Consider the following 112195-nt stretch of genomic DNA (forward strand, 5'->3'; position numbering starts at 1 on the left):
GGCGTGCGCGCCTCGTCGACCAGGATCGAGTCGACCTCGTCGACGATGGCGTAGTTGAAGGGCCGCTGCACCAGATCCTCGGCGCGGAACTTCATGTTGTCGCGCAGATAGTCGAAGCCGAACTCGTTGTTGGTGCCGTAGGTGATGTCGCTGTCGTAGGCGGCGCGGCGCTCGTCGTCGGTCAGGCCGTGGACGATGCAACCCACCGTGAGGCCGAGGAAGCGGTAGACGCGGCCCATCCACTCGCTGTCGCGCTTGGCCAGGTAGTCGTTCACCGTCACGACGTGGACGCCCTTGCCCTGCAGGGCGTTGAGGTAGACGGGGAGGGTGGCGACCAGGGTCTTGCCTTCGCCCGTCTTCATCTCGGCGATGCGGCCCTGGTGCAGCACCATCCCGCCCATGAGCTGCACATCGAAATGGCGCTGGCCGAGCACGCGCCGCGCCGCCTCGCGCACGGTGGCGAAGGCGTCGGGCAGGACGTCGTCGAGGGTCTCGCCGTTGTTCAGGCGCTCGCGCAGCCGGCGGGTGCGGTCGCGCAGCTCGTCGTCGGAGAGTTTCGTCAGCTCGGGTTCCAGCGCGTTGATCTGCTGGACCGGCTTGTGCAGGGCCTTGACGACGCGCGTGTTGGCGGTGCCGAAGAACTTGCGGGCGAGAGCACCGAACATGAAAAACCTCGGACGGAAACGAGAAGGGCAAGGCAGCCCTCGGACGGCTCTCACATAGGACCGTTGGGCCGACAAGTCAACGAGACCGCTCGGGAGAGAGAGGGGCCGCCGGTCCGGCGGCGATCGCTCCGGTGATCGCCGAGCGGTCGCGCGCCTTCGGGGGTCCGGCGGCCCGCGGGCGCTCCACCCGCCGGGCGCGCGGGGGGCGCGGGCTCGGCCGGCACGGGCGGTTCGCGGCGAACGGCGCCCCGCCGCTCGCCGTGCGCAGCCCGAAATGGGCGGCGGTGCCGGCCGGCGAGCCGTCGCCCAGCGGCCCCGGTTCGCCGCCGACGCGGTGCGGCTCCCCGTCGGGCGCCGGCGCCACCAAGTGGAGCGGGCAAGTGGAGCGGGCAAGTGGAGCGGGCGCAGGGCGAGTCGCGCGCCATCGCGCGTCATTGCGCGGATGATGGCGGATGACGGTCGTGGACGCGATGCCGCTCGCGTTCGGGCGCGACCGGTTCGCCCGCTTCCGCGCCGCCGACACGCTGCGCCGCCGGCGGGCGCCCGCGAGGGGCGCCCGCCGCGCCGCCGTTATGCGACGGCGAGGGTGTAGCTCACGGTGGAGTTGTCGCCGGAGGTGCCGTTGGTGACGACCTGGAAGCCCTTGGGCGCCGACGCGCTGTATTCGTTGGAGCCGACATACGGGTTGTCGAAGTAGAACGACGAGACCCCCGCCGAGCCGACGAGATAGGTGACCGTTCCTTCCACGCCGGTCATGAAGCCGTCGGACTCGGCCATCCAGCTCCCGGTGGCGCCGGGGGCGATGGTCGACGGCGGATACTGGTTCTCCGACCAGATGCCGTGATCCAGCTTGGCGCTGTTGAGAACCAGGGTGTCGTTGGTGTTGTTCCGAACCGTGGCAGTCACACTGCGAGCCGACATTGTCTTTCTCCTGTTTTCATATTGATTGATGTGATGCGACATGAACTGAACGAATCGCGCTGTTGTTTCGGTAATGCGCGGATGAGTTCATGGGCAAGCGAATATTGGATTTTATAATTTCCTGTGAACAAGAGAAAAAATGCGACAATATGAGTCAATTACAGCATTGTGACATACGAATACTTGGGTATGTCGAATATCGGGTTATGCGTTCCATCCCGGCGCCGAGGCGAGATCTGTCCGGACGGGCCCATCGCGCCGGCGGGCGCGCTCCGGCGGCGTCGACGCTCGCTTGCCAGCGCCGACGCACCATGCTTAATGCCGACACGGGGACACGGATGCGGGGTGCCGGCGGGCGGCCCCGGCCTCCCCAGTTCGACCGCCGACGTCCGCCGGAAGGATGGAGACACCAGAATGAACCGAGTGCTTCGCGCAGCCCTCCTGTCGTTGGCCGCGAGCGGCGTCGCCCTGGGGGCGCATGCCCAGGGAACCCCGCCGGCCCCGGCCGCAACGGCGGCCCAGGAGTCCCCGAGCGGGACGGCGGCGCAGCAGCCGGCGGATCCGGTGATCGCCCGCGTCGACGGGCAGGAGATCCACGCCTCCGACCTCATGCGCATGGCCGGCCAGCTGCCGCCGCAGGTGCGCCAGATGCCGCTGGAGATGCTCTATCCCGCGATCCTGGAGCAGCTCGTCAACCAGAAGCTCATCGCCGGGGCCGGCTACAAGGCCGGGCTGCAGGGCAGCGAGCAGGTGAAGCAGGAGCTCAAGGCCGCCGAGGAGCGCGCGGTGCAGCGCGCCTACGTCGAGCAGAAGATCCAGGAGCGCATCACGCCGGAGGCGCTCGACGAGGCCTACAAGCAGTACCTCAAGGACAACCCGTCGCAGGAGGAGGTGAAGGCGTCGCACATCCTCGTCGAGAACGAGGCCGAGGCCAAGGAGATCATCGACCAGCTGCAGAAGGGCGGCGACTTCGCCAAGATCGCCAAGGAGAAGTCGAAGGACACCGCGGCCGCCGCGCAGGGCGGCGACCTCGGCTACTTCACCAAGGACGCGATGGTCGAACCGTTCGCCGAGGCCGCCTTCGCCATGAAGCCGGGCGACATCAGCAAGGCGCCGGTGCAGACGCAGTTCGGCTGGCACGTCATCAAGGTGGAGGACCGCCGCACGCCGGAGCCGCCGACGCTCGATCAGGTGAAGCCGGATCTGGAGCGCGAGCTGTCCAAGGAGATCGTCGCCGGGCTGGTGGACGAACTGCGCACCACCGCCAAGATCGAGACCTACCAGCTCGACGGCTCGCCGATGCCGGCGGCGGGCGAGCCGGCCAAGGAGGGGGGCGACGCGGAGGCCAAGCCCGACGCGGCGAAGAAGCCGTAATCCGGCGCGCCGCTTCCGTCCGCCGCCGGCGTGGCGGAACGCCGGTCGCACGGGGGCCGTTGCGGCCGGCGCGGCAGGACCGCGCCGGCCGGCTCCCGTGAAACCCGTTCAAATCCGCCGGGTCCGTGTCTATCTTGTGCGCCGGCCGGCGCGGCGCGCCGGCATGAACGAACGCTCCAGGTTCCAGGGAACACCGTCCATGGCACTGCCCGTCTCCCCGCTCGCTCCCGCCGCCTTTCCGACCCTTGCGCCGGTGGCCGGCGTGCGCCTGGCGACCGCCAACAGCGGCATCCGCTACAAGGGGCGCGACGACCTGCTGTTCGCGGTGCTCGATCCCGGGACCACGGTGGCCGGGGTGCTGACCCGCTCGCTGGCGGCGTCGGCGCCGGTGGAATGGTGCCGCATGGCGCTGCCGCACGGTTTCGCCCGTGCCCTGGTGGTCAACGCCGGCAACGCCAACGCCTTCACCGGCAAGGCGGGCGACGCCACGGTGCAGGCGACGGTGCGGGCCGCCGCGGAGGTCGCCGGCTGCGCCCCGGAGGAGGTCTACGTCGCCTCCACCGGCGTCATCGGCCAGCCTCTGCCGGCCGACGCCATCGCCCGGTCCCTGCCCGGCATGGCCGGCGGCTTCGCCGCGACCCCGGAGGCCTGGGAGCGCGCGGCGCGCGCCATCATGACCACCGACACCTTCGCCAAGGGCGCCACCCGCACCGCGAAGATCGGCGGCACCACGGTGACCATCAGCGGCTTCTGCAAGGGCTCCGGCATGATCGCGCCGGACATGGCGACCATGCTGGGCTACGTCTTCACCGACGCCGCCATCGCCGCGCCGGCGCTGCAGGCGCTGCTCTCGGAGCTGACCGAGAAGACCTTCAATTCGATCACCGTCGACAGCGACACCTCGACCTCCGACACGCTCCAGCTGTTCGCCACGGCCAAGGCCGGCAACGTGCCGGTCGCCCACGCCGAGGACCCCGGCCTGGTGGAGTTCCGCGCGGCGCTGGAGGGGCTGATGCTCGACCTGGCGCAGCAGATCGTGCGCGACGGCGAGGGGGCGACCAAGTTCGTGACGATCCGCGTCACCGGGGCGGCGAGCGACGCCGCCGCCAAGCGCATCGGCCTGTCGATCGCCAACTCGCCGCTGGTCAAGACCGCCATCGCCGGCGAGGACGCCAACTGGGGCCGCATCGTCATGGCGGTGGGCAAGGCCGGCGAGCGGGCCGACCGCGACCGGCTGAAGATCGCCATCGGCGGCACGCTGATCTGCGCCGAGGGGATGGAGGTGCCGGGCTACGACGAGGCGCCGGTGGCCGCCCACATGAAGGGCAAGGAGATCGACGTCGCCGTCGACATCGGCCTGGGCGGCGGCTCGGCCACGGTGTGGACCTGCGACCTGACCCATGGCTACATCGACATCAACGGCAGCTACCGGAGCTGACGGCGCCGTGCCGGACCTGCCCGACACCCTGGGCACGGCGCGGCTGCTGCTGCGCCCGTTCCGCGCCGGCGACATGGCAGCCGTGGTGCCGCTGATCGGCGACTGGGAGGTGGCGCGCTGGCTGGCGCGCGTGCCGCATCCCTACACCGCCGGGGACGCCGCGGCCTGGGTCGCCCTGTGCGCGGCGAACCGGGCCGCCGGCCGGTCGCTCGACCTGCTGGCGGTGCGCCGGACCGACGGCGTTCCGGTCGGCGGGGCCGGCCTGGCGCTGGACTCCGGCGAACTCGGCTACTGGGTCGGGCGGCCCTTCCAGGGCAACCGCTTCGCCGGCGAGATGGTCGGCGCGCTGCTGGGCTGGGCCTTCGCCGTGGCGGGGCTGCCCCGGGTGTGGGCCTGCACGCACCCGGACAACGGTCCGTCGCAGCGCCTGCTGCGGCGGCTCGGTTTCGCCGACGGCGGCCTGCGCGACCATGATTTCGCCCTGCGCGGCGGGCGCCGGCCGGGGCTCCACCACGACCTGTCCGCCGACCGCTGGCGGGCCCTGCCGGGAGACGCGCCGCCATGAGCACCGCCTGCTTCGACCCCAACTCCACGCCGCCCGCCGGCTCGGCGCCGGTGCTGCTGGTGGCGGCGGTGGCCCTGGTCGATCCCGACGGCCGCGTGCTGCTGGCCCGCCGGCCGCCGGGCAAGCCGCTGGCCGGCCTGTGGGAGTTTCCCGGGGGCAAGGTGCACGCCGACGAGACGCCCGAGGCGGCCCTGGTGCGCGAGCTGAAGGAGGAGCTGGACGTCGACACCGCGGCGAGCTGCCTCGCCCCTTTCACCTTCGCCTCGCACCGCTACGAGAGCTTCCATCTGCTCATGCCGCTCTATGTCTGCCGGGTCTGGAACGGCACGGTGACGGCGCTGGAGGGGCAGCAGCTGGCCTGGGTCTACCCCAACCGCATGGCCGACTATCCCATGCCGCCGGCCGACGTGCCGCTGGTGGCGATGCTGCGCGACCTGCTGTAGGAAACCGGTGACCGGCCGATCGGCCGATTGTGCCGCGGCGATCCCTTGGGCTACAGTCCGCCCGCCATGCGAATTCTGTACCACCATCCGCTCTCCCCGCTGTCGCGCCTGGCGCGCGTCGCCCTCGCCGAAAAGGGGCTTCCCTTCGAGGCGGTGATCGAGAAGCCGTGGGAACGCCGCGAGGAGTTCCTGGCCCTCACCCCGGCGGCCGAGGTGCCGGTGCTGGTCGAGGACGACGGTACGGTGATCGCCGACGGGTTCGCGCTGCTGGAGTACCTGGAGGAGGCCTATCCCGGCCAGCCGCTGATGCCGCCCGAGGTGGCCGGCCGGGCCGAGGTGCGCCGCCTCGTCCAGTGGTTCACCCGCAAGTTCGACCGCGAGGTGACCGAGAACCTGGTCGGCGAGAAGCTGGTCAAGCGGGTGTCCGGCCAGGGCCAGCCCTTCGCCCCGGCGATCCGCGCCGGGCTGGCCAACATCCACTACCACCTCGACTACATCGCCTATCTGGCGGAGCGGCGGACCTGGCTGGCCGGTTCCTTCTTCTCGCTGGCCGACCTGGCGGCGGCGGCGGAGCTGAGCTGCGTCGACTATCTCGGCGACGTGCCGTGGGACGAGAACGAGGAGGCCAAGGACTGGTACTCCCGGCTGAAGTGCCGCCCCAGCTTCCGCGCCCTGCTCGCCGACGCCATTCCCGGCTGCCCGCCGCCGCGGCACTACGCCGACCTGGACTTTTAGAGCGGGGCCACTCCAGGTGGAATCACCTGGAGTGGCCCCGCTCTAAATTCAGATGTTTCGAGCAAGATTCACGCTCCCGCGGCGGCCCGCATGGCCGTCAGGGTGGTCCGCGGGGTGATGACGTCGGGGTCGACCCGCAGCTCCAGAAGGGCCGGGACGCCGGCCGCCAGCGCCCGCTCGAACGCCGCCGGGAACGCACCGGTGTCTTCCACCGTCTCGCCGTAGGCCCCGAAGCTGCGGGCGTAGGCCGCGAAATCGGGGTTGACGAGCGCGGTGCCGCTGATGCGGCCGGGATAGTGGCGTTCCTGGTGCATGCGGATGGTGCCGAACATGCCGTTGTTGACCACGAGGAACACCACCGGCGCGTCGTACTGCACCGCGGTCGCCAGCTCCTGCCCGGTCATCAGGAAGCAGCCGTCGCCGGCGAAGCAGACCACGGGGGCTTGCGGTCGCACCAGCTTCGCGGCGACCGCCGCGGGCACGCCGTAGCCCATGGCGCCGCTCGCCGGGGCGAGCTGGGTGCGGTAGCGCCGGTGCTGATAGAAGCGGTGCACCCAGACCGTGTAGTTGCCGGCCCCGTTGGTGATGATCGCCTCGGGCGGCAGGCGGGACCGCAGGTGCGCCATCACCTCGCCCATGTCGACGCCGCCGCGCCCGGCGGTGTCGCTGCGCGCGTGCTCGAGGTTGGCGAGGTAATCGGCGCGCGCCGCGGCGAGGTGGTCGCGCCACGCCGCGGAGTCGACGGGCTCCAGCGCCCGCGCCGCGGCGAGGAACTGCGGCGACCCCGCGTGGATCGGCAGGTCGGCCTGGTAGACCCGGCCCAGCTCCTGCGCGGCGGCGTGGACGTGCACCAGGGTCTGGCGCGGGCAGGGGATGTCGAGGAGGGTGTAGCCGCTGGTCGGCATCTCGCCGAGGCGCGCGCCGACGGCCAGGATCAGGTCGGCCCCGCGGATGCGGCGGGCGAGCGCCGGATTGATGGCGATGCCGACGTCGCCGACGTAGTTGGGATGGGTGTTGTCGATGAAGTCCTGGCAGCGGAACTCCGCGGCCACCGGCAGCCCGTTGGCCTCGGCGAAGGCCAGCAGGTCGCGCGACGCCTCGGCCGTCCAGCCGCCGCCGCCGACGATCATCAGCGGCCGCTGCGCCGATGCCAGCAGGCGCCGCATGGCGTCGAGGTCGTCAGCGCCGGGATGGGCCTGGATCACGTGATAGGGGCGGGCGTCGGCGACCTCGGCGGTCTCGCTCAGCATGTCCTCCGGCAGGGCCAGGACCACCGGTCCGGGCCGGCCGGACGCGGCGACGTGGAAGGCGCGCCCGACCATCTCCGGGATGCGGGCGGCGTCGTCGATCTGGGCGACCCACTTGGTCAGGGGCCCGAACATGCGGCGGTAGTCGATCTCCTGGAACGCCTCGCGTTCGGCCATGCCGCGGCCGACCTGGCCGACGAACAGGATCATCGGCGTGGAGTCCTGGAACGCCGTGTGCACGCCGATCGAGGCGTTGGTGGCGCCGGGGCCGCGGGTGACGAAGCAGATGCCGGGGCGGCCGGTCAGCTTGCCGTAGGCCTCCGCCATGTTGGCCGCACCGCCTTCCTGGCGGCAGACGATCAGGCGGATCGCGTCGGCGGCGTCGTGCAGGGCGTCGAGCACCGCCAGATAGCTTTCGCCGGGGACGCAGAACGCCATGTCCACGCCGTGGGTGCGCAGGGCGTCGACCAGGATGCGGCCGCCGGTCCGCGGGGCTGGAGCGGGCATCGTCTCACCTCCGGATCGGTGCGAAAGACACCGGGGTCATCAGCCGGTTCTCCTGCTTCACGAGATAGCCGGCCTCCGCGCTGATCTGGCGGTAGGTGGCCCACTCCGGATCGGCCTCCAGGGCGGCGCGGCGGCGGGCGCGGTCGGCCGCATCCTCGTAGACCCAGATGTGCATATAGCTGTTCTGCTCCCCGCTCTCGGTCACCATGTAGGCCAGCGGTTCGCCCAGGTGCTTCTTCTGGATGGCGAAGCCGTGCTTCTCATAGAGGTCGAGGTGGGACTTCAGCGTCCCGGGGCGGGCGGTGTAGGTGCGGACGTCGAGCAGCATGGTCGACCCTCTTCAAAAAACGTCGGATGGGGGGATGCCTATTGCGGCAGGCGGGCGGGAACGCCCGTCAGGCGCTCGTACACCTCGATCACCGACGTGACGTTGCCGTCGGCGTGGCCCGAGGCGCTGGCAAGCGCGTAGAGCTGATGCACCGTCTCGCCCAGGAAGGTCGGGAAGCCCACCGACTCGGCCCAGCGGGCGTAGTACTTGACGTCCTTCTGGGCGTTGTGGAGCGCGTACCAGGGCGTGAAGTCACCAGCCAGGACGGCCGGCGCGTAGAGCTGGAACATGCCGCTGTTGGCGCCGGCGGTGGAGATGATGTCGAACAGCTTCTTGAGGTCGAGCCCCTCCTTGGCGGCCAGCGCCAGCCCCTCGCAATAGGCCGCCACGTTGGAGATGGCGATGTAGTTGTGGATCAGCTTGAGCCGGATGGCGTGACCGACCGGGCCGATGTGGAAGACGTTCTCGGCGTAGCAGGCGAAGACCGGCCGCACCGCGTCCAAGGTCGCCTCGTCGGCTCCCACCAGGGCGTTCACCTGGCCCGCCTCGGCGTGCTTGGGCGTGCGCGTCAGCGGCGCCTCGACGAAGCGGGCCCCCTTGCCGGCCAGCCCCGCGGCGAGGCGGTCCACCAGCTCCGGGTTGGTGGTGGTGTGGTCGACCACGATCAGGCCGGGATGCGCCCCGGCCAGCACGCCGTCGGCACCGAACGCCAGCGCTTCGACATCCTCGGCGGTGTTGACGCACAGGATCAGCACGTCGCAGGCGCCGGCCAGGGCGGCAACCCCCGACGCCTCGCGGGCGCCCTTGGCGAGAAGGCGCTCCACCGCTTCGCGCCGGCGGTCGAGCACGGTCACGTCCTGTCCCTTCTCCAGCAGGTTCCTGGCCAGGCCGTGGCCCATCAGTCCAAGGCCGATGAAGCCGATCCGCGGCCGTTCCGTCGTGTTTGCCATGCTGTCTCTCTCCTCCCGACGCCGGAAAACCGGCCCGTTGCGACATGTTACTTCGCTGCGCCGCAACACAAAGACCGGTAATTGCGGCGATCAACCATCCTGCGACAGTATGCAAAAACCAGATTGTCAGACAATATGATTTTCAGCTGGACGCGTGCGGTTTGTTGTGCCTACGATCATTCCGTCGGGCACCGCTGCGCAGCGGCGACCGCTCGCCAAACAGCCAAAAACGCCGGCACCGGCCGGCCGGAGGAGGAACGATGACCCGATTGAAGAGCCGTCTGGCGCTCGGCGCCGCACTGACGCTGGTGGGCACCCTTTCGGCGGCGTCCGGGGCCGCGGCCGACACCTTCAGGTTCGGCCACGTCTTCAGCAAATCGCACCCGATGGCCGTCTGCGCCGACCAGGCCGCCGCCGCGATCGCCAAGCGCACCGACGGGCGCCACACGGTGCAGGTCTATCCCGACTCGACCCTGGGCAACGAGACCGCGCTCTACGAGTCCATGAGCCTGGGCGGCGTCGACATGATGTACACCGGCGCCTTCTTCGCCGGGAACGCCTACGGTCCGGCCGCCATCGGCAACGCGCCCTTCGCCTTCCGCGACCTCGACCATTGGAAGGCGTTCGCCTGGGGCAGCGACCTGATGAAGGACATCGCCGCCGGCTTCTCCGAGAAGACCGGGAATTCGATCATCGCCGCCACCTACTACGGGACGCGGCATGTCACCGCCAACACGCCGGTGAAGACCCCCGCCGACCTCAAGGGCATGAAGATCCGCGTCCCCAACGCCCCCGCCTTCGTCACGACGTTCAAGGCGTTCGGCGCCAACCCGACGCCTCTTCCCTTCGCCGAGGTCTACCTGGCCCTGCAGCAGCGCGTGGTCGACGCCCAGGAAAACCCGCTTCCGACCATCGACGCCCAGAAATTCCACGAGGTGCAGAAATACATCGTGCTGACCGGCCACATCTCGGAAACCCAGTACACCATCGTCTCGAACAAGCGCTGGAACGCGCTGTCGGATGCCGACAAGGCGATCTTCCGCGAGGTCTTCGCCGAGGCGGCGCAGACCTGCACCGAGGACATCGCCGGCAAGGAGAAGGAGCTGGTCGCCGAATTCGAGAAGCGCGGCAACCAGGTGCTGGCGGTCGACCGGGCGCCCTTCCAGACGGTCATGGAGCCGCTGCTGGCCAGCGATCAGTTCCCCTGGGGCAAGGACGCCATGGCGCGCCTGCAGGCGATCCGGTGACGCAACTCCCGCCCAATGAGGATGGACGATGAGCGTGGTTTCGGACCAACTCCCCTTCCGGCAGGGGGCGGCCGGCGGCGACGGGCCGCCGGCCGGCGTTCCGGATGCCGACCTCGAGCCCCGCTTCGTCGAGGATTCGGAGTTCGACGCGAGGAGCTTCGCCGTGGAGGACTATGTCGCGTTCGTGTTCTTCTGGTTCATGGCGCTGGTGGTCTTCGCGCAGTTTTTCAGCCGCTACGCGCTGAACGATTCGATCATCTGGACGGAAGAGGTGGCGCGCTACCTGCTGATCGCCGTCACCTTCTTCGGGGCGGCGATGGCGGCCCGGCGCAACAGCCACATCGCGATCGAACTGACCTACCGCCTGCTGCCGGTGCCCATCGCCCGCATTCTCTCCGCGCTGGTGGATGTCCTGCGCACCCTGTTCTACGGCACCTTCTGCTGGCTCGGCGTGGCGGTCTATGAACGCATGCAGGGCAAGCGCCTGGTCTCGCTCGATGTGCCGCTCGACATGGTCTACGGCCTGATCGTCGTCGCCTTTGCCCTGATGACGCTGCGCAGCGCGGCCGTCGCCTGGCGGAACTGGCGCGACGACACCAGCCCCCTGATCGCGGAGGCAAGGCGATGACCTGGCTTCTCTTCGCGTCGGTCGCCCTCCTCCTGGTGATCGGCATGCCGGTCGCGGCGGCGCTCGCCGGAGGTTCGCTCCTTTTCATTGTGGTGTCCGGCGACCTTCCGGAACTGATCGCGCTGCACCGGATGGTCGAGGGGGTGAACAGCTTTCCGCTGTTGGCCGTCCCCTTCTTCATCATGGCCGGTAACCTGATGAATTCCGCCGGCATCACCCAGCGGATCTTCGCCTTCGCCACGTCGATCGTCGGTTGGCTGCGCGGCGGGTTGGGACACGTCAACATCGCGTCGTCCGTGATCTTCGCCGGCATGTCCGGCGCCGCCGTCGCCGACGCGGGCGGCCTCGGCACCATCGAGATCAAGGCGATGCGCGACGCCGGCTACGACGACGACTTCACCATCGGCGTCACCGCCTCGTCCTCGACGATCGGTCCGATCATTCCGCCGAGCCTGCCGCTGGTCATCTACGGCGTGATCGCCTCGGCGTCGATCGGCCAGCTCTTCGTCGCCGGCCTGGTGCCGGGGCTGCTGATGGCCGGCGCGCTGATGGCGATGGTCGCGCTCTACGCCCGGCGGCGCAACTACCCCCGCGATGCGCGGCTGTCGCTGGCCCTGGTCGGCACCACCTTCCGCGGTGCCTTCCTGTCGCTGATGACGCCGGCGCTCATCGTCGGCGGCATTCTCCTGGGGGTGTTCACGCCGACCGAGGCGGCCATCGCCGCCGTCGCCTACGCGCTGTTCCTCGGGCTGGTGGTCTACCGCACGCTCACCCTGCGCGCGCTGTGCCGGGTGACCATGGACACCATCGAGACGACGGCGATCGTCATGTTCATCACCGGGGCCGCCTCGGTGTTCGCGTGGCTGCTCACCACCAACCGGGTCACCGAGCAGTTCGCCGGACTCGTCCTGTCGGTCACCGACAACCCGGTCGTCGTGCTGCTTCTGATCAACCTGATCCTGCTGGTGGTCGGCTGCTTCCTGGAGACCATCGCCGCCATCACCATCCTCGTCCCGGTGCTGCTGCCGATCGCCACGGCGGTTGGGGTCGACCCGGTCCATTTCGGCATCGTCATGGTTCTGAACCTGATGATCGGCCTGTTGACACCGCCGGTGGGGATGGTGCTCTACATCCTGTCGCGGATTTCCAACGTGCCGTTCGACCGGTGCGTGGCGGCCACGCTGCCCTTCATGGTGCCGCTGGTGGTCGTGCTTCTGCTGATTACCTTTGTGCCCCAGTTGACCCTCTGGCTGCCCGGCGTGATCTACCGGTGACCGCGCGGACCCACGGGGAAGGAGACCTCATCGATGGCCAGTGACGAGCGGACCTACCAGACCATCGACCGTCCGCGCCGCTTGCCGGACGAGATCGCCCGCGTCCTGGCACAGGAGATCGAAACCGGCAAACTACGCCCCGGCGACCGCCTGCCCACGGAGCAGAAGCTGGCCGCCGACTTCGGCGTGGCGCGCAGCGTGATCCGTGAGGCGGTGTCCCAATTGAAGTTCGACGGGCGCATCGAATCGCGTCAGGCGCTGGGAACCTTCGTCACCGCCTCGACCAACCGCACCGCCTTCCGCATCGGCCCGGACTGCTTCGCCAAGCGCAAGGAACTGCGCCAGATCCTCGAGCTCTTCCGCAGCGTCCAGTCCGACGCCGCCGGCCTCGCCGCCCAGAACCACACGGACGAGCAGCTCGACGGCATCGAGCAGGCCCTGCGCCGCATGGTCGAGGCCACCGGCGTCGGCCAAGGCGCGCTGGAGGAGCGGGTGCAGGCGGAGCGCGACTTCTACCAGGCGATCGCGGTGGCCTCGGGCAACACCTATTTCCAGGAGTTCATCGAGTTCCTGCACGCACGCCTGCACTCCAACCTCCACAGCGTGCTTCTGAAGCACGTGAAGGCGGCGGAGTGGAGCAACGAGGTGCTCGGCGAGCATCAGGCCGTGTGCGAGGCCATCCGCAATCGCGAAGCCGAGAAGGCGCGCCGCGCCGCCCGCGCCCATTTCAAGAAGGCGGCCAAGCGTCTGGAGCGCCGGGCCGACTTCATCGACTGACACGGATCCAAGGGAACACCGACGATGACCGAAGCGCGCCACTACATCGGCGGCGACTGGGTGGCGAGCGACGCCACCACCGAGAACCGGAACCCCTCCGACCTGTCGGACCTGGTGGGCCTCTACGCCCGGGCCGACACGGGCCAGGTCGAGGCCGCCATCGCCGCCGCCGCCGACGCGTTCCCGGCGTGGTCGCTGTCGACGCCGCAGCAGCGTTTCGATCTGCTGGACGCCGTGGGAAGCATCATCCTGGCGCGGCGCGAGGAGCTGGGCCGGCTCCTGTCGCGGGAGGAGGGCAAGATCCTGCCGGAAGGGATCGCCGAGGCCACGCGCGCCGGGCAGATCTTCAAGTTCTTCGCCGGGGAGGCGCTGCGGGTGCAGGGCGAGGCGCTGGCCTCGGTGCGGCCCGGCGTCGGCGTCGAGGTCACCCGCGAGCCGGTCGGCGTCGTCGGCCTGATCGCGCCGTGGAACTTCCCCATCGCCATTCCGGCCTGGAAGATCGCGCCGGCGCTGGCCTACGGCAACACGGTGGTGTTCAAGCCCGCCGACGCGGTGCCGGGCTCGGCCCACGCGCTGGCCGCCATCCTGGCCGAGGCGGGCGTGCCGCCGGGCGTCTTCAACCTGGTCATGGGCCGCGGCTCGGTGGTCGGCGAGGCGATCGTCGCCTCGCCGCGGGTCGACGCCGTCTCCTTCACCGGCTCTGTGCCCACCGGGCGGCGGATCGCCGCGCGCTGCCTGGAGGGCGGCAAGAAGGTCCAGCTGGAAATGGGCGGCAAGAACCCGCTGGTGGTCCTCGACGACGCCGACCTCGCCACGGCCGTGGCCGTGGCGGTCAACGGCGCTTTCTTCTCCACCGGCCAGCGCTGCACCGCCTCCTCCCGCCTGATCGTGACCGAGGGCATTCACGACCGCTTCGTCGCCGCCATGGTGGAGCGGGTGGGTGCGCTGAAGGTCGGCCACGCCCTGGAGGCGGGAACCGAGATCGGCCCGGTCGTCTCGCAGGACCAACTCGACCAGGACCTGCGCTATGTCGAGATCGGCCGCACGGAGGGTGCCACCCTTGCCGCGGGCGGCGAACGGCTGCGCCGCGACACCGACGGCTACTTCATGGCGCCCGCCCTGTTCACCGACACCACCCCCGCCATGCGCGTCAACCGGGAGGAGATCTTCGGCCCGGTGGCCGCGGTGATCCGGGTGCGCGACTACGAGGAGGCGCTGCACGTGGCCAACGACACCGAGTTCGGCCTGTCCGCCGGCATCTGCACCACGGCCCTGAAGCACGCCGCCCATTTCAAGCGGCACGCGCGGGCCGGCATGGTGATGGTCAACCTGCCGACGGCCGGCGTCGACTACCACGTGCCGTTCGGCGGCCGCAAAGGGTCGAGCTACGGGCCGCGCGAGCAGGGCCGCTACGCCGCGGAGTTCTACACCATCGTCAAGACCGCCTACACCGCGCCCGGCGAACCCTGAGCCGGGGCCCTGAGCCGGGGCCCTGAAACGGGGCCCTGAAACGGGGGAGGGGCGGCCGCTGACGGTCGAGGGGCGGGCCGCTTAATAGTGCGGTTCCCCCAGCCCCTCCACCCGGAACGCCTCGCGCACCGCCGGGCGCTCCATCACCCGCGCCAGGAACGGGCCGAGGTTGGGCAGGTCGCGCGCCCTGCGCGTCATGTTGCGCGTCCAGCGCGCCAGCATGAACAGGTAGACGTCGGCGATGGAATAGCGCTTGCCCAGCAGCCAGGGCCGGCCGTCGAGCGCGGCGTCGAGCTGGGCGAACATCGCCGCCAGCCGGTCGACCACCACCGCCTTCAGGTGCTCCGCCCCGTCCGCCGGCACGTAGCGTCCGGGGTAGAAGTACAGCATGGCGTCGGCCTGCACCGTGTTGGTGAGATAGGCCATCCACTGGTAGAGGCGGGCACGGTCCGGGTCGCCGACCGGCGGGGCCAGCCCGGCCGCGGGATGGCGGTCGGCGAGGTGCAGGCAGATCGCCGCCGATTCGTAGACCACGAGGTCGCCGTCCACCAGGGTCGGCACCCGGCCGTTGGGGTTGAGGCGCCGGTAGTCGGCGGCCTCCAGGGCACCGGCGGCGCGGTCCAGCGTCACCAGCTCGTGCGGCGCGCCGATCTCCCGCAGCACGATGTGCGGCGCCATGCTGGCGGAGCTGGGCATGTGGTAGAGGCGGTACATGGGGCGGGTCTCCCGGGGCAGGGCGGCGTCGCAGGCCGGCCTTGCACAAGCGCACGGCGCGCATCGTTTGTCCAGGCCGCGGCGGCGGTGTAGCATCGCCGCGGGTGGCTATTTTTTTAAACACCCCCTGCGCAAACCTCCGGACGGGAAACGAGACGATGACGGCGATGGGCAATTCGGCGGCGAGCCGCGACAAGGCGTTCATGCTGCACCCCTACACCAACCTGAAGGTCCACGAGACCGCCGGACCGCTGATCATCGACCGCGGCCGCGGCGTGCGGGTGTGGGACGACGCGGGCAAGGAGTACATCGAGGGACTCGCCAGCCTGTGGTGCGTGTCGCTGGGCTTCGACGAGGAGCGCCTGATCGACGCCGCGGTCCGCCAGATGCGCAAGCTGCCGACCTACCACACCTTCGGCCACAAGTCGCACGACCCCGGCATCGACCTCGCCGAGGCCCTGATCGCCATGGCGCCGGTGCCGATGTCCAAGGTGTTCTTCGCCAACTCCGGCTCCGAGGCGAACGACACGGCGGTCAAGCTGATCTGGTACTACAACAACGCGCTGGGCCGGCCGGAGAAGAAGAAGATCATCTCGCGGCAGAAGGCCTACCACGGCGTCACCGTGGCGAGCGCCAGCCTGACCGGGCTGCCCAACAACCACCGCGACTTCGACCTGCCGATCGCCCGCATCCTGCACACGGACTGCCCGCACCACTACCGGTTCGCCGAGCCCGGCGAGAGCGAGGAGGATTTCGCCACGCGCCTCGCCGAGAGCCTGGAGCGGCTGATCCTGGCCGAGGGGCCGGACACGGTGGCGGCGATGTTCGCCGAGCCGATCATGGGGGCCGGCGGCGTCATCGTCCCGCCCGCGACCTACTTCGAGAAGATCCAGGCGGTCCTCAGGAAGTACGACGTGCTGCTGGTCGCCGACGAGGTGATCTGCGGCTTCATGCGCACCGGCAACGACTGGGGCACGCAGACCTTCGGCCTGAAGCCGGACATCCTCACCTGCGCCAAGGCGCTGTCGTCGGGCTATCTGCCGATCTCCGCCGTGATGGTGTCGGAGGCGGTCTACCGGGCCTGCGTCGCCGAGAGCGAGAAGATCGGCACGTTCGGCCACGGCTACACCTATTCCGCCCATCCCGTCGCCGCGGCGGTGGCGCTGGAGACGCTCAAGATCTACCGCGAGCGCGACGTTCTCGGCCACGTCCGGGCCGTCGCCCCGCGCTTCCAGGCGGGGCTGCGCCGCTTCGCCGACCACCCGCTGGTCGGCGAGGTGCGCGGCGTCGGCCTGATCGGCGCCGTCGAGCTGGTCGCCGACAAGGCGACCAGGGCGCCGTTCGAGCCGGCGGTGGGCGCCGGCGCCAAGCTCAACGCGCTCAACCAGGAGAACGGGCTGATCACCCGTGCGATGGGCGACACCGTCGCCTTCTGCCCGCCGCTGGTCATCGGCGCGGAGGACATCGACGCCATGTTCGAGCGCATGGCCCGGAGCCTCGACGCGGCGATCCCGCTGCTCAAGGGCTGAGGACGCCGGGCCGGGCCTCGCCGCCCGGCCCCACCCTCGGCCCCGCGCCCTCGGCCCCGGGCCGGGCCATGGGTGGCCCGGCCCGGGGCAACCCGCCTAACCGGCGGCGCCGTCCCGCCGCCTCTGGTACGCCTCGCGCAGGCCGGGGTTCTTCGGGCTGTACCCGGCGTTGGCGGCGAGGCGCGCCACCAGCGTGTCGTGCAGATCCTCCTCGCCGTAGCGGGTCAGGCAGACCTGACGGCGGTGGGGACCGCGGAACAGCCGGTAGGCGCCGCCGAGAAAGTCGGAGTAGGAGTCGGTGGGGTCCGGCGCGGCGACGCCGGACGGCGTGTCGGGCAGGCTGCCGTCGGCCAGCGACAGCCCGCACGCCACCGCCTTCTCCATCATCCAGCGCAGCGCGATGTCGGACAGGGCGCGGTCGGGATAGCCGCCGCCGACGTCGGCGTGGGCGCCGACGAACCATCGCTGCTCCATCGTCTGCTCGGGCTTGCGCTTGGGGTCCCACAGGGTCGCCTGGTAGTCCTCGCGGAACTCGTCGGTGGCGAGCGCGTGGTAGGCGTGCCGGACGATGCCGCTGAGCTCGGTGTCGTGGAAGCTGTAGCGGGCCCGGTTGAACCAGTCGAACGCCTGGAGCGGGATGCCGAGCGCCCCCACCGTGTCCCACACGCCGAGAAAGTCGATGGCGACGGCCTTCGCCTGGTACTCCTTGCGGAAATGCAGCGCGGTCGGCGTGTCGGCGCCGCCGTCGCGGGTGCGGTAGAGTTCGTAGGCCTGGGGGATCCGCTTGCGGTGCTTCTTCGGCAGGAGGCCGGCGTTGCGGATCATCCCGACCAGGCTGCGCGCCGTGTAGGCGCCGCGGCTGAAGCCGAGGATGAACACCGACGAGTCGGGCTCATGGTGGCGGACGAGGAAATCGTAGCCGTCACAGATGTTGCGGTCGAGGCCGATGCCGAACGCCCCGCCGGGCACGCGGTCCCACCATCGGGTTCCCACCCCCTCGTCGTAGAACGTCACCTGCTCCGGATCGCCGCGCACCGCTTCGAAGAAGCGGCGGACGTTGGTCTCCACCTGGCGATCGGCGGGCAGCTCGTCGCTGGCCGGGCTGTTCCAGGTTCCGTCGAAACACAGCACGATGCGCTTGGGCATTGGTTCCTCCCGACATGATCGCGTCGGCCGGCGGGCCGGCTGCGGGGAATCATCCCCGAAAGCGGGTGTCGGGCAAGGGCCGTCCTCTCCGCACGCTGCATGGGCTGGCAAGAAAACAGCCGGTGCGGGAATCGCCGGCCGCGGCGACGGGCCGCCGCCGCACGCCGGCGGCACCGTCTTGACCGCGACCTCGCCTCCTGGGATACAGGGCGGCACGCAACCGCGGGATGGCCTTGTGGTCGGCATCGATCTTCGCCCCGTCCTCTACATCGTCGGCGCCCTCGTCAGCATCGTCGCCCTGGCCATGCTGCTGCCGATGGTCGTCGATTTCGCCGTGGGCAACTCCGACTGGATGGTGTTCGCCACCACGTCGGCGCTGACGCTGTTCTTCGGCGTCCTCCTGATCCTGACCAACCGGACGGCGGAGATCGCCCTGTCGCTGCGCCAGGCGTTCCTGCTGACGACGCTGTCCTGGGTGATCGTCAGCGCCTTTTCCGCCGCGCCCTTCGTCCTCTCCAGGACCCGGTTGTCGGTCGCCGACGCCTTCTTCGAGGCGATGTCGGGGCTGACGACGACGGGCTCAACGGTGATCGTCGGGCTGGAGGGCCTGCCGCCGGGGCTGCTGCTGTGGCGTTCGCTGCTGCAGTGGCTGGGCGGCATCGGCATCATCGGCATGGGCATCGTCATCCTGCCGTTCCTGCGCGTCGGCGGCATGCAGCTCTTCCGCTCCGAGTCCTCCGACCGCTCGGACAAGGTGGTGCCGCGCGCCGGCGACCTCGCCATCGCCGTCGCCTGGGTCTACGTGACCCTGACCCTGGCCTGCATCGCCGGGCTGACGCTGGCCGGCATGTCGCTGTTCGACGCCATCAACCACGCCTTCGCCGCGGTGTCGACCGGCGGCTTCTCGACCCGCGACGCCTCCGTCGCCGGCTGGCAGAACCCTGCCGTGGAGTGGGTGCTGGTGGTGTTCATGGCGGTCGGCGGCATGCCCTTCGTCCGCTTCATCAGCCTCGCCCGCGGCGACGCCGGGCCGCTGTGGCGGGACACCCAGGTGCGCTGGTACGTCGGCTTCCTCGTCGCGGTGTCGACGATGCTCGGCCTGTGGCTGGCGCGGGAGGCGGACATCCCGCTCCACGACGCGCTGCGGCTGACCTTCTTCAACGTCGTGTCGGTGGTCACCACCACCGGCTTCGCCTCGGCGGACTACAGCCTGTGGGGGCCGCTGGCGCTGGCCGTCTTCTTCACCCTGACCCTGGTCGGCGGCTGCACCGGGTCGACCGCCGGCGGCATCAAGATCTTCCGCTTCGAGATCCTCTTCATGGTCATGCGCGTGCTGATGATCCGCCTGTTCAGCCGCCACCGGGTGCTGCCGCTCCACTACAACAACAAGCCGGTGGACGCCGACACCATGGTGTCGGTGATGAGCTTCGGCTTCGTCTACATCGCCCTCACCTTCATCCTGATGGTGCTGCTGGCGGCGCTCGGGCTCGACTTGGTGACCGCGCTGACCGGGGCGGCCACCGCCATCGGCAACGTCGGTCCCGGCCTCGGCCCGATCATCGGCCCGGCCGGCAACTTCGCGCCGCTGCCCGACACCGCGAAATGGCTGCTGTCGGCCGGCATGCTGCTGGGGCGCCTGGAGTTCTTCACCGTGCTGGTGCTGTTCAATCCGGCCTTCTGGCGGCAGTGACCGGCGACCGGGGGCTGGCGGAACCGGTTCGCGCCACGTATAGTAGGTGTTGCTGATATCGGCCCGCCGCGCCGAACTTGACCGCACGCGCTTGATTGAGGTCAATGCCGGGTGGCGACGCCGTAACGATCATGCCATTCTCTGTGGCCCACCGGACCGGCGCCGACGTGGCGCCGCCCGCGGCCAGCGCCGAAGATGTCGAACGGATACGCCCGATGGACTACGAGAGCTTCTTCCGCACCCAGATCGAGGCCCTGAAGCAGGAGGGGCGCTACCGGGTCTTCGCCAACCTCGAACGGCATGCCGGCCGGTTCCCCCGGGCGACCTTCCGCGACGCCACGGGGCGCGAGCGCGACGTGACGGTGTGGTGCTCGAACGACTATCTCGGCATGGGCCAGCATCCCAAGGTGCTGGAGGGCATGCACCGGGCGCTCGACGAGTGCGGCGCCGGCGCCGGCGGAACGCGCAACATCTCCGGCACCAACCACTACCACGTCCTCCTGGAGCGCGAGCTGGCCGACCTGCACGGCAAGGAGGCGGCCCTGCTCTTCACCTCGGGCTACGTGTCGAACGACGCCACCCTGCAGACGATGGGCCGCATCCTGCCGGGCTGCATCATCTTCTCCGACGCCCTGAACCACAACTCGATGATCACCGGCATCCGCAATTCGGGTGCCGAGAAGCACATCTTCCGCCACAACGATCCGGAGCATCTCGACCAGCTCATGGCCCAGGCCGACCCGGCGCGGCCGAAGCTGGTGGCCTTCGAGTCGGTCTACTCCATGGACGGCGACATCGCGCCGATCCATGAGCTGTGCGACGTCGCCGACCGGCACGGGGCGATGACCTACCTGGACGAGGTGCACGCGGTGGGCATGTACGGCCCGCGCGGCGCCGGGGTGGCGGAGCGCGACGGCGCCATGCACCGGCTCACCATCATCGAGGGGACGCTGGGCAAGGCCTTCGGCGTCCAGGGCGGCTACATCACCGGCTCCTCGGCGCTGATCGACTGCGTGCGCTCCTTCGCCAACGGCTTCATCTTCTCGACCTCGCTGGCCCCGGTCCTGGCGGCCGGTGCGCTGGCCTCGATCCGCCACCTCAAGCAGAGCCAGAGCGAGCGCACCCGCCACCAGGAGCGCGCGGCGACCCTGAAGCGCCTGATGGCCGAGGCCGGGCTGCCGGTGATGGACTCGGCCAGCCACATCGTCCCGGTCATGGTGGGCGACGCCAAGCGCTGCAAGCGCGCCTCCGACCTGCTGATGGAGCGGCACGACATCTACGTCCAGCCGATCAACTACCCGACCGTGCCCCGCGGCAGCGAACGCCTGCGCTTCACCCCGACGCCGCTGCACGACGACGCCATGATGGCCCACCTCGTGGACGCCCTGCGCGACGTCTGGGCCCAGCTCGACCTCAAGCTCGCGGCCTGACGGCCGCGGGTCAGGCGGCGCTGCCGCCGGCCTTGCGCATCAGGCGGCGCTGCCGTCGGCCTTGCGCATCAGGCGGCGCTGCCGCCGGCCTTGCGGTAGACCACGTGCGGGTCGGCCGGGCCGCTCGCCGCGGGCACGGCGACCCAGCCGTGACGCTCGTAGAAGGCCCGTGCGGCGGCGTTCCGCACCGCGCAGGTCAGCTCGGCGGGGGCGGGGAGGCGGCTCAGCGCCTCGCTCAGCAGCACGCTGCCGATGCCGCGGCCGCGCCAGGCGGGATCGATGAACAGGGCGTGCAGCGCCCGCCGGCGCGGGTCGACGGAGGCGAAGCCGACCACCCGCCCGCCGATCTCGGCCACCACCACCTCGTCGTCCTCGACGCAGTCGTAGTAGTCGTCGAGGCGGAAGCGGTCCGGCGGCTGCCAGGGAGAGGCGAGGCGCCGGCCCACCAGGAAGATCTCGGCGCACCGCGGGCCGTCCCCCCAGGTCGCCGGGCGCGTGCGCAGGCGTGCCCCCCGTGCGGGCGCCGTCCCCATCTCCGTTCCTCTTCCCTGTCCTGATCGACCGATCAGGAGACGATAAATCGTTTCGCCGTGCTCCGGGTAGGGGTGACGCCACAGAACGGGCGAAAATCACGGCCATCCGTCCGCAGGGCTTGGCTGGTCGGCCCAGCCATGGCGTTCGTCATCACGTGCCTGCGTGTGGCGATCCCCCGGCCGACACGCGAGGAGGGCGGATGTTGTCATCGCGCCAAGATGCCCCCGCGGTCTCGCGGCCTCTCCGTTCATCTGTGATAATGTCCTTTATCACTTGTAAGCAGGACTGGACGGATGGGCGAGATCGCGGACATCGTCAGCGCCGTGGCCACGGTGATCGCGGCGGTGGTCGCCGTGGTCGCCGCCGTGGACGCCCGCCGCTCCGCCGCCGAGCAGGGCCAGGAAACCGCCCGGCAGCACGAAGAGACCAAGAAGCAGGCGGTGATCGCGCTGGAAGCCCTGCTGACCGAGCAGAGCCACGCTCTGCAGGCCTGGGCGGACGAGGTCATCGACCGCATGTCCGAAGCCCACGCTCTTTGCGGTCTGGATCCCCAGCGGATGCCGGAGGGCGCGTTCTTCCACAAGCGGGTTGAGCTCGCCTGGCGTCTGTCGGCTCTGGTTGACCGCGGCCGGCTGTTCCTGCCCAACACGCACGCGTCGGACCGGGGACTTCACAAGCCGGCGGCATTTCGGGGCTTTCGCCAGCAGGCACTGGATCACGTTGTCGACGCCTGCCGTCTGCTCGACCACCTCACAGCGGGGGCAACCGCGGCTTCGCCATCCGAGGTCGCCAGAGCGCTGATCGCCGCACGCCGGGCTTTCGTCAGTGAGATCCAGACCATCATCGACCCGCGCACCCGCCAAGACCGGCTGCGCGCACTGGCCGGCCATCAGGGAGGCGAGGCACCGGAGCGCCGTCCCGGCGAGGCAGGCAGGCCATGAGCACGCCGGCCCACCGGCCATCGATCGCCCTGCCTGGGCTGGTCACCGCCGCCGGCGAACGGACCACTGTCCGAGTTCTCGAGTTCTTCGCCGCCGGGATCCGCAACCCGCACACCCGCCGGGCCTACGCCCGGGCCGTCGGCGACTTCCTCGCTTGGTGCGCAGCCGCCGGCGTGCCGTCGCTCGCCGCGGTGCAGCCGCTGCCTGTCGCCACCGGGGTCGAGGGGCTGACGCGCACGCACGCGGCGCCGACGGTCAAGCAGCGCCTCGCCGCGGTGCGGCACCTATTCGACTGGCCGGTGACCGGCCAGGTGGTGGCGGTGAACCCGGCGGCCCCGGTGCGCGGGCCGCGGCACGTTGTGCGGGTCGATAAGACGCCTGTGCTGGACGTCGCCGAGGCCTGGGTGCTGCTCGACGCGACCGACCCGACGATACCGGGCGGTTGTCGGGGCGGGGGCTGGCGCAGGTCAGCGCCCACGCCATGGTGCGCCGCCGCGCGGCCACCGCCAGCATCGCCACGCCGCCCGGCTGCCGCAGCGTCCGCGCCAGCGGCATCACCGCCAGCCCGACCAACGGCGGCAGGCTGGGGACCGCCACCGCCACACGCCCACAAAAAAGGCGGCCCGGTTGGTCCGGGCCGCCAATGAAGCAGAGGAGCCGGTGATCGTTACTCCGCCGGAATGGCCTTCGGCAGGGTGACGGGCACCTCCAGCCGGCCCAGCATCTCCTTCGGCACGACCTGCCAGAACTTGGCGCGCACGCGCGCCCAGTCGTTGAGGAGTTCGCGGGCGAACAGGCTCTGCGTCTCCTCCACGTGCTCCTCGACCAGGCGCCGGAGCTGGTCCTCGTAGTGCGCCACCTCGAGGCGCTGGATGACCACGCTCTCGTCGTTGACGCGGCGGGGGAAATCCTCCTCCTCGTCGTAGACGTAGGCCATGCCGCCGGTCATTCCGGCGCCGAAATTGTCGCCGACGGGGCCGAGGATGACCGCCATGCCGCCGGTCATGTACTCGCAGCCGTTGGAGCCGCAGCCCTCCACCACGACCTGCGCGCCGGAGTTGCGCACGGCGAACCGCTCGCCGGCCTGGCCGGCGGCGAACAGCTTGCCGGCGGTGGCGCCGTACAGCACGGTGTTGCCGATGATGGTGTTGTCGTTGGTCTTCAGCGGCGACGAGGTGCTCGGCCGCACGACGATGGTGCCGCCCGACAGGCCTTTGCCGACGTAGTCGTTGGCGTCGCCGAACACCTCCAGCTTGATGCCCTGGACGGCGAAGGCGCCCAGCGACTGGCCGCCGGTGCCGCGCAGGCGCACCGTGATGTGGCCGGGCTGCAGGCCGAACATGCCGAACTTGCGGGTGATCATCGACGACAGCCGCGTGCCGATGGCGCGGTGCGTGTTGCGGATGGTGTAGGCGAGCTGCATCTTCTCGCCCTCCTCGAACAGCGGGCGGGCGTCGGCGACGATGCGGGCGTCCAGCGTGTCCGGCACCTCGTTGCGGCCCTGCATGGTGCAGTAGCGGGCGTTCTCGCCGGGGTCGACCTGGGCCAGCAGCGGGTTGAGGTCGAGGTCGTCGAGGTGCGCGGCGCCGCGGCTGACCTGGTGCAGCAGGTCGGTGCGGCCGATCACCTCGTTCAGCGAGCGGAAGCCGAGCTGGCCGAGGATCTCGCGCACCTCCTCGGCGAGGAAGGAGATGAGGTTGACCACCGCCTCCGGCGTGCCGGTGAACTTCTCGCGCAGCTTGGGGTCCTGCACGCACACGCCGACCGGGCAGGTGTTGGAGTGGCACTGGCGCACCATGATGCAGCCCATGGCGATCAGGCTGGCGGTGCCGATGCCGTACTCCTCGGCGCCGAGCATGGCGGCGATGACGATGTCGCGGCCGGTCTTGAGCCCGCCGTCGGTGCGCAGCCGCACGCGGTGGCGCAGACGGTTGAGCGTCAGCACCTGGTGCACCTCCGACAGGCCCATCTCCCAGGGCACGCCGGCGTACTTGATCGAGGTCTGCGGGCTGGCGCCGGTGCCGCCGGAGCCGCCGGAGATCAGGATCACGTCGGCGTTGGCCTTGGCGACGCCGGCGGCGATGGTGCCGATGCCCGAGCGCGCCACCAGCTTCACGCAGACCTTGGCCTCGGGGTTGATCTGCTTGAGGTCGTAGATGAGCTGCGCCAGGTCCTCGATCGAGTAGATGTCATGGTGCGGCGGCGGGCTGATCAGGGTCACGCCGGGCGTCGAGTGACGCAGGCGGGCGATCATCTCCGTCACCTTGAAGCCGGGGAGCTGGCCGCCCTCGCCGGGCTTGGCGCCCTGGGCCACCTTGATCTCGATCTCGCGGCACTGGTTCAGGTACTCCGCCGTCACGCCGAAGCGGCCGGACGCCACCTGCTTGATGGCCGAGTTCCAGTTGTCGCCGTTCTTGTCCGGCTTGAAGCGCGCCGGGTCCTCGCCGCCCTCGCCGGAGTCCGACTTGGCGCCGATGCGGTTCATGGCGACGTTGAGCGTGCCGTGCGCCTCCGGCGACAGAGCCCCCAGCGACATGCCGGGCGTCACGAAGCGCTTGCGGATGGCGGTGATCGACTCGACCTCGTCGATCGGCACGGCGCCCTTCAGCGAGCGGAACGCCAGCAGGTCGCGCAGCTGCATCGGCGGACGGCCGTGCACCTGCTCGGCGTACTTCTTGAAGAGGGTGTAGCTGTCCTGGGTCACCGCCTGCTGGAGGGTGTGCATGATGCCGCCCTCCCAGCCGTGGCGGTCGCCCGACTTGCGGAACTTGTAGAAGCCGCCGACCGGCAGGGTGACCACGTCCTCGGCGAAGGCGACGGCGTGCTGCTCCAGCACCTTCTTCTGGATGCCGTTGAGGCCGATGCCGGAGATGCGGCTGACCATCGCCGGGAAGTGCTCGGCCACCAGGGCGCGGCTCAGGCCCACCGCCTCGAAGTTGCAGCCGCCGCGGTAGGAGCTGATGATCGAGATGCCCATCTTGGACATGATCTTCAGCAGCCCCTCGTCGATCGCCTTCTTGAAGCGCTGCACCCCCTCCTCGACCGGCATGGTGCCGAAAAGGCCGCGGCGCTGGCGGTCGGCGATCGCCTCCTGGGCGAGGTAGGCGTTGACCGTGGTGGCGCCGACGCCGATCAGCACGGCGAAGTAGTGGGTGTCCAGGCACTCGGCCGACCGCACGTTCAGCGAGGTGAAGGTGCGCAGGTTGCTGCGGACGAGGTGGGTGTGCACCGCGCCGGTGGCGAGGATCATCGGGATGGCGGCGCGCGCCTGGCCCATCCGCTCGTCGGTCAGGATGACGTGCTCGGCGCCGCCGCGCACCGCGTCCTCCGCCTCCTGGCGGATGCGCCTGAGCGCGTCGCGCAGCGCGTCGGGGCCGCCGTCGACCGGGAAAGTGGCGTCGATCTCCGCCGCCGTCTCGCCCATGTAGGCGCGCATGGCGCGGAACTCGGCGGTCGTCAGCACCGGCGAGTCGAGCTGCAGCAGCCGGCACTGGGTCTCGCTCTCGTCGAGGATGTTGCCGAGGTTGCCGAGCCGCGTCTTCAGGCTCATCACCCGCCGCTCGCGCAAGCTGTCGATGGGCGGGTTGGTGACCTGGGAGAAGTTCTGGCGGAAGAAGTGGTGCAGGCCGCGGTACTTCTCCGACAGGACGGCGATCGGGCTGTCGTCGCCCATCGAGCCGACGGCCTCCTTGGCGTCCTCCACCATCGGGTGGAGGATCAGCTCCATGTCCTCCATGGAGATGCCGAAGGCCATCTGGGCGCGCCGCAGGGCCGGCCGCTCCATCTCCGCCGGCTCGCCCTTGGTGGAGGCGTTCTTGACCAGCGTGTCGAGCTGCGTCGTCGCCTTGACCCAGTTGCCCCACGGCTTCTGGCCGGCCAGCAGGTCCTTGACCTCGTGGTCGCGGTAGAGCTTCCCGTCGGCGAGGTCGATGGCGATCATGGCGCCGGGGCCGAGGCGGCCCTTCTCGACCACCCTGGTCTCGTCGATCTTCACCATGCCGGTCTCCGAGCCGGCGATGATCAGCCCGTCGGTGGTGATGGTGTAGCGCATCGGCCGCAGGCCGTTGCGGTCCATGCCGCCGACCACCCAGCGCCCGTCGTACAGGGCCAGCGCCGCCGGGCCGTCCCACGGCTCCATCACCGAGTTGCAGTACTGGATCAGCGAGGCGTGGCTCTCCGGCAGGGTCGCCGCCTTGGTCAGCGCCTCCGGCACCAGCATCATCTTGACCATGGGGGCGGGCCGGCCGGCCCGGCTCAGCACCTCGAACACGCTGTCGAGCGCGCCGCTGTCCGACAGGCCGACGCCGATCACCGGCTTGATGTCGGCGATGTGGGCGCCGAACGCCGGATGCTCCATGCGCGTCTCGTGCGCCTTCATCCAGTTGACGTTGCCCTTCAGCGTGTTGATCTCGCCGTTGTGGGCGAGCATGCGGAAGGGCTGGGCCAGCGGCCAGGTCGGGAAGGTGTTGGTCGAGTAGCGCTGGTGGTAGAGCGCGAAGTTCGACTCGAACCGCTCGTCCAGCAGGTCGGGATAGAAGGAGGTGAGCTGCTCCGCCAGGAACATGCCCTTGTAGACGATCGAGCGCGACGACAGGGTGCAGATGTAGAAGTCGTTGATCTGCTCCGCCGCCACCGCCTTCTCGATGCGCCGGCGGATGACGTAGAGGTCGAGCTCGAACTGCTCGTCCGACACGCCCTTGGAATTGCCGACGATGATCTGCTCGATCTCCGGCCGGGTGGCGTTGGCCTTCTCGCCGATGATGTCGACGTTGATCGGCACCTGGCGCCAGCCATAGATGTAGTAGCCGAAGTTGAGGATCTCGGTCTCGACGATGCAGCGGCAGGCCTCCTGCGCATCCAGGCTGATGCGCGGCAGGAACACCTGGCCGACGGCGAGGTTGTTGTCGGGCGGCGTGTGGCCGACGACGCGGACGTGGTCCTTGAAGAACTTCTGCGGCACCTGGACGTGGATGCCGGCACCGTCGCCGGTCTTGCCGTCGGCGTCGACGGCGCCGCGGTGCCACACCGCCTTCAGGGCCTCGATGCCCTTCTCGACCACCGAGCGCCGCGGCTTGCCGTCGATCGCGGCGATGAAGCCGACGCCGCAGTTGTCGCGCTCGTCCGCCGGGTCGTAGGCGTTGGCCGTGGTCAACCGCTCCACGTTGGCGCGGTACGCGGCGACGAACTGCTCACCCTGGTTCAGCGTCTCGGTCATCGGTCGACCCTTTCGATGGTCATGTCGTTTTCGAGGGGGCACCGCCCCCTCGACCCCCGCCAAGGGCCGAGGGCCCTTGGGTCCCATTACTCGGCTGCGGCGTCCGGGTGGTCCCGCTTCGGGTCTTCGTAAAAGAAGACGATGGCGAAGCCGAGAACCCAGGCAACCGTCGGCATCGCAACCTTACTCCGCCGCGACCGCCAGCCCCTCGGCGGCCGCCTTGGCCTTGACGTAGCGGTGCATGGCCTCGGCGGCGTCGCGGCCGTCGCGGATCGCCCACACCACCAGGCTGGCGCCGCGGACGATGTCGCCGGCGGCGAACACGCCGTCGACGCTCGACATCTTGGTGCGCGGATCGGCGGTGACGGTGCCCCAGCGGGTCACCTTCAGGGCGGGCTCGCCGAACAGGGCGGGCAGGTCCTCCGGCTCGAAGCCCAGGGCCTTGATCACGAGGTCGGCGGGGATCTCGAACTCGGAGCCCTTCATCACCTGCGGGGTCTGGCGGCCGGTGGCGTCGGCGACGCCGAGGTGGATGCGCACGGCGCGCACCGCCTCGACCGTGCCCTCGCCGAGGAAGGCGTCGGGGGCGGCCTGCCAGACGAACTCGACACCCTCCTCCTCGGCGTGCGCCACCTCGCGCTGCGAGCCCGGCATGTTCTTGCGGTCGCGGCGGTAGAGGCACTTCACCGACACCGCCCCCTGGCGCACGGCGGTACGCACGCAGTCCATGGCGGTGTCGCCGCCGCCGACCACGACGACGTTCTTGCCCTTGGCGTTCAGCGAGCCGTCGGCGAAGGCCGGCACCTCGTCGCCCAGGTCCACCCGGTTGGAGGCGGTCAGGTAATCCAGCGCCGGCACGATGTTGCCGAGATCGGCGCCCGGCGCCTCCATGTCGCGCGCCTTGTAGACGCCGGTGGCGATCAGCACCGCGGCGTGGCGGCGGCGCAGCTCGGCCAGGCTGGCGTCGCGGCCGACCTCGAAATTACAGTGGAAGACGACGCCGGCGTCGGCCAGCAGCTTGGCCCGGCGCGCCACCACGTCCTTCTCCAGCTTGAAGCCGGGGATGCCGTAGACCATCAGGCCGCCGACCCGGTCGTAGCGGTCGTAGACGTGGACCTCGTAGCCCTTGGCCCGCAGCTCCTCGGCCGCCGCCATGCCGGCCGGACCGGCGCCGATGATGCCGACCGACTGGCCCAGCTCGCGCACCGGCTTGCGCGGCTTGACCCAGCCCTTCTCCCAGGCGGTGTCGTTGATGTAGCGCTCGACCGTGCCGATGGTGACGGCGCCGTGCGTCGACTGCTCGATCACGCAGTTGCCCTCGCACAGGCGGTCCTGGGGGCAGATGCGGCCGCAGATCTCGGGGAAATTGTTGGTCGCCTGGGAGACCTCGTAGGCCTCCTCCAGCCGGCCCTCGGCGGTCAGCTTCAGCCAGTCCGGGATGTTGTTCTGCACCGGGCAGTGGACCTGACAGAACGGCACGCCGCACTGCGAGCAGCGGCCGGCCTGCTCGGCCGCGCGGTCGTCGCTGAAGCGGGCGTAGATCTCCCGGAAGTCGTGGCGGCGCTCCTCGGCAGTGCGCTTGTCGGGCATCCGCTGCGTGGTGTGCACGAAGCCCAGCATCTTCTGCTTTTGCGCCATCTCGCCAACTCCTTGACCTGGACCCGCCGGTGGCGGGAAGCTTCTCTTCGCCCGCCCCGCCGCCGGCACGGCCGCAGGGGGGCATGACCGGCCGAACGAATGGCGCGGCCGCAGTGTCATATAACGCAACGCCGGGACGCTGGCGAGCAAAAAAAGCTCGTTAGGTCAGGTTTGCTGACCGAACTGTGACAGAGGGTCGCGCGGCATCGCGCAACGCCGGCCGCGGCCCGGCGGCGCCGCGAGAAATTTAGTACCATATCGGACCTATCGCTCTCTTCGGGGTAGGAGTCTTGCCCAGTCGCCAAACCGAAGGGGCGCTGCTATAAGCGCGGCACCCCTTTCGGATCCCGGATCGCCACGCCCGCACCATGGCCGAACAGCTTCTGCAAGCCGCCCTCCTCGGCATCGTCGAGGGACTGACGGAGTTTCTGCCGGTCTCCTCCACCGGCCACCTCATCCTCGTCATCGACCTGCTGGGCTTCGCCGGCCCGCCCGGACGGGTGTTCGAGGTGGCGATCCAGCTCGGCGCCATCCTCGCCGTCTGCCTCGTCTACTTCGGCCGCCTGTGGCGGGTGGCCACCGGCCTGCCGAACGACCCGCGGGCGTGGCGCTTCGTCTTCGCCCTGCTGCTGGCCTTCCTGCCGGCGGCGGTGCTGGGCCTGCTGCTGCACGACTTCATCAAGTCGGTGCTGTTCCAGCCGACGGTGGTGTGCGTCGCCCTGATCCTCGGCGGCATCGCCATCCTGGTGATCGAGCGCTTCCTCAGCCACCCCCGCTACCACGAGATCGAGCGCTTCCCGGCGAGCCTGGCGCTGAAGATCGGCCTGTTCCAGAGCGTCGCCATGATCCCCGGCGTGTCGCGCTCCGGCGCCACCATCCTCGGCGCGCTGCTCATGGGGGTGGACCGGCGCACCGCGGCGGAGTTCTCGTTCTTCCTGGCGATCCCCACCATGCTGGGGGCGACGGTGCTCGACCTCTACAAGAACTGGCAGTACCTGAACGCCGACGGGGCGCTGCTGATCGCCGTCGGCTTCGTCACCGCCTTCCTGTCGGCGGCGCTGGTGGTGAAGACGCTGGTCGACTTCGTCGGCCGCTACGGCTTCACGCCCTTCGGCTGGTACCGGATCGCGCTGGGCACCGTGATGCTGGCGATCCTGTATCTCTGAGGGCGAACCGGCTTTTTTGACCGCAAAGATCGGAAGAAGGACAGATCGCAAGAAGCTCCGCGGCGCCCGGGCTTCCTGCGATCTTCAAATCTTCCGATCTTCTATTTTGATAATCCGAACCGACGTCACTCCGGGTACTGCTGGCGCAGCGCGGTCGGGCCGGAGCCGCCGGTGCGGCCGCCGACGATGAAGCGGAACAGGTAGGTCGGCAGGATCACCTCCAGCGCGGTCGGCGTGACGCCGAGGTCCGTCAGGCCCGGCGTGCCGGGGCCGGCGACGTTGTCGCGCTTCAGCATCTCCACTTGGTCGCGGGTCAGCAGGGGATCGAGCAGCGGCACCTTCTCCAGCAGGCCGCCGACCGTCTCCGAGAGCCCCCAGGGCAGCGCCACCAGCCAGCGCTTGCGGCGGATCTCCACCAGCATCCGCTCCATGAGCTGGCGGAAGGTGTAGGTGCCGGGGCCGGCCAGCTCGTAGGTCCGGCCGCGCGCGGCGTCGCTGTGGAGCGCGTTGGTGATCGCCTCGGCGACGTCGCCGACGTAGACCGGCTGGAAGCGCGTCTGGCCGCCGCCGATCAGCGGCAGCACCGGCGAGACCTGCGCCATCGCCGCGAAGCGGTTGAAGAAGTGGTCCTCGGGGCCGAAGATGATCGAGGGGCGCAGGATCGTCGCCTCGGGGAAGGCGTCGAGCACCGCCTGCTCGCCGGCCGCCTTGGAACGGGCGTAGCCGGCCGCCGCCCGGGCGTCGGCGCCGATGGCCGAGACGTGCACCAGCCGCTCGACGCCCGCCGCCTTGGCGACGCGGGCGATGCGGGCGGGGCCGTCGACGTGGGCGGTCTGGAAGGTCCAGGGGGCGCGGTCGTACAGGGTGCCGATCAGGTTGACCGCCATGTCGGCGCCCTTCAGCGCCAGCGCCACCGACTCGTCCTTGCGGATGTCGCAGGCGATCGGGACGATCTGCCCCACCGCCCCGGCGGTCTTCAGGAAGTTGGCCCGGCTCGGGCTGCGCACGGCGATGCGGACGACGGCGCCGGTGCGCGCGAGGCGGCGGATCAGATGACGGCCGACGAACCCCGACCCGCCGAACACCGTGATCACCTTGTAACGAAACGACATCGACCTTCTCCCGTGCCGATCTGAACGCGGAATCCCGAACGCCCGCACGCGAGCGCGCCGGCGCCGACGGCGGGCCGTCGGCCGGTGGATGCTTATAACCAATGCCGGCGGGCAGGGCCAGCCCGCGGCGGGGTGCTGCGGCGATTTCCGCAGGGCGGGAGCGCGGCCGACGGAACTTCCCCGGACCGCGAAAAAAACGCGTTGACAGCCACCCCGCCCGGCGATACATAAGCGGCCCACCGAGAGCCCAGGTGGCGGAATTGGTAGACGCGCAGGTTTCAGGTACCTGTGGCAGAAATGTCGTGGAAGTTCGAGTCTTCTCCTGGGCACCATTTCTTTTCCGGCCGCGCCGCGTGCTAGGCTCTCCCGATCGGGGAGGGGTTTGCACGGCGGCGCTTGTCGTTTCCGGGGCTTGCGGCCGGGGCCCGTGACGCGGGGAGGGCGGCGTGCCCATCGACTTGCACGAGGGCGACCTGCCCGACGGTCTCGACCTCAAGGCCGCGGCGCGCGACGGCGCCGTCGCCATCGACACCGAAACCATGGGCCTCAACCCGGCCCGCGACCGGCTGTGCCTGGTGCAGCTGTCGGCCGGCGACGGCACCGCCCACCTCGTCCAGTTCCGCCGCGGCGTCTACGACGCGCCCAACCTGAAGCGGCTGCTGACGGATCCGGACCTGGTCAAGCTGTTCCACTTCGCCCGCTTCGACCTGGCGGTGATGCAGGCCTACCTCGGCGTCGTCTGCCGCCCGGTCTACTGCACCAAGGTCGCCGCCAAGCTGGTGCGCACCTTCACCGACCGGCACGGCCTGAAGGACCTGTGCAAGGAGCTCATCGGCGTCGAGCTGTCGAAGCAGCAGCAATCCTCCGACTGGGGGGCGGCCGAGCTGACGCCGGAGCAGATGCGGTACGCGGCCTCCGACGTGCTTCACCTGCACGACCTGAAGGCGAAGCTGGACGCGCTGCTGGCGCGCGAGGAGCGGACGGAGCTGGCCGACGCCTGCTTCCGCTTCCTGCCGACCCGCGCCGCGCTCGACCTCGGCGGCTGGGACGAGCCCGACATCCTGGCCCACTGAGCCGGGAGCCCGTTTGACCGGCGCTGCGCCGGTGGGCATACTGCGGCCGGCAGACCCTGCGGCTGCGGCGGGGGCCCTCCGGTGCGGGGGCCATTGCGACACGAACGAACGGCACGGAATGCAGCCTTGACCAGTCTGATGGATTGCCGCTCCACCGGCGAGCCGGAGACCCCGCTCGCCACGCCGCGCGCGCCCGACCGCGACCGCGCCAGCGCCACCCGGGTGCTGCGCATGGAGGCCGAGGCGCTGCTGACGCTGGCGGAGAGCCTCGACGGCGCCTTCACCCGGGCGCTCGACCTGCTGGCCGGCATCGACGGCCGGGTCGTCGTCACCGGCATGGGCAAGAGCGGGCACATCGCCCGCAAGATCGCCGCGACCCTGGCGTCCACCGGCACGCCGGCGCTGTTCGTCCATCCCGGCGAGGCCAGCCACGGCGACCTCGGCATGATCGCCCGCAGCGACGCGGTGATCGCGCTGTCCAATTCCGGCGAGACGCACGAGCTGAGCGACATCGTCGCCTACACCCGGCGATTCGGCATCCCGCTGGTCGGCGTCACCCGGCGGCCGGGCTCCACGCTGGCCGAGCAGGCCGACGTCGCCCTGGTGCTGCCGTCGGCGCCCGAGGCCTGCCCGCTGGGGCTGGCGCCCACCACCTCGACCACCATGATGCTGGCGCTCGGCGACACCATCGCCATCGCGCTCTTGGAGCGGCGCGGCTTCTCGGCCGCCGACTTCCACCAGCTGCATCCCGGCGGCCAGCTTGGGCGGGCGCTCCTGACGGTCAGCGACCTCATGCACAAGGGCGACGCCGTGCCGCTGTGCACCACCGAGACGGCGCTGTCCGACGTCATCCTGGAGATGACCCAGAAGCGGCTGGGCTGCGTCGGCATCGTCGACGGCGCCGGGGCGCTGGTCGGCATCATCACCGACGGCGACCTGCGCCGCCATCTGATGCCGGAGCTGTTGTCGCAACGCGCCGGCGACATCATGTCCCTCAGTCCCAAGACCATCCGCCCCAAGGCGCTGGCCGCCGAGGCGGTGCGGGTGATGGGCGAGCGCAAGATCACCACGCTGTTCGTGCTGGATGCCGAAGGGGCCGCCGGTCGGCCCGTCGGCGTGGTGCACATCCACGACTGCCTGCGCGCCGGCGTGGCATGACAGGCAGGGTACGGGAGGCATGACCATGGCCGTGCAGCACCTTCACACCGATGCTCACCGGAACGCCGACGTCCACCGGCGCCGCACCACGCGCCCGGTGAGCCGCGTCCACAGCCGGCTGGTGGCGCTCCTGAAGGTGGTGCTGCCGGCGCTGGCGCTGATGATGCTGGCGCTGATCGCCGTCTGGCCGTCGCTGACCGAGCCGCCGCAGCCGCACATCGACGCCGACAAGGGCCATCTGGAGATGATCCGGCCGCGCTACTTCGCCGCCGACGAGCAGAACCAGCCCTTCTCGGTGGTGGCCGACCGCGCCGAGCGCTCGGAGGTGGAGCCCGACATCGTCGTGCTCGACAAGCCCGAGGCGGAGATGACCGAGCTGGGCGGCACCTGGGTGACCCTGCGGTCCGACCGCGGCTGGTACGACCAGAAGACGGGCGTCCTGAAGATGCGCGGCGACGTGCGGGTGATGCGCGACGACGGCAACGAGTTCACCACCGCCGAGGCCTACGCCGACGTGCACGCCGGCACCGCCTGGGGCGACGTGGCGGTGGCGGGGCAGGGGCCCCAGGGCGAGATCCGGGCGCAGGGGTTCCGCATGAGCGACCGCGGCAAGACGGTGGTCTTCGTCAACCAGTCCACCGCCGACGTCCAGTCGGCCGAATCCGCCGGGGGCAAGCGGTGAGGCGCGCGGCGATCCCGACCGCCGCCGTGCGGCACCGCCGGCTGGCGGCGGCGCTGCTGGCGGCGGCGCTGGCCCTGCCGGCCGGGCTGCTGCCGGCCGGCCGCGCCGTGGCGCAGCTCCTGCCCGAGGGCGCCGACGGCCTGCCGGTGGCGATCGACGCCGACACCGCCATCGAGTGGCACCAGGACCGCAAGGCCTACGTGGCGCGCGGCCACGCTTCCGCCAAGCGCGGCGACACCACCGTGTTCGCCGACGTGCTGACGGCCTATTACCGCGAGGTTCCGGGCCAGGGGAACCAGGTGTTCCAGCTCGTCGCCGACGGCCACGTGCGCATCGTCGGCTCGGACCAGCAGGTCTACGGCGACCGCGCCGTCTACGACGCCGACCGGCGCATCCTCGTGGTGACCGGCGACGATCTGCGCCTCGTCACGCCCGAACACGTGGTCACGGCGGAGGACAGCCTGGAGTACTACGAGGACCGCGACCTCGCGGTGGCGCGCGGCGACGCCATGGCCATGCACGGCACCGACCGCATGCGCGCCGACGTGCTGGTCGGCCAGCTCGCCAAGGGGGCGGACGGCTCCACCCGCATGCAGCGGATCGACGGGACGGGCAGCGTCGTCGTCACCACGCCGACCGACGTCGGCCGCTCCAACAAGATGATCTATTCCGCCGCCGACGAGGTGGCGGTCCTGCTGGGCGACGTGCGGCTCACCCGGGGCGACAACCAGCTGAACGGCGAAGCCGCGGAAATGAACATGAAGACCCGCATCAACCGCGTCATCGCCGGCAAGGACGGCGGCGGACGCGTCAAGGGGCTGCTGATCCCCGGGTCCGAGCCGACCGCCGCGGCGCCGGCCGGACCGGCGCGGTGAAGCGGACGGCACCGCCCGCCATGGCCGTCGACCTCGATCCCCGCGCCGCAGCACCCGCCGCCGGCACCGACGCCGCGCCCGAGCGCGCCGTGCCGGCCGACGGGCTGGTGGCGCTCAACCTCGGCAAGTCCTTCAAGAAGCGTCCGGTGGTGCGCGACGTGTCGCTCAGCGTGCAGCGGGGCGAGGCGGTCGGGCTGCTCGGCCCCAACGGCGCCGGCAAGACCACCTGCTTCTACATGATCACCGGGCTGATCGCCGCCGACGTCGGCGCCATCATGCTGGACGGCCAGGACATCACCAGCCTGCCGATGTACCGCCGGGCCCGCCTCGGCATCGGCTATCTGCCGCAGGAATCCTCGATCTTCCGCGGCCTGTCCGTGGAGAACAACATCCGCGCCGTGCTCGAGGTGGTGGAGCCGAACCGGGACACCCGGGAGGCGATGCTGGACGAGCTGCTGGCCGAGTTCTCGATCACCCATCTGCGCCGCGCCCCGGCGCTGGCGCTGTCGGGCGGCGAGCGGCGGCGCGTCGAGATCGCCCGCGCGCTCGCCTCGCAGCCCCACTTCATCCTGCTGGACGAGCCGCTGGCCGGCATCGACCCGATCGCCGTCAGCGACATCCGCGAGCTGGTCGGGCACCTGCGCGACCGCGGCATCGGCGTGCTGATCACCGATCACAACGTGAGAGAAACGTTGGACCTCGTCGATCGGGCATACATTTTGCACGACGGTATGGTACTAATGGAGGGCGAGCCGCAGGAGATCGTTGCGCACGAGGATGTGCGCCGGGTCTACCTCGGCGATCGATTCAGCCTCTAGACCTTACCGTTGGCTCATGGCGCTCACGCAACGTCTCGATCTCCGCCAAGCCCAGACCCTGGTGATGACGCCGCAGCTGCAGCAGGCGATCAAGCTGCTGCAGCTGTCGAACCTGGAGCTGTCCGATTTCGTGGACCGCGAGATCGAGCAGAACCCGCTGCTCGAGCGCGACGAGGGGGAGCCGGGGGCGGGCGAGCGCGGCGGCGAGGGGCCGTCGGGCGAGGGGGAGGCGGCGGACGGCGACCGCGAGGAGATGCCGCCCATGGCGGCCGACGCGCGCACCCGCGACACGGTCGATCTCACGACGACCGGCACCATGGGCTCGGCGTCCGACGCGCCGCTCGACACGGATTTCGAGAACGACTACGGCGACGACCGCTTCTCCGACGGCAGCGACGGCGGGACGGACGTCTACGGTTCATGGAACGAGCGGGGCGGCGGCGGCTTCGACGAGGAGAACCCCAACCTCGAAGCCACCCTGTCCGGCGAGAAGAGCCTGCGCGAGCACCTGACCGAGCAGCTCAACATCGATCTGCCGGACCCGGCCGACCGGCTGGTCGGGCTGGCGCTCATCGACCTGGTGGACGAGGCGGGGTACATCACCGCCGACCTCGCGGCCCTGGCCGAGCAGCTCGGCACCGAGCCGCAGCACGTCGAGCGGGTGCTCGCCCGCATGCAGCGCTTCGACCCCTCCGGAGTCTTCGCACGCTCCCTCAAGGAATGCCTGGCGATCCAGCTGCGCGAGCGGAACCGCCTGGACCCGGCGATGCAGGCGCTGCTCGACAACCTGGAGCTCCTGGCGGCGCGCAACCTGCCGGCGCTGATGAAGGTGTGCGGCGTCGACGCCGAGGACGTCGCCGACATGGTGGCGGAGATCCGCACCCTGAATCCGAAGCCGGCGCTCGCCTTCGACCACACGCCGGCCCAGCTCGTCACCCCCGACATCCTGATGCGCGCCAGCCCCGGCGGCGGCTGGCTGATCGACCTCAACCCCGACACCCTGCCGCGGGTTCTGGTCAACCAGCGCTACTTCGCCCGCGTCTCCGGCGAAGTCCGCAACAAGGCGGAGAAGGAGTATCTGAGCGAGCGCTTCCACTCCGCCAACTGGCTGGTGAAGTCGCTGCACCAGCGCGCCACCACCATCCTCAAGGTCGCCTCGGAGATCGTCCGCCAGCAGGACGCCTTCTTCATCCACGGGGTGTCGCACCTGAAGCCGCTCATCCTGCGCGACATCGCCGAGGCGATCGGCATGCACGAGAGCACGGTCAGCCGTGTCACCACCAACAAGTTCATCGCCACGCCGCGCGGGGTGTTCGAGCTGAAGTATTTCTTCACCTCCGCCATCGCCGGCGCCGACGGCCAGGCCTCCCACTCCGCGGAAGCGGTGCGCCACCGCATCAAGCAAATGATCGACGCCGAGCCGGCCAACGACGTCCTGTCGGACGATAAGATCGTCGAGATCCTCCAAAAGGAAGGAATCGACATTGCACGGCGCACGGTGGCGAAGTATCGTGAGGCGATGCGTATACCGTCGTCGGTGCAGCGTCGCCGTGCCAAGATGTCACGCATGTAGCCCTCGCGGGGCCGGCGGGTTTCGTTGACAGCCCCGGTACCCGCCACTATGGTGCCCGTCCGCGCGCGGCGGCGCCTGTCGCATCGACCTTTTTCCGGGCCAATTTCGGAAACCTTCCCAAATGCAACTTACCGTTAAAGGCAAGCAACTTGACGTTGGCGATGCCCTGCGCACGCACGTTGCCGACAGCCTGAAGTCCGTCGTCGGAAAGTACTTCACGAAGCCGATCGAGGCGAACGTCGTGTTTTCCCGCGACGCGCACCTGTTCAAGGCGGACATCCAGGTCCACGTCGGGCGCGGCATTCTCCTGCAGAGCGCCGCGGACGCCAGCGAGCCCTACCCGGCGTTCGACACCGCGTGCGACAAGATCGCCAAGCGCCTGCGCCGCTACAAGGGCCGCCTGCGCGGCCATCATGCGAATGGGGAAGCCCAAGAGGGTCTGCCGGCACGCTATCAGATCCTGGAAGCGGAGCGCGACGAGCACCATGTGGATGGCGAAGACGCCGCCCATGGGGAGGCGCACTCGCCCATCGTCGTCGCCGAGATGCAGACGTCCGTCGAGACGCTGACGGTGAGCGAGGCGGTGATGCGGATGGAACTCGCCGAGACGCCGGCGCTTCTGTTCTGCAACCGCGCCCATGGCGGCCTCAATCTGGTGTACCGCCGCGCCGACGGCAACATCGGCTGGGTCGACCCGCAGAACGCGGCGAACCCCGGGGCGTGAGCCCCGGACCCAGGTCCGACAAACGGTTGACGCTGTCATGCTCGATCTCATCACGCCGCGCGCCATCCTTCCGAACCTCAAGGCCGGCAGCAAGAAGCAGGCCCTCCAGGAGATGGCGCGCAAGGCTGCGGAGCTGACGGGCCAGCACGAGCGGGCGATCTTCGACGTCCTCCTGGAGCGCGAGCGTCTGGGCACCACCGGCGTCGGGCATGGCATCGCCATCCCCCACGGCAAGCTGCCCAGCCTCGACCGCGTCTACGGCGTCTTCGCCCGCCTCGAGCGCCCCATCGACTTCGATGCCATCGACGAACAGCCCGTCGATCTGATCTTCCTGCTGATCGCCCCGGAGCAGGCCGGGGCCGACCACCTGAAGGCGCTCGCCCGGGTGTCGCGGCTGCTGCGCGACCAGTCCATGTGCGAGAAGCTGCGCGGCTCCGAGAGCGCCGACGCCATCTACGCCCTGCTGACCCAGCAGGAAGCGAGCCACGCGGCGTGACCGGCCGCCGCCGGCGGCACCGGCCCACAGCCGGGCTCCGGCGTCATTGGACTCCGGTTTCCGACGGGGATGCGCTACAGTGATGGCATGCCCGACGCGCAGCGCAAGCCCTGGATCCCGCCGGAGGATTATCTGGCCCTCGAGCGCGCCGCCCACGTGCGGCACGAGTACGTGGACGGCGAAATCTTCGCCATGGTCGGCGCGAGCCGAAGGCACGCAACCCTGGTCGGCAACGTCTTCAGCGCGGTTCGGCCGGCCGCGAAAGAGCGGGGGTGCGAGGCCTATGTCAGCGACGTGAAGGTCAGGGTGGCCGCGGCCAACGCCTACTATTATCCCGATGTCGTCGTGACCTGCGAGACATCCGACGCTGACGAATACGTCGTTCACGCCCCGGCCGTGATCATCGAAGTGCTCTCGCCGACGACCGAGAGCGTCGACCGGCGGGAGAAGCGGGCGAACTACCAGACCCTGCCGTCCCTGCGCGAGTACCTTCTGGTGGCGCAGGACGAGCGCCGCGTCGACCTCTACCGCCGCGAGGGCGACGGCTGGTCGCGCGAGGTCGTCACGGACGGCGAGATCCAACTGGCGTCGCTGGGCCTGACGCTGGCGCTCGATACGGTCTACGAGTGACGGGGCGGCCGGCTATAGCAAGATCGCTTTCCGCCGATCCGGCCAAAAGCGATCTTGCGATGAACATTCGAATTTAGAGCGGGATCACTCCAGGTGATTCCACCTGGAGTGATCCCGCTCTATTCCGCCAGCCGCCCGAGCACGATGAACTGGGTCTCGCCGCTGGCGTCGTCGACGCCGTCGTTGTCGGTCACCAGGTAGGCGGTCCCGTCGGCGGCGACGGTCAGGCCCTCGGTCTTGTCCGGCGTCCAGCCGGCCGGGCCTTTCAGCGCCGGCAGCACATCGGCGAGAAGCGTCTTGGTGACCGTCGGCGGCTCCGTGCCGGCCGGCACGAACCCCGCCGCGGCGAGGTCGACGGCGTAGATCCGCTTGACCGCCGCGGCGGGGCCGCCCTGGTTGTCGCGCTCCAGGACGGCGAAGCGCCCGTCGGGAAGCGGCGCCAGGTCGCTGAGCCCGATCCAACCGCCGGCCGCGGATTCCACTGTGTCCAGCGGGTAACCGACGAAGCCCCAGGCCCCTTCGGCCGGGGAGTAGCGGGCGACGCGCACCCGGCCCTTGGGATCGCCCTTCCATTCGCGCTGGAGCACCGCGTAGACCCGCTCCTCGGCCCCGCCGCCGACCGCCGCCACGCCTTCGAAGCCGAAGCGGCTGGCCCCGGCGGCGACCTCCGGCGGCAGCGGGATCTCCCGCTCCACCGTGCCGTCCGCCGCCGTCTTGATCAGCAGGTTGTCCTTGCCCTTCTCGGGGTTCCCTTCGGAGACCAGCCAGAAGCCGCCGTCGTCGGCGACGGCGACGCCCTCCAGATCGTAATCGACGGTCTTGCCGTCCTTCTTCAGCACGGTGGCCGTGGTGATGCGGGCGGGCTTGGCGCCGGCGTCGATGGTGAAGATCCGCGACCGGGCGTAGGCGCTGTCGGGAACGGCGTAGAGGATGCCCGCCGCCTTGCGGTCGGCGGACAACCCGGACAGGGCGCCCCAGCCGAGCGGCGCGCCGTCGACGTCGGCGGATTCGATGGTGGGGTAGGCGGGGGCGGTGTCGCCCAGGCGGTAGAGGGTGACCGTCGAGCGCACCGCGTCCTCGGCGCTGTCCACCTCGTTGGCGACGGCCAGCAGGCCGCGGCCGGGGATCGGCAGGATGCCTTCCGGGCCGACGCCGGTGGGCAGCACCTGCACGAACTCCGGCGCCTGCCCGGCGCCGCGGTCGCGGTAGACGGCGACGATGTTGGCGCGCTCGCTGCCGACGAAGATCAGGCGGTCGTCGCCGTAGGCGGCGACGGCGACTCCCTCCGGCTCGGTGCCCTTCTTGCCCGCCCGCTTCTCCGGGTAATGGCCGACCCGGGTCGCCAGACGCTCGATCGCGTTGCCGGAGTCGAAGAGAACACCGCCCTTGGCGTCGAACACGGTGAAGCCGCGCGAGCCGCCCTCGTAGTCGCCCTCGTTGGCGGTCACCAGCCGGTCGTCGCCGAGCCAGGCGACGGCGTCGGGCTCGCGCTTCAGCCCTTTCAGGCCACCGGTGGGCAGCACCACCTTGTCGGTGGTGGCGTCGACCCCGTCGACGTCGACCGAGCCGGCGGGGAAGCCGCCGACCACCTCGGCCGTGGCGAGGTCGACCAGGGCGACGTGGTTGTTCTCCTGCAAGGTCACCGCCACCACGTCGGCGCCGTTGATGGCGACGTATTCGGGCTCGGGGTCCTCCGGCGCCACGGCGGCCAGGCCGGTCAGCGGCACGATGGCGGCGGCGTCGCAGTTGGTGGGCGCGCCGTCGGCGCCGAGCGCGAGGATCGCCAGATGGCCGGCGGGCATCTGCGGGATGGCGCCCTTGTTCACCTCCTCGTCGCGCTCGTTCTCGACGGCGACGGCGAGGAAACGCCCGTCCGGGCTGACCGCGACCGAATCCGGCTGGCCCTTGACGTCGCAGGTCGCGGTGACCGCCCTGTCGTCGACGCTCACGACGGCGACGTGGCCCGACGGCTCGGCACGGCTCCTGGAGGTGTTGACGGCGACCAGGGCGCGGCCGCCCCGCACGGCGACGCTGGTCGGCTCGCCGCCGAGATCGATCCGCCCCGCCGCCTTGGGCGCGGCCGGGTCGGCGATGTCGAGGAAGCCGAGGGACCCCAAGGGCGAGTCGGTGAACAGCAGCAGCGTGCCGTCCTTGGCGGCGGCCAGGATCTCCGCCGCCGTCTCGGTGTCCGCCGGCGTGCCGGCGGGCAGGCTCGTGTGGACGGGGAAGGTGGCGACGCGCTGGAAGGAGGCGGCCGCGGCCGGGCCCGCGGTCAGGGCGACCACCGCGACCGAGGCCGAGAGAACGCGCGCACTGCGGGAGAGCATCGGTGGTTCCTCCGGGCATCCGTGACGACCGGGCGTTTGTAGCCCCCGCAACGTGAAGGATTTTTGACGGTTCGGAGAACAGCGCGTGACGCCGCCGTCAGGCCCGTTCCGCCCAGCCCATGTAGTTGACGTCGAGGTCGCGCGGGTTGAGGCGGAACTCGTCGGTCAGCGGGTTGTAGGTGACGCCGGTCAGCTCCTTCAGGGCGAAGCCGTGGCGGCGCAGGCCGTTGGCGAGGTCCGACGGGCGCACGAACTTGCGCCAGTCGTGGGTGCCGCGGGGCAGCCAGCGCAGCACGTACTCGGCGCCGACGATGGCGAGGGCGAAGCTCTTGGGCGTGCGGTTCAGGGTGGCCAGGAACAGCACGCCGCCGGGCGCCACCAGTTCGGTGCAGGATTTGAGGAACAGCTCGACGTCGGCGACGTGCTCGATCACCTCCATCGCCACCACCACGTCGAAGCGCCGCCCCTCGGCGGCCAAGGATTCCGCCGTGGTGGCGCGGTAGGTCACCGCGGTGCCGGTCTCGGCGGCATGGGCGGCGGCGGTCTTGACGTTGCGCTCGGCGGCGTCGATGCCCAGCACGTCGGCGCCCATGCGGGCCAGCGGTTCGGCCAAGAGGCCGCCGCCGCAGCCGATGTCGACGACGCTGAGCCCGGCCAGCGCGCCGGCGGCGTGCGGCTCGCGCCCCAGGCGCCGGCACACCGTGTCGCGGATGTGGGTGAGGCGCAGCGGGTTCAGCTTGTGCAGCGGGCGGAACTTGCCGGCCGGATCCCACCATTCGGCGGCGATCGCCGAGAAACGGGCGATTTCGTCGGGGTCGACGGTGCCGGCGGTCGCGGTCATTCGTGAAATCCCGTAAACTGTTCGCATCAAAACATTGCCGGGTCTTCTTGCCTTCGTCCCGGCCGACAGAGTATGGATACGCCGCCCCGCGCCGGCAACGGTGGAGCGGGGGCGTCATGCCGGGCCCCCAGCACCGGGGCCGGCTTCAGATGGTGTGAGGAAATGGCGCGGATCGTCCTCAAGTTCGGCGGCACCTCGGTTGGCGACGTCGAGCGGATCAAGAACGTGGCCCGCAAGGTCGAGCAGGAGGTCAAGGCGGGCCATCAGGTGGCCGTCGTGGTGTCGGCGATGGCCGGCACGACCAACCAGCTCGTCAAGTTCTGCACCGACATCGACCGGCTGCACGACGCCCGCGAGTACGACGCCGTCGTCGCCTCGGGCGAGCAGGTGACCACCGGCCTCCTGGCGATCGCGCTCCAGTCCATCGGCGTCCCCGCCCGCTCCTGGCAGGGCTGGCAGATCCCCATCCGCACCGACGACACCCACGCCAAGGCGCGCATCGTCTCCATCGACACCACCGAGCTGGAGAAGCGCATGGCGACCGGCGAGGTCGCCGTGGTCGCCGGCTTCCAGGGCGTCTCGCCCGACGGGCGCCTCGCCACCCTGGGGCGCGGCGGCTCCGACACCTCGGCGGTGGCGCTGGCGGCGGCCCTGAAGGCCGACCGCTGCGACATCTACACCGACGTGGACGGCGTCTACACCACCGACCCGCGCATCGTCGCCAAGGCCCGCAAGCTCGACCGCATCACCTACGAGGAGATGCTGGAGCTGGCGTCCCAGGGTGCCAAGGTGCTGCAGACCCGTTCGGTCGAGATGGCCATGAACCACCGGGTGCGGGTGCAGGTGCTGTCCAGCTTCGAGCCCGCCCCCGGCAGCGAGCTTCCCGGAACCCTGGTAGTCGACGAGGACGAGATCGTGGAAAAGGAAGTGGTGAGCGGCATCGCGTACAGCCGCGACGAGGCGAAGATCACCCTGATCGGCGTCGCCGACCGCCCGGGCGTGGCGGCCGGCATCTTCGGGCCGCTGTCGGACGCCGCCATCAACGTGGACATGATCGTCCAGAACGTCTCGGAGGACGGCACCTCGACGGACCTCACCTTCACCGTCGGCAAGGCCGACCTCGACCGCGCCGTCAAGGTGCTGGAGGAGAAGAAGGGCGAGCTGAACTACCGGCGCATCGTCTCCGACCCCAACGTGGTGAAGGTGTCGGTGATCGGCGTCGGCATGCGCAGCCACGCCGGCGTCGCCCAGCGCATGTTCAAGGCGCTGGCCGACAAGGGCATCAACATCCAGGTCATCTCCACCTCCGAGATCAAGATCAGCGTCCTGATCGCCGAGGAATACACGGAGCTGGCGCTGCGCTCGCTGCACACCGTCTACGGTCTCGACGCGGCCTGACGGCGCCGATTCCCGGAAGGCGATGAAGGGAGGCCGGCCATGAGCGCCAGCACGACGTCCTCGAAGACGGTCCGTCGGCGGCTCGACCGGCTGTGGAGCCGGGGGTGTGTCTTTCTCGGCTCGCCGACCGCCATCATGGGCGGCGCGATGACCTGGGTGTCGGAGCGCTCCCTCGTCTCCGCCATCTCCAACGCCGGCGGGTTCGGCGTCCTGGCCTGCGGCTCGATGGACCCGGAGCGGCTGGGCCGGGAGATCGCGGCGACCCGGGCGCTGACCGCCAATCCCTTCGGCGTGAACCTCATCAACATGCACCCCGACCTCGACCGGCTGGTCGACGTCTGCATCGAGCATCGGGTCGGCCATGTGGTGGTCGCCGGCGGCATGCCGTCGGCGGCGACCGTCAAGCGCATCAAGGACGGCGGCGCCAAGGTGATGGCGTTCGCCCCGGCGCTCGTCATCGCCAAGCGGCTGGTGCGCATGGGGGTGGATGCGCTGATCATCGAGGGCTCGGAGGCCGGCGGCCACATCGGGCCGGTCGCCACCTCGGTGCTGGCCCAGGAGATCCTGCCCGAGGTGCGCGAGGTGCCGGTGTTCGTGGCCGGCGGCATCGGCCGCGGCGAGGCCATCGTCTCGGCGCTGGAGGTGGGGGCGGCCGGCGTGCAGCTCGGCACCCGCTTCGTCTGCGCCGCCGAATCGATCGCCCATCCCAACTTCAAGAAGGCGTTCATCCGCGCCTCGGCGCGCGACGCCCAGCCCTCGGTGCAGATCGATCCGCGCTTCCCGGTGATCCCGGTGCGCGCGCTCGCCAACGAGGGCACCAAGCGCTTCATGGAGACCCAGCGCGCGGTCATCGCCCGGGTCGACGCCGGCGAGGTGACCCGCGAGGCGGCGCAGCTGGAGATCGAGCATTTCTGGGCCGGCGCCCTGCGCCGCGCCGTCATCGACGGCGACGTGGAGAACGGCTCGCTGATGGCCGGCCAGAGCGTCGGGATGGTGACCCGGGAGCAGCCGACCGCGGAGATCATCGCCGAGCTGCTGGGCCAGGCCGAGGCCGCCCTGCTGCGACGCTTCGCCTCGCTGCCCCTGCGCGCCCGGGTCGTGGAGGAGAGGGCGGTTTAGGCAAGCGCGAGCGGCGCCTCTGTGAACGGGCGCCGGCCGCACCACATTGTAGGTCGGTTCGCCCCCCAGCCGCGGGATCGCCATGCCCTCGACCTTCCGGACGATCGTGCCGGCCAGCGTTGCCCGCCGCTTGGGCACGACCGTCTCCGCCCTTGCATTTCCCGCCGCCGCGTGGAATTGAGCGCGCCATGGACAGCCTCAAGCAGCACACCGCCCCCTCCGACGGCAGCGCCTCGCGGCGCCTGCTCGCGCGGTTGCGCGACATCATGGCCGGTTCCGGCACGGGGCAGGACCGCCTCGACAAGATCGTCACCCTGATCGGCGCCGAGATGGGGGCGGACGTCTGCTCCTGCTACGTCATGCGCGCCGGCGAGGTGCTGGAGCTGTTCGCCACCGAGGGCCTGAACAAGACGGCCGTCCACAAGACGCGCCTGCGGGTCGGCGAGGGCATCGTCGGCGACGTGGCGGCGCACGCCCGGCCGGTCGCCCTCGACAACGTCCACGCCCATCCCAACTTCGCCTACCGGCCGGAAACGGGCGAGGACCCGTTCCAGTCGATGATGTGCGTGCCCATCCTGCGCGGCGGCAAGGTGCGCGGCGTGCTGGTCATCCAGCACGCGGCCCGGCGCCACTACGCCGAGGAGGAGGTGGAGACGCTGCAGACCATCGCCATGGTGGTCGCCGAGCTGGTCGCGGCGGGCGAGCTGATCAACCCCCAGGAGGTGTTCTCCACCGGCGACGCCGCCCTGATGCCGGCGCGCCTGTCCGGCGGCTCGCTGAGCGGCGGCCTGGCGACCGGCCTGGCGGTGGTGCACCGGCCGCAGCTCACCATCCGGCAGATGGTGGCCGAGGACGCCGACGGCGAGCAGCGGCGCCTCGACGGGGCGCTCAACGCCATGCACCGGGCGCTCGACGCGCTGCTCGCCTCGCCCTCGCTGGCGGCGCTCGGCGAGCCGCGCGACATCCTCGAGACCTACCGCATGTTCGCCGAGGACCGCGGCTGGCTCACCCGCATCCGCGACGCCATCGCCAAGGGGCTGACGGCGGAAGCCGCGGTGCAGCAGGTGCAGAACGACACCCGCGCCCGCATGAGCCACCTCACCGACCCCTACATCCGCGAGCGCCTGCTCGACCTGGAGGATCTCACCAACCGGCTGCTCCAGCATCTGGCCGGCCGGAACTTCGAGGGGGCCGGCGGCACGCTGCCCGACGAGATCGTCATCGTCGCGCGCACCATGGGGCCGGCCGAGCTGCTGGACTACGACCAGCGCCGGCTGCGCGCCCTGGTCCTGGAGGAGGGCTCGCCGTCCTCGCACGTCTGCATCGTCGCCCGCGCCCTCGACATCCCGGTGGTGCAGATCGCCGACGCCATGAACCGCATCGAGCCGCTGGACCCGGTGATCGTCGACGGCGACCACGGCACCGTCTTCGTGCGCCCCGCCGAGGACATCCAGATGGCGTTCGCCGAGAGCGTCGCCCTGCGTGCCCGCAAGGAGCAGCTGTACGTCGCCTGCCGCGCCCTGCCGTCGGTCACCCGCGACGGCGTGCCGATCTCCATCCAGCTCAACTGCGGCCTGCTGATGGACCTGCCGCACCTCCACGCCAGCGGTGCCGAGGGGATCGGTCTCTACCGCACCGAGATCCCCTTCATGGTGCGCTCCACCCACCCCGACGTGCCGGCGCAGACGGAGCTCTACGCCCGCATCCTCGACGAGGCGGGGAGCAAGCCGGTGGTGTTCCGCACCCTCGACGCCGGCGGCGACAAGATCCTGCCCTACATCGTCGCCGGCGAGGAGGAGAACCCGGCGCTGGGCTGGCGGGCCATCCGCATCGGCCTCGACCATCCCATGCTGCTGCGCCAGCAGCTGCGGGCCCTGCTGCGCGCCGCGGCCGGCCGGCCGGCGCTGTCGGTGATGTTCCCGATGATCGCCGAGGTCGCCGAGTTCGACGCCGCCCGCCGTCTGCTCGACCGCGAGGTCGAGCGGCTGCGCACCGAGGGCTACGCGCCGCCCGACCGCCTGCGCGTCGGCGCCATGATCGAGGTGCCGTCCCTGGTGTTCCAGCTGCCGGCCCTGCTGGCGCGGGTCGACTTCCTGTCGGTCGGCTCCAACGACCTGATGCAGTACGTGTTCGCCTGTGACCGCGGCAACCCGCGCACCGCCACCCGCTACGACCCGCTGTCGCCGCCCATGCTCGGCCTGCTGCGGCAATTGGTCGAGGCGTGCGACGGGGCCGGGGTGCCGCTGTCGATCTGCGGCGAGATGGCCGGCCGGCCGCTCGACGCCATGGCGCTGATCGGCATCGGCTTCCGCACCCTGTCGATGGCGCCGCCGTCGGTCGGCCCGGTGAAGACGATGCTGCGCTCCCTCGACGTCGCCGCCCTGCGCCAGTACATGGCCGGACTGTACGGCCGCCCCGACCACAGCGCCCGCACCAAGTTGCGTGCGTTCGCCAAGGACCACGACATCCTGATTTGAGCGGTTGCCCCTCGCGGCACGCCTTTGTTACAAGGACCTAGCCGAAGGTCATGTACCTTGGCCGCCGTGACGGCCGATGCGGTGTCGGCGGGCAGCCCCGCGGAAGGGTGCGGCGGCCCTCCCCGACGTTCCAGGCGACGCTACGGGCGATCTCATGGGCGACAGCAAGCGCAAGGTGAACGACGGCATGGACGCCTCCTCCCATCCCCCCGGCTGGGGCGGCGCCGCCGCACCCGGATCGGGCGCCGGTGTCGGCGCCGCCTTGCGCGAGGCGCGCCAGCGCCTCGGCGTCGAGCTGCGCGACGTCGCCTCGATGCTGCGCATCCGCTACGTCTTCCTCCAGGCGATCGAGGACGGGCGCTACGGCGACCTGCCCGGCAACGCGTACGCCGCCGGCTTCCTGCGGTCCTACGCCGAGTATCTCGGCCTGGACGCCGACGTCGTCGTCCGCCGCTTCAAGGACGAGGTGGCCGGCCGCACCGCCAAGCAGGAGCTGTACTTCCCCACACCGGTGCCGGAAGGCCGGGTCCCCGGCGGCACGGTCCTGCTGGCCGCCCTGGTCCTGGCCGGCACGGTCTACGGCGGCTGGTACTATCTGTCGGCCACCGATCGTTCGATGGTCGATCTGGTGCCGGCGCTGCCCGACCGTCTCGTCTCGCTGCTCGACAACCTGCCGTTCAGCTCCACCACCCAGCCGCAGCTTCCCCCCGCCGCGGACGGCGGCGCGGACACCCCCGCCGTGGTGGCCGAGGCCGACCCCGCGGCCGGCAGCGAGCCGGTGCCGGCGGCCCGTCAGCCGGCGCCCGAAGCGCCCCCGTCCGCGGCTCCCCCGTCTGCGGCTCCCCCGTCTGCGGCTCCCCCGCCCGCGGCGGCGACGCCGGCGAGCCCCCCCGCGGCACCGGCCGAGCCGCCGCCCGTGACGGTCGCCGCCGCCCCGGAGCCGCCGCCCGCTCCCGCCGCCGGCGGCGCCACGGCCACGCCGGCTCCCGCTGTTCCGGCCCCCGCTGTGCCGACGGCCGGGCCGGCCGCCGCGAACCCGCCGCCCGCCGCCGCCCCGGTGCCCATTCCGCAGGGGCCGGCCGGCGAGGAGTCCGCCGCGGGCCTCGACGACGACGAGGCCGAAGGCCCGGCACAGGAGCCGACGCCGTTGTCGCCCGCCGCCCCGGCCCTGCCGGCCGTCGCCGCAACCCCGGGGAGCACCGCCGCCGCCGATGCCGCCGCCGCCGCCGCGGCGCCGCCGACCCGCGTCTACGGCACGCAGAACCAGGAGTCGCGCATCCAGCTCCGCGCCACCCAGGACAGCTGGGTGCAGGTGCGCGACGGCAAGGGCGAGCTGCTGTTCACCCGCGTGCTGCGCCCCGGCGACGTCTACCGCGTGCCCGACCGTCCGGGCGTGCGCCTGCGCACCGGCAACGCCGGCGGGCTGATCGTCATCGTCGACGGCGTCGCCGGCACCCCGCTGGGGGCGAGCGGCCAGGTGTTGCGCGACGTCGCCCTCGACGCTCCGGCCCTGCGCTAAGCAGGTTTGCCCCGATCGAGCCGCAGATGGCCCGGCCTGGGCAAACCTGCTTGGGCGGCGCCCGGCCGGGCGTTTCCTTCCCTTGGAAACGGCATCGGGCATGCGCACTTCAGGCGCAGCGGCGGGTGCGCTATAAGGGCGGCTCGCCCCCGGTTCCGCAGTGAAGGCCAGTCCGCGATGAGCAGTGTGCGCGCCTACCGCCAGATCCAGCGCCGCCCCTCCCGCCAGATCCACGTCGGCGCGGTGCCGGTGGGCGGCGACGCGCCGATTTCGGTGCAGTCGATGACCAACACGCCCACCGCCGACGTCAAGGCGACGGTGGAGCAGATCCAGGCCATGGAGCGCGTCGGCGTCGACATCGTCCGCGTCTCCTGCCCCGACCGCGAGTCGGCGCTGGCCCTCAAGGACATCGTGCGGCAGGTCAAGGTGCCGGTCGTCGCCGACATCCATTTCCACTACAAGCGCGCCATCGAGGCGGCCGAGAGCGGGGCCGCCTGCCTGCGCATCAACCCGGGCAACATCGGCTCGGCCGACCGGGTGCGCGAGGTGGTGCGGGCGGCCAAGGACCACGGCTGCTCCATGCGCATCGGCGTCAACGCCGGCTCGCTCGAGCAGGACCTCCTGGAGAAGTACGGCGAACCCTGCCCGGAGGCCATGGTCGAGAGCGCCCTCAACCACGCCAAGATCCTGGAGGACCACGACTTCCGGGAGTTCAAGATCTCGGTCAAGGCGTCCGACGTGTTCCTCGCCGTGGCCGCCTACCAGGGGCTGGCGGAGGCCTGCGACTATCCCCTGCACATCGGCATCACCGAGGCCGGCGGCCTGCGCGCCGGCACGGTGAAGTCCTCCATCGGCCTCGGCATGCTGCTGTGGGCCGGGATCGGCGACACCGTGCGGGTCTCGCTCTCGGCCGACCCCACCGAGGAGGTGCTGGTCGGCTACGATCTGCTGAAGTCGCTGGGGCTGCGCCGGCGCGGCGTCACCGTCGTCTCCTGCCCCAGCTGCGCGCGGCAGAACTTCAACGTCATCAAGACGGTCGAGGTGCTGGAGCAGCGCCTCGCCCACATCACCACGCCGCTGACGGTGTCGGTGATCGGCTGCGTCGTCAACGGCCCCGGCGAGGCGCGCGAGACCGACATCGGCCTGACCGGCGGCGGCAACGACACCCACCAGATCTACGTCGCCGGCCAGCCCGACCACCGGCTGAAGAACCAGGACATCGTCGACCACCTCGTCGCCATGGTGGAGGAGAAGGCGGCCGCCATCGAGGCGGCGAAGGCGGCGGAAGCGGCCGCGGCGCCGTCCGCCGCCTCGGGAGCCGCCTCGGGAGCCGCCGCGGGAGCCGCCGAAGCCGCCGAGTGACGGCTCCGGCCCAAGTTCGGAACGCATCGGTGATCGCCTCCTACCTCGTCGTCGGCGCCAGCCACCGCACCTGCTCGGGCTCCCTGCGCGACCGCCTCGCCACCGAGGAGGCCGAGGTGCCCGAGCTTCTGGAGCGGCTGAAGGGCATCGGCTTCGAGCAGGCGCTGTGGCTGAGCACCTGCGACCGGGTGGAGGTGCAGGGGGTGCATCCGCGGCCGCTGGAGGCGGCCCTGCAGGTCGCCGGCCTGATGGCGGAGCGGCTGGGGCTGGAGGATACCGCCACCCTGACCGGCCAGCTCGCCACCCTGACCGGCGAGGCGGCGGTGCGGCACGTCTTCGATGTCGCGGCGTCGCTCGACAGCCAGATCATCGGCGAGCCGCACGTGCTGGGCCAGCTCAAGGCGGCGCACCGCCTGGCAGTGGCGGCGGGCACCACCGGCCCCGAGCTGGAGGCGGTGCTGCAGGCGGCCTACGCGGCGGCCAAGCGGGTGCGCAGCGAGACCGCCATCGCCGAGGGCGCCACCTCCATCGTCGCCGCCGCGGTGCAGGTGGCGCGCGACCTGCACGGCAACCTCAAGCGCACCTCGGCGCTGCTGCTCGGGCTCGGCGACATGGGGACGCTGGTCCTGGAGGGGCTGCGGGAGGCGGGGCTGCCGCAGGTCACGGTCGCCGCCCCGGTCGACCGCCGCGCGGCGGCGGCGGCGCGGCGGCTGGACGCCCACTTCGTCCCCTGGGCCGAGGCCGACGGCGCCCTGGCCGGCGCCGATATCGTGGTGACCGCGGCCGGCCTGGGGCGCTATATCCTGGCGGCCGGGGCGGTGGAGGCGGCGCTGCGGCGGCGGCGCTACCGTCCGGTGTTCGTCGTCGACACCGCCATTCCGGCCGACGTGGATCCGGCGGTGGGCGGGATCGACGACGCCTACGTCTACGACCTGGCCGACCTGGAGCGGGTGGCGCTGGAGGGGCGGGTGGGCCGGCAGGGCGCGCTGCAGGCGGCCCGCGCCATCGTCGACGAGACGGTCGCCAACTTCGTCCGCGACCGTGCGGCGCGGGCGGCGGTGCCGGCGGTGGCGGCGCTGCGCGCCCATTTCGAGGCGGAGCGGCTGCGCGTCCTGCGGGAGCACGGCGCGCTGGACGCCGGCGCGGTGACCCGGCTGCTGGTCAACCGGCTGCTGCACCGCCCGTCGGAGATGCTGCGGTCGCTGGCCGCCGCCGACGGCGGCGAGCTGGCGGAACGGGCGGCGGCGGAGCGGCTGCTGTTCCGCCTGTTCCGCCTGGATGAGGGAACGTCGGGGGAGGCCGAGGCCACCGACCCGAGCAACGAGGAAGAGCGAACGTGAGCCTGGAAGAGAAGTTCGACAGGGTCCTGGCCCGCCACGACGAACTGCGCGACGCGCTGTCCGCCGGCGCCGCCGATTCCGGGGAGTTCGCCCGCCTGTCCAAGGAGTACGCCGACCTCACCCCGGTCGCCGAGGCGATCGGCGCCCTCAGGAAGGCGCGCGGCGAGGCCGCCGACCTCGCCGCCATGGCCGCCGACGCCGCCGGCGACGCCGAGATGCGCGCCCTGGCCGAGGAGGAGCTGCGGGCGCTGCGGGAGCGCCTGCCGGCGCTCGAGCGCACGGTGCAGGTGGCGCTGCTGCCCAAGGACGAGGCGGACGAGAAGAACGCCATCCTCGAGGTGCGCGCCGGCACCGGCGGCGAGGAGGCGGCCCTGTTCGCCGCCGAGCTGTTCGACATGTACCGCCGCTACGCCGGCCTGCACGGCTGGCGCTTCGAGGCGATGGAGGTCAGCGAGACCGGGCTTGGCGGCTACAAGGAGGCGATCGCCAACATCACCGGCCGCAACGTCTTCGCCCGCCTGAAGTTCGAGTCGGGCGTCCACCGCGTGCAGCGGGTGCCGGCCACCGAGGCGCAGGGGCGCATCCACACCTCGGCCGCCACCGTGGCGGTGCTGCCCGAGGCCGAGGAGGTCGACGTCCACATCGACGAGAAGGACCTGCGCATCGACGTCTTCCGCTCCTCGGGGCCGGGCGGCCAGTCGGTCAACACCACCGACAGCGCGGTGCGCATCACCCACCTGCCGACCGGCATCGTGGTGAGCCAGCAGGACGAGAAGAGCCAGCACAAGAACAAGGCCAAGGCCATGAAGGTGCTGCGCGCCCGCCTCTACGAGCAGGAGCGTGCCGCCAAGGACGCCGCCCGCGCCGCCGACCGCAAGAGCCAGGTCGGCTCCGGCGACCGCTCGGAGCGCATCCGCACCTACAACTTCCCGCAGGGGCGCGTCACCGACCACCGCATCAACCTGACCCTCTACAAGATCGACAAGGTGATGCTGGGCGAGGCGCTGGACGAGGTGATCGACGCCCTCGTCGCCGAGGACGAGGCGCTGCGCCTCAGCGAGCTGCGGTGATGCGCCGTCCCCTTGGCGGCGTGCCCGTGCCGGTCCCCCACCCAACCCTCCCCCACTGCGCGGGGGAGGGCCTTCCTCCTCCCCCCGCGCAGTGGGGGGAGGTCGGGAGGGGGGAGCACCGCGACCACCATCCGAGGCGCGGTAACGACGCATGACCACCCTCCAGTCCCTGCGCCGCGCCGCCGAGGCGCGGCTGCGCGCCGCCGGGGTCGACACGCCGGAGCTGGACGCCCGCCTGCTGGCCGAGCACGCCCTCGGCCTCGACCGCGGCGCGCTCTTCGCCCGCGCCGGCGAGCCGGTGCCGGACGAGGATGCCGCCCGGCTGCTGGCCCTGGTCGAGCGCCGCGCCGCCCGCGAGCCCGTGTCGCGCATCCTCGGCAGCCGCGGCTTCTGGACGCTCGATCTGGCGCTCGACGCCGCCACCCTCGATCCCCGCCCCGACACCGAGACCGTCGTGGAGGCCGCCCTCGACGCCGTCGCCGACCGCGCGGCCGCCCTGCGCGTGCTCGACCTCGGCACCGGCACCGGCTGCATCCTGCTGGCGCTGCTCGCCGAACTGCCCAACGCCACCGGTCTCGGCATCGACCTCAGCGCGGCGGCGGTGGCCACCGCCGCCGCCAACGCCGCGGCCAACGGGCTGGCCGGGCGCGCCGCCTTCCGCACCGGGAACTGGGGGGAGGGACTGGCGGAGCGGTTCGACCTCGTGGTGTCCAACCCGCCCTACATCCCCAGCCGCGACATCGCGTCGCTGGAGCCGGAGGTGCGGATCTTCGACCCGCTGCGGGCGCTGGACGGCGGGGACGACGGGCTGGACGCCTACCGCGCCATCGCCGCCCAGCTTCCCGGCCTGCTGGCGCCGGGCGGCACCGCGGCCCTGGAGGTCGGCGCTGGACAGGCGGCCGACGTCGCCGCGCTGCTGGCCCGGCACGGCTTGGAGCCGAGCGGGGTGTTCCGCGACCTCGGGGGGATCGAACGGTGCGTCCGGGGGCGAAACGATCGGGGAATCCGGGGGGCGGGGTAAGAAAACAGTTGGATTGCGGCCGCCGAGCCGCTAGGGTGCGATGCATCGACGATACTCTGGGAGCCGAAACCGACTGGGCGCCCGGCGCACGATTGAGCCCGGCCTGCCCGCATGCGGCCCCGACGTCGATTTTGACTCCCCGCGAACCGATCCGTGGTGTCCCCACGGCGGGCCCGGTGGCCGAGAGAGCCACCGGGGCGTTGTGGGGATTGCGATTCTCGAAGATGGGGCCTCAAGAGCCGAATGAGACAAGGACCGAACAACAGGCGTTCGCGCGGCCGTGGCGGCAGCAGTGGTGGTGGCGGCGGCGGTGGCGGCGGTGGCGGAGGGGGCGGCGGTGGCCGCCGGCAGAACGTTCCGCTGCGCCACCAGACCTTCGACAGCAACGGTCCGGACGTGCGGATCCGTGGCAACGCGTGGCAGGTCCACGAGAAGTACCAGGCGCTCGCCCGTGACGCCGCCGCCTCCGGCGACCGCATCATGGCGGAGAATTACCTGCAGCACGCGGAACATTATTTCCGCATCATCAATCAGATCCAGGAGTCGGAGAATCGTCAGCGCGAGAACCGCGCCAACGGCAACGGTCACGACCGCCAGGGCGGCAACGCCGCGGGTGACGAGGACCAGGACGGCGAGGACGCCGTCGAAGCCGCCGACGAGCGCGCCCAGATGAACGTCTGACGGCGGCGGTCACCCCCGTTGCCGGAGCGCGGAGGCTCCGTCAGATCAGGGTGACCGGATCGCCCGGCGCGATCCGGCCGCCCTCGACGACGCGGGCGTAGAGGCCGCACTGGACGTGGCCGTAGCCGCGCTGCAGCGCCTGCAGGATGCCCAGGTCGCGGGCGCCGGTGTCGGGGTTGACCTCGGTCGCGGCGCAGCGGGGGATCGTGCTCTGCACCTCCAGCCGCGCGGCGCCGACGGCGAGCGTGCGGCCGACCCAGTGGCGCATCGCCCAGGGTTCGAGCCCGTCCAGCCACAGGTTGGCGCGGAAGCGGCCGGGGTGGACCGGCTGCTTCGTCACGCGCTCCAGATCGCGGGCGCTGGCGAGGTTGAGCAGCGAGACCACCGGCGCGTCGTTGTCGGTGAAGGCGAAGCCCTTGGCCTCGACGATCTTCGGCGCGCCGGGAGCGGCGCCGGCCATGTAGGCGGCGAAGAACTGCTCCAGCAGCATGCGCCCGGTCGGCTGGTCGAGGCGACCGCGGGCCACCGGCTTGCCGCCGCGGAGCACCACCAGGGCCTGCGTCGCCGCGTCGAACTCGGTGTCGAGCGCCGCCAGCCGCTCGTGCCGCATCAGCGTCAGGAAGTAGGTCTTGGGCCGCCACCCCTCGTGGTCCATGTCGAGCGCCGCCGGCCCGTGCAGCAGGGCGTAGCGCCGGTCGTCCGGCAGCGTCCTGCCCGGCTCCAGCTCGGCCGCGGGCAGTTCCTGCGCGCTCAGGCCCTTGACGGGATAGCGCCAGATCTTCGAGAGGGTGCACGACATGGACGGTATCTCAGCCGCGCCGACCGCGCCCTGTCAACCGTCGTGACCAAAACGTTTCATTTCCTGGTCTACCAGCGCTCCGCCGGCGGGCTGCCGTCGTGGAATTCGGCCAGCCGCCGCCGGGTGGCCGGGGAGGTGTCGTCGGGCAGCGCGTCCAGCGGGAAGAAGGTGGTCTCGACGATCTCCATCCCGTCGGGCCGCGGCGTGCCGGACCAGCGCTCGACCACGAAGACGGCGACGTGGTCGCTGGCGCCGTGGCGGAAGCGGGCGTACATGCCGAGCGGCTGGACGCCGCTCTCCACCTCCAGCCCGACCTCCTCGCGCACCTCGCGGCGCATCGCCTCCGCCAGGGTCTCGCCCCGCGCCACCCCGCCGCCCGGGAGGTGCCAGCCGCCGACGTAGCTGTGGCGGATCATCAGCACCTCGGGCGCCGCCCCGGTGCCGGGGCGCAGCACGATCGCCCGCACCCCCATGGTCAGCGGCCGCGCCACCCGGTGCCAGGCGATGCGGGCCAGCCAAGCGAGGCGCAGCGGGTGCAGGGGGTGCGGCATGATGCCCCGGGGGAGTGCGATGTCGGTCATGGGATGTCGGCAACGGACGGCGTCGTGGTGGACGGAGCCACCGACTGTAGCCACCGGCCCAGCCTGCCGGAAACGGCGCATCCGGTCGAGGGGCGGCGCAGGGGCGGCGACGCCAAAGGGGTAGGGCGGCGTGCCGTCGCCCTTCGATCCCACGGAAATGCGGTGGTCTTGCAACCCATGGGGACCGTCCCACATCTACGCTCAGCATCCTCCCGGATTGCACGTTGTGGGTCACGGACCGGGCGCGCTGCCTCGCGGGCGCCGGGTCGCACATGGGAGAGTCGGTCATGGATTTCGAGAAGTACACCGAGCGCAGCCGCGGCTTCATACAGGCGGCGCAGACCCTGGCGATTCGCCGCGGTCATCAGCGGCTCACGCCCGAGCACCTGCTGAAGACCCTGCTCGACGACAAGGAAGGGCTGGCCGCCAACCTCATCCGGGCGTCCGGTGGCGACCCGGCGCGCGCCCTGTCGGCGGTCGACGCCGAGCTGGACAAGCTGCCCAAGGTGGAAGGGGCGGGCGCCGGTCAGGTGTACCTCGCGCCGGAACTGGCGCGCGTCTTCGAGCAGGCGGAGAAGATCGCCGAGAAGGCCGGCGACAGCTACGTCACCGCCGAGCGCCTGCTGCTGGCGCTGGCGCTCGCCGAAGGCACGCCGTCGGCCAAGGCCCTCCACCAGGCCAACGTCAGCGCCCAGGGCCTGAACACTGCCATCGAGGAGGTGCGCAAGGGCCGCACCGCCGACAGCCCCTCGGCCGAGCAGGGCTACGACGCGCTGAAGAAGTACGCCCGCGACCTCACGGCGGCGGCGCGCGAGGGCAAGCTCGACCCCGTGATCGGCCGCGACGAGGAGATCCGCCGCACCATCCAGGTGCTGGCCCGGCGCACCAAGAACAACCCCGTGCTGATCGGCGAGCCCGGCGTCGGCAAGACCGCCATCGTCGAGGGGCTGGCCCAGCGCATCGTCAAGGGCGACGTGCCGGAAGGCCTGAAGAACAAGCGCCTGCTGGCGCTCGACCTCGGCGCCATGGTGGCCGGCGCCAAGTTCCGCGGCGAGTTCGAGGAGCGCCTCAAGGCGGTGCTGCAGGAGATCCAGGCGGCGGCCGGCGAGATCGTCGTCTTCATCGACGAGATGCACACGCTCGTCGGCGCCGGCAAGGCGGAGGGCGCCATGGACGCCTCCAACATGCTCAAACCCGCGCTGGCGCGCGGCGAGCTGCACTGCGTCGGCGCCACCACGCTCGACGAGTACCGCAAGCACGTGGAGAAGGACGCCGCACTCGCCCGGCGCTTCCAGCCGGTCTTCGTGTCGGAGCCGACGGTGGAGGACACCATCTCCATCCTGCGCGGCCTGAAGGAGCGCTACGAGGTGCACCACGGCGTGCGCATCGCCGACGGCGCCATCGTCGCCGCGGCGACCTTGTCCAACCGCTACATCACCGACCGCTTCCTCCCGGACAAGGCGATCGACCTCGTCGACGAGGCGGCGAGCCGGCTGCGCATGGCCGTCGACTCCAAGCCGGAGGAGATCGACGAGCTGGACCGCCGCATCATCCAGCTGAAGATCGAGCGCGAGGCGCTGAAGCGCGAGACCGACCCGGCGTCCAAGGACCGCCTGAGCGACCTCGAGGGCGAGCTGGCCGACCTGGAGCAGGAATCGGCGACCCTGACGGCGCGCTGGCAGGCCGAGAAGGACAAGCTGAACAGCGCGCAGAAACTGAAGGAGGACCTGGACCATGCCCGGGTCGAGCTGGACAACGCCCAGCGCCAGGGCAACTGGGCGCGCGCCGGCGAACTGACCTACGGCGTCATCCCCGAGCTGGAGCGCACGCTCAAGGATGCCGAGCAGGCGTCCCACTCGCGCATGCTGAACGAGGAGGTGCGCGACACCGACATCGCCGCCGTGGTCAGCCGCTGGACCGGCATCCCGGTCGACAAGATGCTGGCCGGCGAGCGCGAGAAGCTCCTGCACATGGAGGAGAAGCTGCGCAGCCGGGTGATCGGCCAGGAGGAGGCGATCGTCGCCGTCGCCAACGCGGTGCGCCGCGCCCGCGCCGGCCTGCAGGATCCCAACCGGCCGATCGGCTCCTTCCTCTTCCTCGGCCCCACCGGCGTCGGCAAGACCGAGCTGACCAAGGCGCTGGCGGAGTTCCTGTTCGACGACGAGACCGCCATGGTCCGCCTCGACATGTCGGAGTACATGGAGAAGCACTCGGTGGCCCGCATGATCGGCGCGCCGCCGGGCTACGTCGGCTACGAGGAGGGTGGCGCGCTGACCGAGGCGGTGCGGCGGCGGCCCTACCAGGTGGTGCTGTTCGACGAGATCGAGAAGGCCCATCCCGACGTCTTCAACGTGCTGCTGCAGGTGCTCGACGACGGCCGCCTGACCGACGGGCAGGGGCGCACGGTCGACTTCCGCAACACGCTCATCATCATGACCTCGAACATGGGCGCCGATGTCATCGCCTCGGTGCCCGAGGGGCAGGACGTGGACGTGGTGCGCGACGCGGTGATGGAGGTGGTGCGGGCCAACTTCCGGCCGGAGTTCCTGAACCGGCTGGACGAGATCCTGCTGTTCCACCGCCTGACCCGCCAGCACATGGGCGGCATCGTGCAGATCCAGCTCGGCCGCCTCAAGGCCATGCTGGCCGACCGCGACATCGTGCTGGAGGTCGACCCCGCCGCCACGGAATGGCTGGCCGAGGCCGGCTACGATCCGGTGTACGGCGCCCGGCCGCTGAAGCGGGTGATCCAGCGCGAGCTGCAGAACCCGATGGCCACCATGATCCTCGAGGGCAAGGTGGCCGACGGCCAGACGGTCGCCGTGTCGGCGGAGGCCGGCCAGCTGACCATCAACGGCCTGCCGGTCGCCGCCCACCTGCACAGGCCGGCGGCGGCGGGCGGCGTGTCGGTGCACTGACGCCGCGCCCTCCAGGGCTGCTCGGCGGGCGCCCCGCACCCCTCCGGGTGCGGGGCTCCGCGCGTTCGCGGGCGGCGTTTCACGGATCCTTTCCGATTGGCGGCGCAGGATGGGCGGCGCCGGACGGCGGCGGACGAACGATCGGAGAGGCGTGATGGAGTGGGGTGTGTCGGTGGGCCGGGCGGCGGCGCTCGCCGTGCTGCTGCTGGCCGGTGCCGCCGGGGCGGGCGAGCTGCGCTTCGCGCACGTGATGAGCTTCGGCTCGGAAGGTTCCGGCGAGGGGCAGTTCAAGTACGTCGAGGACTTCGCCTTGGCGGGGGACGGCCGGCTGCTGGTCACCGACGCCGCCCACGCCCACGTCCAGGCGTTCGACCGGGCGACCGGGCGCTATCTCGGCCGCTTCGGCGGCAAGGGGGACGGCGATGCCGACCTCGACAAGCCGGAGGGCATCGCCGTCGATCCCGACGGCGCCATCTACGTCGCCGACTACAACACCGGCTACATCAAGACGTACGGCCCCGACTTCCGCTGGCGCAGGACCTTCGCCGACTACGGCGACGCCCCCGGCCAGACCATGAAGACCGAGTTCATGGACGTCCGCGACGGCCGGCTGTACGTGCCCGAGGCGGGCAACCACCGGGTCAGCGTCTTCGCCCTCGATGGCACCTTCCTCTTCCTGTTCGGCGGCCACGGGAGCGGGCCCGGCCGGTTCGACGTGCCGGAGGCGGCGAAGTTCGGCCCCGACGGGCTGCTGTACGTGTCCGACCTCAAGAACGACCGCATCCAGGTGTTCGACGCCGACGGGCGGTTCGTGCGGAGCTGGGGAACCACCGGCTCCGGCCCCGGCGAGCTGAAGGCGCCGTCCGGCATCGGCATCGACCGGGACGGCAACGTCTACGTCGCCGAGATCGGCAACGACCGGATCCAGGTCTTCGACCGCGAAGGGCGGTTCCTGACCATGTGGGGCCGGACCGGCTCCGGCCCCGGCGAGTTCGGCAACCTCCACGGCGTGTGGGTGGACCAGGAGACCGGCTGGGTCTATGTCGCCGACACCGCCAACCACCGCGTCCAGGTGTTCCGGCCGGCGGCGCCGTGAGGGCCGCGGCGGGCCGCCCCCGGTCCGTCCGAACGCCGCCTACTGCTGGCTCTGCTGCCCGGCGGTCGGCGCCTCGCCGACCTGCGAGCCGTCGCCGAGGGGCACGGCGACGTAGGTCCGCACGTCGCCGCGCTGGCGCAGGAACAGCACCGACTTGCGGTTCTGCTTGCGGGCGTCGTCCACCGCCTGGGCCACCTGCTGCGGCTCGCTCACCGGCTGCCGGCCGACCCGGGTGATGACGTCGCCGGCGCGCAGGCCCTGGCGGGCGGCGACGCTGTCCTGGGCGACGTTGGCGACCAGCACGCCCTCGGTGTCCTCGGCGACCTCGAAGCGGGCGCGGGCGTCCGGCGTCAGGCTGGTGAGGGCGAGACCGAGCGGCCCGCCGGCGGGGGCGTCCTCCTCCGGCTCCGCCGCGGCGACCTCCGGCTCGTCCTTGAGCAGGGCGATCTCCGCCGACAGCGTGCTGCGCTGGCCCTCGCGGAAGACCGTGAGCTGCGACGTGGCGCCGACCTCGGTCTGGGCGACGGTGCGGCTGAGGTCGCGGGGATCGGCGATGGGCTGGCCGGCGAAGCCGACGATCACGTCGCCGACCTGGACGCCGGCCTTGGCCGCCGGGCTGCCGGGGGTGACCATGGCGACCAGCGCGCCCTGCGCCTTGTCGAGGCCGACGGCGTCCGCCACCTCCGGCGTCACCGGCTGGATCTGCACGCCGAGCCAGCCGCGCTTCACGGCGCCGCTCTCGCGCAGCTGGGCGACGACGTCGCGGGCGATGTTGGAGGGGATGGCGAAGCCGATGCCGACGTTGCCGCCGGTCGGCGAGAAGATGGCGGTGTTGACGCCGATGACGTTGCCGTCGATGTTGAACAGCGGGCCGCCGGAGTTGCCGCGGTTGATCGAGGCGTCGGTCTGGATGAAGTCGTCGTAGGGGCCGGAGTGGATGTCGCGGGCGCGGGCGGAGATGATGCCCGCCGTCACCGAGCCGCCCAGCCCGAACGGATTGCCGATCGCCACCACCCAGTCGCCGACCAGGGCGCCGTCGCTGTTCCCCCACTGCACCGCCGGCAGCGGCTGCGCCGGCTTGACCTTGAGGACGGCGAGGTCGGTGCGGGCGTCGCGGCCCACCAGCTCGGCCGGCAGCTCGGTCTTGTCCTGGAGGATGACGGTGATCTCCTCGGCGTTCTCCACCACGTGGTTGTTGGTCACCACGAAGCCCTGGGCGTCGATGACGAAGCCGGAGCCGAGCGCGTGCGCCGGGCCGGGCGGCGGCTGGTTGCGCGGCTGACCGAAGAACTCCTCCATGCCCGGGGGAAGCCCCGGCGGCAGGCGGGGGATCAGGTTGGGGCCGCCGGGGCCCGGTGCCGGACCCTCCTCGGGCTTCTGGGTGGTGGCGATGGCGACCACCGCCGGCAGCTTGGCCTGGGCCAAGCCGTTGAAGCTGCCGGGCAGCGGCCGGTCCACGCGTTGGCCCGGCGGCGTCTGCGGCGCCTGCGCCTGGGGCGCCTGCCCCTGGGGCGCGTTCTGGGCGTGGGCCGGCGCGCCGAGCGCCAGGACGGCGGCGGTGGCCAGGGCGACGGAGAGTCTGGATCGCATGCGTTCCCCCCTCGGGACGCCGGCCGGGGACGCGCAGGGATCGCCCGGGAGGGGCGGGGCGCCGCCGGTCCGGCTCGGGTTTCAGGCTGATGGCGTGCGGCGTGCGCGGCGTCCATGCCGCGGCACCGCCCCGTCAACACGAGCGCCGGGCGAGGGGTTCCGGCCGGCGGCCCGGTCAGCGGACCGGTGCGGTGACGACGTCGACGGTCGTGGTGACGGCGGTGCCGGCGAGATCGACCGCCGTGCCGGCGACGCTGGCCGCCCCGCTGACGACGCCGCAGCCGGCCAGGGCGAGGGCGATGGCGGCCAGGGCGGCGAAGGCAAGGGTGCGCGCCATGCAAGGGACTCCCGGTGCGATCCAGCCATTCGGCCGGGCGGGCTTTGCACAATCGCGCCCGCTGCCTAGGTTAGCATCGGCAACCCTTATCCTTTCGTGAATCGATCCGTTCCATGTCCGCTTCCCGCCCGCCGTCCGCCACCGAACCTTCCCGCGGACCGTCGTCCCGCCTGGGCGAGACGGGGGCCCTGCGCGCGCTGCTGCCCTATCTCTGGCCCAAGGACGAGCCGGGGCTGCGGGCGCGCGTCGTCGTGGCGGTGCTGTTCCTGGTGGGCGCCAAGGCGGCCACCGTGACCATCCCCATCTGGTTCAAGCAGGCGGTGGACGCCCTGTCGGCGCCGGCCACCGCGGTGGCGGTGCCGCTGGCGGTGATCCTCGCCTACGGGCTGGCGCGGGTGATCTCGCTGGCGTTCGGCGAGATCCGCGACGCCATCTTCGTGCGGGTGGAGCAGAGTGCGGTGCGCAAGGCCGGCCTGTCGGTGTTCCGCCACCTGCACGCGCTGTCGCTGCGCTTCCACCTCGAACGCCAGACCGGCGGCCTGACCCGGGCGCTGGAGCGCGGCACCCAGGCGATCAAGACGATCCTCTCCTACGCCCTCTTCAGCATCCTGCCGACCCTGGTGGAGATCGTCCTGGTCACGGTGATCCTGGCGCGCATGCTGGGCATCTGGTATGCCGTGGCGACGCTCGCCACGGTCGGCGCGTATCTCGCCTACACCTTCGCCATCTCGGAATGGCGGACCAAGTTCCGCCGGGCGATGAACGAGACGGACCAGCAGGCCAACACCAAGGCGATCGACAGCCTGCTCAACTACGAGACCGTCAAGTACTTCGGCAACGAGGCGCACGAGGCCGGCCGCTACGACCAGGCGCTGAAGCGCTACGAGGACGCCGCGGTGCGCAGCGAGCAGAGCCTGGCGCTCCTCAACGTCGGCCAGTCCCTCGTCATCTCGGTCGGCCTCGTCGTCGTCATGGCGATGGCGGCCCGCGGCATCGTCGCCGGGACGCTCACCCTCGGCGACTTCGTGCTGGTCAACACCTATCTCCTGCAGCTCTACCAGCCGCTCAACTTCTTCGGCATGGTCTACCGCGAGATCAAGCAGGCGCTGACCGACATGGAGGCGATGTTCCAGCTCCTCCACGTCGAGCGCGAGGTGGCCGACGCCGCCGACGCCCGGCCGCTGGACGCGGCCGGGGGGGAGGTGCGGTTCGAGGGCGTGTCCTTCGGCTACGACCCGCGCCGGCCGATCCTCAAGGGGGTCGACTTCACCGTCCCGGCGGGCCGGACGGTCGCCATCGTCGGGCCCTCGGGTGCCGGCAAGTCGACGATCTCCCGCCTGCTGTTCCGCTTCTACGACGTCTCGGGCGGGCGGATCTGCATCGACGGGCAGGACATCCGCGCCGTCACCCAGGCGTCGCTGCGGGCCTCCATCGGCATCGTCCCCCAGGACACGGTGCTGTTCAACGACACCATCTTCTACAACATCGCCTACGGCCGCCCCGGGGCGACGCCGGAGGAGGTGGAGCGGGCGGCCCGCCTCGCCCACATCCACGACTTCGTCCTCGGGCTGCCCGACGGCTACCGGACCATGGTGGGCGAGCGCGGGCTGAAGCTGTCGGGCGGCGAGAAGCAGCGCGTCGCCATCGCCCGCACCATCCTCAAGGACCCGGCGATCCTGATGTTCGACGAGGCCACCAGCGCGCTGGACACCCACACCGAGCGCGAGATCCAGGCCAACCTGCGCGAGGTCAGCCGCGGCCGCACCACCCTAGTGATCGCCCACCGCCTGTCCACCGTGGTCGACGCCGACCAGATCCTGGTGCTGGAGCAGGGCCGCGTCGTCGAGCGCGGCCGTCACGCCGAGCTGCTGGCCCGCGGCGGTGCCTACGCCGCCCTGTGGACGCGCCAGCAGGAGGCCCGCCACGACGAGGAGGCGGACAAGACGCTGGGGCCGGTGCCGCGCGCGGCGTCGGCCTGAGCGGCCTCAGTCCGCGCCCTCCAGGGGCGCCGGTGCCGGTGCCGCGCGCGACGGCCGCCGCACGGCGGCGAGCGCCAGCAGGACGGCGCCCATGCCGCCGGCCGTCAGCATCAGGCCGTGCGGCGTGGCGTGCTCCATGACGGCGCCGGCGACGGCCGGCCCGGCCAGGCTGCCGAGGGTGTAGCCCACCGCCAGCGCCGCCAGGGCGCCGGCCATCCCGGAGTCGGCGGTCCGGGTGCCGGCCTCCATCACCGCCAGGGTGTAGAGGCCGCCGACCGCGCCGCCCCACAGGAACATCGGCGCCGCCGCCAGCCAGGGCCAAGCCAGCGCCGGCGGGATCGCCGCGGCGCCGGCGAGCAGGACGGCCGCGCACAGGACCTGGCCGGCGCGGCTGCCGAAGCGGTCGGCGAACCAGCCCAGCGGCACCTGGAGCAGGGTCGCCCCGGCACCGTGGGCGGCCAGCAGCAAGGTCGCCACCACCGCCGGGAAGCCGAGCCCGGTGACGTAGACCGCCATCAGCGCCCCCGCCGCGGTCTCCACGAAGCCGCCGGCGAAGGCGCCCAGCAGAGCCACCGGCAGCAGGCCCAGGAGACGCCGCAGGGCGGCCGGCCGGTGCCCGTCGGCCGCCTCCGGCCGGTGGTCCCGGCGCGTCAGCGGCAGCACGCAGGGCAGGGCGGCGAGCTGCACCGCCGCGCCGGCGGCGAAGGGCAGAAGCCCGTGGATGCCGGTGAGCGACAGCAGGAGCGGCCCCGCGGCGATGCCCAGGCACAGCAGCGCTTCGTGCAGGCCGATCGCCCGGCCCCGCGCCGTCGGCGGGGCGAGGGCGACGATCCAGGTGTCGCAGGCGACCCAGCGGACGATCATCGCCGCGCCGACGACGGCGTTCAGCGCGAACAGGCTGGCGACGTCGCCGGCGAACGCCAGCAGGAGCGTCGCCGCCGCCGACACCGCGCCGCTGCCGGCGACCGCGCGCCGCGCGCCGACGCGCGCCAGCAGGCGCGGCACCAGGCGCGCCAATGCCAGCACGGCGAGCCAGGGCGCCGTCGCCAGGACGCCGATGGCGAAGGGGTCGAAGCCGCGCGCCGCCAGCACGAGGCCGATCAGCGTCGGCAGCGCGCCGATCTGCACCGTCTGCGCCAGAAAGGAGGCCGCGTTCACCGCGGCCATGGCGCCCAGCCGCCCATCCGTTGCCATGTCTGCCACCTCCGTGTCTGCCACCTCCGTCGTTCCGCCGACGATCCTCCTTTGTTCCTGTGACGTTTTCAACCCTCGCGGGTCATGGCAGGGCAGACCTTGGCAGCGGCACCGGCCGTTCCCATAACCGGAGCTTGCCCCCGACCCGACCGGAGCGCCCATGGGACCGGCCCGCCGCGCCTTGCGCGACGCCACGAACACGTTGCACGACCGCCTGCACGGCCATGCCGTGCTCCGCCCGCTGACCGGGCCGGCCCTGACGCACGCGCAGTACCGCCGTGCCCTGGTGGCGCTGCACGGCTTCCACGACCCGGTCGAGCGGGCTCTGGCGGGCGAGGGCGGCCGGGTGGCGCTGCTGCGCGCCGATCTGCGCGACCTCGGCGTGGCGGCGGAGGAGCTGGGCGAGGCCGGCGGCCTGCCGGACCTGCGCGGCCGGCCGGCGGCGCTGGCCGCCCGCTACGTCCTGGACGGCTCGGCCCACGGCGGGCGGGCGATGCGGCCGATGGTCACGGCGGCGCTGGGCTACGACGCGGCGCACGGCGCCCGCTTCCTCGCCGCCGGGCCGGGAACCGGCTGGGCGGCGCTGCTGGACCGGCTGGAGACGGATCTCGCCTCCCCGGCCGCCCGGGCGGCGGCCTGCACCGCCGCGGCCGGCCTCTTCGCGGCGCTGGAGCGCTGGCTGGACGGAGTCGCCGCGGCCGGCTAGGGTGGCGGCCATGACGACCACCCCTTCCCTGAACGACCCGGCGGCGCTGGCCGAGGCGGTGCGGCGCGGCGAGCGGCGGGCGCTGGCCCGCGCCATCACCCTGATCGAATCGACGCGTCCCGACCACCGCGCGCGGGCCGACGCGCTGCTGGAGGCGCTGCTGCCGCACACCGGCCGCTCCGTGCGCATCGGCATCTCAGGCGTGCCGGGGGTGGGCAAGTCGACCTTCATCGAAGCCTTCGGGCTGCACGTCATCGGCCAGGGCCACCGGGTGGCGGTGCTGGCGGTCGACCCCTCCTCGCAGCGCACCGGCGGCTCGATCCTCGGCGACAAGACGCGCATGGTCGACCTGTCGCGCGAGGGCGACGCCTTCATCCGCCCCTCGCCGGCCGGCGCCACGCTCGGCGGCGTGGCGCGCCGCACCCGCGAGGCGATGCTGATCTGCGAGGCCGCCGGCTTCGACGTCATCGTCGTCGAGACGGTCGGGGTGGGGCAGTCGGAGACGGCGGTGGCCGACATGGTGGACCTGTTCCTGCTGCTGCTGCTGCCGGCCGGCGGCGACGAGCTGCAGGGCATCAAGAAGGGCATCATGGAGCTGGCCGACCTGGTGGTCGTCAACAAGGCCGACGGCGACCTCGCCGCGACGGCGCGCCACACCGTCGCCGACTACCGCCACGCGCTGGCGCTGTTGCGCCACGACGGCACCTGGCGGGTGCCGGTGCTGAGCTGCTCGGCCGTCACCCGGGCCGGGATCGAGGCGGTGTGGGACACCATCGGCGAGCACCGCGCGGCCATGGAGTCCTCCGGCCGCCGCGCCGCCCGGCGCGCCGAGCAGGCGCGGGCCTGGCTGTGGAGCGAGATCCGCGAGAGCCTGGTCGACGCCTTCCGCCGGCACCCCGGGGTGCGCGCCGACCTGCCCACCCTGGAGGCGCGGGTCACCGCCGGTGCCCTGGTGCCCGCCGCGGCGGCGCGCTCCCTGCTGGAACGCTTCCTCGGCCGGCCGGTCGAGGCGGTTGACTGACGGCATCGTGCCGCAGCGCAAAGGTTCATGTTGCGCCGCAGCAGCGGGGTGACTAGGCTTCGGCGGGCGGCCGCGCGCCAGAGGCGCCGCCGGCGGCGCTCCGCCCGACAACCGGTCCAGTCAGGAGACAATGGGGATGAGCGCCAATCTGTTGGACGTCTATGCGTCCGTCGGCACCACCGTGCAGAAGCTGGCCAGGAGCAACGCCGACGCCGTCGCGGCGCGCTCGGCCCGGGTCGCCGGGGTGATGCAGGACGGCTACCGCCTGTGGGTCGACGGCATCACCGCCAGCGTCGACCAGGCGGCGCGCGCCGTCGAGGATCTCGCCAGGGCGCGCAGCCAGGCCGACGTCATCGCCGTGCAGCGGGCATGGCTGGACCGCACCACCGCCCGCGTCGCCAACGACGTGCGCGCCCTCGCCGATCTGTCGGCGAAGCTGGTGGCCGGCACCGTGGCGCCGGCCACCGCACCGAAGGTCGAGCTGAAGGCGCCCGAGGTGAAGGCGGAGGAGATGAAGGCCACCGGCGCCGCGCCCGCCACGCCGGAGCCCCAGCCGGCGCCGGCCGAAGCCCCCAAGGCCGCGGCCAAGCCCGCTCCGGCGCCGCGCCGGCCGGCGGCCAAGGCGGCGCCGAAGCCGGCCGCCGCGAAGGCCGACGCGCCGAAGGCGGTGGCGAAGGCTGCACCGAAAGCCGCACCGAAAGCCGCACCGAAAGCCGAGGAGCCGACGGTGGAGCTGACGGCGCCGGAGGTGAAGGCGGAAGAGGTCAAGGCGGCGGCCGATCCGGCGAAGGCGGCGGAGTAGCGTCACCGGCGCGGCGTGGTTGCGTCGCTCCCTCTTGCCGCCTCCCCCCGCGCCGGTGGGGGGCTGGGGGGGCGGGACGACCGCCCGCGCCCCGGACTCCTTCCTTGACGGGTGCTCGGGTGTTCGACTATAACGCCGCCTCTCTCGGGCGGAGCACCGCCCGGTACCGGGTTTCATGTGCTAATCGATAAAGGAACAGTCCGATGGCTCGTCGGTGCTCCGTGACCGGCAAGGGCACGCAGTTTGGCAACAACGTCAGCCACGCCAACAACAAGTCCCGCCGGCGTTTCCAGCCGAACCTGCAGGAGACCTCGCTGCTCAGCGACGCGCTGGGCCAGATGGTGCGCCTGCGCGTCTCCACCAACGCCATCCGCTCGATCGAGCACAAGGGCGGCCTCGACGCCTTCCTGCTCGACGCCAAGGACGATGTGCTGAGCCTCGACGCGCGCCGCGTGAAGCGCCGCATCGCCAAGGCCCAGGCCGCCGCCGCCGAAGCGTGAGCCTCCGGGGGCCGCGTGCCCCCGCGGTTGCCGCCGCACGTCCAACGCCGTCCGGACCCGTCCTGGGACCCGCGACGGCTTTTGGCGTTTCAGTCGAGATCGTCCGGGTCCTCGGCATCGACCACCCGCCGCGCCGTGGCGTAGTCGAAGCCGGCCCGCCCCAGCGCCGCCAGGTCCTTGTCGCGGTGGCCGGCGCGGGCGTCGGGCGGGCGGAAGGGGCCGAGCCGGCGGCGGCGCGCCAGCGCCAGCGCGGCGGCGAGATCGAGGCTGCCCTCGGTGTCGGCGTCGAGTCGCTCCAGGGCGGCATCCACCCGCTCCGCCGCGACGCCCTTGGCGGCGAGCTTCTCGCGGATGGCGCGGGTGGAGGCGCCACGGCGGTGCAGCGAGCCCGCCCGCATCTCCGCGTAGGCGCCGTCGTCCAGCAGGCCGCTCGCCACGTAGCGGGCGACCAGCGCGTCGACCCAGCCGGCGGCCTCCGCCCGGTCGGTGCCGTGGGCGCGCACCGAAAGGTCCACCTTGCGCATCAGCACGCGGCGCAGGTTGGCGGCGGAGCTGGCGAAGCGCTCCAGATAGTGCAGCGCCGCGTTCTCCAGGTACTGCGGGGTGACGCGGCGGGGCTCGCGGCGTGGTGCCCGGGAGGGGGTGGTCATGGCGGTGCCCCTCGCCAGTCGCGGAAGCGCCGCGTGAGGTCGGCCAGGAAGCGGCCGAGCGAGGCGTCGAGCATCGCGACGCGGTCCAGGTCGACCACGTCGAAGATGTCCCCGGCGAATTCCGTGCCACCGAGATTCGGCTGGAGGCCGGCCGCCCGGAACGAGTCCATCAGCCGCTTCTTGTAGCGGCTGCGCTCGCATTTCCGGTCCGGTGCGTCGCATCCCTTGCCTGCCACCTGCCGGAAGGCGTGCGAATCGAGCAGCAGCCAGCGTTCGACGTGCGGGTCGGGAATGGCGAAAACCACGGCCTCGGCGACCGGCTCGACGATGGGGCTGAGCTCGTCGCGGCGCTCCGCGTAGCCTTTGCAGTTGCCGTCCGTAGCGATCACCAGAAGGTCCGGGAGGTCCTGGACGCCGCGCCGCAGATCGCGGACGAACAGCCGGAGTTCCGCCACCACCGCCGGGTGGCCGTGCCGGACGTTGAAGTCGCGCAGAGAAACCGGCACGCCATGATCGCGGGCCAGGCGGTTGAGGATGGCGGCGACGACCCGGCGATGGGCGGAATCTTCCACGAACAGGAAAATCCTACGCATCGAAGTCTCCGCGCAGCAGACGGTCCGACACGGTCTCCAACCCGTCCGGGTCGTCGAGTGCGTTGGCGATGAAGCCCGCCTTTCCGTCGCCGCTTCCGATCGCGAGGGGGCCCCATTCGGCAAAGGGCCGGATGTCCGTACCGTCGGCGGTGCGGCGGGTGACGAACAGGCTTTCCCAAGGCATCCGGTCTACCAGCCGTGACGAATGGGTGGTGACGATCACCTGTGAATCGCCGTAGTCGACCATGTTGCGCAGGATCTCGATGACCTGCTCCAGGCGGCGGGGATGGATGCCGTTTTCCGGCTCCTCGAACGCGATCACCGACGGGGCGCTCTCGGTACCGCGCAGGGCGAGCAGGCCCAGCAGGCGCAGTGTGCCCTCGGACATCAGCCGGGCGGGAATCGGCGTGTTGCCCTCGAAAATGCGCAGTTCGACCTCGCCAAGCTGGTTGATGGCGACGTCGATCTTGTCGATGGACGGAATGACGTCCTTCAACGCCAACTCGACCAGGCGGAACTGCTTCTCGTTGGTTCCCTGCAGCGTGTTGAGGAACGCCGCCAACTCCTCGCCCATCATCCCGATGTGGCGCACCTCCTTGATGGGCGTGGCCGCCCGCATCCGCTCCCGCGGTTCCAGGTAGAAGAAGAACCAGTTCGCCAGCTCTTCCCGCAGGGCGACCATGTGGGGATAGTGGGGCGCGTAGAGCGGGGTGGAGAGGATGCAGTAATCCAGGTGCAGCTCGTGGTACTTGGGATGCGATTGGCCCTCCAGGCGCAGGTGCAGGCGGTCGCCTTCCCGGCTCAGGAACGGTTTCCGCTTTCCGGTCTCGCTACCGTCCTGACGCAGGGCGGCGACGTATTCGTCCGTCACCCGCAAGAACCCGAACTTCGGGATCACTTCGATCTCGATGCGGTAACGCAGGTTGCGCTCGCGCACCGCGACCTCTTCCGGTTCCGTCTTCGAGTCGGCGGGTCGCTCCTCGTCGCGCCCACTCGGCTGCTTCAGCAACCGAATCTGCCGGTTGACGGTCTCCACGACGGAATCGGACAGCTCGACGTCCACCTCGATGCTGAGGCGGGCCGCCTCCTGCTTCAGCAACTCCTCGACGCCACCCGGCGGGAAGGAGAAGGATTCCACGGCCTTGCCGCGGTAGGGCGGGGCGAACGCTTCCCGCAGCGTGCGCGTCTTGGCGATGCTGGAGAGCAGTTGCAGCGCATCGAGGAAGTTGCTCTTGCCGGCGGAGTTGGGACCGAAGAGGACCGTCAGCGGCTCCAGGCGCACCTCGACGTCCCGCAACGACTTGTACCCCTTGATATGCACGCGCCGGATCAACAGTTCCTCCCGTTCATGATCGCCGCCGGCGCACAGAGATGCCCGCCGGCCGCATGCGCGACCCGCGTAACGCCAGTTTGCCAAGCTTCCTGTTGGGAGGCTAGGTTAACGCCCACCATGAGCAAGCGCCCACGATCGATATGACACATCCTCTTCCTCCGCTGCCGCGCACCGTCGGGACGGTCAACTGGATCGGCCTGTGGACGCTCTATCTGCGCGAGGTCCGTCGCTTCATCAAGGTGCACCAGCAGACGATCTGGGCGCCCGTGGTCACCACCCTGCTGTTCTACGCCGTCTTCGCCCTGGCGCTGGGCGGGGCGGGGCGGTCGGTGGGGGACGTGCCCTACATGATCTTCCTCGCCCCCGGCCTCGTCATGATGACGATGGCGCAGAACGCGTTCGCCAACACCTCCTCCTCGGTGGTGATCGCCAAGGTCCAGGGCAACATCGTCGACACCCTGATGCCGCCGCTGGCGCCGATGGAGCTGGTGACGGGCTTCGTCATGGGCGGGGTGACGCGCGGCCTCATCGTCGGGCTGGTGGCGACCGTCGCCATCCGCCTGTTCGTGCCCATCGGCATCGCCCATCCCGGCTTCGTGCTGTTCCACGCGGTGATGGCGTCGATGCTGCTGTCGCTGCTGGGCCTCGTCGGCGGCATCTGGTCGGAGAAGTTCGACCACATCGCCGCCGTCACCAACTTCGTGGTGACGCCGCTGTCCTTCCTGTCCGGCACCTTCTATTCGGTGGGGTCGCTGCCCACCGTGTTCTGGTGGATCGCCCACTTCGATCCCTTCTTCTACATGATCGACGGTTTCCGCTACGGCTTCATCGGCCGCTCCGACGGCACGCTCGCGGTCGGCGTCCTCGTCCTGCTGGCGAGCAACGCCGCGCTGTGGCTGCTGGCCTGGCGCATGCTGGCGACGGGATACCGCCTCAAGGCTTGAGTTGACAGCGGCCTGAGATCCCCGGATATTGGCCGTTTCCCGGCGGGCTCCCTGTCCGCCGGGTGCTTTGTCTTTGGGGAGTTCCGCGCCGTGATTCCGGTCGTCATGCCCACGTACAACCGCGCCGACGTCGTGTTCGAGCGGGGTGAAGGTCCGTATCTCTTCGATACGGCCGGGCGACGATACCTGGATTTCGCCGCCGGCGTGGCCGTGACGGCGTTCGGCCACGCGCATCCCCATCTCGTGGAGGCGCTGACCCGGCAGGCCAACAAGGTGTGGCACACCTCCAACCTGTTCCGGGTGGCCGGCCAGGAGAAGCTGGCGGAGCGGCTGGTGGCCAACACCTTCGCCGACACCGTGTTCTTCACCAACTCCGGCGCCGAGGCGTGGGAGTGCGGGCTGAAGGTGTGCCGCAAGTACCACTCCGCCACCGGCAACCCGCAGCGCTGGCGCGTCATCACCTTCGAGCAGGCCTTCCACGGCCGCACCCTGACCGCCATCTCCGCCGCCAAGCAGGAGAAGCTGGTCAAGGGATTCGGGCCGCTGGTCGACGGCTTCGACCAGGTCGCCTTCGGCAACCTGAACGAGGTGCGCAACGCCATCACCGACGAGACCGCCGCCATCTGCGTCGAGCCGGTGCAGGGCGAGGGCGGCATCCGCGTCGGCGACGAGGACTTCCTGAAGGGGCTGCGCGCGGTCTGCGACGAGTACGGCATCCTGCTGTTCCTTGACGAGATCCAGACCGGCATGGGCCGCACCGGCCGGCTGTTCGCCCACGAGTGGGCCGGCATCCGGCCGGACGTCATGGCGGTCGCCAAGGGCATCGGCGGCGGCTTCCCGCTGGGCGCCTGCCTCGCCACCGAGGCGGCGGCGGTCGGCATGATCGCCGGCACCCACGGCAGCACCTACGGCGGCAACCCGCTGGCCATGGCGGTGGGCGACGCCGTCATGGACCTGGTCCTGGCGCCGGGATTCCTGGAGAGCGTCGAACGCATCGGCGAGCGCCTGCGCCGCGGCCTGGACGGCCTGGTGGAGACGCATCCCACGGTCTTCGCCGAGGTGCGCGGCAAGGGCCTGCTGCTCGGCCTCAAGTGCATCCCGGCCAACACCGACGTGGTGGCGCGCCTGCGCGACCACGGCATGCTCAGCGTGCCGGCCGGCGACAACGTGGTGCGCCTGCTGCCGCCGCTGATCATCGGCGAGGAGCAGGTGGAGGAGGCGCTGGCGGCGCTCGGCCGCGTGGCGCGGGAGGTGGGGGCATGAACGCACCGCGGCATTTCCTCGACCTCGACCGTTTCGACACCGCCACCTTGCGCCGCATCCTCGACCGCGCGGTGGCGATGAAGCGCGACCGCGCCGCCTTCCGCGACCTGCTGCGCGGCCGCACCTTGGCGATGATCTTCGAGAAGCCGTCGACCCGCACCCGGGTGTCGTTCGAGGTCGGCATGCGCCAACTCGGCGGCGACGCGCTGGTGCTGAAGCAGGACGACATGCAGCTCGGTCGCGGCGAGACGGTGGCCGACACGGCGCGCGTGCTGTCGCGCTACGTCGACGCCATCATGGTGCGCACCGGCGGCGAGGAGCGGCTGCGCGAGCTGGCGGCGTACGCCAGCGTGCCGGTCATCAACGGCCTCACCAACGAGTCGCACCCCTGCCAGATCATGGCCGACGTCCTCACCTACGAGGAACACCGCGGGCCCATCGCCGGGCGCGTGGTGGCGTGGAGCGGCGACGGCAACAACGTCGCCGCGAGCTGGGTGCACGCCGCCGTGCGCTTCGGCTTCGAGCTGCGCGTCGCCTGTCCCGACAGCCTGCGCCTGCCCGGGGCGCTGATGGACTGGGCGGTGCGCGAGGGCGGGCGGGTGTTCCACGTCCGCGACGCCGCCGAGGCGGCGCGCGGCGCCGACTGCGTGGTCACCGACGCCTGGGCGTCGATGAACCATGTCGGGGCGGAAAAGCAGGCACGCCTGGAGTCACTGGCGCCGTATCAGGTGAATGACCATCTCATGGGCCTGGCGAAGCCGGATGCGCTGTTCATGCATTGCCTCCCCGCCCACCGCGGGGAGGAGATGACCGACAGCGTCATCGACGGGCCCCAGTCCGTCGTGTGGGACGAGGCCGAGAACCGCCTGCACGCCCAGAAGGCCATCCTCGCCTGGTGCCTGGAGGCCTGACGCCCGAAGCCTGATCGGAACAGCATGAGCGACACCCCGGTTTCCCACGGTCCGGTTTCCCATCCCGGGAACGACGACCTCGTCCAGCCCTTCCAGATCGAGACCTCCCGCCTGCGCGGGCGGCTGGTCAAGCTGGGCGAGACCCTGGACGAGATCCTCACCCGCCACGCCTACCCGGAGCCGGTGGCGCAGTTCCTGGCCGAAACCGTGGCGCTCGCCGTGGCGCTCGCCAGCATGCTGAAGTACGAGGGCGTCTTCACCCTGCAGACCAAGGGTGACGGTCCGATCCGCCTGATGGTGGCGGACGTCACCTCGGTCGGCGACGTGCGCGCCTACGCCCAGTTCGACGAGGCGGCGCTGGCGGCGGCGGCCGACGACGTCGCCATCGCCCCCGCCCCGGCGCTGCTCGGCAAGGGGCACATCGCCTTCACCGTCGACCAGGGCCCGAACACCGACCGCTACCAGGGCATCGTCGCCCTCTACGGCAAGACCCTGGCCGACTGCGTGCAGCACTATTTCCGCCAGTCGGAGCAGATCGACACCGGGCTCGCCGTGCACGCCGGCCGGGTGGACGGCCATTGGCGGGCCGGTGCCCTGATGCTGCAGCGCCTGCCGCCGGAGCCGGGGGCCGCGGCGCTGGCCAGCGATCGCGAGGACGACTGGCGGCGCGCCATGGTGCTGATGTCGAGCACGACGCGCGAGGAGATGCTGGCTCCGGCGCTGGGGGCCAGCGAGCTGCTGTTCCGCCTGTTCCACGAGGACGGCGTGCGCGTGTGGTCGCCCAACCACCTGCGCTTCGGCTGCCGCTGCTCGCGCGAGCGGGTGGTCGGCATGCTGGCCGGCCTGCCGCGCGAGGAGGTGGAGGGCCTGCGGGTCGAGGACAAGACCGTCGAAGTGGTCTGCCAGTTCTGCTCCACCCCCTACCACTTCGACGACGCCGACCTGGACCGGGTGTACGGGGCGAAGGAGGCGTAGGCAGGCCTCGGGCGGGGGCGGACGCGCCCGCCCGCGCCCATTCACGCCCGCGTCAATCGTCGCCGATGTAGATGGACGTGTCGTACTTGATGCGCTGCAGATTGAAGCTCGTGCGGAAGCGCTTCACGTTGTGCTCGTTGGACAGCACGTTTCTCACGAACGCGTTGTAATGGTCCATGTCCCGGCAGGTGATGACCAGAAAATAATCGCTCTCGCCGGATACGAAATAGCACTGCTGCACTTCTCTGTGCTCCGATATGCGTCTTTCGAAGGACGTCAGGACGTCTTCCCGCTGGCGGTCGAGTTCGACGTCGACGAAGGCGATCAGACTGTTGCCGACCCGCTCCGGATTGACGATGGCGACGTCCTTGACGATGTAGCCTTCGTCCCGCAGTCTCTTGACGCGGCGCGAGACCGGGGCGGGCGACAGGTTCACGCGGCTGGCCAGGTCCTGGTTGTTGATGCTCGCGTTCTGCTGAAGGATTTCCAGGATCGCGCGATCCGTCTTGTCGATCGCCGGCGCCTTTCTCGCCCGTGGGGTCTCGGGTTCGTTCCGTCTGGGCGATGGTCCCTTGGCCGTCTTCCGAAGACTCATGGTGCGGCCCCGCATATCCCGAGAACAGGCTGATGCCCGGTGCCCGATGCTAGCGACGGGGCGAGTGCGAATCAACCGCAGCCCTCGGGAGGGGGGCGCGCCGGCCCCCCTGGTGTCACCCGTTCCGGAAGGTGTAGCTGTAGCCGTTGATGGCGGGCACGCCGCCGAGATGGGCGTAGAGAACCTTCGCCCCCCTCTCGAAGAATCCCTTCCTCACCAGGTCGATCATGCCCTGCATCGACTTCCCCTCGTAGACCGGGTCGGTGATCATGGCTTCGAGCCGGGCGCTGAGGCGGATCGCGTCGAGGGTGTCGCGCGACGGGACGCCGTAGACCGGGTGGGCGTAGTCCTCCAGGAGCACGACGTCGTCGCCCGCGATGGGCTTGCCGCCGACGAGGGCCGAGGTGGCCTGGGCGATGCGCAGGACCTGGGCCCTGGTCTGGGCCGGGGTGCACGAGGCGTCGATGCCGATCACCCGGCGCTGGCGGCCGTCTTCGGCGAAGCCGACCACCATGCCGGCGTGCGTCGAGCCGGTGACCGTGCAGACCACGATGTAGTCGAACGTGAAGCCGAGGTCCTTCTCCTGGGCGCGCACCTCCTCGGCGAAGGCGGCGTAGCCGAGGCCGCCGTACTTGTGCACGGACGCGCCGGCGGGGATGGCGTAGGGCTTGCCGCCGCGGGCCCTGACGTCCTCGAGCGCCCGTTCCCAGCTCGGCCGGATGGCGATGTCGAACCCCTCGTCCACGAGATGGACGTCGGCGCCCATGACCCGGGAGAGCAGGATGTTGCCGACGCGGTCGTAGACGGCGTCCTCGTGCGGCACCCAGCTTTCCTGGACGAGGTGGCACTTCATGCCGATCTTCGCCGCGGTGGCGGCGACCATGCGGGTGTGATTCGATTGCACGCCGCCGATCGACACCAGCGTGTCGGCACCGCTGGCGATGGCGTCCGGGACGATGAACTCGAGCTTGCGCAGCTTGTTTCCGCCGAAGGCCAGACCGCTGTTGCAGTCCTCCCGCTTGGCGTAGAGGTCGACGTCGCCGCCGAGATGCGCCGACAGGCGCTCGAGCCTCTCGATCGGCGTCGGTCCGAAGGTGAGCGGATAGCGGGGGAATTGGGCCAAGTTCATCGTCGCTTGCTCCCTGGGGCCAGGATTGCATGGGGCGTCGGGCCGCCGCGTCGCGCCGTGGCGGCGGACGCGTCGCGAGCGCACTATGGCGCTGCGGCGCTCCCGGCGGCGTGCTATTTGGCGCATGTTCGATGCAGGGGATTGCGCTTCCGGCGGCCTTCACGGCAATCCGGGCGCGGAATCGGACCGATGTGCGCACGCCGCGTGCGCGACCGGCGTGCGGCGCCAGCGCCCGCCGGCGCCCGCCGGCGCGCCGGTGCGCCGCTGGCCGCTTCCGCTTTGCGCCGCCGGCGCTATAGTGCCCCTCTCGTCCTCAAGGTTCCGTGTGCGACGCCATGCCCACCCGCCGCCTTCTCCTGCTCGCCGCCGCGACCGCGGCCGCCTTGGCCGCCTGCCAGAGCGCGCCGCCCGTGTCGGCGCCGCGTCCCATCGACTTCGCCCAGCGCGGCCCCATCGTTCTCAACGCCGCCACCGTCGGCTTCGTCGACGCCACCCGGCCGTCGGCGGGGGCGGTGCACGTCGAGGACCGCGCGCCGACGCCGCCGCTGGAGGCGGTGCGGCAGTGGGCGGCGCAGCGGCTGCAGGCGGCCGGGCAGAGCGGGACCGTGCGGGTGGTCGTCAAGGACGCCAGCATCGTCGAGGTGGCGCTGCCGCGCACCGGCGGCATCACCGGCTACTTCACCAAGGACCAGGCCCAGCGCTACGACGGGCGGCTGGAGGTCGAGGTGCACGGCGAGCAGGCCGGCGCCGCCAGCTCCTTCAGCGCCTTCGCCAAGGCGGTGGCGACGCAGTCGACCACCGTGCCGGAGGACATCTCCCTGGCGGCCCGCGAGGCGGCCCTGCAGGAGCTGACCCGGCGTCTGGTGGAGGACATCGACGCCCGCCTCGACGCCGGCATCCGCCGCGACCTCGCGCCGATGGTGGTGCGCTGAGCCATGAAAAAGCCCCCCTCCTTGCGGAGGGGGGCCGGTTCGGCGGGCCGGGGCGGCGCCGGTCAGTAGCGGTAGTGGTCCGGCTTGAAGGGGCCCTCGACGTTGACGCCGATGTAGGCGGCCTGCTTCGGCGTGAGCTCGGTCAGCTTGGCGCCGATCTTCGCCAGGTGCAGACGGGCGACCTTCTCGTCCAGGTGCTTGGGCAGCACGTAGACCTTGCGCTCGTAGTTCTGGTGGTTGGTCCACAGCTCGATCTGCGCCAGCACCTGGTTGGTGAAGCTGGCGCTCATCACGAAGCTGGGGTGGCCGGTGGCGCAGCCGAGGTTCACCAGGCGGCCCTTGGCGAGAACGATCAGGCGCTTGCCGTCGGGGAAGACGACCTCGTCGACCTGCGGCTTCACCTCTTCCCACACCAGGTTCTTCAGCGCGTCGATCTGGATCTCGCTGTCGAAGTGGCCGATGTTGCAGACGATGGCGCGGTCCTTCATCGCCCGCATATGGTCGAGCGTGATGATGTCGACGTTGCCGGTGCAGGTGACGAAGATGTCGCCCTGCGGGGCGGCCTCGTCCATCGTCACCACCTGATAGCCTTCCATGGCCGCCTGCAGCGCGGTGATCGGGTCGATCTCGGTCACCAGGACGCGGGCACCCTGGCTGCGCAGGGAGGCGGCCGAGCCTTTGCCGACGTCGCCGTAGCCGGCGACCACCGCGACCTTGCCGGCCAGCATGACGTCGGTGGCGCGCTTGATGCCGTCCACCAGGCTCTCGCGGCAGCCGTAGAGGTTGTCGAACTTCGACTTGGTGACGCTGTCGTTGACGTTGATGGCGGGCACCTTCAGCGTGCCCTTCTTCATCATCTCATAGAGGCGGTGCACGCCGGTCGTCGTCTCCTCCGACAGGCCGCGCACGCCGTCGAGCATCTCCGGATACTTGTCGTGCATGATCTGGGTGACGTCGCCGCCGTCGTCCAGGATCATGTTCGGGGTCCAGCCGGCAAAGGGACCTTCGGCGGGGCCGCGCAGGGTCTGCTCGATGCACCACCAGAACTCCTCCTCCGTCTCGCCCTTCCAGGCGAAGACCGGGATGCCGGCGGCGGCCATGGCGGCGGCGGCCTGGTCCTGGGTGGAGAAGATGTTGCACGACGACCAGCGCACGGTGGCGCCGAGGTGCACCAGCGTCTCGATCAGCACCGCCGTCTGGATCGTCATGTGCAGGCAGCCGACGATGCGTGCACCCGTCAGTGGCTTGGCATCGCCGTACTCCTCGCGCAGGGCCATCAGGCCCGGCATCTCGGTCTCGGCGATGGCGATCTCCTTGCGGCCCCAGCCGGCAAGGGAGATGTCCTTGACCTTGTAATCCGTGAAGGCGGCGGCGTCGGGCATGACTGTCTCCTGGAGCGCGATTCGAACGGCGGACGGGCAGGCGCGGGCACCGCGCACCCTCTCGACGCCCCCGATGTAGCAACGGCGGCGGCGGCATGCAAGCATAAAGATATCTTTATGTTTCCCTGGCAGCCCGGCGATGGCCTCCGCTCGCGCCGCCCCTCCGCTTCTGCCGATCGTTGGAAACATTCGAACGTTGCGGTGCAAAAACATTTCCAGGTAGTAAAAGATAATGGCTTATGCTCGCGTGCGACAAAATGACCGCTACCGCACGCGCGGTGGCCGTGGATGTCTGAGCCAAGCTTTAGCGGCGTTTTAGAACCCACGGCCCGACGGAGCATCGCTGACGCCATGACTGTGAGAACCGACCCTGTTGAGCGCCGGGCGTCGCGGCGCGCCGGCACGATGAACGTGACGGCAATCGCCTTGTTGAGCGTTGCCTTCGCCGCAGACTTCATCCTGTCGATGGTCGCCGGGATCGGCCGCTCCGATCCTCTGGAACCGCCTCTGTGCCTGGTGATGGCGGCGGAATCCGTGGTGATCGTCGCGCTGGGGGCGGCGATCGTCGCGCTGCTTGCCGGTCACGCCGGCACGGGCTGTGGTGTGGCGGCAACCGGCCCCGTGGAGGCGGCTGCCGCGGCCACCGGCGTCAGCGGTCGTGCGAGGGCGCCATCTGGTCGAGGCGGTGGGCGAACTCCACGTCCTTGCCGGTGACGCCGTCGACGGGGCGGGTGTAGAGGATCACCTCGACACGGCCGACGTCGTTGAACCATTCCGGGTGGTGGTCCATCTTCTCCGCCAGCAGGGCGGCCTGGCTCATGAAGCCCCAGGCGGCGGCGAAGCTCGGGAAGTGGTAGGTCTTGCGCAGCGCGTCGCGCTCCAGCACCTCCGCCCACCCGTGCAGTTCCTTCAACGCCGACTGGCGCTTGGCGCCGACCAGCTTCTCCGCCATGGTGGTCTCTCCTTCCCGTGCGTGTTCGCTCCCGTGGGGGATCCGATTAGCGCCGCTTGGCGCGGCGGTCAAGCTCCGCTAATTTGCTGGCCATGACGCAGGATGCCACCCCCCGCGCGCCGCTGCACCCGCCCTCGCTGGTCGAGATGGAGGCGATGGCCGAGGACGCGCTCGCCACCATCCCCGCGCCGCTGCGCGACCATGTCCGCGGCGTGCTGATCCGGGTGGAGGAGTTCCCCGACGAGGAGACCGAGCGCGAGATGGAGCTGGAGAGCCCCTTCGACCTGCTCGGGCTCTACCGCGGAGTCGGGATGACGCAGCAGAGCGTGTCCCACGTCCGCACCGACCTCGACGCCATCTTCCTCTACCGGCGGCCGATCCTCGACTACTGGTGCGAGACCGGGGAGGACCTGTTCCACGTCGTCCGCCACGTGCTGATCCACGAGATCGGTCACCATTTCGGCTTCTCCGACGACGACATGGAGCGCATCGAGGAGAGCGGGGAGTAGGCGGCCATGGACCGGGAGCGCTTCTTCGCCCTGCACGACGGACTGCCGCGCCAGGCGCCCGGCTTGGACGCGGCGACGCGGCAGGCGTTGCGCCGGCTGCGCGCGCACGGGCTGCCCGAGGCGCCGGAGGCGCTCGACATCGGCTGCGGCCCCGGCCGGTCGCTGATGGTGCTGGGCCGCGACACCGGCGGGCGGGTCACCGGCATCGACATCCACCCGCCGTTCCTGGGCGAGGCGCAGCGCCGCATCGACGACGCCGGGCTCGGCCGCCGCCTGTCGGTGGAGCGGCGCTCCATGCTGGAGACCGACGCGCTGCCGGCGGGGCGCTTCGACCTGCTGTGGGCGGAGGGCTCCATCTACCTCGCCGGTTTCGACGCCGGGCTGGAGCGCTGGCGCCGCCTGCTGCGGCCGGGCGGGCTGGCCGCCGTCAGCGAGCTGACCTGGCTGACGGACTCCCCGCCGGCCGGCGCCGCCGCCTTCTGGCGCGACGCCTATCCCGCCATGCGCGGCGAGGCGGCCAACCGCGCCGCCGCCGAACGGCTCGGCTACGCGGTGCTGGAGACCTTCGCCCTGCCGCGCGAGGCGTGGTGGGACGAGTACTACCGGCCGCTGGAGGAGCGCATCGCCGAGCGGCGCGAACGCCACCCCGGCGACGCCGCGTGGCAGGCCGTGCTCGACGCCGAAGCGGCGGAGATCGACGTCTGGCGGCGCTTCGGCGCCAGCTTCGGCTACGTCTTCTACCTGCTGCGCCGCCGCGGCTGACGTCCGCGTGCAGGCTGCCGCATCTTGTCGCGCATCACTTGTCGCCGGTGCGGCACGGGTGCTATGCAGACGCATGCAGGGGCCGTGCGGGAGGCTGCCGTGACCGTCGCCGACACACCGCCCGGTGCCGCAGCCGGCGATGCGCGGGTGCTGGAGACGCCGGTGCTGGAGACGCTGTTCGCCGGCCTTGCCATTCCGGTCGCCCATCTCGATTCCGATGCCGTCTACGTCCGGGTCAACCGCCTCTACGCCGAGGCCTGCGGCCGCAGCGAGGCGTATTTCCCCGGCCGCCGCCATTTCGACCTCTCTCCCGACCCCGACGTCGAGCGCCTGTTCCACGCGGCGCTGGCGACCGGCCGCGACCAGCAGGCCGACGCCAGACCGCTGCACCGCCACGCCGACGCCGTTTGGGACTGGGTGCTGCGGCCGGTGGCCGGCGCCGACGGGCGGCGTGGCGTCGTCCTGAGCCTCGCCGACGCCACGCGCCGCCTCGCGCTGGAGCGCGAGGCGCGGTGCCGGGAGGGGATGCTGCGTCGGGTCAACCGCGCCCTGAAGGCGCTCAGCGCCGGCAACCAGGCGATCATCCACGCCGAGAGCGAGCCGGCGCTGCTGGAGGAGATGTGCCGCGCCGTCGTCGACGCCGGCGGCTATCCCTATGCCGGCGTGGTCGCGGACGATCGCGGAGAGCCTGCCGCCGCGGCCGAGCGGGCGGCGCACGGTCGGCGCCCGGCGGCGCCCGGCGCCACCTGGACGGACCTGCCGCCGTCGCCGCAGCTGAAGGGAGGGCGCGCCCGCCTCGCCGTGGCCGCCGCTGCCGCCGACGGCGGGACGGCGCCGGCGCTGCTGTCCCTGCCGGTGGCCGGCGAGGGGGGCATGCCCTTCGGCCGCCTCGTCATCGCCGCCGCCGGCCCGGACGGTTTCGACCCGGAGGAGATCCGGCTGCTGGAGGAGATGGCCGCCGACCTCGCGTTCGGTCTCTCGGTCCTGCGCCTGCGCGCCGAGCGCCTGGGCCACCTCGAACGGCTCGAGCGCAGCCTGGAAGGCACGGTCGCCGCGATCGCCGCCACGGTGGAGCTGCGCGACCCCTACACCGCCGGCCACCAGCGCCGCGTCGCCGGCCTCGCCCGCGCCATCGCCGAGACGCTCGGCCTCCCGGCGGACGCCGTCAAGGGCATCGCCATGGCCGCCGGCGTCCACGACATCGGCAAGATCTCCGTGCCCGCCGAGATCCTCACGCGGCCCGGCCGCCTCAGCCCGGCCGAGTACGGGCTGGTGAAGGCGCACGCCGAGGCGGGGTACGAGATCCTCAGGCCGGTGGACGCGCCCTGGCCGCTGGCCGAGCTGGTCCGCCAGCACCACGAGCGGATGGACGGGTCCGGCTATCCCCTGGGCCTGGCGGGGGAGGCGATCCTGCCGGGCGCGCGCATCATCGCCGTCGCCGACGTCATCGAGGCGATGGCCTGCCACCGCCCCTACCGGCCGGCGCTCGGCATCGACGCGGCGCTCGACGAGGTGCGGCGGCACCGCGGCACGCTCTACGACGGCGCGGTGGTCGACGCCTGCGTCGCCGTCTTCCGGGAGCGGCGCTTCGCCCTGTGACGGGCCGCGGGAGGATCAGGCCTGCACCGGCGCCGGCAGGCCGAGCGCGTCGGTGGTCTGGGCGCCGTCCAGGTTGGCGCCGGTGAGGTCGGCCCCGGTCAGGTCGGCGCCGGTGAGGTCGGCGCCGGTGAGATTGGCGCCGCGCAGGTCGGCCCCGGTCAGGTTGGCCCCGGTCATGTTGGCCTTGTGCAGATCGGCGTTCCTCAGGACCGCCATGCTCATGCGGGCGCGCTGCAGGTTGGCGCGCCAGACGTGGCCGCTCATCGACTGGATGTGCACCGGGCCGAGCCGGGCGTCGGTCAGGTCCGCGCTGGAGAGGGTGGCGCGCTCGAAATTGACGCCGCGCAGATCGGCGTCGGCGAAGTTCACCTTGCGCAGGTCGGCCAGCGACAGGTCGGCGATGGCCAGGGTCGCCCCGACCAGCGAGGCGCCGCGCAGCGTGATGCACTGGAGGACCGCGGCCGACAGGTTGAGGCCGTCGAGGTTGCGCCCGGACAGGTCGAGCGCCGAGAGGTCGGCGCGCCGCCCCGTCTTGCCGCCGCTGTCGATCCAGGCGACGTGGGCGGCGAGGATGTCGCGCAGCTCCTTTTCCGGATTGTCCATCGCCTTCGCCATCACCGCGCCGGCGAGGTTGGGCGAGCGCAGCTGGGCGGCGTCGAGGATCGCGCCGATCAGCACGGCGTTGGTGAAGTTGGCGCGGTTGATGGCGGCGCCGGTCATCACCGCCCCCGACAGGCGCACGCCCGACAGGTTGGCCTCCGACAGGTCGGCGTCGGTGAGGTCGCAGCCCGTCATGTTGGCGTTGGTCAGGTTGGCGCGCATGAACTTGGTGCCGCGCAGCACCGCGTCGGTGAGGTCGGTCTGCATGACGAAGGCGTTGGCCAGCTTGGCCCGCGACAGGTCGGCACCGCGCACGGTGGCGGCCGTCAGCTCGGCGGTGATGACGCCGCCGTCGAAGCTGTGCTCGCGCATCTCGCCGTTCTCGCCGTAGTGCAGGAGCGTGCCGTCGCGCAGGTCCACCTCGACCAGGCAGGCGTCGCTCAGCATGGCGCCGCGCAGGCACGCCCCGCGCAGGTCGGCACGCCGCAGATCGGCCTTCTCCAGGTTGGCCAGCCGCAGGTCGGCGGCGTAGAGGTTGGCGTTCTGCAGATTGGCGCCGGTCAGCCGGGCGCTGAACAGCTTCGCCCCGGACAGATCGGCGTCCGACAGATCGATCCCCGAGAGATCGAGGTGCGAGAGATCCTGCATCTTGAGGTTGGCGCGGGCACCGCCCGGCTGGCTCTTCCGGAAGGCCTGGTGACGCAGGAGGATGACGTTGAGCTGGCTCTGGGTCAGCTTGCTGCGCTGCGAATTCGACCCGAAGCCGTGCGCTGTCGACATCGCGGACCCTCGATCGGTGAAGCGGACAGCTTGCCGGCAAGCCGCCAACAAAGCGTTAACAGTCGGTAAGATTCTTTCGGATTTTGCGTCGAACTGTAGCAATCGACCACCAGCTATACGCGGTGCGCGCGGCGGCTGTCCATTCCCGCAATGGTCGGAGAGGGCTGGCCGTAGGTCAAGGGCGGCCGGGCCGCCGCCGGCCGGATCCGCCCCTTTTCCGCGTCGCGGTGGCAACGCTTCGCCGTCCCGGCCGGTTGACGGGGCGAGTCCCGACCGGCCGCCACGGGCCGTCGCCGCCCGCTGGCCGCCGCCATCCCCGTTCCGCTTCGAGAGGGCCGGATGCCCGACACCATCGCCCGCCACATCGACGTCGACGCCCTGGCCGCCGACCTCCGCCGCGCCGTCGACGGCGAGGTGCGCTTCGACTCCGGCAGCCGGGCCCTCTACGCCACCGACGCCTCCAACTACCGCCAGGTGCCCATCGGCCTGGTGATCCCGCGTCACGTCGAGGCGATCCGCGACGCCGTGGCGGTGTGCGCCCGCCACGGCGCGCCGATCGTCCACCGCGGCGGCGGCACCGCGCTGGCCGGCCAGACCTGCAACACCGCCGTCGTCATCGACAGCTCCAAGCACTGCAACCGCATCGTCGAGCTGGACCCCGACAGCCGGACCGCCACGGTGGAGCCGGGCTGCGTGCTCGACGACCTGCGCCGCGCCGCCGCGGTCCACGGGCTGACCTTCGGGCCCGATCCGGCGACCCACGACCACTGCACGCTGGGCGGCATGATCGGCAACAACTCCGGCGGCGTGCACGCGGTGATGGCCGGGCTCACCATCGACAACGTGGAGTCCCTCGACGTCGTCACCTACGACGGCCTGCGCCTCGCCGTCGGCCCGACGCCGGACCGTGAGCTGGAGCGCATCGTCGCCGAGGGCGGGCGGCGCGGCGAGATCTATGCGGGCCTGCGCGACCTGCGCGACGGCTGCGCCGACGAGATCCGCCGCCGTTTCCCCGACATCCCGCGCCGGGTCTCCGGCTATCCGCTCAACCAGCTGCTGCCGGAAAACGGCTTCAACGTGGCGCGCGCGCTGGTCGGCACCGAGGGCACCTGTGTCACCGTCCTGCACGCCACCGTGCGCCTGGTGCCGAACCCCGCCAGGCGCGTGCTGCTCGCCATCGGCTTCGACGATCTCGCCTGCGCCGCCGACTTCGTGCCGCGCCTGCTGGAGCACCGGCCGATCGGCCTGGAGGGCGTCGACGAGCGGCTGGTGCAGAACATGCGCCGGAAGGGGCTGCACCCCGACGAGGTGCGGCTGCTGCCCGACGGCGACAACTGGCTGCTCGTCGAGTTCGGCGGCGACACCACGGAGGAGGCGGTGGCCGCCGCCGGGCGGGTGAAGGAGGATCTGAAGGGCAACGCCCACGTCCGCGGCATGGTGGTGCACGCCGGCCCGAAGGAGCAGGAGGCGCTGTGGACGGTGCGCGAGTCCGGGCTGGGAGCCACCGCCTTCGTTCCCGGCGCCAAACGCGACACCTGGCCGGGCTGGGAGGATTCCGCCGTCCACCGCAAGGACCTCGGCAACTACATCCGCGACCTCAAGGCGCTCTACGCCCGCTTCGACCTGCACGGGGCCATGTACGGCCATTTCGGGGACGGGCTGGTCCACACCCGCATCGACTTCGGCCTGCACACCGAGGCGGACATCCGCCGCTTCCGCCGCTTCATGCAGGAGGCGGCCGAGCTGGTGGCGCGCTACGACGGCAGCCTGTCGGGCGAGCACGGCGACGGGCTGGCGCGGGCCGAGCTGCTGCCCGTCATGTACGGCGATGCCATCGTCGCGGCCTTCGAGCGCTTCAAGGCGATCTGGGATCCCGCCGGCCGCATGAATCCCGGCCGGGTCGTCCATCCCTATCCGCTGGACAGCCACCTGCGCATGGGCACGCGCTTCCGTCCGCCCGAGGTCGACACCTGGTTCCGCTTTCCCGAGGACGGGGGCTCCTTCGCCCGCGCCACCCTGCGCTGCGTCGGCGTCGGCAAGTGCCGGCGCCACGCCGGGTACGGCGGCACCATGTGCCCGTCCTTCAAGGCGACCCGCGAGGAGAAGCACTCCACCCGCGGCCGCGCCCATCTCCTGCAGGAGATGATGGCGGGCGATCCGATCAAGGACCGCTGGCGGAGCGCGGCGGTGCACGAGGCGCTCGACCTCTGCCTCGCCTGCAAGGGCTGCAAGAGCGACTGCCCCGTCAACGTCGACATGGCCAGCTACAAGGCGGAGTTCCTGGCCCACCACCTGGAGGGCCGGTTCAAGCCGCGCGCCGGCTACGTCATGGGGCGCATCCACCAGTGGGCGCGCCTGTTCGCCCCGCTGCCGTGGCTGCCCAACGCGGTGGTGAGGACGCCCGGCGTCGGCCGGCTGGCGCGCTGGGTGGCCGGCATCCATCCCGACCGGGCGGTGCCGGCCTTCCACCGGCCGTTCCGTCCCCGCTTCCGTCCCGCCCACGGCCGCCCGGGCCGGGTGCCGGTGATCCTGTGGACCGACAGCTTCAACAACCACTTCACGCCGTGGGTGCTGGAGGCCGCCAACGCGGTGCTGAACGCCACCGGCCACCCCGTCGAGATCACCCGGCGCAACCTGTGCTGCGGCCGGCCGCTGTACGATTTCGGCTGGCTGGAGGAGGCCAGGCGCCGTCTCGCGCGCATCATGGCCGAGCTGAAGCCGCGCCTCGACGCCGGCGCCGTCGTGGTGGGGGTGGAGCCGAGCTGCCTCAGCGTGTTCCGCGACGAGCTGGTGAACCTGTTTCCCGACGACGACGAGGCGAAGCGGCTGGCCGGCCGCACGCTGACCTTCGCCGAGTTCCTCGACCGCTACGGCGCTGAGCTGCCGTGGCCCGACGTCGGCAGGAGCGCCGTCGTGCACGGCCACTGCCACCACAAGGCGGTCGTCGGCATGGCGTCGGACCGGGCGGTGCTGGAGCGCGCCGGGGTGGCCGCCGACGTGCTGGACAGCGGCTGCTGCGGCATGGCCGGGGCCTTCGGCTACGAGACGCGCAAGTACGAACTCTCCATGGCCATCGCCGAACAGGTGCTGCTGCCGACGCTGCGGCGTACCGACGCCGACCTCGTCGTCGCCGACGGCTTCAGTTGCCGCGAACAGATCAACCAGGCCCTCACCGCCCCCGGCGGCGGCCGCCGCGCCGTCACCCTGCCGGAGGTGCTGGCCGAAGGCCTGGGTTCCACCCATCGGAGGACATCATGAAGGTCACCGTCCTGCAGGACGCCAACCCCCGCACCTACGCCGTGGTCTTCGGCGAGGGCGACGATCCCATGGCCGGGCTGAAGGACTTCGCCCGCGCGCACGGCGTGACCGCCGCCGGCCTGACCGCGGTCGGCGCCTTCTCGCGCGCGGTGCTCGGCTTCTTCGACATGGCGGCGAAGGACTACGTCCGCATTCCCGTGGAGGAGCAGGCCGAGGTCGCCGCCCTGGTCGGCAACCTCACCTGCTTCGAGGGCCGGCCGAAGCTGCACCTCCACCTGGTGCTGGGCCTGCGCGACGGAAGGGCGGTGGCGGGCCATCTGCTGGAGGCCGCGGTGCGGCCGACCCTGGAGGTCATGGTGACGGAGACGCCGGCCCACCTGGTGCGCGAGACCGACCCGGACACCGGCCTGTCGCTGCTGGCCCGGCGCGGATGAAATCGTCCGTGCCGCCGGGCCGCTCGGGAACCTGCGCGATCCCTGGCGTTGTCCTTTCCATGAACCGACGCATCGAGGATTACGCGCTGGTCGGCAACACCCACACCGCGGCGCTCGTCGGGCGCGACGGGTCGGTGGACTGGATGTGCCTGCCGCGCTTCGACTCGCCGGCCTGCTTCGCCGGCCTGCTGGGCGACGCCGACAACGGCCGCTGGCGCATCGGCCCGGCCGGCGGGGCGCGGGCGGTGCGCCGCCGCTACCGCGACGGCACGCTGATCCTGGAGACCGAGTTCGAGACCGCCGACGGCACGGTCGCGGTGATCGACCTGATGCCGCCGCAGACGGGCGACATCCGTGCCGACCTGGTGCGCCTCGTCGAGGGGCGGCGCGGGCGCGTCGCCATGACGACCGACCTCGTGTTCCGCTTCGACTACGGCTCCATCGTGCCCTGGGTGCGGCGCACCCGTGACGGCATCGTCGCGGTGGCCGGCCCGGACTCCGCCCATCTGCACACCCCGGTCCCGCTGCAGGGCGAGGACTTCCACACCGTCGCGAACTTCACGGTGGCGGAGGGGGAGAGCGTGCCCTTCACGCTGACCTGGCACCCCTCCCACCGGCCGGAGCCGGAGCGCGAGGACCCCCACCACCTGCTGCGGGAGACCGAGGCGTGGTGGCGGCGCTGGTCGTCCCAGTGCCAGTACGAGGGACCGTGGCGCGACGAGGTCCATCGCTCCCTCATCACCCTGAAGGCGCTGACCTACGAACCGACCGGCGGCATCGTCGCCGCCCCCACGACGTCGCTGCCGGAGCAGATCGGCGGGCCGCGCAACTGGGACTACCGCTACTGCTGGGTGCGCGACGCCACCTTCACGCTCTATGCCCTGCTGATCTCGGGCTACCGGGAGGAGGCCGAGGCGTGGCGCGGCTGGCTGATGCGGGCGGTGGCCGGCATGCCCTCCCAGCTTCAGATCATGTACGGGCTGGCCGGCGAGCGCCGGCTCGACGAGCGGGAACTGCCCTGGCTGTCCGGCTTCGGCGGCAGCCGGCCGGTGCGCATCGGCAACGGCGCCTACTCCCAATGCCAGCTCGACGCGGTCGGCGAGATCATGGACGCCTTCCACCTCGCCCGGCGCAGCGGGGTGGCGGCGGACGGCTACGGCTGGACGGTGCAGCGGGCCCTGCTGCGCCATCTCGAAGACATCTGGCAGGAGGACGACAACGGCCTGTGGGAGGTGCGCGGCCCGCAACGCCCCTTCACCCACTCCAAGATCATGGCGTGGGTCGCCATGGACCGCGCGGTCAAGACGGTGGAGACCCTCGGTCTCGACGGGCCGGTGGAGCGCTGGCGCGCCCTGGCGGCGCGCATCCACGCCGAGATCTGCGAGAAGGGCTTCGACCGGCGGCGCAACACCTTCGTCCAGTACTACGGCGCCCCGCACACCGACGCGGCCCTGCTGCTGATCCCGCAGGTGGGCTTCCTGCCGCCCGACGACCCGCGCGTCGCCGGAACGGTGGAGGCGGTCGAGCGCGAGCTGTCGCAGGACGGGCTGATCGCGCGCTATCCCAGCGAGCCCGCCATCGACGGGCTGCCGCGCGGCGAGGGCTGCTTCCTCGCCTGCTCGTTCTGGCTGGTCGACGCCAAGGTCATGCTGGGTCGCCACGACGAGGCGCGGGCGCTGTTCGATCAGCTGCTCGGGCTGGCCAACGACGTCGGACTGCTGGCCGAGGAGTACGATCCCGTGGCGCGCCGCATGCTGGGCAACTTCCCGCAGGCGTTCTCCCATGTGGCGCTCGTCAACTCGGCGCACAACCTGGCCCGCGCCGTCGGTCCGGCGCGCCGGCGCGCCGCGCCGTGAGGACGCCGATCATAGCCGGGACGGCATAGCAGCGGCGGTTCGGACATATTGACCCTCGGCCGGCGAGGGCCGATCTGTGGGCCGGATGCACCGACCGCCGGACGCAGGGGCGACGGCGGGGTGACCGGGCATTGCGAACGGCGGGCCATGGCCTCCAGGACGATCGAACCGCCGACCGGATCGGTCGGCTCCGTGCGTGCGCTTGCGCTGCTGGTCGCGGCGTCGGTGATCGTCCCGGTGCTGCTGTTCGGCCTGATCGCGTGGAACAGCTACGCCCTCGCCCTGGCCGAGACCGAGCGCAACATCCGCAAGACCACCCAGGTGCTGCAGGAACACGCGGAGAAGGTCCTGGAGACGCTGGAGGGCGCGCTCGACCGGGTCGACGAGCGCCTCCGCGGCAGGAGCTGGGGGGAGATCGCCACGTCCCCCGAGGTGCACGCGTTCCTGCAGGCGGTCAACGCCGGCATGCCGCAGATGGGCTCCGTCGGCGTCGGCGATTCGCAGGGGCGCCTGCTGGCGTCCAGCCGCCGCTTCCCGATGGAGCCGATCGACGCGAGCGACCGCGAGTACTACCGCCTCCTGCGCGGCGGCGACCTCGGCTACGTCGTCAGCCCGCCGATCCGCGGACGCATCAGCGGCATGGCGCAGTTCAACATCGGCCGCCGCCGCTCCAGCCCCGACGGCACGTTCGACGGGGTCGTGGTGTCGGCCGTCTACCCCCAGTACTTCGTCGACTTCTACCGCCGCGTCGCCTCGGGCGAGAACGAATCCATGGGGCTGGTGCGGGCCGACGGCGCGCTGCTGGTGCGCTTTCCCGCGGTGGACGAGGACCGCGCGCTCATGCTGGGGCCGGACAGCGGGCTGCTGCGGGCGATCCGCGACGACCCGCGGGAAGGCTTCTACCGCGTGTACGGCCAGATGGACGGGGTGGAGCGCATCTTCGGCTACAAGAAGCTCGACGACTATCCGATCTACGTCACCTACGCCGTGGCGACCGCGTCGGTGGTCGCCGACTGGATGCGCACCGTGGCGATCTACGGGGTGTTCGCCCTGCCGGCGACGCTCGCCCTGGTGCTGGTGGCCTGGACGGCGCTGCGCCGGGCGCGCAGCGAGGCCGCCACGGTGCGGCTGTGGGCGGACGAGGTGCGCCAGCGCGCCGCCCTGGAGAGCGCGCTGCGCCAGTCGCAGAAGCTGGAGGCGCTGGGCCAGCTCACCGGCGGCGTCGCCCACGACTTCAACAACCTGCTGACCGCGGCGCAGACCAACCTGCACCTGCTGGCCCGCCATGTGCCGGAGGCCGGCACCGCCTATCACGAGGGCGTCAAGTCGGCCCTGCAGCGGGCGGAGAAGCTGACCCGCCAGCTCCTCGCCTTCTCCCGCCAGGAGGCGGTGAACCCGGAGGTGATCGCGTTCGACGCCCATCTGCGGGCCATGGGCGACCTGCTGGAACGCTCGATCCGCGCCGACATCGCGCTGGTCTGGGACCTCGCGGCGCCGGGCGCCTTCGTCGAGGTGGATCCCGTCCAGCTCGAGCTGGCGGTGCTCAACGCCGTGGTGAACGCCCGCGACGCCATGCCGACCGGCGGCACCCTGACCATCGCCACGCGGCGGGCCGGCGACGGCCGGGTCGCGGTGGAGATCCGCGACACCGGCGAGGGCATGCCGGCCGAGGTGCAGGCCCGCGCCTTCGAGCCGTTCTTCACCACCAAGGAGGACGGCAAGGGCACGGGCCTCGGCCTCTCCATGGTGTACGGCTTCGCCCGCCAGTCCGGCGGCTCCGCCGACATCGAGTCCCGCGTCGGGCGGGGCACCTGCCTGCGCCTGTGGCTGCCGCTCACGACGCGCCGGCCGACGCCGCCGGCGGATCTGCCGCGGGCGGTGCCGCTGGCCGACCGGCCGATCCGCGTGCTGGTGGTGGAGGACAACGCGCTGGTCCTGCTCGCCACCGTCGAGGGGCTGAAGCAGGAGGGGTTCGAGGTGCTCACCGCCGACCACGGCGCCGCCGCGCTGGAGGTGCTGGAGCGTCAGGCCGGGATCGACGTGGTGGTCTCCGACGTGGTGATGCCCTACGGCGTCAGCGGCCTCGATCTGGCGCGGCGCATCCACGAGCGCTGGCCCGGCATGCGCGTCCTGCTGACCTCGGGCTACAGCCCGGAATCCCTGGCCTCGATGGGCGCCGCCGCGGACGCCGCCGTGCTCTCCAAGCCCTTCACCCCCGACCAGCTCGCCGCCCGGGTGCGCGCCCTGCTGTTGCCCGCCCAGGTGGCGTGACCTTCGCCGCCGCCGCCGGTTGGCGGACCGAGGACCCGTTCAGCGAGGCATTGCATGGACCAGCCGGTCACGGATAACACCGCCCGCCGCCGCTTCGAGCTGGAGATCGACGGCATGACCGTCTTCGCCAGCTACCGCCGCGAGCCGGGCGAACTGCACATCCCCTACGTCGAGGCGCCCGTCCCCCTGCGCGGCACCGGGGCGGCCGACCGGCTGATGCACGGCATCATGCGCATCGCCCGCGACGAAGGCCGCCGGGTGGTGCCGATCTGCGGCTACGCGGCGCTGTGGATGCGCCGCCACGGGGAGTACCGCGACCTGCTGGCGTGACGGCGGCGCGGCCCCCGTCGTGCGATCCCCATCGACAGCGGGCGGCCCCCGCGCTACATCGCCTCCATGACCGACTCCACCCTGGCCGCACGGGCCGTCGCGCTGGACCTGCTGCGCGACGTGCTGCGCAAGAACCTGCCCCTCGACGACGCCTTCGACGCCCACCCCGGGCTCGGCGGCCTGGAGGCGCGCGACCGCGCCTTCGTGCGGCTGCTGGTGGCCACCGTGCTGCGCCGGCTGGGCCAGATCGACGCCGCGGTCGACGCGGCGCTGGCCAAGCCGGGGCCGCCCAAGGGCGCCGTCCTCGACCTGCTGCGCCTGGGCGCGGCGCAGCTCCTGTTCCTCGGCACCCCCGCCCATGCCGCCGTCGACACCGCGGTGACCCTGGCCGCGCAGCGCGGCGCCGACCCCTACAAGGGGCTGGTGAACGCCGTGTTGCGGCGGCTGGCGCGTGAAGGGCAGGCGATCGTCGCCGGCCAGGACGCCGGCCGCCTCAACACCCCGGACTGGCTGTGGCTGGCGTGGCGCCAGGCCTACGGCACCGCGCGCACCCGCGCCATGGTGGAGGCCCACCTGGGCGAGGCGCCGCTCGACCTCAGCGTGCGCGAGGACCCGCAGGGCTGGGCGGCGCGCCTCGACGCCACCGTGCTGCCCACCGGCACGCTGCGCCGCCCGGCCGGCGGCGCCGTCGCCGAGCTGCCGGGCTTCGCCGAAGGGGCCTGGTGGGTGCAGGACCTCGCCGCCTCGCTGCCCGCCAAGGTGATGGGCGACCTCCGCGGCCGGCGCGTCTACGACCTGTGCGCCGCCCCCGGCGGCAAGACCGCCCAGCTCTGCGCCGCCGGGGCCGCGGTGGTGGCGCTGGACCGCTCGGCCCGCCGGCTGGAGCGGGTGACGGAGAACCTCGCCCGCCTGCGTCTGTCGGCCGAGACGCTGGTTGCCGACGCCGCCACCTGGCAGCCGCCGGCGCCGGCCGACGCGGTGCTGCTGGACGCCCCCTGCACCGCCACCGGCGCGATCCGCCGCCACCCCGACGTGCAGCGCCTGAAGACCGCGGAGGACGTCGCCAAGCTGGCGCGCGCCCAGGGCCGCCTGCTCGCCCACGCGGTGGAGCTGGTGCGGCCGGGCGGTCTGCTCGTCTACTGCACCTGCTCGCTGCAGCCGGAGGAGGGCGAGGAGCAGGTCGACCGGCTGCTGGCGGCCGACCCGCGGGTCGAGCGCGTGCCCATCGTCCCGGCCGAGCTGGACGGCCTGGCGGAGCCGATCAACACGCGCGGCGAGATCCGTTCGCTGCCCGGGATGCTGGCCGAACTCGGCGGCATCGACGGCTTCTTTGTTGCAAGATTGCGACGGCGTGACTGACACGCAACCGTCGGCGCGTGGCGCCGGCTTGCGGCGCTTGCCGGGAATTTGTTAGGAACCAGCACATGCCGTCGATCCGTCCCCCCATCCATCGCCGCCGCGACCCGGCCGACCCTCCCGTCGGCGCGGCGAGGTAGAGCCATGTCCTCGGGCCGCGACACCTTCGGCCGGTTCCGCGATGGCGTCGCCCAGATCGCCTACGGCAACCCGATCTATCAGCTCATGCTGGGCGGGCGGGCGCCGACCGCGCTCGCCGTCGTGCCGTCCGATCCGTGGCCCGGCCGGATCGAGGAGGGGAACGCGCTCCTCGCCGGCGTCTACCGCTTCGCCGGCCACACCGAGACCGGCGGCCCGGCGGGCGAGCCGGTGTGGCTGCCGGCCGGGGCGGGCCGGCGCTGGATCGCCGGCCTGCACGGCTTCGAATGGCTGCGCGACCTGCGCGCGGTCGGCGGCGACGCGGCGCGGCGGCGGGCGCGGGCGCTGGTGAGCTCCTGGCTCGACGACAACGCGGCGTGGAACGCGCAGAGCTGGGCGCCGCCGGTGCTGGCGGCGCGCATCGCCAACTGGATCGGCCTGCACGACTTCTACTGCGCCAGCGCCGACGACGATTTCCGCGCCCGCGTCTTCGACAGCCTGGCTCGCCAGACCCGCCATCTCGCCCGCGTCGTGCCCGGTCCGCTCCAGGGGGCGGCGCTGCTCGGCGCCGTCAAGGGCCTGGCCTACGGCGGCCTCTGCCTGCCCGGCCACGAGAAGATGGGGAGCGAGGCGCTGCGCCTGCTGGAGCGCGAGCTGCCGCGCCAGATCCTGCCCGACGGCGGCCACGTCGAGCGCAGCCCGTCGCTGCAGCTCCAGGTGCTGCGCGACCTGGTCGATCTGCGCGCCGTGCTGCGCGCCGCCCGCGCCGACCTGCCGGAGTCCCTGCAGCACGCCATCGACCGCATGACCCCGGCCCTGCGCTTCTTCCGCCACGGCGACGGCGGGCTCGCCCTGTTCAACGGCAGCGACGAGGAGGAGCCGGCGCTGGTCGACGCGGTGCTGGCCCAGGCCGACGCCCGCGGCCGGCCGCTCAAGAGCGCGCCGCACACCGGCTTCGAGCGGCTGATCGCCGGGCGCACCCTGGTGCTGATGGACACCGGCGCGCCGGCGCCGTCCGGCCTCGACGACCGCGCCCACGCCGGCACCCTCTCGCTTGAGGTGTCGGTGGGCAAGGAGCGGCTGATCGTCAACTGCGGCAGCCACTCCGCCCAGGCCGGCCCGTGGCGCGCCGCGCTGGCCGCCACCGCCGCCCATTCCACGGTGACCATGGCCGAGACCAACTCGGCCGAGGTGCTGGAGGCCGGCGGCCTCGGCCGCCGGCCCGGCCACGTCGGGTGCGAGCGCCAGGAGTCCGACGGGGCGGTGCTGGTGGTCGCCACCCACAACGGCTACGCCCGCGCCTTCGGCTATCTGCACCGCCGCCGCGTCTACCTCGCCGAGAACGGCGAGGACCTGCGCGGCGAGGACACGCTCGAGCCGGTGCTGGGGGCCGAGCCGGCGCCGCAGGCCTTCGTCGCCCGCTTCCACCTCCATCCCGCGGTGACGGTGGAGGCGGTGTCCGACGGCGCCGCCGTGCTGCTGCGCCTGCCCAGCGGCACCGGCTGGCGGCTGCGCGCCACCGGCGGGCTGCTGGAGACCTCGGAGAGCGTCTATCTCGGGGCCGGCGACGAGCCGCGGCGGACCACCCAGGTCACCATCACCGGGCACGCCGATTCACGCGGCGCCACCGTCAAATGGGCCTTGCGCCGCGAGCGCAAGGGGGGGTAAACCCCCGGCGACCGCGGGCCGCCTCCAGCCGGGGCGACCGCGGGCCCCCTCCGCCTGGGGCGGAGGAGTCCGCACGAGCCAGGAAGCCCCCCATGACCGCCCCCGACACCGTCCGCATCGCCCGCGCCCTCATCTCCGTGTCCGACAAGACCGGCCTCGTCGCCCTGGGCCAGGCGCTGGCGGCGCGCGGGGTGGAGATCCTGTCGACCGGCGGCTCGGCGCAGCGCCTCGCCGAGGCCGGCGTGCCGGTGAAGGAGGTGTCGGCGCACACCGGCTTCCCCGAGATCATGGACGGCCGGGTGAAGACGCTGCACCCGCGCATCCACGGCGGCATCCTGGCGCGCCGCGACGACCACGCCGAGGCGATGGCGGCCCACGACATCCCCGGCATCGACCTGGTGGTGGTGAACCTCTACCCGTTCGAGGCGACGGTGGCCAAGGGCGCCTCCTACGACGACTGCGTGGAGAACGTCGACATCGGCGGGCCGGCGATGATCCGCGCCGCCGCCAAGAACCACGACTTCGTCGCCGTGGTCACCGACCCCGCCGACTACGAGGCCCTGCTGGCCGAGCTGGAGCGCACCGACGGCGGCACCACGCTGGCGCTGCGCCGCACGCTCGCCCAACGCGCCTACGCCCGCACCGCCGCCTACGACGCCGCCATCTCCCAGTGGCTGGCCGGCCAGCTCGGCGAGACCTTCCCGCCGCGCCACACGCTGTCGGGCGCCCTGGCGCAGACCCTGCGCTACGGCGAGAACCCGCACCAGCAGGCCGCCTTCTACGTCACCGGCGCCGCCCGTCCCGGCGTCGCCACGGCGATCCAGCTCCAGGGCAAGGAGCTGTCCTACAACAACCTGAACGACACGGACGCCGCCTTCGAGCTGGTCGCCGAGTTCGAGCGCCCGGCGGTGGCCATCATCAAGCACGCCAACCCCTGCGGCGTCGCCGAGGGCGACAGCCTGGTCGACGCCTACCGGCTGGCGCTGCGCTGCGACCCGGTCAGCGCCTTCGGCGGCATCATCGCGCTGAACCGGCCGCTCGACGCCGACACCGCGGCCGAGGTCGCCAAGCTGTTCGCCGAGGTGGTGATCGCCCCCGACGCCGACGACGCGGCGCGCGCCGTGCTGGCGTCCAAGAAGAACCTGCGCGTGCTGCTGACCAAGGACATGCCCGACCCGGCCGAGCCGGGGATGATGGTGAAGCAGCTCTCCGGCGGCTTCCTGCTGCAGAACCGCGACGCCGGCCGGGTGGCGGCGGCCGACCTCAAGGTCGTCACCAAGCGCGCGCCGACCGACCGGGAGCTGGCCGACCTGCTGTTCGCCTTCCGCGTCGCCAAGCACGTCAAGTCGAACGCCATCGTCTACGCCAAGGACGGCGCCACCGCCGGCATCGGCGCCGGCCAGATGAGCCGGGTCGACAGCGCCCGCATCGCCGCCATCAAGGCGGCCGAGGCGGCCACCGCCGCCGGCCTGGCGGAGCCGCTGACCCGCGGCTCGGTGGTGGCGTCGGACGCCTTCTTCCCCTTCGCCGACGGCCTGCTGGCGGCGGCCGAGGCCGGCGTCACCGCGGTGATCCAGCCCGGCGGCTCGATCCGCGACGGCGAGGTGATCGCCGCCGCCGACGAGAAGGGGCTGGCCATGGTGTTCACGGGCATGCGCCACTTCCGCCACTGAGGCGGGGCAGGGGGCGGCGCGCTTCCTTCGATGGAACTCCCGGCCGCCGCGCGCCGCGCGCCGCGCGCCGTGGGGCCGGGCGGGGCGTGCCGGCACGGGCTTCGCTCCCATCCGTGCTGCGGGAAATCGTCGCACGGCATGGAGGATCGGGACGGACCGGTTCCCGCCGGCCGGGATCGCGTCGCCGGCAATCGCCCGGGGCCGCGCCGTGATCCGCCGCGATGAAGTCATTTCTGCACGAACGCTGCCGGATCGGTTGTGACGGTGTCGCGAAACAAAGTTGCCGAAGCGGCGTGCGCCCTTGACATTGCAGATCCGCAGTAAATCCTCTTAAGATCATTCACGAAAGAACCCAGTCTGCCGGTCCGTGAACTGTCGGTTTGCATCCAAGGCGCAGCCGGGCGACGACCGCTCATGCCCTGCAAACCTTCGATCGGCGAAGAGTGAGAAAAGATCGATGACTCGCAGCATTCCCTTGGTCAGCGCCATCGCGCTGCTGGCCGGCGTCGGCACGGCGCACGCAGACATCACCATCGGCCTCGGGACCGCCACCTCCGGTCCGGTCGCCGCCCTCGGCGAGCAGACGGTGCACGGCGCCCGGCAGGCGATCGAGGACATCAACGCCAGGGGCGGCGTCCTCGGGCAGAAGCTGGTTCTGGAGGTCGGTGACGACGCCTGCGACCCGCGCCAGGCGGTGGCCGTGGCCAACCGCTTCGTCACCGCGGGGATCGTCGCCGTGGCCGGCCATCTCTGCTCGGGCTCGACGATCCCGGCCGCCGAGGTCTACGCCGAGGAAGGCGTGGTGATGGTCACGCCCACCGCCACCAACCCGGCACTGACCGACCGCGGCCACGACACCGTGTTCCGCGTCTGCGGGCGCGACGACCAGCAGGGCGTGGTGTCCGGCCGCTTCCTGGCGGAGCGGTACAAGGACAAGGTCATCGCCGTCATCGACGACAAGCAGTCCTACGGCAAGGGGCTGGCCGACGTCGTCGCCGCCACCCTGGAGCAGGCGGGCGTGCCCGTCGCCTTCCGCGGTTCGGTGACCGCCGGCGAGAAGGACTTCACGGCTCTGGTCAGCAACCTCAAGTCCAAGAACGTCGATGCGGTCTACTACGGCGGCTACCATCCCGAACTCGGCCTGATCGTCCGCCAGGCCCGCGACCTCGGTCTGCAGGCCCAGTTCATCGCCGGCGACGGTCTCAACGATTCCGAGTTCTGGGCGATCACCGGCGCCACCGGCCAGGGCACGCTCTACACCGACAGCCCGGCCGCCGCCAGCAACCCCGAGGCGCAGCAGCTCGTCGCCTCGTTCGCCGCGGCCGGCCTGCCGAACCCGGGCAACTTCGCCTTCTACGCCTATGCGGCCGTCCAGGTCATCGCCCAGGGCATCCAGCAGGCGGGCGCCGCCGACGGTGCCAAGATCGCCGAGGCGCTGCACGGCGGGACGTACGACACCGTCGTCGGCCGGGTGCAGTTCGACGAGAAGGGCGACGTGGTCAAGCCGGCCTACGTGCTCTACGAGTGGCGCGACGGCAAGAACGTGCCGCTGGCCAACTGACCGCCACGGGCGGCCCTGCCTCGGCGCCGCCAAGGGGGCCGGGCGGGGCCGCCTTCCCCTCGAGCCACCATGACCGCCCCCACCACCCCGCACCCGGTCGCCGGCGTCTCGCTGTTTCTGCTGCGCGCCGACGGCAGCTTCCTGATGATGCGCCGCGCCGGCTCGCACGGCGCCGGCTGCTGGGCCCTGCCGGGCGGCAAGATCGACTCCGGCGAAACCATCTCGCAGGCCTGCGCGCGCGAGTGCCTGGAGGAAACCGGCGTCGGCGTGCGGGCCGAGGACGTCCGCATCGGTCCGGCAACCAACGACATGTTCCCGGATCTCGGCCGGTACTTCGTCAACCTGTTCTGCTCGGTCGCCATGCCCGACGGGCAGTCGCCGCGCATCATGGAGCCCACCAAGGCGACCGACATCGCTTGGGCGCGCTTCGACGCCCTGCCGGCGCCGCTGTTCGCGCCGCTCCACTGCTTCCTGTCGCAGCCGTCGCGGCCGCCGTTCGCACAGCCGGACACGCCGCCCAGCCCGGTGTTCGAGCGCGTCCCGGGCGGCGGCGCACCCTCCCTCTGACGCCGCACCCGCCCTTCCACGGCGGCATCCCGGCGCGGGCCCGACTCTCTCCAAAGGGGTAGGGAGTCGAACAGAATATCCGCCGGCTGAATCGTCCGCCTCTTGGAATGCGTGAACGGTTGCGGTAAGCTTCGCGAAGAAGCTTGGAGCGACCGACATGGCCGAGCTTTTTCTACCCATGGACGATCTGGACGTCGTCGGCATCGGCCTCGCCGGATCGTGGTCCGAGCCGCCGCGCTGGCTCGCCGACGCTCTGGCGCGCGCGGTGGCGGCGCAGCCGGGCGAGCTGCTCGCCCTGTCCCATCAACGCAACCAGATCGGATTGCTGGAGTCGGCGTTGCGGCGGCTCGACCTGCTGGAGGCGCTGCCGCCGGCCGAGCGGGCGCGCCTGGACGGCGAGCTGCTGGCCATCGGCCTCGTCCAGGACGTCCTGCTGGGCCAGCTGGTGAAGCTCGACGCGCTGTTCGGGATGCTCGGGATCCGGCCGACCTATCTCAAGGGATTCGCCTGCGCGCGCTACTATGAGCGGCGCTGCGACCGCCCGTTCAACGACGTCGACGTGCTCGTCCCGCGGGCCGACGCCTTGACGGTCTACACCGCGCTCCTCGAACTCGGCTTCGCCCAGGGGCGCTTCAACAAGCGCACCGGACGGTTCGAGCCGGGCGACGAGCGGCCCGGCCTCGACGATCCCGCGGCCTATGAGCTGCCCAAGCTGACGCGGATGCTGGCGGTGGAACTGGTGGAGCCGTCGCTGCGCCGCCGCCTGTCCAGCAACCGCGTCGCCCGGTCCGGCGACTCCGTGCTGGTGCCCATGCCGGTCGAGGTCCATTACGCGCTGGAGGCCGACGGACGCTTCCCCCTGGAGACCCGGGATCTCGGGGTGGCCGATCTGCCCAACGGCCGGGATCTCGTCCCCGAGGTCCAGCTCGCCTACCTGTCCTACAAGGCCTACACGGACATCGTGCTGCTCGGCGCGCGCGCCGGCCTGAAGATCGTCGCCGACGTCGTCCGCTTCCTCGCCCTCCACGCGCCGTCGATCGCCTGGAGCGGCCTGCTCGAGCGCTGGCACCAGCGCGGCCTCTGTGCGCCGCTGCGCTACGTGCTCGGGGCGGCGGCCGACATCTACGGCTGCGCCGTGCCGATGGCGCGCCTGGGCGGCTGCGCCTGCGACCGCACCGCCGACGAGCTCGGCGACGTCACCGCGGGAAGCCCTCTCGACGTCGGCGACTTCCTTCCCTTCCTGGCGCGCCGGCGCGCGCGTTTCGCCTTCCGGCCCGAGCCCGCGTTCTGACGGCCGACGGGCACAACCCCAGAGGAGAGTGACCATGACGCCTTCGACGCCCATCCTCGTGCAAGCCGCCGGGGTCTCCGCCAAGGAGTTGAACAGCCTGATCGCCGACGCCGGCGGATCGGCGGGCGCGGTCGCCGAGCAGAACGACCGCTTTGCGGCGGCGCCGGGGGGCGGCGACGCGGTCGCCGTCGTCGACGAGGCGACCTACACCGCGCTGGCGGGTGCGAAGTCGGTCACGCTGGAGCGGGTGGAATGGCTCGGCTCCATGGCCGATCCCGAGGGCGTGCCGAAGGACCAGTCGCTCTATCCCGGCCATGTGCCGCTCACCGAACGCCAGGTCGAGAGCCTGCGCAAGGAAGACGCCAAGCTCTACCGGGTCGGCGGGATTTCCGACGAGGACCTCAAGGCGGTCGTCGCGCGGCTGGAAGGCGGCGGCTCTCTGGAGCTGGTCAAGATGGCCGGCCGCCTGCACGACGGCGCCCGGCGGGAGATGACGGTCAAGGCCAACGACCAGGGCATCCTGGGTCTGCTCGCCAAGGTCGGCGCCCAGGTGTCGATCTGCTGATGCCGATCTGCTGATCGGCGGTGCCCCGACCGCCCGCGGCCGGGCCCGTCCGGATGGCCGGCACCGTCAGGGTCCGGCCGTCCGGAACGGGCCGACCGCCGGCCGGGCCAAGGTCGCGGCGGCGCCGAGCGCCTCCTCGATGCGCAGCAGCTCGTTGAACTTGGCGCCCCGTTCCGAGCGGGCCATGCCGCCGATCTTGACCATCGGCGCCGCCCAGCCGACCGCGAGGTGAGCCACGCAGACGTCTTCGCTGTCGCCGGAGCGGGCGGCCAGCACCGGCAGCAGCCCGTGGCTCTCGGCGGCCGCCAGCGCCGCCCGCGCGGCGGTCAGGGAGCCGGCCTGGTAGGGCTTGATGATGACGCCGCCGCACGCCGACGCCGCCGCGGCCTGGCGGATCGCGGCGGCGTCGGTGGTCAGGAAGTCGTCGCCGATCACCACCACCCGGTCTCCGAGCGCCCGGTGCAGGGCACGGAAGCCATCGGCGTCGTCCTGCGCCAGGGGGTCTTCCAGGAAGCCGATGGGGAAGTCGCGGCACCAGTCCTGAAGGCGCTCCAGCATGGCGTCGGTCGACGACCAGCCGCCCCAGGTCGCGCCGACATAGCCGTCGGCCTGGCGGAACGTCGACGCGCCGACGTCCAGCGCGATGGCCATGTCGGCCATGGGGGTGAGGCCGGCCGCGGCGATCGCCGCCGTCAGCGCCTCCAGGGCGGCCTCGTTCGTCGCGAACGCCGGCCAGTAGCCGCCCTGGTCGGCCAGGCCGCGGGAGGCGCCGCGCCGCGCGAGGGCGTCGCCGGCGACGCGGAACACCTCGGCGCAGCGGTCGAGCGCCTCGGCGAACGACGCCGCCCGCAAGGGCACCACCATGAAGTCCTGGATCTCCAGGCTGCCCGGCGCGTGGGCGCCGCCGCCGAAGATCTGGATCTCCGGCACCGGCAGCCGGACGTGCGCATCTCCGGCGGTCGTGTCGGCCGCGAGCCGGCGGAACAGCGGCTCGCCGCGGGCCTGCGCCGCCGCGCAGGCGACCGCGGTCGACGTCGTCGTGGTGACGTTGGTGCCCAGCCGCTCGGTTCCCCGGCGGTCGAGATCGCCGAGGATCGCGTCGATGGCGGCCTGGTCGCCGCACGGCCGTCCGCGCAGCGCCGGATCGACCCGCCGGGCCACGTCGGCCAGCGCCTGGCGCACGTCGTGGCCGCCGAACGCGGCACCGCCGTCGCGTCGCTCCGGCGCCTCGCGGCGCCCGCGCGATTCGCCCGCCGCGGCGATGGCCCGCCCGACGGCACCGCCACGGCAGTGCACCTCGATCTCCAGGGTCGGCCGGCCGCGCGAATCCCACAGGCGCCGACCCGTGACGGCGGCGATGCGGTCGTCGCCGCCACCCGATGCGCGGCGCGATGCCGCTTTCGCAGGTGTTTCTCTCATGATCGTCTCGTTTCCGAGGAGTCGGGACGGCCGGTATCTATGATATAGAAGCGTGATCCGTACCTGCACAAGCGAGAGGGCCATGAGCTTCGACGGTGCCCGCCGCACCTTTCGCGCCGCCGCCGGCGATGCCGGTGCGCGGCTGGAAACCCACCCGTTTCCCGACGGTGTCGGCCCCGACGGCGAGGACCTGGCGGTCGACGTCGCCGTTCTCGGCCGCGAGGACGCCGCCGCCACCCTGATCGTCGTCAGCGGCACCCATGGCGCCGAGGGCGGCCCGGGGTCCGATATCCAGACGGAGTGGCTGCGCCGGGCGGCCGCGGCGCCGGACGTCCACACGGTGCTGGTCCACGCTCTCAACCCCTACGGCTTCGCCTGGCACACCCGGACGACCGAAGGGAACGTCGACCTCAACCGCAATTTCGTGGACTTCGCCCGGCCGCTGCCGGCCAACGATGCCTATCACGCCCACCGCCGGGCGATCGAGCTGGAGGACCTGTCGGCGGAAGCCATGGCGCGCCGCCAGGACGCGCTGCTGCGCTGGATCGCCGGCGACGGCATGCCCGCGGTGCAGCGCGCGATCACGGCGGGGCAGTACGAGGCGGCCGACGGGCTGTTCTTCGGCGGTCGCGCGCCGACCTGGTCGCGCACGCTTTTCGAACGCGTGCTCGGTGCCGTCCCGGCGGACAGGGCGGTGTGCCTGGTGGATCTGCACACCGGCCTCGGTCCGCGGGGGCAGGGCCAGGTCATCGTGGAATCGCCGGACGGCCTCGGTCTCGGTCCGGTGTGGCCGGACCTGGTGCCGGCCGGCTCGGCCCAGTCGGTGTCGGCGGCGGTGACCGGCACCCTCGCCGGCGCGCTGGCCCGGCGGGGCGGTCCGAGCATCGGCGTCGTCATGGAGTTCGGCACGATCCCGGCGACGGAGGTCCTGCACGCCCTGAGCGTCTCCAACTGGGTCCGGAACCAGGCCTCTCCGCCGCCGGAATCGCGCGACCTGGCCCACCGCCTGATGCGCGACGCCTTCGCCCCGGACGACCCGGTGTGGCGCGACCGGGTGACCACCCAGGGCGTCGCCCTCCTCGCAACGCTGACGGAACGGCTGGCGGCCCGGGGGTGAGCGCAGGCGGCTCCAAACATTTGAATTTGGAGCGGGCCGGCTCAGTCGCCGGGCGCCCACTCGACGCGCGCGCCGAGCGTCGCGAGCTTTTCCACGAAGCGCGGATGGGCCCGGCGGATCGGCGTGGCGTTGTGGATCTGCGAGCGCCCGGGAATGCTGGCCGCGACCATGAACAGGGCGAGGGCGACGCGGATGATGAACGGGGACTCCACCGTCGCCGGGGCCAGCGGCTTGCCGCCGAAGGTGACGAGACGGTGGGGATCGCACAGCAGCGTGTGGGCGCCGAACTTGGACAGCTCGCCGACCCAGCCGAACGCCCCCTCATAGACCTTGTTCCAGTACATCATGCTGCCCTCGGCGCGCAGGCCGAGGGCGACGAAGATCGGCAGCAGGTCGACCGGGATGTAGGGCCACGGGGCGGCCTCGACCTTCGGAAGGACGTACTGGGTGAAGGAGCCCTGCACCCGCAGCCCGTCGGGCACGTGCGAGGAGGACCATCCGTCCTCGTGGCGGATCTCGACGCCGAACTTCTGGAAGGTGCGATCGAGCAGGGGAAAGTGCTCGGCGCTTGAGTTGCGCACGCGGATGTGGCCGCCGGTGATGGCGCCGAGCGCCAGGAAGGTGGCGACCTCGTGATAGTCGTCCGCCAGCTCGAACGTGCAGCCGCCGACCTCGGACGTCCCGCGCACGCTCACCTTGGAGGTGCCGCGGCCGACGGTCTCGACGCCCAGCCGCTCCAGGAAGGCGCAGAATTCCTGGACGTGCGGCTCGGAGGCGGCGTTGGTGATCTCCGACACGCCGCTCGCGCAGGCACCGCAGAGCAGGAAGTTCTCGGTCGTCGTGACCGACTGGTAGTCGGCCCAGAAGCGATTGGCGCGGAACGGTCCGTCGAGGGTCACGAGGATGCCGGCGGAGGTCTTCGCCACGGTGGCGCCGAAGGCCCTGAACACGGCGATGTGCGGGTCGATCTCCCGCGATCCCAGCGTGCAGCCCTTGACGTCGTCCTCGATGACCACCCGCCCGTAGCGCTTCAGAAGCGCTGGCACCAGCATGATCGACGAACGCATGCCGTCCGGCAGCCGGACCTGGGCGACGGCGTCGGGGCCGTCGTGCAGCAGCCGCAGGCGGCCCGACGCGAAGTCGACGTCGACCGTGCTGCCGAGGCTGCGAAAGAACGCCAGGACCTTGTTGACGTCGGTGATGTCCGGAACGTTCCGGATGACGATCTCCCGGCGCGACAGCAGGCTGGCGCACAGAATCGGAAGAATGGCGTTCTTGTTGGCGGATGGGATGATGTCGCCGCTGAGACTGCGCCCGCCGTCGACGAACAGGATGGACATGCCGTCACCTGGGTTGTCCGGACACCAAGCGGGGTCCGGGGAATGCGGCGATGATAGTGGCCGGTCGCCGGCGCTTCAACCGGAAGCCGGCGGCCGCGGCCGGAGGACCGCTCGTCCCTAGGGAGAGACCCGGAGCGGCGGCGCGCGGAATCCATGGCCGCCGGCGAAGAGGGGTGCGCCTGCGAGATCCGGATCATGGATTTTCTGGCGAAGATGGTGGATGATCATCCAAGCGTCGCGACCGCCGGTGCGCGGTCGCGGTTATTCCACCGAAAGGGGGAGCCATGCAGGGCCATGCGAAGCGGCTGCCGTTCGGCATCGATCCCGGCCAGCCGGCCGGCGCGCCCAATCCCGTCGCCGAGGCGGCCCGGCCGACGATCGACGCCCTGCTCGACGGGATGATCCGGGAGTTCTACGACAAGGTCCCCTACGCCACCCATCTCGCCACGGCGAATCCCGTCGACGTCGACTACTACAAGCGCTTCACCGTGGAGATCATTCTGCGGCTGCGCATGAAGCGGGTGATCGACGCCCTGACGATCCATTATTTCACCAGGACGAACCCGCAGATCGCAAGGAAATGGTGCCAGTACACCGAGGACGAGATGCTGCACGACGGCCTGTTCCTGGCCGATCTGGAGCGCCTCGGGATGACGCGCCAGGAGGTCTACGGGACCGAGCCGCTGTTCGCGACGAAGCTGCTGCAAGGCTATTTCTACTATGGCCTGGAGCATGAGGGCGTGCCGCTGGCGTCGTTGAGCAGCAGCTATTTCATCGAATACACCGCGTCCCGCACCCAGGGGCGCTGGCTCGACAACGTCGAGCGGACGGTCGGTGCGGCGGCCGTCAAGGGATCGCGCGCCCATGTCGCGCACGACCGCGAGGACGATCACGTCGATTTCGTCTGGGACGTCCTCAGCTCCTTCATCCGCTCCGAGGACGACGTGGCACGGATCGTCACCCACCTCCGGAGCGTCTACGAGCTGTTCGTGATGTTCTTCGTCGAACTGCACGGCCGGGTCGTCGCCAAGCGGCCCGAACCGTTGGTCGCCGTTCCCGGCGGCAGTGCCGTGTGAACCGGCGGTCCCGGCGGACCGGCGGCGTCAGCGGAGGAGGCCTCGCATGGCGGACCCGGGGCGTGCGGACGGCGGCGGTGCGACGGCGGAGACCCCGTCCGGGGAGACGCCGTCCGGGGAGACGCCGTCCGGGGAGCGGGCGGCCGAGGAGCGGGCGTGCCTGGACGGAGCGTGGGCGCGTCTCGGCGGTGCCGGCGATCCCATCGCCGCCTTCGAACGGCTTTCCGGCGGCGTCTCGTCGGACGTCTGGCGCTGCCATCTGGCGTCGGGGCGGCGAATCGTCGCCAAGCGGCCGCTGGCCCGGCTGCGGGTCGCCATGGAATGGCGCGCCGATCCGCGGCGCGGCGCCATGGAGGCGCGGTGGCTCGACTGCATGGCCGACCATCGCCCGGGGTTCGCGCCGCGCGTCGTCGGCTACGTCGAGGCGTTCCACATGCTGTTCATGGAATGGCTGGACGAGGGGCGGCTTGCCAACTGGCGCGAGGTCCTGCTCGCCGGCCGGTGTGACGTGGACGCCGGCCGGCGGCTCGGCGCCGGCCTCGCCGCGGCGCATGGGCTGTTCGCGGCGGACGACCGGCTGCGGGCGCCGTTCCAGGCCCGGGACATCCTGATGGGGACCCGCATCGATCCCTATTTCGACGCCGTGGCCGCGGCCCATCCCGCCGTGGCCGACCGTATCCGGCGGCTCGCCGAGGAGCTGCTGCGCGCCGATACGGTCGTCATTCACGGCGACGTCAGCCCGAAGAACGTTCTCGTCGGGCCCGGCGGCCCGGTCCTCCTCGACGCCGAATGCGCCTGCCTCGGCGAGCCGGCGTTCGATCCCGCCTTCTTCCTGGCGCAGCTCTGCCTCAAGAGCCTGGTCCGGCCCGACCGCGCCCGCGGCTATCGCGACCTCGGCGTGGCCTTCGTCACCGCCTATCTGTCGGGTGCGACCTTCACCGACCGGGACGAGCTCGACCGGCGGGTGGTGCGCTACCTCGCCCTCTTCATGCTCGGGCGGATCGACGGGAAGGTGCCGGTGCCCTATCTGCGGGCGGAGCCGCACAAGGCCCTCGGCCGGCGCTTCGCGCTGTCCCTGTTCGACGATCCCCCCGCGGCCACCGCCGAGGTGATCGAACGCTGGTGCACCCACGTGCTGTCGTCACCGGCCGCATGAGGTGGCTCCGGCGAGGATGGTGGCGAGGACGCCGTACAGGGAGGGCATGTCGATCATGCCGCCGAACGCCACCTGACCGGTCGCCACCTCGGTGCCGTCGACCGGCTCGACCACATGGCGGCCGGCGTCGCGCAGGATGGCGACGTTGCGCGCCACCAGACGGTTGCGCCACATGGTCTCGTTCATGCTCGGCACGAACACCACGGGCGTGGCCTCCGGGGTCGCGCAGATCAGCGTCGACAGGAAATCGTCGCACGCCGCGTGGGCGCAGCTGGCGAGGATGCGCGCCGTCGCCGGCATGACCAGGACGATGTCGGCCGACTGGGCCAGGGCGATGTGGGGAACGCGGTGGTCCTGCCACCCGTCGGCGTCGGTCAGGGCCGGCTGCCCGCTGGTCGCCGCCGCCGCCAGCGGCGTCAGGAAGCGTAGCGCCCCCCGCGTCATCACCACGTGCACCTCGTCGGCCACCAGGGTGCGCAGGACCTGCAGCTTGGGCGGCATCCAGCTGGCGGCGACGGCGCCGGTGATGCCGACCACCAAGCGGCGGCACAGGCGGGCGGCGCCGGCCGGCCCGGCGGCGGGATCGGGGCCGGGCACGGCGTGCTCCCCGGGGGGCGGCGGGGCGGTCATGCCAGGCGCCCGCGGCCGGCCAGCCATCCCGCCGTGCCGTCGCTCGGAACGAAGGGAGCCTCGCCGTCGAAGCTGTGCTGGATGGTGGCCGCCGCCAGCACCAGATGGTCCCAGGTGAGCGGCACGCCGGCCGCGGCCAGGTCGCGCTCGAACGGCATCCACGCCAGGGTGCGCCCGGCCGCGCAGGCCGCCAGCGCGCTCTCGAAGCGGCGGTGCAGCCCGTCGAGGGCGGGGTCGCGGGCGGCGCGGTCGCGAAGGTCGGCGGCGAGGCGCGCGACGGCGTGGCCGTGGTCGAGGTCGTGGGCGGGATGGCGGGCGTGCAGATCGGCGATCGCCGCGTCGGGACCGGCCGGCGTGTCCGCCCGGCGCGCCGCCGCCATGGCGGCGTAGAGCGCCCGGCGGTCGTCGCCGTCGAACAGGATGCCGATCTCGCGCACCAGGTCGGCCGGTTCGTCGGGCGCATGGACGAACTTCAGCAGCCGGCTCCAGGACCGCAGGGCGAAGCGCAGGTGCTCGGCCGTCTGCCGTTCGGGATGCGACGGACCCTTGAGCATCTGCAGACGCACCGACGCCGGCACCCGCCGGTGCTCCGGCGGCGTCTCGTCGCGCAGGACGACCATCAGGGACGGGCTCATGCCGGCGAGCAGCGTGTTCAGGCGCATGCGGTCGAGGGTCAGCTGGTTCAGCTGGAAGCGCCAGTCCTCGCGCAGGTGCAGCCGCCCGTAGGCGAAGGGGCGGGCGAACAGCGGGGTGAAGCCGCGGCGGTGCAGGAACTCCAGGGCGACGGGGATGCGCCGCCCGACGACCGCGTCCGGCTTGAACACCAGGACGGTCAGCTCCTGCAGCAGACGGACGGCACCGTCACCGAGCACCAGCCCGGCATCGGCGAGGGACTCGCGGAAATAGCTCTCGCCGCCGTAATAGCGGACCTTGGTGTCGACCGTCGTCAGCCAGCGCCAATCGAGCCATGCCCGTTCGCTGGCCAGGGTGTGGCCGAGCGGCTCGTCCAGCAACCACGGATGGGGCGCTTGGCGATCCCGGCGGCCGTCGCCGTCGTTCGCCACGGCGGCCGGACGGCCTCGTGCGGGCGGCGTCGGCGTCACCATGGCGGCGTCTCCCGCGCCGGCGGGCCGAGGCGGAACCGCAGCGGCAGCCCCTCCCGCAGCCGCCGCAGGTTCTCGGCGATCTGCGCCACGCGGCGGTCGACGGTGCCCGTCGTCCAGGCCGAGACGTGCGGCGTCATCGTCACGTTCGGCAGATCCGCGAACGGGTAGCGCGAGGGTGCCGGGTCCGGATCGCCGGCCGAGGGATAGCGGTACCAGACGTCGAGCACCGCCGCGCCGAGGCGGCCGTCCCGGCACGCCTCGTACAGCGCGGCCTCGTCGACGCAGTCGCCGCGGGCGACGTTGATCAGCGTCGCCGTCGGCTTCGCCGCGGCCAGCACCCGCGCGTCGATCAGGCCGCGCGTGGCCTCGGTCAGGGCGATGGCGACGACGATGAAGTCCGCCTCGCCGACCACCGCGGCGATCTCGGACAGCGGACGCAGATCGGCCACCCCGGCCGCCGCCGCGTCCGTGCTGCGGTTGCAGGCGACCACCCGCATGCCCAGGGCCGCGGCGCGTTCGGCGACGGCGCGGCCGATGCCGCCGAGACCGATCAGGCCGAGGGTGGCGCCGGCCAGCTCGCGGCGCAGCGGCCCGCCGGCGCGGCTGCCCCGGGCCCAGGAGCCGGCGGTGAAGTCGGCGACGCATCCGACGAAATCCCGGGCCGCCGCCAGCATGGCCAGGACGACGTACTCCGCCACCGCGACGTCGTGGCCGGTCACGTGGCAGACGGCGACGCCGTCCGGCACGGCGGCCCAATCGATCTGGTCGACGCCGACGAGCGGCACCTGGATCAGGCGCAGCGCCGGGGCCGCCGGCCAGCGCGCGTCGAACGACGGCGTGATGGCCGCCGTCGCCGCCGCCATGGCCGCAGGGTCGGGCCGCGCCGGATCGAAGGCCACGAAGTCCCAGTCGCCCGCCGTCGCCCGGGTCAGGGGATCGATCCAGGCGATGGCCATGGGGCCGGCGACCACCGCCAGCGTCACGACGGAACCAGCGCCATGTCGTCGCCCTCCCTGACGGGGTCCACGGGAACGCCGAAGGCCCGCAAGATCCGCTCGCCGGCCCGCGGCGAACGCGCGAAGAGGCAGGCGAGCAACCGGTCGTCGGCGGTCAGATGGCTGCGGAAATGCTCGTCGACGGCGCTCTTGCCGCAGATCGGCAGGGCCGGATAGAAGCCGGTGACGCCGTCGGCGGCGCCGGCGATCACGCCGGTGCGCTCGTCGAAGGCGCGGCCCGGCGCCAGCGTCGCGGCGATGCCGCGCACCGTCGGCAGCAGGGACGCGGGGAAGGGCGCCGGGCCGACGGCCGGAAAGATGGCGGTGTCGGGGACGTGGGCGAAGGCGCGCATGGCGGAAAAGGACTTGGGGTTGTACGTCTTCAGGGCGATGACCGGCGGGAAGGCCGCGCCGTCGCGCAGCAGCCCGATGAACAGCGCCCGCCACACCGCGCGCAGCAGCGCGCCGCGGTGCCACGCCTCGCCGAGGAGCATGGTCTTGACGTGCAGGAACCGCGCCGGGCCGCCCGCCGGCCAGCCGGCCACCGCCAGGCCGATGCAGGCGCCGCTCCGACGGTCCCGGGCGATCACCGTGACGTCCTGCGGGTCGAGCAGGTCCGCCTTGGTGCGGAAATAGCCGGCGACCCCGTAGGTCGGCATGGCCGCCACGAGGTCACGGACGATGCCGCGGCGCGCCCCGGCGTCGAGCGGAGCGGCGGCGCGGTCGCGGATGTCGGTGGCGATCACCGCGGCGGCGCCGCACGGGGTGGACACGGCCGCGCCCATCCCCTCGCCCTCATCGCGCCGTCGGCAGCACCGGCCGGCAGGCGAAACGGTCGGTTGCCGCGATCGGCCTCAGGTCGGACGGCGCGTGCGCCATGAAATACTCCAAGCCGACGCGGACGCGGGCGATGCGGTCCGCCGCCGCCTCCGGCTTGACGCTGTCGTAGGGGTGGCTCTGCACGCTGGCGCCCATCTTCAGGAACATGGGCGCGGCGATCTGGGCCAGCTCGGCCAGTTCGAACCAGCGGATGAAGCCGCCCTTGGCGAGATAGACGTCGGTCGGAACGTCGAGCACGGCGGACGGAGCCGCGTCCCGCATGGCCTGCAGGACCGGCAGCCCCAGGTCGTGGGTGGTGGTGATCGCGTCGGCGCCGCATTCGGCGAAGATCGCCGCGATCGCCGGGTTGGTCGCCATGCAGTGGGAGGAGGTCTTCAGCACCAGGTCGGCCGGCAGCGTGCCGCCGGCGCGCAACTGGCCGAGCACCTTGAGGACGCCCACGTCGTACACGGTGATGCCGCGGCAGCCGAGGTCGCACAGCCGCAGCGCCTCGTCGACGGCCTGGGCGAAGGCGTCGAGGTTGTTGATCTGGCGGCCCATCTCCAAGCCGAAGGGCGTGCGGTAGAAGGTCGCCTTCACGTCGTATTCCGGGCGCGGTCCGAGGCCGATCACCAGGCCGTAGCCGTGTTCGTGGCAGAGGGCGAGCATGTCGCCGATCTCGGCGTTCGACAGCAGGAACGATCCGTGCGTCTCGTCGAACCGGGTGCAGTAGACCTCCTGGTCCCGCAGGGCGGCGATGGTCGCCTTGAGCTGGCGGAAGCTGTTGATCGCCGGGATCTCGACGCCGAACTGGCCGCCGTCGGGAAAGGTGGCTCCGGAGCGACGCAGCGGCACGTCGTCGCCGGCGGGATAGCCGAGGGCCGACAGCGCGGCCCGGCCGCGACCCGCACTTCGTGAAACAGCGTCCATCGCTCACACGCCAGGGAGCCGGTTTCGAACTCCCTTATCGTGATCGGAGAACAAGTTCTTTGTCAACACCCGGTAAACCGGTCGCCTTTATGGCAAATGAAGCCGACGCGTGTCCTTGTCCATGGTTCGCGCAAGGGCGCGGCCGCGGTCGGGGCGGCGGCACGGCCCTCCGGTGCCTTGCCTTCCGGCCGGTCGATGTCGTCTCTGGTGTCGGTGCGCGCCGCCGTGGCGCCGGAGGAGGGGGGAGAGGAGCATGGACGAACACCGCCACGCGGGCGAGGGGCCCGCCGGCCTCCGCTTCGTGCACAGCACGGCGCCGCAGCGGGTCGTGTTCGGGTG

At 71.6% G+C, this 112195-nt stretch carries 98 protein-coding genes, 1 tRNA gene and 1 pseudogene (2 of these 100 only partly in view); 67 read left to right on the plus strand and 33 right to left on the minus strand.

From position 1 onward, the window contains the following. Nucleotides 1–665: the beginning of a preprotein translocase subunit SecA gene (gene secA, locus ACSBPG_RS08345; protein ID WP_435536676.1), read on the minus strand. It extends 2089 nt beyond the left edge of the window; the window shows 665 of its 2754 coding nt (coding positions 1–665); the start codon lies at nt 663–665; the stop codon falls past the left edge of the window. A 570-nt stretch (nt 666–1235) separates the two neighbouring features. Next, on the minus strand, nt 1236–1586 hold the full coding sequence (locus tag ACSBPG_RS08350) for an aegerolysin family protein (protein WP_435536677.1): 351 nt from the start codon (nt 1584–1586) through the stop codon (nt 1236–1238). Nucleotides 1587–2000: 414 nt separating this feature from the next. Between ACSBPG_RS08350 and ACSBPG_RS08355 the strand changes: the two genes are divergently transcribed. The 5 genes from ACSBPG_RS08355 to ACSBPG_RS08375 all read left to right on the plus strand — a co-directional run bounded on the left by ACSBPG_RS08355 (nt 2001) and on the right by ACSBPG_RS08375 (nt 6141). After that, the gene (locus ACSBPG_RS08355) at nt 2001–2960 is read left to right on the plus strand and encodes a peptidylprolyl isomerase (RefSeq protein WP_435536678.1); all 960 of its coding nucleotides are present in this window, start codon (nt 2001–2003) and stop codon (nt 2958–2960) included. 199 nt (nt 2961–3159) lie between these two features. Then, nucleotides 3160–4398, plus strand: a complete 1239-nt coding sequence (argJ, locus tag ACSBPG_RS08360) for a bifunctional glutamate N-acetyltransferase/amino-acid acetyltransferase ArgJ (protein WP_435536679.1) — start codon at nt 3160–3162, stop codon at nt 4396–4398. A 7-nt stretch (nt 4399–4405) separates the two neighbouring features. Beyond that, nucleotides 4406–4963, plus strand: a complete 558-nt coding sequence (locus ACSBPG_RS08365; RefSeq protein WP_435536680.1) for a GNAT family N-acetyltransferase — start codon at nt 4406–4408, stop codon at nt 4961–4963. Next, nucleotides 4960–5406, plus strand: a complete 447-nt coding sequence (locus tag ACSBPG_RS08370; protein ID WP_435536681.1) for a (deoxy)nucleoside triphosphate pyrophosphohydrolase — start codon at nt 4960–4962, stop codon at nt 5404–5406. The genes ACSBPG_RS08365 and ACSBPG_RS08370 overlap by 4 nt, the downstream gene beginning before the upstream one ends. Nucleotides 5407–5472: 66 nt before the next feature. After that, nucleotides 5473–6141, plus strand: coding sequence for a glutathione S-transferase family protein (locus tag ACSBPG_RS08375; RefSeq protein WP_435536682.1), 669 nt, complete (start codon nt 5473–5475; stop codon nt 6139–6141). Nucleotides 6142–6209: 68 nt separating this feature from the next. Here the strand turns inward: ACSBPG_RS08375 and ACSBPG_RS08380 are convergent, their stop codons facing one another. From ACSBPG_RS08380 to ACSBPG_RS08390, 3 genes are read right to left on the minus strand one after another with little or no spacing between them, the layout of a single operon-like run. After that, complete coding sequence (locus tag ACSBPG_RS08380) at nt 6210–7895, minus strand: thiamine pyrophosphate-binding protein (protein WP_435536683.1); 1686 nt, start codon at nt 7893–7895, stop codon at nt 6210–6212. Between the two features lie 4 nt (nt 7896–7899). After that, on the minus strand, nt 7900–8223 hold the full coding sequence (locus ACSBPG_RS08385) for an NIPSNAP family protein (protein WP_435536684.1): 324 nt from the start codon (nt 8221–8223) through the stop codon (nt 7900–7902). A gap of 38 nt (nt 8224–8261) precedes the next feature. Next, complete coding sequence (locus ACSBPG_RS08390; RefSeq protein ID WP_435536685.1) at nt 8262–9173, minus strand: NAD(P)-dependent oxidoreductase; 912 nt, start codon at nt 9171–9173, stop codon at nt 8262–8264. A gap of 260 nt (nt 9174–9433) precedes the next feature. Between ACSBPG_RS08390 and ACSBPG_RS08395 the strand changes: the two genes are divergently transcribed. The 5 genes from ACSBPG_RS08395 to ACSBPG_RS08415 are packed head-to-tail and all read left to right on the plus strand — an operon-like array spanning nt 9434 to nt 14569. Next, a complete protein-coding gene (locus ACSBPG_RS08395) occupies nt 9434–10420 on the plus strand; it encodes a sialic acid TRAP transporter substrate-binding protein SiaP (protein WP_435536686.1) in 987 nt (328 codons plus the stop codon). Nucleotides 10421–10448: 28 nt separating this feature from the next. Then, nucleotides 10449–11048 (plus strand): TRAP transporter small permease, encoded by a 600-nt coding sequence (locus ACSBPG_RS08400; protein ID WP_435536687.1) that lies wholly within the window; start codon nt 10449–10451, stop codon nt 11046–11048. Beyond that, complete coding sequence (locus tag ACSBPG_RS08405; protein ID WP_435536688.1) at nt 11045–12322, plus strand: TRAP transporter large permease; 1278 nt, start codon at nt 11045–11047, stop codon at nt 12320–12322. The genes ACSBPG_RS08400 and ACSBPG_RS08405 overlap by 4 nt, the downstream gene beginning before the upstream one ends. A gap of 33 nt (nt 12323–12355) precedes the next feature. After that, nucleotides 12356–13099, plus strand: coding sequence for a FadR/GntR family transcriptional regulator (locus ACSBPG_RS08410; RefSeq protein WP_435536689.1), 744 nt, complete (start codon nt 12356–12358; stop codon nt 13097–13099). Between the two features lie 24 nt (nt 13100–13123). Next, a complete protein-coding gene (locus ACSBPG_RS08415) occupies nt 13124–14569 on the plus strand; it encodes an aldehyde dehydrogenase family protein (protein WP_435536690.1) in 1446 nt (481 codons plus the stop codon). An 81-nt stretch (nt 14570–14650) separates the two neighbouring features. Here ACSBPG_RS08415 and ACSBPG_RS08420 read toward each other — a convergent pair whose 3' ends face one another. Further along, the gene (locus ACSBPG_RS08420) at nt 14651–15283 is read right to left on the minus strand and encodes a glutathione S-transferase family protein (protein ID WP_435536691.1); all 633 of its coding nucleotides are present in this window, start codon (nt 15281–15283) and stop codon (nt 14651–14653) included. Nucleotides 15284–15441: 158 nt separating this feature from the next. On the opposite strand from ACSBPG_RS08420, the gene ACSBPG_RS08425 reads away from it, so the two are divergent. Next, the gene (locus tag ACSBPG_RS08425; RefSeq protein WP_435536692.1) at nt 15442–16812 is read left to right on the plus strand and encodes an aspartate aminotransferase family protein; all 1371 of its coding nucleotides are present in this window, start codon (nt 15442–15444) and stop codon (nt 16810–16812) included. Between the two features lie 96 nt (nt 16813–16908). Here ACSBPG_RS08425 and ACSBPG_RS08430 read toward each other — a convergent pair whose 3' ends face one another. After that, a complete protein-coding gene (locus tag ACSBPG_RS08430; RefSeq protein WP_435536693.1) occupies nt 16909–17958 on the minus strand; it encodes a DUF2235 domain-containing protein in 1050 nt (349 codons plus the stop codon). A 235-nt stretch (nt 17959–18193) separates the two neighbouring features. Between ACSBPG_RS08430 and ACSBPG_RS08435 the strand changes: the two genes are divergently transcribed. Together ACSBPG_RS08435 and hemA (ACSBPG_RS08440) are read left to right on the plus strand one after the other, a co-directional pair. After that, nucleotides 18194–19648: a TrkH family potassium uptake protein gene (locus ACSBPG_RS08435; RefSeq protein ID WP_435536694.1), complete on the plus strand. Its 1455-nt coding sequence runs from the start codon at nt 18194–18196 to the stop codon at nt 19646–19648. Nucleotides 19649–19863: 215 nt separating this feature from the next. After that, on the plus strand, nt 19864–21078 hold the full coding sequence (gene hemA / locus ACSBPG_RS08440; RefSeq protein ID WP_435536695.1) for a 5-aminolevulinate synthase: 1215 nt from the start codon (nt 19864–19866) through the stop codon (nt 21076–21078). A gap of 68 nt (nt 21079–21146) precedes the next feature. Here hemA (ACSBPG_RS08440) and ACSBPG_RS08445 read toward each other — a convergent pair whose 3' ends face one another. Further along, entirely contained in the window at nt 21147–21611 is a 465-nt protein-coding gene (locus ACSBPG_RS08445; RefSeq protein ID WP_435536696.1) for an N-acetyltransferase family protein, read from the minus strand. Between the two features lie 294 nt (nt 21612–21905). Here ACSBPG_RS08445 and ACSBPG_RS08450 point away from each other — a divergent pair, with 294 nt between their 5' ends. After that, on the plus strand, nt 21906–22553 hold the full coding sequence (locus ACSBPG_RS08450) for a hypothetical protein (protein ID WP_435536697.1): 648 nt from the start codon (nt 21906–21908) through the stop codon (nt 22551–22553). Continuing rightward, nucleotides 22550–23200: a site-specific integrase gene (locus ACSBPG_RS08455; protein WP_435536698.1), complete on the plus strand. Its 651-nt coding sequence runs from the start codon at nt 22550–22552 to the stop codon at nt 23198–23200. The genes ACSBPG_RS08450 and ACSBPG_RS08455 overlap by 4 nt, the downstream gene beginning before the upstream one ends. A 20-nt stretch (nt 23201–23220) precedes the next feature. Here the strand turns inward: ACSBPG_RS08455 and gltB are convergent, their stop codons facing one another. Together gltB and ACSBPG_RS08465 are read right to left on the minus strand one after the other, a co-directional pair. Continuing rightward, nucleotides 23221–27768 (minus strand): glutamate synthase large subunit, encoded by a 4548-nt coding sequence (gene gltB / locus ACSBPG_RS08460; RefSeq protein WP_435536699.1) that lies wholly within the window; start codon nt 27766–27768, stop codon nt 23221–23223. Between the two features lie 183 nt (nt 27769–27951). Beyond that, entirely contained in the window at nt 27952–29406 is a 1455-nt protein-coding gene (locus ACSBPG_RS08465; RefSeq protein ID WP_435536700.1) for an NAD(P)-dependent oxidoreductase, read from the minus strand. 368 nt (nt 29407–29774) lie between these two features. Here ACSBPG_RS08465 and ACSBPG_RS08470 point away from each other — a divergent pair, with 368 nt between their 5' ends. Beyond that, nucleotides 29775–30572 carry an undecaprenyl-diphosphate phosphatase gene (locus ACSBPG_RS08470; protein ID WP_435536701.1) on the plus strand — a complete coding sequence of 266 codons (798 nt, stop codon included), beginning with the start codon at nt 29775–29777 and terminating at the stop codon, nt 30570–30572. Between the two features lie 125 nt (nt 30573–30697). Here the strand turns inward: ACSBPG_RS08470 and ACSBPG_RS08475 are convergent, their stop codons facing one another. Beyond that, nucleotides 30698–31684 (minus strand): complex I NDUFA9 subunit family protein, encoded by a 987-nt coding sequence (locus ACSBPG_RS08475; RefSeq protein WP_435536702.1) that lies wholly within the window; start codon nt 31682–31684, stop codon nt 30698–30700. Nucleotides 31685–31929: 245 nt separating this feature from the next. On the opposite strand from ACSBPG_RS08475, the gene ACSBPG_RS08480 reads away from it, so the two are divergent. The 10 genes from ACSBPG_RS08480 to ACSBPG_RS08525 all read left to right on the plus strand — a co-directional run bounded on the left by ACSBPG_RS08480 (nt 31930) and on the right by ACSBPG_RS08525 (nt 39713). Continuing rightward, nucleotides 31930–32016: transfer RNA gene (locus ACSBPG_RS08480), tRNA-Leu, on the plus strand. A 114-nt stretch (nt 32017–32130) separates the two neighbouring features. Beyond that, nucleotides 32131–32757 (plus strand): ribonuclease D, encoded by a 627-nt coding sequence (locus ACSBPG_RS08485; protein WP_435536703.1) that lies wholly within the window; start codon nt 32131–32133, stop codon nt 32755–32757. 138 nt (nt 32758–32895) lie between these two features. Next, nucleotides 32896–33915: a KpsF/GutQ family sugar-phosphate isomerase gene (locus tag ACSBPG_RS08490; RefSeq protein WP_435536794.1), complete on the plus strand. Its 1020-nt coding sequence runs from the start codon at nt 32896–32898 to the stop codon at nt 33913–33915. A gap of 25 nt (nt 33916–33940) precedes the next feature. After that, nucleotides 33941–34597, plus strand: coding sequence for an LPS export ABC transporter periplasmic protein LptC (gene lptC, locus ACSBPG_RS08495; protein ID WP_435536704.1), 657 nt, complete (start codon nt 33941–33943; stop codon nt 34595–34597). Continuing rightward, nucleotides 34594–35472 (plus strand): LptA/OstA family protein, encoded by an 879-nt coding sequence (locus ACSBPG_RS08500; RefSeq protein WP_435536705.1) that lies wholly within the window; start codon nt 34594–34596, stop codon nt 35470–35472. The genes lptC and ACSBPG_RS08500 overlap by 4 nt, the downstream gene beginning before the upstream one ends. Nucleotides 35473–35492: 20 nt before the next feature. Further along, nucleotides 35493–36290, plus strand: coding sequence for an LPS export ABC transporter ATP-binding protein (gene lptB, locus ACSBPG_RS08505; protein WP_435536795.1), 798 nt, complete (start codon nt 35493–35495; stop codon nt 36288–36290). A gap of 16 nt (nt 36291–36306) precedes the next feature. Beyond that, entirely contained in the window at nt 36307–37863 is a 1557-nt protein-coding gene (rpoN, locus tag ACSBPG_RS08510; RefSeq protein WP_435536706.1) for an RNA polymerase factor sigma-54, read from the plus strand. 121 nt (nt 37864–37984) lie between these two features. Next, entirely contained in the window at nt 37985–38587 is a 603-nt protein-coding gene (hpf, locus tag ACSBPG_RS08515) for a ribosome hibernation-promoting factor, HPF/YfiA family (protein ID WP_435536707.1), read from the plus strand. Between the two features lie 37 nt (nt 38588–38624). Further along, nucleotides 38625–39083: a PTS IIA-like nitrogen regulatory protein PtsN gene (ptsN, locus tag ACSBPG_RS08520; RefSeq protein ID WP_435536708.1), complete on the plus strand. Its 459-nt coding sequence runs from the start codon at nt 38625–38627 to the stop codon at nt 39081–39083. Nucleotides 39084–39152: 69 nt separating this feature from the next. Continuing rightward, nucleotides 39153–39713: a Uma2 family endonuclease gene (locus tag ACSBPG_RS08525; RefSeq protein ID WP_435536709.1), complete on the plus strand. Its 561-nt coding sequence runs from the start codon at nt 39153–39155 to the stop codon at nt 39711–39713. Nucleotides 39714–39832: 119 nt separating this feature from the next. Here ACSBPG_RS08525 and ACSBPG_RS08530 read toward each other — a convergent pair whose 3' ends face one another. Together ACSBPG_RS08530 and ubiG are read right to left on the minus strand one after the other, a co-directional pair. Further along, a complete protein-coding gene (locus ACSBPG_RS08530) occupies nt 39833–42040 on the minus strand; it encodes an esterase-like activity of phytase family protein (protein WP_435536710.1) in 2208 nt (735 codons plus the stop codon). A 97-nt stretch (nt 42041–42137) separates the two neighbouring features. Then, nucleotides 42138–42881 carry a bifunctional 2-polyprenyl-6-hydroxyphenol methylase/3-demethylubiquinol 3-O-methyltransferase UbiG gene (gene ubiG, locus ACSBPG_RS08535; protein ID WP_435536711.1) on the minus strand — a complete coding sequence of 248 codons (744 nt, stop codon included), beginning with the start codon at nt 42879–42881 and terminating at the stop codon, nt 42138–42140. A gap of 162 nt (nt 42882–43043) precedes the next feature. Here ubiG and ACSBPG_RS08540 point away from each other — a divergent pair, with 162 nt between their 5' ends. The 10 genes and pseudogenes from ACSBPG_RS08540 to ACSBPG_RS08585 all read left to right on the plus strand — a co-directional run bounded on the left by ACSBPG_RS08540 (nt 43044) and on the right by ACSBPG_RS08585 (nt 54868). Beyond that, a complete protein-coding gene (locus ACSBPG_RS08540; RefSeq protein WP_435536712.1) occupies nt 43044–44279 on the plus strand; it encodes an aspartate kinase in 1236 nt (411 codons plus the stop codon). Nucleotides 44280–44318: 39 nt separating this feature from the next. Then, nucleotides 44319–45398, plus strand: a complete 1080-nt coding sequence (locus tag ACSBPG_RS08545) for an NAD(P)H-dependent flavin oxidoreductase (RefSeq protein WP_435536713.1) — start codon at nt 44319–44321, stop codon at nt 45396–45398. Between the two features lie 188 nt (nt 45399–45586). Next, on the plus strand, nt 45587–47875 hold the full coding sequence (gene ptsP / locus ACSBPG_RS08550; RefSeq protein WP_435536714.1) for a phosphoenolpyruvate--protein phosphotransferase: 2289 nt from the start codon (nt 45587–45589) through the stop codon (nt 47873–47875). Between the two features lie 187 nt (nt 47876–48062). Next, nucleotides 48063–48305: pseudogene (locus ACSBPG_RS08555) on the plus strand (helix-turn-helix domain-containing protein); the annotation flags it as partial. A gap of 186 nt (nt 48306–48491) precedes the next feature. Then, the gene (locus ACSBPG_RS08560; protein WP_435536796.1) at nt 48492–49394 is read left to right on the plus strand and encodes a DUF4115 domain-containing protein; all 903 of its coding nucleotides are present in this window, start codon (nt 48492–48494) and stop codon (nt 49392–49394) included. A 177-nt stretch (nt 49395–49571) separates the two neighbouring features. Beyond that, a complete protein-coding gene (gene ispG, locus ACSBPG_RS08565; RefSeq protein ID WP_435536715.1) occupies nt 49572–50756 on the plus strand; it encodes a flavodoxin-dependent (E)-4-hydroxy-3-methylbut-2-enyl-diphosphate synthase in 1185 nt (394 codons plus the stop codon). A 29-nt stretch (nt 50757–50785) separates the two neighbouring features. Continuing rightward, entirely contained in the window at nt 50786–52096 is a 1311-nt protein-coding gene (gene hemA, locus ACSBPG_RS08570) for a glutamyl-tRNA reductase (protein WP_435536716.1), read from the plus strand. Then, nucleotides 52093–53166 carry a peptide chain release factor 1 gene (gene prfA, locus ACSBPG_RS08575; RefSeq protein WP_435536717.1) on the plus strand — a complete coding sequence of 358 codons (1074 nt, stop codon included), beginning with the start codon at nt 52093–52095 and terminating at the stop codon, nt 53164–53166. The genes hemA (ACSBPG_RS08570) and prfA overlap by 4 nt, the downstream gene beginning before the upstream one ends. Nucleotides 53167–53317: 151 nt before the next feature. After that, nucleotides 53318–54187, plus strand: coding sequence for a peptide chain release factor N(5)-glutamine methyltransferase (gene prmC, locus ACSBPG_RS08580; protein WP_435536718.1), 870 nt, complete (start codon nt 53318–53320; stop codon nt 54185–54187). A gap of 243 nt (nt 54188–54430) precedes the next feature. Continuing rightward, on the plus strand, nt 54431–54868 hold the full coding sequence (locus tag ACSBPG_RS08585; protein WP_435536719.1) for a DUF4167 domain-containing protein: 438 nt from the start codon (nt 54431–54433) through the stop codon (nt 54866–54868). Between the two features lie 40 nt (nt 54869–54908). On the opposite strand, the gene ACSBPG_RS08590 is transcribed toward ACSBPG_RS08585, so the two are convergent. Beyond that, nucleotides 54909–55667, minus strand: coding sequence for an MOSC domain-containing protein (locus ACSBPG_RS08590; protein ID WP_435536720.1), 759 nt, complete (start codon nt 55665–55667; stop codon nt 54909–54911). A gap of 68 nt (nt 55668–55735) precedes the next feature. Beyond that, nucleotides 55736–56248 carry an NUDIX domain-containing protein gene (locus ACSBPG_RS08595; protein ID WP_435536721.1) on the minus strand — a complete coding sequence of 171 codons (513 nt, stop codon included), beginning with the start codon at nt 56246–56248 and terminating at the stop codon, nt 55736–55738. A gap of 287 nt (nt 56249–56535) precedes the next feature. Between ACSBPG_RS08595 and clpB the strand changes: the two genes are divergently transcribed. Next, the gene (gene clpB / locus ACSBPG_RS08600; protein WP_435536722.1) at nt 56536–59166 is read left to right on the plus strand and encodes an ATP-dependent chaperone ClpB; all 2631 of its coding nucleotides are present in this window, start codon (nt 56536–56538) and stop codon (nt 59164–59166) included. A gap of 154 nt (nt 59167–59320) precedes the next feature. Then, on the plus strand, nt 59321–60262 hold the full coding sequence (locus tag ACSBPG_RS08605) for an NHL repeat-containing protein (RefSeq protein ID WP_435536723.1): 942 nt from the start codon (nt 59321–59323) through the stop codon (nt 60260–60262). Nucleotides 60263–60301: 39 nt separating this feature from the next. Here ACSBPG_RS08605 and ACSBPG_RS08610 read toward each other — a convergent pair whose 3' ends face one another. Together ACSBPG_RS08610 and ACSBPG_RS08615 are read right to left on the minus strand one after the other, a co-directional pair. Beyond that, nucleotides 60302–61852: a DegQ family serine endoprotease gene (locus ACSBPG_RS08610; protein WP_435536724.1), complete on the minus strand. Its 1551-nt coding sequence runs from the start codon at nt 61850–61852 to the stop codon at nt 60302–60304. A gap of 175 nt (nt 61853–62027) precedes the next feature. Further along, nucleotides 62028–62189, minus strand: a complete 162-nt coding sequence (locus tag ACSBPG_RS08615) for a hypothetical protein (protein ID WP_435536725.1) — start codon at nt 62187–62189, stop codon at nt 62028–62030. A 113-nt stretch (nt 62190–62302) separates the two neighbouring features. Between ACSBPG_RS08615 and ACSBPG_RS08620 the strand changes: the two genes are divergently transcribed. Then, nucleotides 62303–64168 carry an ABCB family ABC transporter ATP-binding protein/permease gene (locus ACSBPG_RS08620; RefSeq protein ID WP_435536726.1) on the plus strand — a complete coding sequence of 622 codons (1866 nt, stop codon included), beginning with the start codon at nt 62303–62305 and terminating at the stop codon, nt 64166–64168. 6 nt (nt 64169–64174) lie between these two features. Here ACSBPG_RS08620 and ACSBPG_RS08625 read toward each other — a convergent pair whose 3' ends face one another. After that, nucleotides 64175–65362 carry an MFS transporter gene (locus ACSBPG_RS08625; RefSeq protein ID WP_435536727.1) on the minus strand — a complete coding sequence of 396 codons (1188 nt, stop codon included), beginning with the start codon at nt 65360–65362 and terminating at the stop codon, nt 64175–64177. Nucleotides 65363–65522: 160 nt separating this feature from the next. Between ACSBPG_RS08625 and ACSBPG_RS08630 the strand changes: the two genes are divergently transcribed. From ACSBPG_RS08630 to rpmB, 4 genes are all read left to right on the plus strand, one after another. After that, nucleotides 65523–66068, plus strand: a complete 546-nt coding sequence (locus tag ACSBPG_RS08630) for a biliverdin-producing heme oxygenase (protein ID WP_435536728.1) — start codon at nt 65523–65525, stop codon at nt 66066–66068. A 10-nt stretch (nt 66069–66078) separates the two neighbouring features. Continuing rightward, on the plus strand, nt 66079–67089 hold the full coding sequence (gene meaB, locus ACSBPG_RS08635; protein WP_435536729.1) for a methylmalonyl Co-A mutase-associated GTPase MeaB: 1011 nt from the start codon (nt 66079–66081) through the stop codon (nt 67087–67089). A gap of 136 nt (nt 67090–67225) precedes the next feature. Beyond that, nucleotides 67226–67891, plus strand: a complete 666-nt coding sequence (locus ACSBPG_RS08640) for a phasin family protein (RefSeq protein ID WP_435536730.1) — start codon at nt 67226–67228, stop codon at nt 67889–67891. A 203-nt stretch (nt 67892–68094) separates the two neighbouring features. Further along, nucleotides 68095–68391: a 50S ribosomal protein L28 gene (gene rpmB / locus ACSBPG_RS08645; protein WP_435536731.1), complete on the plus strand. Its 297-nt coding sequence runs from the start codon at nt 68095–68097 to the stop codon at nt 68389–68391. Nucleotides 68392–68480: 89 nt separating this feature from the next. Here the strand turns inward: rpmB and ACSBPG_RS08650 are convergent, their stop codons facing one another. Genes ACSBPG_RS08650 through ACSBPG_RS08660 form a run of 3 tightly spaced genes read right to left on the minus strand, consistent with a single transcriptional unit; the run spans nt 68481 to nt 70967 of the window. After that, nucleotides 68481–69041, minus strand: a complete 561-nt coding sequence (locus ACSBPG_RS08650) for a regulatory protein RecX (RefSeq protein WP_435536732.1) — start codon at nt 69039–69041, stop codon at nt 68481–68483. Further along, a complete protein-coding gene (locus tag ACSBPG_RS08655) occupies nt 69038–69634 on the minus strand; it encodes a hypothetical protein (protein WP_435536733.1) in 597 nt (198 codons plus the stop codon). The genes ACSBPG_RS08650 and ACSBPG_RS08655 overlap by 4 nt, the downstream gene beginning before the upstream one ends. After that, complete coding sequence (locus ACSBPG_RS08660) at nt 69627–70967, minus strand: AAA family ATPase (RefSeq protein WP_435536734.1); 1341 nt, start codon at nt 70965–70967, stop codon at nt 69627–69629. Before ACSBPG_RS08660 ends, ACSBPG_RS08655 begins: the two co-directional genes overlap by 8 nt. Before the next feature lie 140 nt (nt 70968–71107). Here ACSBPG_RS08660 and ACSBPG_RS08665 point away from each other — a divergent pair, with 140 nt between their 5' ends. The 4 genes from ACSBPG_RS08665 to ACSBPG_RS08680 all read left to right on the plus strand — a co-directional run bounded on the left by ACSBPG_RS08665 (nt 71108) and on the right by ACSBPG_RS08680 (nt 75060). Then, nucleotides 71108–71911 carry an ABC transporter permease gene (locus ACSBPG_RS08665; RefSeq protein WP_435536735.1) on the plus strand — a complete coding sequence of 268 codons (804 nt, stop codon included), beginning with the start codon at nt 71108–71110 and terminating at the stop codon, nt 71909–71911. Nucleotides 71912–72016: 105 nt separating this feature from the next. Further along, nucleotides 72017–73174 (plus strand): aspartate aminotransferase family protein, encoded by a 1158-nt coding sequence (locus ACSBPG_RS08670; protein WP_435536736.1) that lies wholly within the window; start codon nt 72017–72019, stop codon nt 73172–73174. Beyond that, complete coding sequence (gene argF / locus ACSBPG_RS08675) at nt 73171–74085, plus strand: ornithine carbamoyltransferase (protein ID WP_435536737.1); 915 nt, start codon at nt 73171–73173, stop codon at nt 74083–74085. Before ACSBPG_RS08670 ends, argF begins: the two co-directional genes overlap by 4 nt. Nucleotides 74086–74109: 24 nt before the next feature. Then, nucleotides 74110–75060, plus strand: a complete 951-nt coding sequence (locus ACSBPG_RS08680) for an Hsp33 family molecular chaperone HslO (RefSeq protein ID WP_435536738.1) — start codon at nt 74110–74112, stop codon at nt 75058–75060. 52 nt (nt 75061–75112) lie between these two features. On the opposite strand, the gene ACSBPG_RS08685 is transcribed toward ACSBPG_RS08680, so the two are convergent. Further along, entirely contained in the window at nt 75113–75655 is a 543-nt protein-coding gene (locus ACSBPG_RS08685) for an Lrp/AsnC family transcriptional regulator (RefSeq protein ID WP_435536739.1), read from the minus strand. 115 nt (nt 75656–75770) lie between these two features. Further along, nucleotides 75771–76784, minus strand: a complete 1014-nt coding sequence (locus ACSBPG_RS08690) for a 1-aminocyclopropane-1-carboxylate deaminase (RefSeq protein WP_435536740.1) — start codon at nt 76782–76784, stop codon at nt 75771–75773. A 335-nt stretch (nt 76785–77119) separates the two neighbouring features. On the opposite strand from ACSBPG_RS08690, the gene lptE reads away from it, so the two are divergent. Next, nucleotides 77120–77716: an LPS assembly lipoprotein LptE gene (lptE, locus tag ACSBPG_RS08695; RefSeq protein ID WP_435536741.1), complete on the plus strand. Its 597-nt coding sequence runs from the start codon at nt 77120–77122 to the stop codon at nt 77714–77716. 62 nt (nt 77717–77778) lie between these two features. Here the strand turns inward: lptE and ahcY are convergent, their stop codons facing one another. Together ahcY and ACSBPG_RS08705 are read right to left on the minus strand one after the other, a co-directional pair. Then, nucleotides 77779–79098 carry an adenosylhomocysteinase gene (gene ahcY / locus ACSBPG_RS08700; RefSeq protein ID WP_435536742.1) on the minus strand — a complete coding sequence of 440 codons (1320 nt, stop codon included), beginning with the start codon at nt 79096–79098 and terminating at the stop codon, nt 77779–77781. A gap of 649 nt (nt 79099–79747) precedes the next feature. Continuing rightward, nucleotides 79748–80050 (minus strand): 4a-hydroxytetrahydrobiopterin dehydratase, encoded by a 303-nt coding sequence (locus ACSBPG_RS08705; protein WP_435536743.1) that lies wholly within the window; start codon nt 80048–80050, stop codon nt 79748–79750. 155 nt (nt 80051–80205) lie between these two features. Here ACSBPG_RS08705 and ACSBPG_RS08710 point away from each other — a divergent pair, with 155 nt between their 5' ends. From ACSBPG_RS08710 to ACSBPG_RS08720, 3 genes are all read left to right on the plus strand, one after another. Next, nucleotides 80206–80559 (plus strand): metallopeptidase family protein, encoded by a 354-nt coding sequence (locus ACSBPG_RS08710; RefSeq protein WP_435536797.1) that lies wholly within the window; start codon nt 80206–80208, stop codon nt 80557–80559. 6 nt (nt 80560–80565) lie between these two features. After that, on the plus strand, nt 80566–81321 hold the full coding sequence (locus ACSBPG_RS08715; protein ID WP_435536744.1) for an SAM-dependent methyltransferase: 756 nt from the start codon (nt 80566–80568) through the stop codon (nt 81319–81321). Between the two features lie 99 nt (nt 81322–81420). Then, nucleotides 81421–82920: an HD domain-containing phosphohydrolase gene (locus ACSBPG_RS08720; protein ID WP_435536745.1), complete on the plus strand. Its 1500-nt coding sequence runs from the start codon at nt 81421–81423 to the stop codon at nt 82918–82920. Between the two features lie 15 nt (nt 82921–82935). On the opposite strand, the gene ACSBPG_RS08725 is transcribed toward ACSBPG_RS08720, so the two are convergent. Next, nucleotides 82936–84300, minus strand: coding sequence for a pentapeptide repeat-containing protein (locus tag ACSBPG_RS08725; protein ID WP_435536746.1), 1365 nt, complete (start codon nt 84298–84300; stop codon nt 82936–82938). A 339-nt stretch (nt 84301–84639) separates the two neighbouring features. Between ACSBPG_RS08725 and ACSBPG_RS08730 the strand changes: the two genes are divergently transcribed. The 12 genes from ACSBPG_RS08730 (at nt 84640) to ACSBPG_RS08785 (ending at nt 101268) form a co-directional block, all read left to right on the plus strand. Continuing rightward, nucleotides 84640–87558, plus strand: a complete 2919-nt coding sequence (locus tag ACSBPG_RS08730; RefSeq protein ID WP_435536747.1) for an FAD-binding and (Fe-S)-binding domain-containing protein — start codon at nt 84640–84642, stop codon at nt 87556–87558. Then, nucleotides 87555–87992 carry a PPC domain-containing DNA-binding protein gene (locus tag ACSBPG_RS08735; protein WP_435536748.1) on the plus strand — a complete coding sequence of 146 codons (438 nt, stop codon included), beginning with the start codon at nt 87555–87557 and terminating at the stop codon, nt 87990–87992. Before ACSBPG_RS08730 ends, ACSBPG_RS08735 begins: the two co-directional genes overlap by 4 nt. A 59-nt stretch (nt 87993–88051) precedes the next feature. Beyond that, the gene (locus ACSBPG_RS08740; RefSeq protein ID WP_435536749.1) at nt 88052–89848 is read left to right on the plus strand and encodes a glycoside hydrolase family 15 protein; all 1797 of its coding nucleotides are present in this window, start codon (nt 88052–88054) and stop codon (nt 89846–89848) included. 192 nt (nt 89849–90040) lie between these two features. Then, nucleotides 90041–92119 (plus strand): ATP-binding protein, encoded by a 2079-nt coding sequence (locus tag ACSBPG_RS08745; RefSeq protein ID WP_435536750.1) that lies wholly within the window; start codon nt 90041–90043, stop codon nt 92117–92119. 54 nt (nt 92120–92173) lie between these two features. Next, nucleotides 92174–92449, plus strand: coding sequence for a GNAT family N-acetyltransferase (locus tag ACSBPG_RS08750; protein WP_435536751.1), 276 nt, complete (start codon nt 92174–92176; stop codon nt 92447–92449). 66 nt (nt 92450–92515) lie between these two features. Continuing rightward, nucleotides 92516–93808, plus strand: a complete 1293-nt coding sequence (locus ACSBPG_RS08755) for an RsmB/NOP family class I SAM-dependent RNA methyltransferase (RefSeq protein WP_435536752.1) — start codon at nt 92516–92518, stop codon at nt 93806–93808. Between the two features lie 141 nt (nt 93809–93949). Next, nucleotides 93950–95611: a heparinase II/III family protein gene (locus tag ACSBPG_RS08760; protein ID WP_435536753.1), complete on the plus strand. Its 1662-nt coding sequence runs from the start codon at nt 93950–93952 to the stop codon at nt 95609–95611. Between the two features lie 92 nt (nt 95612–95703). Beyond that, a complete protein-coding gene (gene purH, locus ACSBPG_RS08765; RefSeq protein ID WP_435536754.1) occupies nt 95704–97284 on the plus strand; it encodes a bifunctional phosphoribosylaminoimidazolecarboxamide formyltransferase/IMP cyclohydrolase in 1581 nt (526 codons plus the stop codon). Nucleotides 97285–97741: 457 nt separating this feature from the next. After that, nucleotides 97742–98845 carry an ABC transporter substrate-binding protein gene (locus tag ACSBPG_RS08770; protein ID WP_435536755.1) on the plus strand — a complete coding sequence of 368 codons (1104 nt, stop codon included), beginning with the start codon at nt 97742–97744 and terminating at the stop codon, nt 98843–98845. Between the two features lie 69 nt (nt 98846–98914). Further along, the gene (locus ACSBPG_RS08775; RefSeq protein WP_435536756.1) at nt 98915–99412 is read left to right on the plus strand and encodes a nucleotide triphosphate diphosphatase NUDT15; all 498 of its coding nucleotides are present in this window, start codon (nt 98915–98917) and stop codon (nt 99410–99412) included. A gap of 157 nt (nt 99413–99569) precedes the next feature. Beyond that, nucleotides 99570–100703, plus strand: a complete 1134-nt coding sequence (locus ACSBPG_RS08780; protein ID WP_435536757.1) for a nucleotidyltransferase family protein — start codon at nt 99570–99572, stop codon at nt 100701–100703. A gap of 34 nt (nt 100704–100737) precedes the next feature. Then, complete coding sequence (locus ACSBPG_RS08785; RefSeq protein WP_435536758.1) at nt 100738–101268, plus strand: hypothetical protein; 531 nt, start codon at nt 100738–100740, stop codon at nt 101266–101268. A 66-nt stretch (nt 101269–101334) separates the two neighbouring features. Here the strand turns inward: ACSBPG_RS08785 and eno are convergent, their stop codons facing one another. Next, nucleotides 101335–102687 carry a phosphopyruvate hydratase gene (eno, locus tag ACSBPG_RS08790; RefSeq protein WP_435536759.1) on the minus strand — a complete coding sequence of 451 codons (1353 nt, stop codon included), beginning with the start codon at nt 102685–102687 and terminating at the stop codon, nt 101335–101337. Nucleotides 102688–102769: 82 nt separating this feature from the next. On the opposite strand from eno, the gene ACSBPG_RS08795 reads away from it, so the two are divergent. Further along, nucleotides 102770–103804 (plus strand): DUF2817 domain-containing protein, encoded by a 1035-nt coding sequence (locus tag ACSBPG_RS08795; protein ID WP_435536760.1) that lies wholly within the window; start codon nt 102770–102772, stop codon nt 103802–103804. 41 nt (nt 103805–103845) lie between these two features. Here the strand turns inward: ACSBPG_RS08795 and ACSBPG_RS08800 are convergent, their stop codons facing one another. Next, complete coding sequence (locus ACSBPG_RS08800; protein WP_435536761.1) at nt 103846–105144, minus strand: UDP-N-acetylglucosamine 1-carboxyvinyltransferase; 1299 nt, start codon at nt 105142–105144, stop codon at nt 103846–103848. A gap of 284 nt (nt 105145–105428) precedes the next feature. On the opposite strand from ACSBPG_RS08800, the gene ACSBPG_RS08805 reads away from it, so the two are divergent. Then, on the plus strand, nt 105429–106220 hold the full coding sequence (locus ACSBPG_RS08805; protein ID WP_435536762.1) for a hypothetical protein: 792 nt from the start codon (nt 105429–105431) through the stop codon (nt 106218–106220). Between the two features lie 46 nt (nt 106221–106266). Further along, nucleotides 106267–107376 carry a phosphotransferase family protein gene (locus ACSBPG_RS08810; RefSeq protein ID WP_435536763.1) on the plus strand — a complete coding sequence of 370 codons (1110 nt, stop codon included), beginning with the start codon at nt 106267–106269 and terminating at the stop codon, nt 107374–107376. On the opposite strand, the gene ACSBPG_RS08815 is transcribed toward ACSBPG_RS08810, so the two are convergent. Genes ACSBPG_RS08815 through ACSBPG_RS08835 form a run of 5 tightly spaced genes read right to left on the minus strand, consistent with a single transcriptional unit; the run spans nt 107362 to nt 111856 of the window. Beyond that, nucleotides 107362–108006, minus strand: coding sequence for a flavoprotein (locus tag ACSBPG_RS08815; protein WP_435536764.1), 645 nt, complete (start codon nt 108004–108006; stop codon nt 107362–107364). The genes ACSBPG_RS08810 and ACSBPG_RS08815 overlap by 15 nt on opposite strands. Beyond that, nucleotides 108003–109112, minus strand: a complete 1110-nt coding sequence (locus tag ACSBPG_RS08820) for a hypothetical protein (RefSeq protein ID WP_435536765.1) — start codon at nt 109110–109112, stop codon at nt 108003–108005. The genes ACSBPG_RS08815 and ACSBPG_RS08820 overlap by 4 nt, the downstream gene beginning before the upstream one ends. Further along, entirely contained in the window at nt 109106–110095 is a 990-nt protein-coding gene (locus ACSBPG_RS08825) for an NAD(P)-dependent oxidoreductase (RefSeq protein WP_435536766.1), read from the minus strand. Before ACSBPG_RS08825 ends, ACSBPG_RS08820 begins: the two co-directional genes overlap by 7 nt. Next, nucleotides 110092–110880, minus strand: a complete 789-nt coding sequence (locus ACSBPG_RS08830; RefSeq protein WP_435536767.1) for a hypothetical protein — start codon at nt 110878–110880, stop codon at nt 110092–110094. Before ACSBPG_RS08830 ends, ACSBPG_RS08825 begins: the two co-directional genes overlap by 4 nt. A gap of 22 nt (nt 110881–110902) precedes the next feature. Beyond that, nucleotides 110903–111856: a hypothetical protein gene (locus ACSBPG_RS08835; RefSeq protein WP_435536768.1), complete on the minus strand. Its 954-nt coding sequence runs from the start codon at nt 111854–111856 to the stop codon at nt 110903–110905. A 253-nt stretch (nt 111857–112109) separates the two neighbouring features. Between ACSBPG_RS08835 and ACSBPG_RS08840 the strand changes: the two genes are divergently transcribed. Continuing rightward, nucleotides 112110–112195 carry the 5' end (the start) of a maleylacetate reductase gene (locus tag ACSBPG_RS08840; RefSeq protein ID WP_435536769.1) on the plus strand. Its footprint extends 1027 nt past the window's final position, so the window shows 86 of its 1113 coding nt (coding positions 1–86); its start codon is at nt 112110–112112; the stop codon falls past the right edge of the window.

It is taken from the genome of Azospirillum sp. ST 5-10 (assembly GCF_051225715.1).
Lineage (GTDB): Bacteria > Pseudomonadota > Alphaproteobacteria > Azospirillales > Azospirillaceae > Azospirillum.

Bases quoted from the DNA above. Each gene is read 5' to 3' on its own strand.
- ACSBPG_RS08710 (WP_435536797.1), top strand. From the start codon at position 80,206: ATGGCCGAGGACGCGCTCGCCACCATCCCCGCGCCGCTGCGCGACCAT.
- ACSBPG_RS08730 (WP_435536747.1), top strand. From the start codon at position 84,640: ATGCCCGACACCATCGCCCGCCACATCGACGTCGACGCCCTGGCCGCC.
- ACSBPG_RS08585 (WP_435536719.1), top strand. From the start codon at position 54,431: ATGAGACAAGGACCGAACAACAGGCGTTCGCGCGGCCGTGGCGGCAGC.
- ACSBPG_RS08350 (WP_435536677.1), bottom strand. From the start codon at position 1,586: ATGTCGGCTCGCAGTGTGACTGCCACGGTTCGGAACAACACCAACGAC.
- ACSBPG_RS08420 (WP_435536691.1), bottom strand. From the start codon at position 15,283: ATGTACCGCCTCTACCACATGCCCAGCTCCGCCAGCATGGCGCCGCAC.
- ACSBPG_RS08820 (WP_435536765.1), bottom strand. From the start codon at position 109,112: ATGGTGACGCCGACGCCGCCCGCACGAGGCCGTCCGGCCGCCGTGGCG.
- rpoN (WP_435536706.1), top strand. From the start codon at position 36,307: ATGGCGCTCACGCAACGTCTCGATCTCCGCCAAGCCCAGACCCTGGTG.
- ACSBPG_RS08530 (WP_435536710.1), bottom strand. From the start codon at position 42,040: ATGCTCTCCCGCAGTGCGCGCGTTCTCTCGGCCTCGGTCGCGGTGGTC.
- ACSBPG_RS08705 (WP_435536743.1), bottom strand. From the start codon at position 80,050: ATGGCGGAGAAGCTGGTCGGCGCCAAGCGCCAGTCGGCGTTGAAGGAA.
- ACSBPG_RS08475 (WP_435536702.1), bottom strand. From the start codon at position 31,684: ATGTCGTTTCGTTACAAGGTGATCACGGTGTTCGGCGGGTCGGGGTTC.
- ACSBPG_RS08770 (WP_435536755.1), top strand. From the start codon at position 97,742: ATGACTCGCAGCATTCCCTTGGTCAGCGCCATCGCGCTGCTGGCCGGC.
- ACSBPG_RS08800 (WP_435536761.1), bottom strand. From the start codon at position 105,144: ATGTCCATCCTGTTCGTCGACGGCGGGCGCAGTCTCAGCGGCGACATC.
- ACSBPG_RS08630 (WP_435536728.1), top strand. From the start codon at position 65,523: ATGGGACCGGCCCGCCGCGCCTTGCGCGACGCCACGAACACGTTGCAC.
- ACSBPG_RS08605 (WP_435536723.1), top strand. From the start codon at position 59,321: ATGGAGTGGGGTGTGTCGGTGGGCCGGGCGGCGGCGCTCGCCGTGCTG.
- purH (WP_435536754.1), top strand. From the start codon at position 95,704: ATGACCGCCCCCGACACCGTCCGCATCGCCCGCGCCCTCATCTCCGTG.
- ACSBPG_RS08380 (WP_435536683.1), bottom strand. From the start codon at position 7,895: ATGCCCGCTCCAGCCCCGCGGACCGGCGGCCGCATCCTGGTCGACGCC.
- ACSBPG_RS08470 (WP_435536701.1), top strand. From the start codon at position 29,775: ATGGCCGAACAGCTTCTGCAAGCCGCCCTCCTCGGCATCGTCGAGGGA.
- ACSBPG_RS08670 (WP_435536736.1), top strand. From the start codon at position 72,017: ATGCCCACGTACAACCGCGCCGACGTCGTGTTCGAGCGGGGTGAAGGT.
- ACSBPG_RS08640 (WP_435536730.1), top strand. From the start codon at position 67,226: ATGAGCGCCAATCTGTTGGACGTCTATGCGTCCGTCGGCACCACCGTG.
- ACSBPG_RS08370 (WP_435536681.1), top strand. From the start codon at position 4,960: ATGAGCACCGCCTGCTTCGACCCCAACTCCACGCCGCCCGCCGGCTCG.
- ACSBPG_RS08610 (WP_435536724.1), bottom strand. From the start codon at position 61,852: ATGCGATCCAGACTCTCCGTCGCCCTGGCCACCGCCGCCGTCCTGGCG.
- ACSBPG_RS08385 (WP_435536684.1), bottom strand. From the start codon at position 8,223: ATGCTGCTCGACGTCCGCACCTACACCGCCCGCCCCGGGACGCTGAAG.
- ACSBPG_RS08680 (WP_435536738.1), top strand. From the start codon at position 74,110: ATGAGCGACACCCCGGTTTCCCACGGTCCGGTTTCCCATCCCGGGAAC.
- ACSBPG_RS08625 (WP_435536727.1), bottom strand. From the start codon at position 65,362: ATGGCAACGGATGGGCGGCTGGGCGCCATGGCCGCGGTGAACGCGGCC.
- ACSBPG_RS08355 (WP_435536678.1), top strand. From the start codon at position 2,001: ATGAACCGAGTGCTTCGCGCAGCCCTCCTGTCGTTGGCCGCGAGCGGC.
- ACSBPG_RS08395 (WP_435536686.1), top strand. From the start codon at position 9,434: ATGACCCGATTGAAGAGCCGTCTGGCGCTCGGCGCCGCACTGACGCTG.
- meaB (WP_435536729.1), top strand. From the start codon at position 66,079: ATGACGACCACCCCTTCCCTGAACGACCCGGCGGCGCTGGCCGAGGCG.
- ACSBPG_RS08620 (WP_435536726.1), top strand. From the start codon at position 62,303: ATGTCCGCTTCCCGCCCGCCGTCCGCCACCGAACCTTCCCGCGGACCG.
- ACSBPG_RS08835 (WP_435536768.1), bottom strand. From the start codon at position 111,856: ATGGACGCTGTTTCACGAAGTGCGGGTCGCGGCCGGGCCGCGCTGTCG.
- rpmB (WP_435536731.1), top strand. From the start codon at position 68,095: ATGGCTCGTCGGTGCTCCGTGACCGGCAAGGGCACGCAGTTTGGCAAC.
- ACSBPG_RS08805 (WP_435536762.1), top strand. From the start codon at position 105,429: ATGCAGGGCCATGCGAAGCGGCTGCCGTTCGGCATCGATCCCGGCCAG.
- ACSBPG_RS08655 (WP_435536733.1), bottom strand. From the start codon at position 69,634: ATGCGTAGGATTTTCCTGTTCGTGGAAGATTCCGCCCATCGCCGGGTC.
- ahcY (WP_435536742.1), bottom strand. From the start codon at position 79,098: ATGCCCGACGCCGCCGCCTTCACGGATTACAAGGTCAAGGACATCTCC.
- ACSBPG_RS08410 (WP_435536689.1), top strand. From the start codon at position 12,356: ATGGCCAGTGACGAGCGGACCTACCAGACCATCGACCGTCCGCGCCGC.
- gltB (WP_435536699.1), bottom strand. From the start codon at position 27,768: ATGACCGAGACGCTGAACCAGGGTGAGCAGTTCGTCGCCGCGTACCGC.
- ACSBPG_RS08785 (WP_435536758.1), top strand. From the start codon at position 100,738: ATGACGCCTTCGACGCCCATCCTCGTGCAAGCCGCCGGGGTCTCCGCC.
- prmC (WP_435536718.1), top strand. From the start codon at position 53,318: ATGACCACCCTCCAGTCCCTGCGCCGCGCCGCCGAGGCGCGGCTGCGC.
- ACSBPG_RS08540 (WP_435536712.1), top strand. From the start codon at position 43,044: ATGGCGCGGATCGTCCTCAAGTTCGGCGGCACCTCGGTTGGCGACGTC.
- ACSBPG_RS08715 (WP_435536744.1), top strand. From the start codon at position 80,566: ATGGACCGGGAGCGCTTCTTCGCCCTGCACGACGGACTGCCGCGCCAG.
- ACSBPG_RS08725 (WP_435536746.1), bottom strand. From the start codon at position 84,300: ATGTCGACAGCGCACGGCTTCGGGTCGAATTCGCAGCGCAGCAAGCTG.
- lptB (WP_435536795.1), top strand. From the start codon at position 35,493: ATGGCCGTCGACCTCGATCCCCGCGCCGCAGCACCCGCCGCCGGCACC.
- ACSBPG_RS08595 (WP_435536721.1), bottom strand. From the start codon at position 56,248: ATGACCGACATCGCACTCCCCCGGGGCATCATGCCGCACCCCCTGCAC.
- ACSBPG_RS08445 (WP_435536696.1), bottom strand. From the start codon at position 21,611: ATGGGGACGGCGCCCGCACGGGGGGCACGCCTGCGCACGCGCCCGGCG.
- ACSBPG_RS08490 (WP_435536794.1), top strand. From the start codon at position 32,896: ATGGATTGCCGCTCCACCGGCGAGCCGGAGACCCCGCTCGCCACGCCG.
- ACSBPG_RS08685 (WP_435536739.1), bottom strand. From the start codon at position 75,655: ATGAGTCTTCGGAAGACGGCCAAGGGACCATCGCCCAGACGGAACGAA.
- ACSBPG_RS08545 (WP_435536713.1), top strand. From the start codon at position 44,319: ATGAGCGCCAGCACGACGTCCTCGAAGACGGTCCGTCGGCGGCTCGAC.
- hpf (WP_435536707.1), top strand. From the start codon at position 37,985: ATGCAACTTACCGTTAAAGGCAAGCAACTTGACGTTGGCGATGCCCTG.
- ACSBPG_RS08390 (WP_435536685.1), bottom strand. From the start codon at position 9,173: ATGGCAAACACGACGGAACGGCCGCGGATCGGCTTCATCGGCCTTGGA.
- argF (WP_435536737.1), top strand. From the start codon at position 73,171: ATGAACGCACCGCGGCATTTCCTCGACCTCGACCGTTTCGACACCGCC.
- eno (WP_435536759.1), bottom strand. From the start codon at position 102,687: ATGAGAGAAACACCTGCGAAAGCGGCATCGCGCCGCGCATCGGGTGGC.
- ptsN (WP_435536708.1), top strand. From the start codon at position 38,625: ATGCTCGATCTCATCACGCCGCGCGCCATCCTTCCGAACCTCAAGGCC.
- ACSBPG_RS08690 (WP_435536740.1), bottom strand. From the start codon at position 76,784: ATGAACTTGGCCCAATTCCCCCGCTATCCGCTCACCTTCGGACCGACG.
- ispG (WP_435536715.1), top strand. From the start codon at position 49,572: ATGAGCAGTGTGCGCGCCTACCGCCAGATCCAGCGCCGCCCCTCCCGC.
- ACSBPG_RS08760 (WP_435536753.1), top strand. From the start codon at position 93,950: ATGTCCTCGGGCCGCGACACCTTCGGCCGGTTCCGCGATGGCGTCGCC.
- hemA (WP_435536695.1), top strand. From the start codon at position 19,864: ATGGACTACGAGAGCTTCTTCCGCACCCAGATCGAGGCCCTGAAGCAG.
- ACSBPG_RS08815 (WP_435536764.1), bottom strand. From the start codon at position 108,006: ATGACCGCCCCGCCGCCCCCCGGGGAGCACGCCGTGCCCGGCCCCGAT.
- ACSBPG_RS08755 (WP_435536752.1), top strand. From the start codon at position 92,516: ATGACCGACTCCACCCTGGCCGCACGGGCCGTCGCGCTGGACCTGCTG.
- ACSBPG_RS08615 (WP_435536725.1), bottom strand. From the start codon at position 62,189: ATGGCGCGCACCCTTGCCTTCGCCGCCCTGGCCGCCATCGCCCTCGCC.
- ACSBPG_RS08775 (WP_435536756.1), top strand. From the start codon at position 98,915: ATGACCGCCCCCACCACCCCGCACCCGGTCGCCGGCGTCTCGCTGTTT.
- ACSBPG_RS08400 (WP_435536687.1), top strand. From the start codon at position 10,449: ATGAGCGTGGTTTCGGACCAACTCCCCTTCCGGCAGGGGGCGGCCGGC.
- ACSBPG_RS08780 (WP_435536757.1), top strand. From the start codon at position 99,570: ATGGCCGAGCTTTTTCTACCCATGGACGATCTGGACGTCGTCGGCATC.
- lptC (WP_435536704.1), top strand. From the start codon at position 33,941: ATGGCCGTGCAGCACCTTCACACCGATGCTCACCGGAACGCCGACGTC.
- ACSBPG_RS08405 (WP_435536688.1), top strand. From the start codon at position 11,045: ATGACCTGGCTTCTCTTCGCGTCGGTCGCCCTCCTCCTGGTGATCGGC.
- ACSBPG_RS08525 (WP_435536709.1), top strand. From the start codon at position 39,153: ATGCGCTACAGTGATGGCATGCCCGACGCGCAGCGCAAGCCCTGGATC.
- ACSBPG_RS08415 (WP_435536690.1), top strand. From the start codon at position 13,124: ATGACCGAAGCGCGCCACTACATCGGCGGCGACTGGGTGGCGAGCGAC.
- ACSBPG_RS08375 (WP_435536682.1), top strand. From the start codon at position 5,473: ATGCGAATTCTGTACCACCATCCGCTCTCCCCGCTGTCGCGCCTGGCG.
- ACSBPG_RS08425 (WP_435536692.1), top strand. From the start codon at position 15,442: ATGACGGCGATGGGCAATTCGGCGGCGAGCCGCGACAAGGCGTTCATG.
- ACSBPG_RS08810 (WP_435536763.1), top strand. From the start codon at position 106,267: ATGGCGGACCCGGGGCGTGCGGACGGCGGCGGTGCGACGGCGGAGACC.
- ACSBPG_RS08455 (WP_435536698.1), top strand. From the start codon at position 22,550: ATGAGCACGCCGGCCCACCGGCCATCGATCGCCCTGCCTGGGCTGGTC.
- ACSBPG_RS08465 (WP_435536700.1), bottom strand. From the start codon at position 29,406: ATGGCGCAAAAGCAGAAGATGCTGGGCTTCGTGCACACCACGCAGCGG.
- ACSBPG_RS08795 (WP_435536760.1), top strand. From the start codon at position 102,770: ATGAGCTTCGACGGTGCCCGCCGCACCTTTCGCGCCGCCGCCGGCGAT.
- ACSBPG_RS08750 (WP_435536751.1), top strand. From the start codon at position 92,174: ATGGACCAGCCGGTCACGGATAACACCGCCCGCCGCCGCTTCGAGCTG.
- ACSBPG_RS08740 (WP_435536749.1), top strand. From the start codon at position 88,052: ATGAACCGACGCATCGAGGATTACGCGCTGGTCGGCAACACCCACACC.
- argJ (WP_435536679.1), top strand. From the start codon at position 3,160: ATGGCACTGCCCGTCTCCCCGCTCGCTCCCGCCGCCTTTCCGACCCTT.
- ACSBPG_RS08430 (WP_435536693.1), bottom strand. From the start codon at position 17,958: ATGCCCAAGCGCATCGTGCTGTGTTTCGACGGAACCTGGAACAGCCCG.
- ACSBPG_RS08450 (WP_435536697.1), top strand. From the start codon at position 21,906: ATGGGCGAGATCGCGGACATCGTCAGCGCCGTGGCCACGGTGATCGCG.
- ACSBPG_RS08590 (WP_435536720.1), bottom strand. From the start codon at position 55,667: ATGTCGTGCACCCTCTCGAAGATCTGGCGCTATCCCGTCAAGGGCCTG.
- ptsP (WP_435536714.1), top strand. From the start codon at position 45,587: ATGGACAGCCTCAAGCAGCACACCGCCCCCTCCGACGGCAGCGCCTCG.
- lptE (WP_435536741.1), top strand. From the start codon at position 77,120: ATGCCCACCCGCCGCCTTCTCCTGCTCGCCGCCGCGACCGCGGCCGCC.
- ubiG (WP_435536711.1), bottom strand. From the start codon at position 42,881: ATGACCGCGACCGCCGGCACCGTCGACCCCGACGAAATCGCCCGTTTC.
- ACSBPG_RS08650 (WP_435536732.1), bottom strand. From the start codon at position 69,041: ATGACCACCCCCTCCCGGGCACCACGCCGCGAGCCCCGCCGCGTCACC.
- ACSBPG_RS08665 (WP_435536735.1), top strand. From the start codon at position 71,108: ATGACACATCCTCTTCCTCCGCTGCCGCGCACCGTCGGGACGGTCAAC.
- clpB (WP_435536722.1), top strand. From the start codon at position 56,536: ATGGATTTCGAGAAGTACACCGAGCGCAGCCGCGGCTTCATACAGGCG.
- ACSBPG_RS08560 (WP_435536796.1), top strand. From the start codon at position 48,492: ATGGTCGATCTGGTGCCGGCGCTGCCCGACCGTCTCGTCTCGCTGCTC.
- ACSBPG_RS08735 (WP_435536748.1), top strand. From the start codon at position 87,555: ATGAAGGTCACCGTCCTGCAGGACGCCAACCCCCGCACCTACGCCGTG.